Annotated in this window: 99 protein-coding genes, 2 pseudogenes and 1 riboswitch (2 of these 102 only partly in view); of the genes and pseudogenes, 53 read left to right on the plus strand and 48 right to left on the minus strand. The window is 69.6% G+C overall.

Annotation, left to right across the window (positions count from 1 at the left end; genetic code table 11):
* Positions 1-799, minus strand: the 5' end (the start) of a protein-coding gene (locus tag OHN74_RS01515) for a HAMP domain-containing protein (RefSeq protein ID WP_327692662.1). It extends 3,470 nt beyond the left edge of the window; 799 of the gene's 4,269 nt are visible here — the first part of the coding sequence; it begins with the start codon at positions 797-799; the stop codon falls past the left edge of the window.
* Between the two features lie 462 nt (positions 800-1,261).
* Here OHN74_RS01515 and OHN74_RS01520 point away from each other — a divergent pair, with 462 nt between their 5' ends.
* The gene (locus OHN74_RS01520; RefSeq protein ID WP_327692663.1) at positions 1,262-1,864 is read left to right on the plus strand and encodes a DUF4328 domain-containing protein; all 603 of its coding nucleotides are present in this window, start codon (positions 1,262-1,264) and stop codon (positions 1,862-1,864) included.
* Positions 1,865-2,067: 203 nt separating this feature from the next.
* Positions 2,068-2,700 carry a hypothetical protein gene (locus OHN74_RS01525; RefSeq protein ID WP_327692664.1) on the plus strand — a complete coding sequence of 211 codons (633 nt, stop codon included), beginning with the start codon at positions 2,068-2,070 and terminating at the stop codon, positions 2,698-2,700.
* 43 nt (positions 2,701-2,743) lie between these two features.
* On the opposite strand, the gene OHN74_RS01530 is transcribed toward OHN74_RS01525, so the two are convergent.
* The gene (locus tag OHN74_RS01530) at positions 2,744-3,973 is read right to left on the minus strand and encodes a GNAT family N-acetyltransferase (protein WP_327692665.1); all 1,230 of its coding nucleotides are present in this window, start codon (positions 3,971-3,973) and stop codon (positions 2,744-2,746) included.
* A 418-nt stretch (positions 3,974-4,391) separates the two neighbouring features.
* Here OHN74_RS01530 and OHN74_RS01535 point away from each other — a divergent pair, with 418 nt between their 5' ends.
* From OHN74_RS01535 to OHN74_RS01550, 4 genes are all read left to right on the plus strand, one after another.
* Positions 4,392-5,447, plus strand: coding sequence for an ArsR/SmtB family transcription factor (locus OHN74_RS01535; protein WP_327692666.1), 1,056 nt, complete (start codon positions 4,392-4,394; stop codon positions 5,445-5,447).
* A 135-nt stretch (positions 5,448-5,582) separates the two neighbouring features.
* On the plus strand, positions 5,583-6,080 hold the full coding sequence (locus tag OHN74_RS01540; protein ID WP_327692667.1) for a hypothetical protein: 498 nt from the start codon (positions 5,583-5,585) through the stop codon (positions 6,078-6,080).
* Positions 6,081-6,385: 305 nt separating this feature from the next.
* The gene (locus tag OHN74_RS01545; protein WP_327692668.1) at positions 6,386-6,892 is read left to right on the plus strand and encodes a SigE family RNA polymerase sigma factor; all 507 of its coding nucleotides are present in this window, start codon (positions 6,386-6,388) and stop codon (positions 6,890-6,892) included.
* A 474-nt stretch (positions 6,893-7,366) separates the two neighbouring features.
* The gene (locus tag OHN74_RS01550) at positions 7,367-9,091 is read left to right on the plus strand and encodes a dolichyl-phosphate-mannose--protein mannosyltransferase (RefSeq protein WP_443060332.1); all 1,725 of its coding nucleotides are present in this window, start codon (positions 7,367-7,369) and stop codon (positions 9,089-9,091) included.
* Between the two features lie 433 nt (positions 9,092-9,524).
* Here OHN74_RS01550 and OHN74_RS01555 read toward each other — a convergent pair whose 3' ends face one another.
* The gene (locus OHN74_RS01555) at positions 9,525-10,169 is read right to left on the minus strand and encodes a dihydrofolate reductase family protein (RefSeq protein ID WP_327692669.1); all 645 of its coding nucleotides are present in this window, start codon (positions 10,167-10,169) and stop codon (positions 9,525-9,527) included.
* Between the two features lie 278 nt (positions 10,170-10,447).
* Here OHN74_RS01555 and OHN74_RS01560 point away from each other — a divergent pair, with 278 nt between their 5' ends.
* Positions 10,448-11,503 carry a LacI family DNA-binding transcriptional regulator gene (locus OHN74_RS01560; protein WP_327692670.1) on the plus strand — a complete coding sequence of 352 codons (1,056 nt, stop codon included), beginning with the start codon at positions 10,448-10,450 and terminating at the stop codon, positions 11,501-11,503.
* A 98-nt stretch (positions 11,504-11,601) separates the two neighbouring features.
* Here OHN74_RS01560 and OHN74_RS01565 read toward each other — a convergent pair whose 3' ends face one another.
* Positions 11,602-13,086, minus strand: coding sequence for a ricin-type beta-trefoil lectin domain protein (locus OHN74_RS01565; RefSeq protein WP_327692671.1), 1,485 nt, complete (start codon positions 13,084-13,086; stop codon positions 11,602-11,604).
* A gap of 817 nt (positions 13,087-13,903) precedes the next feature.
* On the opposite strand from OHN74_RS01565, the gene OHN74_RS01570 reads away from it, so the two are divergent.
* The 6 genes from OHN74_RS01570 to OHN74_RS01595 all read left to right on the plus strand — a co-directional run bounded on the left by OHN74_RS01570 (position 13,904) and on the right by OHN74_RS01595 (position 19,773).
* Entirely contained in the window at positions 13,904-14,614 is a 711-nt protein-coding gene (locus OHN74_RS01570; RefSeq protein WP_327692672.1) for a DUF4232 domain-containing protein, read from the plus strand.
* Positions 14,615-14,781: 167 nt separating this feature from the next.
* Positions 14,782-15,021, plus strand: a complete 240-nt coding sequence (locus OHN74_RS01575) for a hypothetical protein (RefSeq protein WP_327692673.1) — start codon at positions 14,782-14,784, stop codon at positions 15,019-15,021.
* 160 nt (positions 15,022-15,181) lie between these two features.
* The gene (locus tag OHN74_RS01580; RefSeq protein WP_443060333.1) at positions 15,182-16,516 is read left to right on the plus strand and encodes an MFS transporter; all 1,335 of its coding nucleotides are present in this window, start codon (positions 15,182-15,184) and stop codon (positions 16,514-16,516) included.
* A complete protein-coding gene (locus OHN74_RS01585; RefSeq protein WP_327692674.1) occupies positions 16,513-16,701 on the plus strand; it encodes a hypothetical protein in 189 nt (62 codons plus the stop codon). The genes OHN74_RS01580 and OHN74_RS01585 overlap by 4 nt, the downstream gene beginning before the upstream one ends.
* 391 nt (positions 16,702-17,092) lie before the next feature.
* Complete coding sequence (locus OHN74_RS01590; RefSeq protein WP_327692675.1) at positions 17,093-18,358, plus strand: DUF3500 domain-containing protein; 1,266 nt, start codon at positions 17,093-17,095, stop codon at positions 18,356-18,358.
* On the plus strand, positions 18,355-19,773 hold the full coding sequence (locus OHN74_RS01595; protein WP_327692676.1) for a HupE/UreJ family protein: 1,419 nt from the start codon (positions 18,355-18,357) through the stop codon (positions 19,771-19,773). The genes OHN74_RS01590 and OHN74_RS01595 overlap by 4 nt, the downstream gene beginning before the upstream one ends.
* A 135-nt stretch (positions 19,774-19,908) precedes the next feature.
* Here OHN74_RS01595 and OHN74_RS01600 read toward each other — a convergent pair whose 3' ends face one another.
* The 7 genes from OHN74_RS01600 to OHN74_RS01630 form a co-directional block, all read right to left on the minus strand.
* A complete protein-coding gene (locus tag OHN74_RS01600; protein WP_327692677.1) occupies positions 19,909-20,721 on the minus strand; it encodes an acyl carrier protein in 813 nt (270 codons plus the stop codon).
* A gap of 314 nt (positions 20,722-21,035) precedes the next feature.
* Positions 21,036-22,235 carry a PP2C family protein-serine/threonine phosphatase gene (locus tag OHN74_RS01605; RefSeq protein WP_327692678.1) on the minus strand — a complete coding sequence of 400 codons (1,200 nt, stop codon included), beginning with the start codon at positions 22,233-22,235 and terminating at the stop codon, positions 21,036-21,038.
* A gap of 405 nt (positions 22,236-22,640) precedes the next feature.
* Positions 22,641-23,033, minus strand: coding sequence for a (2Fe-2S) ferredoxin domain-containing protein (locus OHN74_RS01610; protein ID WP_327692679.1), 393 nt, complete (start codon positions 23,031-23,033; stop codon positions 22,641-22,643).
* Positions 23,011-23,838, minus strand: coding sequence for an ABC transporter ATP-binding protein (locus OHN74_RS01615; protein ID WP_327692680.1), 828 nt, complete (start codon positions 23,836-23,838; stop codon positions 23,011-23,013). Before OHN74_RS01615 ends, OHN74_RS01610 begins: the two co-directional genes overlap by 23 nt.
* On the minus strand, positions 23,835-24,848 hold the full coding sequence (locus tag OHN74_RS01620; RefSeq protein WP_327692681.1) for a FecCD family ABC transporter permease: 1,014 nt from the start codon (positions 24,846-24,848) through the stop codon (positions 23,835-23,837). Before OHN74_RS01620 ends, OHN74_RS01615 begins: the two co-directional genes overlap by 4 nt.
* Positions 24,845-25,873 carry an ABC transporter substrate-binding protein gene (locus OHN74_RS01625; protein WP_327692682.1) on the minus strand — a complete coding sequence of 343 codons (1,029 nt, stop codon included), beginning with the start codon at positions 25,871-25,873 and terminating at the stop codon, positions 24,845-24,847. The genes OHN74_RS01620 and OHN74_RS01625 overlap by 4 nt, the downstream gene beginning before the upstream one ends.
* 60 nt (positions 25,874-25,933) lie before the next feature.
* Positions 25,934-26,111: riboswitch (cobalamin riboswitch) on the minus strand.
* A 160-nt stretch (positions 26,112-26,271) separates the two neighbouring features.
* Entirely contained in the window at positions 26,272-26,442 is a 171-nt protein-coding gene (locus OHN74_RS01630; RefSeq protein ID WP_327692683.1) for a hypothetical protein, read from the minus strand.
* Positions 26,443-26,789: 347 nt separating this feature from the next.
* Between OHN74_RS01630 and OHN74_RS01635 the strand changes: the two genes are divergently transcribed.
* Positions 26,790-27,164, plus strand: coding sequence for a hypothetical protein (locus OHN74_RS01635; RefSeq protein WP_327699945.1), 375 nt, complete (start codon positions 26,790-26,792; stop codon positions 27,162-27,164).
* A gap of 199 nt (positions 27,165-27,363) precedes the next feature.
* A complete protein-coding gene (locus OHN74_RS01640; RefSeq protein ID WP_327692684.1) occupies positions 27,364-27,735 on the plus strand; it encodes an ArsR/SmtB family transcription factor in 372 nt (123 codons plus the stop codon).
* A gap of 132 nt (positions 27,736-27,867) precedes the next feature.
* Here OHN74_RS01640 and OHN74_RS01645 read toward each other — a convergent pair whose 3' ends face one another.
* Positions 27,868-29,502 carry an alpha/beta hydrolase gene (locus OHN74_RS01645; RefSeq protein ID WP_327692685.1) on the minus strand — a complete coding sequence of 545 codons (1,635 nt, stop codon included), beginning with the start codon at positions 29,500-29,502 and terminating at the stop codon, positions 27,868-27,870.
* A 343-nt stretch (positions 29,503-29,845) separates the two neighbouring features.
* On the opposite strand from OHN74_RS01645, the gene OHN74_RS01650 reads away from it, so the two are divergent.
* Positions 29,846-30,349, plus strand: a complete 504-nt coding sequence (locus OHN74_RS01650; protein WP_443060531.1) for a carboxymuconolactone decarboxylase family protein — start codon at positions 29,846-29,848, stop codon at positions 30,347-30,349.
* A gap of 241 nt (positions 30,350-30,590) precedes the next feature.
* On the opposite strand, the pseudogene ppk2 reads toward OHN74_RS01650, so the two are convergent.
* Positions 30,591-31,546, minus strand: a pseudogene (gene ppk2 / locus OHN74_RS01655) (polyphosphate kinase 2).
* Positions 31,547-31,680: 134 nt separating this feature from the next.
* On the minus strand, positions 31,681-31,923 hold the full coding sequence (locus OHN74_RS01660; RefSeq protein ID WP_327692687.1) for a DUF6411 family protein: 243 nt from the start codon (positions 31,921-31,923) through the stop codon (positions 31,681-31,683).
* Positions 31,924-32,176: 253 nt separating this feature from the next.
* Here OHN74_RS01660 and OHN74_RS01665 point away from each other — a divergent pair, with 253 nt between their 5' ends.
* On the plus strand, positions 32,177-33,061 hold the full coding sequence (locus OHN74_RS01665) for a nuclear transport factor 2 family protein (protein WP_327692688.1): 885 nt from the start codon (positions 32,177-32,179) through the stop codon (positions 33,059-33,061).
* A gap of 250 nt (positions 33,062-33,311) precedes the next feature.
* Positions 33,312-33,770, plus strand: a complete 459-nt coding sequence (locus OHN74_RS01670) for an NUDIX hydrolase (protein WP_327692689.1) — start codon at positions 33,312-33,314, stop codon at positions 33,768-33,770.
* Between the two features lie 257 nt (positions 33,771-34,027).
* Here OHN74_RS01670 and OHN74_RS01675 read toward each other — a convergent pair whose 3' ends face one another.
* The gene (locus OHN74_RS01675; protein ID WP_327692690.1) at positions 34,028-34,729 is read right to left on the minus strand and encodes a TetR/AcrR family transcriptional regulator; all 702 of its coding nucleotides are present in this window, start codon (positions 34,727-34,729) and stop codon (positions 34,028-34,030) included.
* A gap of 130 nt (positions 34,730-34,859) precedes the next feature.
* On the opposite strand from OHN74_RS01675, the gene OHN74_RS01680 reads away from it, so the two are divergent.
* The 8 genes from OHN74_RS01680 to OHN74_RS01715 all read left to right on the plus strand — a co-directional run bounded on the left by OHN74_RS01680 (position 34,860) and on the right by OHN74_RS01715 (position 43,035).
* Positions 34,860-36,104 (plus strand): acyl-CoA dehydrogenase family protein, encoded by a 1,245-nt coding sequence (locus OHN74_RS01680; RefSeq protein WP_327692691.1) that lies wholly within the window; start codon positions 34,860-34,862, stop codon positions 36,102-36,104.
* 35 nt (positions 36,105-36,139) lie between these two features.
* A complete protein-coding gene (locus tag OHN74_RS01685) occupies positions 36,140-36,715 on the plus strand; it encodes a flavin reductase family protein (RefSeq protein ID WP_327692692.1) in 576 nt (191 codons plus the stop codon).
* 119 nt (positions 36,716-36,834) lie between these two features.
* Positions 36,835-37,233, plus strand: coding sequence for a hypothetical protein (locus tag OHN74_RS01690; protein WP_327692693.1), 399 nt, complete (start codon positions 36,835-36,837; stop codon positions 37,231-37,233).
* Entirely contained in the window at positions 37,230-37,745 is a 516-nt protein-coding gene (locus tag OHN74_RS01695) for a nuclear transport factor 2 family protein (RefSeq protein ID WP_327692694.1), read from the plus strand. The genes OHN74_RS01690 and OHN74_RS01695 overlap by 4 nt, the downstream gene beginning before the upstream one ends.
* Before the next feature lie 299 nt (positions 37,746-38,044).
* On the plus strand, positions 38,045-39,355 hold the full coding sequence (locus OHN74_RS01700) for an acyl-CoA dehydrogenase family protein (protein ID WP_327692696.1): 1,311 nt from the start codon (positions 38,045-38,047) through the stop codon (positions 39,353-39,355).
* Between the two features lie 372 nt (positions 39,356-39,727).
* On the plus strand, positions 39,728-41,059 hold the full coding sequence (locus OHN74_RS01705; RefSeq protein ID WP_327692697.1) for an MFS transporter: 1,332 nt from the start codon (positions 39,728-39,730) through the stop codon (positions 41,057-41,059).
* A gap of 457 nt (positions 41,060-41,516) precedes the next feature.
* On the plus strand, positions 41,517-41,990 hold the full coding sequence (locus tag OHN74_RS01710; RefSeq protein ID WP_327692698.1) for a carboxymuconolactone decarboxylase family protein: 474 nt from the start codon (positions 41,517-41,519) through the stop codon (positions 41,988-41,990).
* 121 nt (positions 41,991-42,111) lie between these two features.
* Positions 42,112-43,035, plus strand: coding sequence for an RNA polymerase sigma-70 factor (locus OHN74_RS01715; protein ID WP_327692699.1), 924 nt, complete (start codon positions 42,112-42,114; stop codon positions 43,033-43,035).
* A gap of 251 nt (positions 43,036-43,286) precedes the next feature.
* Here the strand turns inward: OHN74_RS01715 and OHN74_RS01720 are convergent, their stop codons facing one another.
* The 7 genes and pseudogenes from OHN74_RS01720 to OHN74_RS01745 form a co-directional block, all read right to left on the minus strand.
* Positions 43,287-44,924 carry an alpha/beta fold hydrolase gene (locus tag OHN74_RS01720; RefSeq protein ID WP_327692700.1) on the minus strand — a complete coding sequence of 546 codons (1,638 nt, stop codon included), beginning with the start codon at positions 44,922-44,924 and terminating at the stop codon, positions 43,287-43,289.
* 63 nt (positions 44,925-44,987) lie between these two features.
* Positions 44,988-45,212: pseudogene (locus OHN74_RS42805) on the minus strand (AfsR/SARP family transcriptional regulator); the annotation flags it as partial.
* Between the two features lie 274 nt (positions 45,213-45,486).
* Positions 45,487-46,899 (minus strand): amidase, encoded by a 1,413-nt coding sequence (locus tag OHN74_RS01725; protein WP_327692701.1) that lies wholly within the window; start codon positions 46,897-46,899, stop codon positions 45,487-45,489.
* A 4-nt stretch (positions 46,900-46,903) separates the two neighbouring features.
* Entirely contained in the window at positions 46,904-47,806 is a 903-nt protein-coding gene (locus OHN74_RS01730; protein WP_327692702.1) for a HesA/MoeB/ThiF family protein, read from the minus strand.
* Positions 47,807-48,763 (minus strand): hypothetical protein, encoded by a 957-nt coding sequence (locus tag OHN74_RS01735; RefSeq protein WP_327692703.1) that lies wholly within the window; start codon positions 48,761-48,763, stop codon positions 47,807-47,809.
* Positions 48,760-49,974 (minus strand): acyl-CoA dehydrogenase family protein, encoded by a 1,215-nt coding sequence (locus OHN74_RS01740; protein ID WP_327692704.1) that lies wholly within the window; start codon positions 49,972-49,974, stop codon positions 48,760-48,762. Before OHN74_RS01740 ends, OHN74_RS01735 begins: the two co-directional genes overlap by 4 nt.
* 97 nt (positions 49,975-50,071) lie before the next feature.
* A complete protein-coding gene (locus tag OHN74_RS01745; protein ID WP_327692705.1) occupies positions 50,072-50,464 on the minus strand; it encodes an SCP2 sterol-binding domain-containing protein in 393 nt (130 codons plus the stop codon).
* A gap of 250 nt (positions 50,465-50,714) precedes the next feature.
* Between OHN74_RS01745 and OHN74_RS01750 the strand changes: the two genes are divergently transcribed.
* Positions 50,715-51,107 (plus strand): BlaI/MecI/CopY family transcriptional regulator, encoded by a 393-nt coding sequence (locus OHN74_RS01750; protein WP_327692706.1) that lies wholly within the window; start codon positions 50,715-50,717, stop codon positions 51,105-51,107.
* On the opposite strand, the gene OHN74_RS01755 is transcribed toward OHN74_RS01750, so the two are convergent.
* The 3 genes from OHN74_RS01755 to OHN74_RS01765 all read right to left on the minus strand — a co-directional run bounded on the left by OHN74_RS01755 (position 51,101) and on the right by OHN74_RS01765 (position 52,388).
* Entirely contained in the window at positions 51,101-51,400 is a 300-nt protein-coding gene (locus tag OHN74_RS01755; protein WP_327699946.1) for a gas vesicle protein K, read from the minus strand. The two genes, OHN74_RS01750 and OHN74_RS01755, sit on opposite strands and share 7 nt — an antisense overlap.
* 62 nt (positions 51,401-51,462) lie before the next feature.
* Entirely contained in the window at positions 51,463-51,648 is a 186-nt protein-coding gene (locus tag OHN74_RS01760) for a gas vesicle protein (protein ID WP_327692707.1), read from the minus strand.
* Positions 51,645-52,388 (minus strand): GvpL/GvpF family gas vesicle protein, encoded by a 744-nt coding sequence (locus OHN74_RS01765; protein WP_327699947.1) that lies wholly within the window; start codon positions 52,386-52,388, stop codon positions 51,645-51,647. Before OHN74_RS01765 ends, OHN74_RS01760 begins: the two co-directional genes overlap by 4 nt.
* A 197-nt stretch (positions 52,389-52,585) precedes the next feature.
* Between OHN74_RS01765 and OHN74_RS01770 the strand changes: the two genes are divergently transcribed.
* Positions 52,586-54,157: an MFS transporter gene (locus OHN74_RS01770; protein ID WP_327692708.1), complete on the plus strand. Its 1,572-nt coding sequence runs from the start codon at positions 52,586-52,588 to the stop codon at positions 54,155-54,157.
* 236 nt (positions 54,158-54,393) lie between these two features.
* Here the strand turns inward: OHN74_RS01770 and OHN74_RS01775 are convergent, their stop codons facing one another.
* Positions 54,394-54,918 carry a winged helix-turn-helix domain-containing protein gene (locus OHN74_RS01775; RefSeq protein WP_327692709.1) on the minus strand — a complete coding sequence of 175 codons (525 nt, stop codon included), beginning with the start codon at positions 54,916-54,918 and terminating at the stop codon, positions 54,394-54,396.
* A gap of 726 nt (positions 54,919-55,644) precedes the next feature.
* On the opposite strand from OHN74_RS01775, the gene OHN74_RS01780 reads away from it, so the two are divergent.
* The 4 genes from OHN74_RS01780 (at position 55,645) to OHN74_RS01795 (ending at position 60,460) form a co-directional block, all read left to right on the plus strand.
* Positions 55,645-56,592: a helix-turn-helix domain-containing protein gene (locus tag OHN74_RS01780; protein ID WP_327692710.1), complete on the plus strand. Its 948-nt coding sequence runs from the start codon at positions 55,645-55,647 to the stop codon at positions 56,590-56,592.
* 129 nt (positions 56,593-56,721) lie between these two features.
* Positions 56,722-58,515, plus strand: coding sequence for an FAD-dependent oxidoreductase (locus tag OHN74_RS01785; protein WP_327692711.1), 1,794 nt, complete (start codon positions 56,722-56,724; stop codon positions 58,513-58,515).
* A gap of 5 nt (positions 58,516-58,520) precedes the next feature.
* On the plus strand, positions 58,521-59,576 hold the full coding sequence (locus tag OHN74_RS01790) for a maleylacetate reductase (RefSeq protein WP_327699948.1): 1,056 nt from the start codon (positions 58,521-58,523) through the stop codon (positions 59,574-59,576).
* Complete coding sequence (locus OHN74_RS01795) at positions 59,573-60,460, plus strand: intradiol ring-cleavage dioxygenase (RefSeq protein WP_327692712.1); 888 nt, start codon at positions 59,573-59,575, stop codon at positions 60,458-60,460. The genes OHN74_RS01790 and OHN74_RS01795 overlap by 4 nt, the downstream gene beginning before the upstream one ends.
* Positions 60,461-60,769: 309 nt before the next feature.
* On the opposite strand, the gene OHN74_RS01800 is transcribed toward OHN74_RS01795, so the two are convergent.
* Entirely contained in the window at positions 60,770-61,435 is a 666-nt protein-coding gene (locus tag OHN74_RS01800) for a response regulator transcription factor (RefSeq protein WP_327692713.1), read from the minus strand.
* Positions 61,432-62,592: a sensor histidine kinase gene (locus OHN74_RS01805; protein WP_327692714.1), complete on the minus strand. Its 1,161-nt coding sequence runs from the start codon at positions 62,590-62,592 to the stop codon at positions 61,432-61,434. Before OHN74_RS01805 ends, OHN74_RS01800 begins: the two co-directional genes overlap by 4 nt.
* Before the next feature lie 277 nt (positions 62,593-62,869).
* Here OHN74_RS01805 and OHN74_RS01810 point away from each other — a divergent pair, with 277 nt between their 5' ends.
* The gene (locus OHN74_RS01810) at positions 62,870-63,238 is read left to right on the plus strand and encodes a hypothetical protein (RefSeq protein WP_327692715.1); all 369 of its coding nucleotides are present in this window, start codon (positions 62,870-62,872) and stop codon (positions 63,236-63,238) included.
* 143 nt (positions 63,239-63,381) lie between these two features.
* Here OHN74_RS01810 and OHN74_RS01815 read toward each other — a convergent pair whose 3' ends face one another.
* Positions 63,382-64,362: a threonine ammonia-lyase gene (locus tag OHN74_RS01815; protein ID WP_327692716.1), complete on the minus strand. Its 981-nt coding sequence runs from the start codon at positions 64,360-64,362 to the stop codon at positions 63,382-63,384.
* A 248-nt stretch (positions 64,363-64,610) separates the two neighbouring features.
* Between OHN74_RS01815 and OHN74_RS01820 the strand changes: the two genes are divergently transcribed.
* Both OHN74_RS01820 and OHN74_RS01825 read left to right on the plus strand, forming a co-directional pair.
* Positions 64,611-66,329, plus strand: coding sequence for a SpoIIE family protein phosphatase (locus tag OHN74_RS01820; protein WP_327692717.1), 1,719 nt, complete (start codon positions 64,611-64,613; stop codon positions 66,327-66,329).
* 718 nt (positions 66,330-67,047) lie between these two features.
* Positions 67,048-67,704, plus strand: coding sequence for a hypothetical protein (locus OHN74_RS01825; RefSeq protein WP_327692718.1), 657 nt, complete (start codon positions 67,048-67,050; stop codon positions 67,702-67,704).
* 647 nt (positions 67,705-68,351) lie between these two features.
* Here OHN74_RS01825 and OHN74_RS01830 read toward each other — a convergent pair.
* The gene (locus tag OHN74_RS01830) at positions 68,352-70,529 is read right to left on the minus strand and encodes a hypothetical protein (RefSeq protein ID WP_327692719.1); all 2,178 of its coding nucleotides are present in this window, start codon (positions 70,527-70,529) and stop codon (positions 68,352-68,354) included.
* 136 nt (positions 70,530-70,665) lie between these two features.
* Between OHN74_RS01830 and OHN74_RS01835 the strand changes: the two genes are divergently transcribed.
* Complete coding sequence (locus OHN74_RS01835) at positions 70,666-71,934, plus strand: alpha/beta hydrolase family protein (RefSeq protein ID WP_327692720.1); 1,269 nt, start codon at positions 70,666-70,668, stop codon at positions 71,932-71,934.
* A 271-nt stretch (positions 71,935-72,205) separates the two neighbouring features.
* Here the strand turns inward: OHN74_RS01835 and OHN74_RS01840 are convergent, their stop codons facing one another.
* Together OHN74_RS01840 and OHN74_RS01845 are read right to left on the minus strand one after the other, a co-directional pair.
* Positions 72,206-72,679 carry a hypothetical protein gene (locus OHN74_RS01840; RefSeq protein WP_327692721.1) on the minus strand — a complete coding sequence of 158 codons (474 nt, stop codon included), beginning with the start codon at positions 72,677-72,679 and terminating at the stop codon, positions 72,206-72,208.
* Positions 72,676-73,131, minus strand: coding sequence for a DUF6228 family protein (locus OHN74_RS01845; RefSeq protein WP_327692722.1), 456 nt, complete (start codon positions 73,129-73,131; stop codon positions 72,676-72,678). Before OHN74_RS01845 ends, OHN74_RS01840 begins: the two co-directional genes overlap by 4 nt.
* A gap of 282 nt (positions 73,132-73,413) precedes the next feature.
* Between OHN74_RS01845 and OHN74_RS01850 the strand changes: the two genes are divergently transcribed.
* Positions 73,414-76,620, plus strand: a complete 3,207-nt coding sequence (locus OHN74_RS01850) for a family 78 glycoside hydrolase catalytic domain (RefSeq protein ID WP_327692723.1) — start codon at positions 73,414-73,416, stop codon at positions 76,618-76,620.
* A gap of 461 nt (positions 76,621-77,081) precedes the next feature.
* On the opposite strand, the gene OHN74_RS01860 is transcribed toward OHN74_RS01850, so the two are convergent.
* Positions 77,082-79,940 carry a glycoside hydrolase family 3 C-terminal domain-containing protein gene (locus OHN74_RS01860; protein ID WP_327692724.1) on the minus strand — a complete coding sequence of 953 codons (2,859 nt, stop codon included), beginning with the start codon at positions 79,938-79,940 and terminating at the stop codon, positions 77,082-77,084.
* A gap of 239 nt (positions 79,941-80,179) precedes the next feature.
* Between OHN74_RS01860 and OHN74_RS01865 the strand changes: the two genes are divergently transcribed.
* The 4 genes from OHN74_RS01865 to OHN74_RS01880 all read left to right on the plus strand — a co-directional run bounded on the left by OHN74_RS01865 (position 80,180) and on the right by OHN74_RS01880 (position 87,800).
* Positions 80,180-82,165, plus strand: coding sequence for a beta-galactosidase (locus OHN74_RS01865; protein ID WP_327692725.1), 1,986 nt, complete (start codon positions 80,180-80,182; stop codon positions 82,163-82,165).
* A gap of 42 nt (positions 82,166-82,207) precedes the next feature.
* Positions 82,208-84,346, plus strand: coding sequence for an alpha-galactosidase (locus OHN74_RS01870; protein ID WP_327692726.1), 2,139 nt, complete (start codon positions 82,208-82,210; stop codon positions 84,344-84,346).
* Positions 84,347-84,402: 56 nt separating this feature from the next.
* Complete coding sequence (locus OHN74_RS01875) at positions 84,403-85,911, plus strand: glycoside hydrolase family 43 protein (protein WP_327692727.1); 1,509 nt, start codon at positions 84,403-84,405, stop codon at positions 85,909-85,911.
* A gap of 128 nt (positions 85,912-86,039) precedes the next feature.
* Positions 86,040-87,800, plus strand: coding sequence for a cellulase family glycosylhydrolase (locus OHN74_RS01880; protein ID WP_327692728.1), 1,761 nt, complete (start codon positions 86,040-86,042; stop codon positions 87,798-87,800).
* Between the two features lie 57 nt (positions 87,801-87,857).
* Here OHN74_RS01880 and OHN74_RS01885 read toward each other — a convergent pair whose 3' ends face one another.
* Positions 87,858-88,913, minus strand: a complete 1,056-nt coding sequence (locus OHN74_RS01885; protein ID WP_443060334.1) for a LacI family DNA-binding transcriptional regulator — start codon at positions 88,911-88,913, stop codon at positions 87,858-87,860.
* 256 nt (positions 88,914-89,169) lie between these two features.
* On the opposite strand from OHN74_RS01885, the gene OHN74_RS01890 reads away from it, so the two are divergent.
* Positions 89,170-90,516, plus strand: coding sequence for a jacalin-like lectin (locus OHN74_RS01890; RefSeq protein WP_327692729.1), 1,347 nt, complete (start codon positions 89,170-89,172; stop codon positions 90,514-90,516).
* Between the two features lie 159 nt (positions 90,517-90,675).
* Here OHN74_RS01890 and OHN74_RS01895 read toward each other — a convergent pair whose 3' ends face one another.
* Positions 90,676-91,584 (minus strand): AraC family transcriptional regulator, encoded by a 909-nt coding sequence (locus OHN74_RS01895; protein WP_327699950.1) that lies wholly within the window; start codon positions 91,582-91,584, stop codon positions 90,676-90,678.
* Positions 91,585-91,712: 128 nt separating this feature from the next.
* Here OHN74_RS01895 and OHN74_RS01900 point away from each other — a divergent pair, with 128 nt between their 5' ends.
* From OHN74_RS01900 to OHN74_RS01910, 3 genes are read left to right on the plus strand one after another with little or no spacing between them, the layout of a single operon-like run.
* Entirely contained in the window at positions 91,713-92,492 is a 780-nt protein-coding gene (locus OHN74_RS01900) for an MBL fold metallo-hydrolase (protein WP_327692730.1), read from the plus strand.
* Between the two features lie 50 nt (positions 92,493-92,542).
* Complete coding sequence (locus OHN74_RS01905) at positions 92,543-93,559, plus strand: SMP-30/gluconolactonase/LRE family protein (RefSeq protein WP_327692731.1); 1,017 nt, start codon at positions 92,543-92,545, stop codon at positions 93,557-93,559.
* Positions 93,560-93,578: 19 nt separating this feature from the next.
* The gene (locus OHN74_RS01910) at positions 93,579-93,860 is read left to right on the plus strand and encodes a hypothetical protein (protein WP_327692732.1); all 282 of its coding nucleotides are present in this window, start codon (positions 93,579-93,581) and stop codon (positions 93,858-93,860) included.
* On the opposite strand, the gene OHN74_RS01915 is transcribed toward OHN74_RS01910, so the two are convergent.
* Together OHN74_RS01915 and OHN74_RS42810 are read right to left on the minus strand one after the other, a co-directional pair.
* Positions 93,815-95,101, minus strand: a complete 1,287-nt coding sequence (locus OHN74_RS01915) for a sulfite oxidase (protein WP_327692733.1) — start codon at positions 95,099-95,101, stop codon at positions 93,815-93,817. The genes OHN74_RS01910 and OHN74_RS01915 overlap by 46 nt on opposite strands.
* Positions 95,102-95,215: 114 nt before the next feature.
* Positions 95,216-95,299, minus strand: a complete 84-nt coding sequence (locus tag OHN74_RS42810) for a putative leader peptide (RefSeq protein ID WP_354775551.1) — start codon at positions 95,297-95,299, stop codon at positions 95,216-95,218.
* Positions 95,300-95,444: 145 nt separating this feature from the next.
* On the opposite strand from OHN74_RS42810, the gene OHN74_RS01920 reads away from it, so the two are divergent.
* A complete protein-coding gene (locus tag OHN74_RS01920) occupies positions 95,445-95,585 on the plus strand; it encodes a hypothetical protein (RefSeq protein ID WP_327692735.1) in 141 nt (46 codons plus the stop codon).
* A gap of 111 nt (positions 95,586-95,696) precedes the next feature.
* Here the strand turns inward: OHN74_RS01920 and OHN74_RS01925 are convergent, their stop codons facing one another.
* Entirely contained in the window at positions 95,697-96,539 is an 843-nt protein-coding gene (locus OHN74_RS01925) for a DUF6461 domain-containing protein (protein ID WP_327692736.1), read from the minus strand.
* 200 nt (positions 96,540-96,739) lie between these two features.
* On the opposite strand from OHN74_RS01925, the gene OHN74_RS01930 reads away from it, so the two are divergent.
* From OHN74_RS01930 to OHN74_RS01940, 3 genes are all read left to right on the plus strand, one after another.
* Positions 96,740-96,862, plus strand: a complete 123-nt coding sequence (locus OHN74_RS01930) for a putative leader peptide (protein ID WP_327692737.1) — start codon at positions 96,740-96,742, stop codon at positions 96,860-96,862.
* Positions 96,863-97,013: 151 nt separating this feature from the next.
* Positions 97,014-97,838 (plus strand): DUF1684 domain-containing protein, encoded by an 825-nt coding sequence (locus OHN74_RS01935; protein ID WP_327692738.1) that lies wholly within the window; start codon positions 97,014-97,016, stop codon positions 97,836-97,838.
* 60 nt (positions 97,839-97,898) lie between these two features.
* Positions 97,899-98,939: an LLM class flavin-dependent oxidoreductase gene (locus tag OHN74_RS01940; protein ID WP_327692739.1), complete on the plus strand. Its 1,041-nt coding sequence runs from the start codon at positions 97,899-97,901 to the stop codon at positions 98,937-98,939.
* A 39-nt stretch (positions 98,940-98,978) separates the two neighbouring features.
* Here OHN74_RS01940 and OHN74_RS01945 read toward each other — a convergent pair whose 3' ends face one another.
* Entirely contained in the window at positions 98,979-100,625 is a 1,647-nt protein-coding gene (locus tag OHN74_RS01945) for a rhamnogalacturonan lyase B N-terminal domain-containing protein (RefSeq protein ID WP_327692740.1), read from the minus strand.
* A 253-nt stretch (positions 100,626-100,878) separates the two neighbouring features.
* Here OHN74_RS01945 and OHN74_RS01950 point away from each other — a divergent pair, with 253 nt between their 5' ends.
* On the plus strand, positions 100,879-101,610 hold the full coding sequence (locus tag OHN74_RS01950; protein WP_327692741.1) for a DUF6250 domain-containing protein: 732 nt from the start codon (positions 100,879-100,881) through the stop codon (positions 101,608-101,610).
* Complete coding sequence (locus OHN74_RS01955) at positions 101,603-104,362, plus strand: exo-rhamnogalacturonan lyase family protein (protein WP_327692742.1); 2,760 nt, start codon at positions 101,603-101,605, stop codon at positions 104,360-104,362. The genes OHN74_RS01950 and OHN74_RS01955 overlap by 8 nt, the downstream gene beginning before the upstream one ends.
* Before the next feature lie 55 nt (positions 104,363-104,417).
* Here OHN74_RS01955 and OHN74_RS01960 read toward each other — a convergent pair whose 3' ends face one another.
* The 9 genes from OHN74_RS01960 to OHN74_RS02000 all read right to left on the minus strand — a co-directional run bounded on the left by OHN74_RS01960 (position 104,418) and on the right by OHN74_RS02000 (position 113,807).
* Complete coding sequence (locus OHN74_RS01960; protein WP_327692743.1) at positions 104,418-106,634, minus strand: S9 family peptidase; 2,217 nt, start codon at positions 106,632-106,634, stop codon at positions 104,418-104,420.
* Positions 106,607-108,391 carry an N-acetylglutaminylglutamine amidotransferase gene (locus tag OHN74_RS01965; protein WP_327692744.1) on the minus strand — a complete coding sequence of 595 codons (1,785 nt, stop codon included), beginning with the start codon at positions 108,389-108,391 and terminating at the stop codon, positions 106,607-106,609. The genes OHN74_RS01960 and OHN74_RS01965 overlap by 28 nt, the downstream gene beginning before the upstream one ends.
* A gap of 126 nt (positions 108,392-108,517) precedes the next feature.
* Positions 108,518-109,705 carry a carboxylate-amine ligase gene (locus OHN74_RS01970; protein WP_327699951.1) on the minus strand — a complete coding sequence of 396 codons (1,188 nt, stop codon included), beginning with the start codon at positions 109,703-109,705 and terminating at the stop codon, positions 108,518-108,520.
* A gap of 300 nt (positions 109,706-110,005) precedes the next feature.
* The gene (locus OHN74_RS01975; protein WP_327692745.1) at positions 110,006-110,305 is read right to left on the minus strand and encodes a hypothetical protein; all 300 of its coding nucleotides are present in this window, start codon (positions 110,303-110,305) and stop codon (positions 110,006-110,008) included.
* Positions 110,306-110,473: 168 nt separating this feature from the next.
* The gene (locus OHN74_RS01980; protein WP_327692746.1) at positions 110,474-111,631 is read right to left on the minus strand and encodes an RNA polymerase sigma factor; all 1,158 of its coding nucleotides are present in this window, start codon (positions 111,629-111,631) and stop codon (positions 110,474-110,476) included.
* 4 nt (positions 111,632-111,635) lie between these two features.
* A complete protein-coding gene (locus OHN74_RS01985; protein WP_327692747.1) occupies positions 111,636-112,049 on the minus strand; it encodes a YciI family protein in 414 nt (137 codons plus the stop codon).
* 168 nt (positions 112,050-112,217) lie between these two features.
* Entirely contained in the window at positions 112,218-113,072 is an 855-nt protein-coding gene (locus tag OHN74_RS01990; RefSeq protein WP_327692748.1) for a DUF3592 domain-containing protein, read from the minus strand.
* Positions 113,073-113,345, minus strand: a complete 273-nt coding sequence (locus OHN74_RS01995; RefSeq protein WP_327692749.1) for a hypothetical protein — start codon at positions 113,343-113,345, stop codon at positions 113,073-113,075. It abuts the gene before it with no gap.
* 39 nt (positions 113,346-113,384) lie between these two features.
* On the minus strand, positions 113,385-113,807 hold the full coding sequence (locus OHN74_RS02000) for a hypothetical protein (protein WP_327692750.1): 423 nt from the start codon (positions 113,805-113,807) through the stop codon (positions 113,385-113,387).
* A gap of 138 nt (positions 113,808-113,945) precedes the next feature.
* Here OHN74_RS02000 and OHN74_RS02005 point away from each other — a divergent pair, with 138 nt between their 5' ends.
* On the plus strand, positions 113,946-115,319 hold the full coding sequence (locus OHN74_RS02005) for a hypothetical protein (protein ID WP_327692751.1): 1,374 nt from the start codon (positions 113,946-113,948) through the stop codon (positions 115,317-115,319).
* Positions 115,319-115,343, plus strand: partial view of a hypothetical protein gene (locus OHN74_RS02010; protein ID WP_327692752.1) — the 5' end (the start) only. 1,271 nt of this gene lie beyond the right edge of the window; the window shows 25 of its 1,296 coding nt (coding positions 1-25); it begins with the start codon at positions 115,319-115,321; its stop codon lies beyond the right edge, outside the window. The genes OHN74_RS02005 and OHN74_RS02010 overlap by 1 nt, the downstream gene beginning before the upstream one ends.

The following is a 115,343-nucleotide window of genomic DNA, read 5'->3' on the forward strand; positions in this document are numbered from 1 at the left end:
CCTGTCCGCCGAGCCGTCCCTCGGTGCCGACCTCGCGCGCGACGCGCGTGACCTCGTCCGCGAAACCGGACAACTGATCCACCATCGTATTGATGGTGTTCTTCAACTCCAGGATCTCACCACGGGCATCCACCGTGATCTTCTGGGAAAGGTCGCCCTGAGCCACCGCAGTGGTCACCTGGGCGACGTTGCGGACCTGGGAAGTCAGGTTGCCCGCCATGAAGTTGACCGAATCGGTCAGGTCGCGCCAGACGCCGCCGACTCCGGGCACCTGGGCCTGCCCGCCGAGTCGTCCTTCGCTGCCGACCTCGCGGGCAACGCGGGTGACCTCGTCGGCGAAGGCGGAGAGCTGGTCGACCATCGTGTTGACGGTCTCCTTCAGCTGAAGGATCTCGCCACGTGCGGGGACGTCGATCTTCTGCGACAGGTCGCCCTTGGCGACCGCGGTCGCCACCTGCGCGATGTCGCGCACCTGTGTGGTCAGATTGCCCGCCATGGCGTTGACCGAGTCGGTCAGGTCGGCCCAGGTGCCCGAGACCCCCGGCACTTCGGCCTGGCCGCCGAGCGTGCCCTCGGTGCCCACCTCGCGTGCCACCCGCGTCACTTCGGAGGTGAAGACGGACAGTTGGTCCACCATGCCGTTGAAGACCGTGGCGATGTCGCCGAGCAGGCCATCGCCGTCGGACGGCAGCCGGGTGCCGAAGTCTCCGTCCCGTACAGCGGTCAGTCCGGCCAGGAGCTGGCGCAGTTCCTGCTCGCCCGGGGCCCGGTCGACAGCTTCGATCGTCCTGCTGCTCATGCGCACCCTCGTTCCGCTCCCCAAGAGCCCTCACCCCGAGGACTCGGAACCCGCGCCGGGCCCGTTGAAAGGCCCTCTCAGCGACCGTATTTCCGCAGTTCACTGATCGGCCGAATGAGAAAATCCGGTGAAGATTAACTCAGTTCCGTCGGACAACCAAAGCCTGGCACGGAGATCTCGGCCGCCCCGAAAAGACCCGCGACGGGTGGCATACACAGGCGAACGCGGGGTACTCGAAACGGTTCGGCTCGACCTCCTCTCCGCACTGCCCGGAGGCCGTCTCGGCCGCCGAGGACGCGGTGCGGCCCGCCTGGATCAACCGTGCGGCCGCAAACCACTCCGACGTCGCCGACCGACAACCGCGAACCTGAGAGTCGCACGCATGTATGGCGGAAGACCCTATGATCACTCCGCCCCAGCGTCCGCTGCGGCTGCACACGTCTCCGAGACAGGCCACGGACGATGACAAGTACCGCCCGCAAAGCTCCCTGGATCCTTGCCCGCTCTGCGCAAACGGCGATAGCGGCGGCAGCGGCGGCGGACGCGTTCCGTGTGGTGGCGGTCCGGGATCAGTACCTGCACCAGTCGGACGCGTCACCGCACAAATCGGGTTTCATCTCCATGATCTTCCTCTATGTGATGACTCTCGCGACCGTGCTGTTCCTCGCGTGGCTCGCCCGGTCCCGGCACAACGCCCAGGAACTGTCCCCCCAGGCCCCGGTCCCGAGCCGGGGCTGGATGATCGGCGCATGGTTCATTCCGGTCGTGAACCTCTTCGTCCCTCGCCGGTTCGTCCTCGACATCGGGCGCGCGAGCTCCCCGTCGTGGGAGCAGAAGCGGGACACGACACTGGTGAACCTGTGGTGGGGCGCCTGGACCACGCACGCGCTCGTGCTCGTGGTGGCGCAACAGGCGGCCCCGGGGTCGATGACCCTCCTGGTGGCGGCAGAGGCCCTCATGATCGCGGCGGCCGTGCTGCTGGCGTTCGTCATCGAACGCATCACGGCGCTGCAAAGCGCCGCGCTCAGCACCACCGCTCCGGTCGCTCCTTTCCCCCGGGCGTGAGGCGTTCCCCTGCTCCGCCCCGTCCTCAAGGTCGATCCGCGACACGGATTCCGTGGAGTTCGCAGAGGCGGCGTCCACCGATCCCGGCCATTCCTACCGGGCCCTCTGACAGTCGAGCTCGACCGGTCGGATCCGTGCCGGCGCTGCCGGCTGATTCGGGGTTCAGTGACCGTATGTCAGAACTGGGTGGGTAGGTATGGGCTGTGGACACTCCTGACGACTCCCTGCCGCCTGTCGATCAACCTGCCGAGATCGCGTTCGCACGCGGTTGCCAGGCCCTGGAATCGTGGGACTGGGATCACGCACGCTGCCTGTTCGAGGAGGCGGTTCGCGGTTCCGGCCCGGAGATGCTCTGGCGCGTGGCCGAGGCCTGCCTGGAAACCGAGGAGAGCGCGTTCTGGATGAGTCGGGCCGTCGTCTCGGAGAGCGAGCCGGGCGGCATCACGGTGGACCCGGGCGTGCTGCCCATCCTGGGAGGTGGCGAGGAAGGCGACATGTTTCAGCAGAGCTGGAAGATAGCCGTCGAGTCGACCGATCCGGCCCGCGCGGTCGCGGCCCTCACGGCCGCTCAACACCGCGTGGCGTGCGTGCTGGAGGACGGCCGCGAACTCCCGCGGGAGGAAGCCCTCGATCTCATGGCCGACACCGACCTCTACAGCCCCAACTACGTCGCCGTCGACGACACGGTCCCCCGCCTGGTGATGGACTGCAAAGGCGGAATGTATCCGCACATGGCCCGCACCGCACTGCGCATCGTGGCAGACGAACTGCGCAAGGCCGGGATACGGCAAGCACACCTGTACACCCGTCCCGCATCGGACCTCTCGGGCAGCTAGGTTCACCGGCCTGGCGCGGCAGCAGGGTCGGGCGAGCGCCCGGTCAGAACCAGTGCAGGCAGTGCGGGGAGCGGTCGGCGCGGAAGAGGGAGTCGGCGAGGACGGCCGCGCCTGGACGGTGGGCCTGGACGTGTCCGGCACGTACGAGCGTGCTCGGGGCGGTGCCGCCGAGGTAGACGGAGCCCAAGTCCCGCACGTCCAGGGACAGGTCGGGATTCCGGTCCGTGGGGACACAGTCGGCCTTGCCGTCCCGGACGGTCAGCAGGAAGCGGCTGTGTTCGCCGAGGAACGGGTCGTCGATGTCGAGGACGAGCTCACCGTCCGTGAACCAGCCGCGCGCCGTCAGCGCACGCGGGACGTCGAGCAGCCGCACCCAGAGCCAGTCCATGACGCCGCTCACCTCGCCGGCGCGGAAGTCCGCGAACTGCCAGCGCAACGGGTGCTCGGGCGGGACCTTCTTGAACACGACCTGAGAGACCAGGTCGTGTCCGAGTACGAACCGGGCCAGGGCCGTGAAGACGGCGTCGTCGGTGACGATGGTCTCGTCGACCGTCAGGGTGCCGGACGCGATCGAGTAGCTGGCGTACCCGTCCGGGACGCCGTCGGCGTCCCGGTGCACGGCGACGTAGCGCGGCGCCGGCGAGATCGGAGGCTGCCCCGCGCGCAGGGCCCACCAACGGTGCGGCCGAGACAGTGCGCCGGGCTGGGCGCGGCGGTACTTGTCGTAGACCTCCTCCAGAATCTCTCCGCATTCGGTACGACGCAGTACTTCGACCGAGCCGTGGTCCGAGCCGGTCGCCGGTACGTCGGCCGCCGCGCGGCCCCGGGGAGCGGCGAGGGCGGCCTTGTGGCGCGGCACCGTCAGCTGTGCGGTGCAGGTCGCCGGTCCGTAGCCGAACCTGCCGTAGATCGTGGCCTCGGAGGCCAGCAGCACGGAGAGGAACGCCCCTTGGGCCCGAAGCTCGGCGAGCTGATGCCGCATCATCGCGCTGAGCACGCCCTGGCGCCGGTGCGAGGGCAGCACGCCGACGGCGGTCACCCCGGGGGTCGGGACAATGGTCTCACCGGGCAGGGTGAGCTCGAAGGGGTACGCGGCGGCGGTGCCGACAGGCCGCCCGTCCGCGGTCACGGCGAGCAGGCAGCGGTCCATTTCGAGCGCCGACCACCAGAGCCCGCCGCCCTCGGTCGGGGTTTCCGGGAAAAGCCCGAACGCGGCATGGACCGTGTCGACGAAGACGTCAAGGTCCTCTTCGGTCGCGGAACGAATCTCCATTGCTGCCGCCGCCTCCTCGAAATACCGGCACCACGACTCATGGTGTGTGGCCACAGTGCAGTGTCAACCCATGGCCCGGGCAAGCGAATTACTGCCGGGCCGGCAGCCCGACACACAGCACATCGCCTGGAGCACGCGTGCCGGCGACTCGACGAGCAATGCGCATGACCTGCGAATCGGGGCTCGGCAGCACGTGAAGGGCGTACCTTCCCCGGTGCGCAAGTGAAGGTCACCGAGCAGGCCGACACGCTGCGAACGCCGGTCAGGGGCGGCCCGCAGGAGCACATCGCGGTCAGCGAGTGACGGGTGATCATGCGGTGGTCGGTGCCGTGAGGCCCGTGGGGTTCGGGTGACCGAATGCCGTCTTGCCCGGACCCGTGGGGCTCCGTCACTGTCGTGGGGCACGGCCCGCCCACCGATGACCGACCACCATCGGAGACTCCCCATGCTGCGGGTGCACTTCACCGCCGAAGACCTCGCGCACGTCCGCGTCGCCGCCGCCCCCGACCCGCTGTGGGAACTCACCAACAGCGTGCAGGTTCTGGCCACCGACGCGAGCGCCCTCGCGTACGGGGAGTGGCGACGGCTCGTCCGGCCGGGCCGGGGCCCTGCCGACGTGCTGCTCGCCGGGCTGATGCCGTCACGCGGCTACGCACCCGACTTCCTCACTCCTGCCCTGAGGGGCTCCCCCACCCTGGACAACGCGATCGACACGGTCCTGAGCACGCCCCGGACGGTCCTGCGCGACGATCTGGCCAGCCTTGCCTCCTCCACCGAACGGTCACGCCCGCTGCCGGCCGCGACCCGCGCACTGGCCGACGGCGACGCCGACGCCCTGCGTCGACTCGGCACCGCCCTGCACGCCTACCACCGGCGGGCACTCGCTCCGCACTGGCCGCACATCCAGGCGCAGGTGCACGCCGATGTCGCCGTGCGCACCCGGGCGGTCCTCGACGGCGGCGCCGACGGGCTGCTCGCGAGCTTCACTCCCCTGCTGCGATGGCGGCCGCCCGTCCTGGAGGCCGATTACCCGGTCGACCGCGACGTGCTGCTCGGCGGGCGCGGGCTGCTGCTCCAGCCGTCCTTCTTCTGCCACCACAGGCCCGTCATGCTCGCCGAACTGCAGGCCGATCTGACACCCGTCCTGGTCCATCCGATCCAGCACACCCCGGGCTGGGCGCGGGCGCGCGGTGCGGGCGGACAGGGCTCGGAGCTTGGCGCCCTGCTGGGACGGACCAGGGCGGCGATCCTGGAGGACGTCGTCACCGGCCGTACGACGGGTGAGCTCGCACGGCGGTTCGGGATCTCCGCGGCGGCGGTGAGCCAGCACACGGCGGTTCTGCGCCGGGCGGGCCTGTTGCTGAGCATGCGCCGGAACAAGTACGTGGTGCACACCATCACGCCCACCGGCCTGGCCCTGCTCGCCGGCATCCCCGGCGTCCCCGGCGTCTCCGGCGTCCCGCCCGAGCTCTGACGACTGGCACATCGCTTCGTTTAAGCCAGGCCTTCAAGGTGTGGTGACGGTGTGGCGGCGGGCGACAGCCTGGTCACGCGGGGCCGTTCCAGGACCCGCGAGCCCCGTATGCCGCATCCTGAGGGAGAACCACACATGCCCAGCAAACGCTCCGTGCTCGCCGCGATCGGCGCTCTGGTCTGCCTGCTGGCGGCCATGTTCGCCGCGGCGCCGGCCCAAGCGGCCGTGCCCGCGGAACACGCTCCGGGCGGACAGGTGCTGATCGTGCCCGCAGCGCCTTCCGGCGCCGCGGCGGTGTCCGCCAGGTCCGCAGCCGTCAGCACACCCACGTCCTCTCCGGCCGTCCGTACGTCGCACATTCAGCCGGGCGCCTCCTACACCTGCGCCAGCGGCAACCTCTGCGCCGTCGTCTGGGACCCGACCACCTCCGACTACAAGGTCTTCTTCTTCTACAACTGCAACAGGTACTACCTGTCCAGCTGGGACGGCTCCGGCAACTACTACGACGCCCAGACCGGCGGCGTGACCTCGTACTTCTACGGGCAGAGCGGCAACGTACTGAAGTCGTTCACCCCGGACTCCACCAACCACGCCTACAACTGGACTCCCGTCTGGTCCATCCGCAACTGCTGACCGCACGCTGACGAAGACCCCGGTGCCACCGCGAGGGAGCGGCACCGGGGTCTTCGTATTGCGGGAATCGGTCCCGCGAGTCGGACGCCGGCAGTCGGCTGGGGAGTTCGGCAAGCGCGAAGTGCCCACATCCAAGCGGACCTTGTCGTCGCGCCGGCCCAGCGCGGACGGCAAGGCGTTCCTGTTCCCGCTCGCCCCGCGCCCGTCCGGTGTGAGCCAGACCACACGCCAGGAGTGCATAGCGGGGTGGGTGCCAGTGCCTTTATTGCAGGTGTAGGGGCGTGCTGAAACAAGGGACAACACTGATGGGGCAGTTGCGGGCCGACGAGTTCGACCGGTTCGTTGCGGCTCGGTGGTCGGCGTTGCTTCACCTGGCGCGGCTGCTCACCGGCGGAGACCGGCACCGGGCCGAGGATCTGCTCCAGGAGGCGCTTGTCAAGCTGTGGTTCGCGTGGCCGAAAGTGGCCGCGCAGGCTCCCGAGGCATATGTGCGCAGGGTCCTGGCCCGTGCCGCGGCACGCTCCGCACGGCGTCGCTGGTGGGGCGAGCGCCCCGTGGACCAACTGCCCGACCCGCCAGAGGTGAGGGACGAGAGCGCCGCCGTGGACGAACGGACCCGGCTGGAAACGATGCTGGCGTTGCTGCCGGCGCGACAGCGGGCCGCGGTGGTGTTGCGCTACTACCAGGACCTGCCCGAGCGGCTGGTCGCGGAGGCGCTGGGGTGTCCAGTGGGTACCGCTCGTTCGCTCACGGCACGCGGCGTCGCACGGCTGCGGCTGCTTCTGGCGGAGGAAGTCGAGGCGGTGGAGTGAGAGAGGGAGCCATGGATCACTTCGAGCAGGAGCTGGCGCGGATGATGCGTGACAGCCGGCAGGACACACCCTACGAGGACCGGCACCGACGTCGGCTCCAAGCAGGCGTTCGCGCCCGCCGAGGGGCCCGGACGGTCTGGACGGTCACCGGATCCCTGCTGGCCGTTGCCGGAATCGGAGTCGGCCTGATGGTCCTGCCGAACTCGTTCGCACAAGGCGGACCCACCCGCCCTCAGCCCCGCCCCGTCACCTCTGCCGAGTCGGTTCCGATGCCGTCGGCGGTCCGTCCCGCCTCCACCACCCAGGAGGTGCCGATGCCGACCAGGACGTCAGCCACCAGGCCGGTGCCGATGCCGAACCGCCCCTCGAGCGCCGATCCGGTCCATATGCCGACCCGGACATCGGCGGCCCGCTAGCGCCGTCGCCGGCTTCGAGTGATCCCGTCCCGCTCTCGACGAGTTGAAAGCTGCCCACGTGACCCGTGAGAACGCGACCACGCCTGCCCATTCCCCGCACAGGGCGGCGCGACTCCGGCCGAGCTCGTGGGAGCGGCGACTGCGTCTCTTCGGGTACGCAGGACAGCCTCGTACGTCCACGCGCGAGCGCCTGGTGGCGCCGTTTCCCGAACCGGAGCCCTGGTTGTGGCACACGCTCGGACTGTCCACGGTGGCGGCGGGCCGACTGGCTCGCTGGTCCGGGTGGGGCGGGCCGCTGCTGGTGGCACTCCTTGCCGGGCTGGCGCGTTTCTGGCGTCTGGGCAGCCCGCACGCTGTTGTGTTCGACGAGACGTACTACGCCAAGGACGCCTGGTCCGTGCTGCGGCTCGGCTACGAGGGCACCTGGCCGGACAGGAAGATCTCCGACCCGCAGATCCTGGCCGACCCTCAGGTGATCCCGCTCTCCGACACGGGGGCCTATGTCGCGCATCCGCCGACGGGCAAGTGGGTGATCGCGGTCGGCGAGTGGATGTTCGGCCTCGACCCGTTCGGATGGCGCTTCATGACGGCGGTCCTGGGCACGCTGTCGGTGCTGATGCTGTGCCGCACAGGACGACGCCTGTTCCGGTCGACGCTGCTGGGCTGCCTGGCCGGAGCACTCATGGCGGTGGACGGTCTGCACTACGTGATGAGCCGCACCGCTCTGCTCGACGTCGTCGTCATGTTCTTCGTCCTGGCCGCATTCGGCTGCCTGCTCATCGACCGGGACCATGCGCGGGCCCGGCTTGCGGCAGCCCTACCGGTGGGCGACGACGGCCACGGGCGCCCGGACCAGGACACCGGCGACCGCGCCGGGACGGGCATACGTCCCTGGCGGCTCGCGGCCGGCTTCTTTCTGGGCCTGGCCGCCTCGACCAAATGGAACGGCCTGTACTTCCTGGCGCTCTTCCTCGTCCTGACCCTCCTGTGGGACGTGGGCGCCCGTCGCGTCGCGGGGGCACGCCACCCCTACCGTGCGGTGCTGCGCGCGGATTTCGGCTGGGCGGCTGTGTCCCTCGTTCCGGTTGCCGTGGTGACGTACCTGGTGACATGGACAGGCTGGTTCCTGTCCGACAACGGATACGGGCGCCACTGGGCGGACGGCCGTGGCGGCACGTGGTCCTGGATCCCGGCCCCGCTGCGCAGCCTGTGGCACTACGAGTACAGCGTCTACCAGTTCAACGTGGGACTGCACATCCCGCACAAATACGAGTCGAACCCGTGGAGTTGGCTGGTCCTCGGCCGTCCTGTGCTGTTCGATTACCAGTCACCGAAACCCGGTGCGGACGGCTGCCACGCGGCGGCCGGCTGCTCACAGGCGATCCTCGCCCTGGGCACGCCGCTGCTGTGGTGGTCGGCGTGCTTCGCCCTGGTGTACCTGTTCCATCGCTGGGCGCTGCGCCGAGACTGGCGCGCGGGCGCCGTGCTGTGCGCGGTGGGTGCGGGTTATCTTCCCTGGTTCCTTTACCAGGACCGGACGATCTTCTCCTTCTACGCCGTCGTCTTCGTGCCGTACCTGTGCCTGGCCGTGACGATGATGCTGGGTGCGCTGCTGGGGCCGCCGGGCGCGGATGCCGCACGCCGCACACGGGGTGCGGTGGCCGCGGGCACGCTGGTACTGCTCATCACCTGGAACTTCGTCTACTTCTTCCCGATCTACACGGGACAGACGATTCCGTATTCCGGCTGGCTCACCCGCATGTGGCTCGACACCTGGATCTGAGCCCGTCCTGAGCGGCTACGGCTGCTGTCGCGCCCCGGGACCAGGAGCCCCTCCGTGCCGCACTTGCCATGGGGCCCGCTGGGGCGCCCCTACGGCAGCCGACGACGGCGAACGTGCCCTCGACGGCCTTCGGCAGGGCGGTGGTTGCCGGGGTGCCGCGTCCGCCGTCCGGCGCCTCGCCCTGGTGAACCCGGCATGGCAGAGGTACCGCCACCCACACCCACCTCACCCGGCACCGCTGCCCGGCGAAACTCCCCCGCCGTCGCGGCCCGTCTCATCCGGACGGTCAGGGCCCGGTACCGGGTGCAGATCGGGGTCCGGCCCGTGGTGACGCCGGACTGGTCGATCGCCGAGCACGTCGGCCGTCGCTCCCCGCACCGGTTGCAGCACCTGCTAGGTCGGTCGAGGTGGGACGCGGACGGAGCACGGGGCCTCAGTCGCCGCGCCCGACACCGCGATCGGGTGCGCTCATGTCTCCTGTCCCGGGCGTGCCGCCGGCGAGGCCGTAGCGCAGATACACGGTGCCCTTCGGACCGGCTACCGGCGGTTCGAGGAGCGTGATGTTCGTGGGCACCGCGCCACCCTCGAACACCTTTTTCCCGACGCCGAGCACGATCGGGTGCACCCAGAGGTCAAGCCGGTCGAAGAGCTTTTCGCGCAGGAGGGTCTGCACCAGGTTCAGGCTCCCGACTACCTTCACGTGCTCGTGCCGGTCACGGATCTCGCGCACCGCACCTGCCAGATCCGGGCCGAGCTGCGTGGAGCCGGCCCACGAGAGGTCGGGCCCGCCACGGGACGCCACATACTTCGGGACGCTGTTGAAGAGCGTGGCGATCTTGTTGTCCTCACCGCCCTCCTGGTGCGGCCAGTAGGCGGCGAAGATGTCATACGTCCGCCGGCCGAGCAGGAGGGCGTCCGTGCCCTCGTACGCGGCGGCGACCTGCGCCCCCGAGACCTCGTCCAGCAGGGGCGCCTGCCAGCCGCCGAACGGGAACCCCACCGGGTCCTCGTCCGGGCCGCCGGGCGCCTGCCCGACCAGGTCGAGGGTTGCGAACAACTCGATGTGGATGAGTCCCATGCCGTACTCCCGATGAGTTGGTTGTCCCCGGTCGGAAGGTAGACCTGTGGGCGTCGGCAGACTCATCGCCGCGACGACTCCAAGTTTCGTACGGCATCCGACGTCCGGCATCCGGCCGCCGGGCGATCCCTGTGGGCGGGGCGGTGAGCACCGGCGGGGGGCCACCGGCCGACGCCGACCGCCGTGGGTACCCACCGTGGAGGCATCTCGCACCGCAGGCGCCCAGGAAGTGGGCCTAGGCTGTTGTCAGGCCCGAGAAATAGGGGAAACAAGCGATCATGGCGATTGGGGACAAGCCCATGTCCGGACGGCCCCGGCCGTCGATGGCGGATGTCGCCCGTCACGCCGGTGTCGCGCCGCAGACGGTGTCGCGCGTGTCCAACGGCCACACGAACGTCGACCCGGCGACCAGGCAGCGGGTCGTGGAGTCGATGCAGGCGCTTGGCTACCGGCCGAACGGAGCCGCCCGTGCGCTCAAGAGCGGACGGTTCAACACGATCGGTGTCATCACCTTCACGCTCAGGACGTTCGGAAACACGCGCACGCTCGACGCCATCGCAGCGGAAGCCGCACGCGCCAAGTACGCCGTCACCCTCATCCCCGTGTCGGACCCGACCATGGGCAGGGTTTCCGGCGCCTACGACCGGCTCAGCGAGGCGGCCGTCGACGGAGTGATCCTCGTCTTCGAGGCGCATCTCCTCGACGACGCGGAGTTCAGCCTCCCGCCGGGGGTCCCGATGGTGGTCGTCGACTCCGACACCGGCCCCGGCTACACCGTGGTGGACACCGATCAGGCCCAGGGCGCCCGTCAGGCGACGGAACATCTGCTGGAACTCGGCCACCGGCAGGTATGGCACATCGCCGGACCTCCGACCTCGTTCTCCGCGGCCCATCGGGTCGAGTCCTGGCAGCGCACCCTGCGGCAGGCCGGCATCGTCCCGCCCCCGGTCCTGTACGGCGACTGGACCACCCGTTCCGGATACCGGCACGGGTTGACTCTGGGGCGAAGACCGGAGGTCACGGCGATCTTCGCCGCGAACGACCACATGGCGCTCGGCGTCATGCGCGCGCTGCACGAGCTCGGCCGCCGGATTCCCGAGGATGTCAGCGTCGTGGGGTTCGACGACATGGAGGAGACCCATGCCTTCTGGCCGCCGCTCACCACTGTGCGGCAGGACTTCGCCGCGGTCGGCCGGCTCAGTCTTCAGAAGCTGCTGAGCAAGATCGGCCGTACTGGGCCCGACACGATCGACAAGACCTTGGTCCCCACCAGGCTGGTGGTCCGCGCCAGCACCGGAGCGCCGCCGCCCTCATCGGGAGACCATGCGCGGTGACACCGAACCGTACGGGCCCGGCGAGAGTACTCGCCGGGCCCGTACGGTTCGGATCAGTGGTCGATCGGATCAGTGGTCGAGGGGAACAGGTTCCGGAATCAGCTCCTGGTCCACTGCTGGTTACTGCCTCCGCTGCAGTACCAGACATCGACCGACGTGCCGTTGCCGGTGCCTGCTCCGGACGCGTCCAGACAGAGCGCCGGGTTCGCGACGCTGGTCACGGTGAGGTCCGCGTTCACGTTCCACTGCTGTGCCGTCGTACCGGTGCAGTCGGAGATGACCACGGGGTCTCCCGCCGTGGCTCCGGTGCCTCCCACCGTCATGCACTTGTTGCCGTAGACGGTGAGTTGCTTGTCCGCGTCCCAGTTCCAGGACTGGTTGCCGCCGTCGTTGCAGTCCCAGAGGTCGAGCTGGGTGCCGTTGGTCGTGCTGAAGCCGGGCACGTCCACGCAACGGTTGGAGCCCACTCCGCGCAGGACCTCACCGGGAGGCGCGGGCGGCAGGTTGTTGACGGGCGGGGTCTTGCCGAAGCCGTAGCCCCAGCGCAGCAGCGCGACTCCGGTGGCGTTGTTGTCCACCAGGTTGCCCTTGGCGTCCAGCGACTCGATCGAGTAGGCGTCGCCGAACCTCAGCCCCGGCCAGTAGACCAGTCCCATCCCCTTGCTGCGGGCGGTGTTGGTCACGGCCGCGAGGTAGGACGTGTAGATGTTGCCGTTCCACGCGCCGTAGTTCAGACCGGTGGTCATCGGGGAGCCGGCCTCGTCGATGATGGTCCGGCCGGCGTACTTGCCGATCCGGGCTTCGAGGTCGGCGACCCAGTCCGCCTGCTGGGTGTAGCTGGCCCAGAAGCCGTAGAAGTGCAGCGAGAGCAGTGTTCCCCGCAGTGCGCGCGCCGCGCCGACACCGGTGACGTTGTCGTTGTAGCCGGTACCGCTGATCACGACACGGCCGCGCGGGACGTCCTTGTGCTGGGCCAGCCAGCCGCTGGTGACGGACACCCACTGGTCCAGGGTGTAGCCGTGCGGCTCGTTCATGGGCTCGAAGTAGACCCGCGGGTTGTGCTTGTACTCCCGCACAACCGTGTTCCACATCTTCTTCCAGGCGGCCGTGTCGTCGACCAGGCCGTCCTTGCTGGAGTCGGCCTCCCAGTAGCTGACGATGACCTTGTCACCGTAGGCCGTCGCAGCGTCGATCGTCGCCCGGTACGACTTCCACCAGGTGGTGCCCACGGTCGCCGGGTTGATCGGCAGTCGCAGCGTGTTGGCGCCCAGGTTCTTCTTGAATCCGCGCACCATGCGATCCGTGGTGCGGTACACGGTGCGGTAGTTGTCGGTCACCTTCAGCCCGCTGGGCACCACGGCGTCACTGGCGTAGTTGTCCCGCGGGTCTGCCCAGTTCACCCCACGGAAGTCACTGGTACCGCCCTTCGACGAGGGCTTCGCCGTCGCGTGCGAGGCGGCCGATCTCTCGGGGGCCGACTGGGCGAGGGCGGGGGCCGGGGCGGTCAGGAACATGAGTGTCGCGCCGAAGCCGGCCATGAGCACACTGGCCAGTCTTCTCGACCTCGTCGGGGTCTTGGTCATGTCGTCTCCAGTGACGGGAATCGCGGAGGGCGGAGTTCGGGTTCGTCACCTGAGCCGAGGCAGTGATGAACCAGGGTCCGGATACAAGCACTCGGACCCCGTGTAAACCGGCCATGGTTACGTAACCATGGCCGGACACTGGCACGTTGCCCGCACCGATGACAAGACCCGTGACGGTTCCGAAACACTCCGGACCCATTCCACCGGCCCCGGAGCGGGCGTTGGCCGGTGCAGCTGAGGGCGACCGTTCGACGGGTCGTCGGCGGCGGGCAGAGTGGTGGCATGCTCGGGGTCCGGTGGAACGAGTCGGCGGCGCCCCCACACCGGGACCCGCGGTCTCGGGCCCTCGACCAGGAACAGTCCATGCCCTCCTCCGACGGCAGTAGGACCGGCCGGGTTGGACCACGACGGTGACGGAACATCTGCAGCGTTCACCTCGACGCCGATGCGGATCCCCCACTGGACCTCGTGTTTCACCGTGCACGACACGCCGACTGCGTACCGCGTAGGTTTACCCGTGCCTACCGCGTCGGTTTGTCCAGAGCTCCAACCATTGCGGGATGCCCATCGAGCGCCTGGCACGCCAGACTTCTCCCCGAGCCGGATTCATCATGTGGCTTGCGACAGTGGAGCCACGGCGTCGGCAACGGGCGTTCGCGCTCGGGTTGCCGGCGGACGTGGCACGCCGGAACTGCTGGACGCCGGCGTCCGTGACCCGTATCGATTCCATGCGCACAAGGGCGCAGCGGACTCTTCGGAGCCGAATCCAATGGCGGCCAGGCAACTCGAACTACGTAAAGACACACGGGGGATCACCATGCGACGTACTGCGCGCGAGAAATTGAAGGCCTGCACCCTGGGAGCCGCGGTCCTCACCGCACTCCTCTCCGCCACGGCCTGCGATCCGGACGGCACGAACAACGGCACGGGCACCACCTCGTCCACCCCGTCCGCCCCGCCGAGCGCGACCGTCTCCACCCGGCCCAGCGGAAGTGGCGGTGCGACCGACGGCTCGCAGGACTCCGGCGGCGGCTCGGGGAACTCCGGTGGGTCGAGCAGCACCGTCGGCCAGGGCGCCACCACCGCCTGCGGCGAATCGAACATCTCGATCGCCGCGACGATCTACCCACATGACTCGGTCCGGCACCTCCTCCTCACGGCCACCAACACCGGCAGCAAGGAATGCACGCTCTACCGCTACCCGATCGTCCGCTTCGACAACGGTCGCGAGGATCAGGTCGGCCCGATGGAGTCCGAGATGAAGGAAGTCAGGATCGGGCCGGGCAAGAGGGCGTACGCGGGCATGCTCCTCTTCCGTACCGGTGCGCCGACCGAGGCCGTGGAGACGATGGCCGTCAGTCTCCAGGGCCGCGTCTCCAACGCCGATCCGGACAGCGGACCGATCCAGGTCCCGCTGCCCGACGAGGCCGACTTCCTGAACATCGATGACAACCCGGCGGTCTCGTACTGGAACATCAGCCGCGAGAAAGCCGAGAGCTACATGTTCAAGGCTGCCGGCGGCAACTGACCCTAGCTCGCGGACCGCTCCCGCCCTCCAACACGTCTCTCGGACCCGGTTGGAGGGCGCGGGGCTGCGCGGCTGCGCTGTCGACGACGGCGTCACGGGAGCGTACGACCGACCACGACACCCCCGCGGGCCTCGCGACCCGCGACCCGCGACGCGCAGATGACCGCGTGGTCCGAGCGGGGCATCCCGACAAGTCCAAGCTCGTCCGCCTGAACGCCCTGTTCCAGCCCGTCCCGGTCCCCGACAGGGACAGCGATATCCTGATGCCGTCCGAGAACTTCCAACTGCCGACCGAGCACCTCCCCAACGCCCAGCTCAGCATCTACTCGAACTCAGACCACGGCCTTCTCGCCTTCAGTGCTCCTTGCAAGTCCGGCCAGCGGGTCAACGTCTTCCCCGACCGCTGATCGCAACTCCGCAGCGAGACCCTCACCGACGCCACCGACCCTGGTGCCCAACGCTCAGCAGCCCTGCCCCACCGGGGCCCTGCCCGGCGGGGCGGCGCCCTCGTGACGAGGTTCCACGACCCGTCCGAGAACCCGTCTCCCGAACCCAGCGGAGCTCCCCTTGACAGACCGCGCCGTGCGCCGCCGCCGTCGAGCGCTGTTCCTCCTGTTCTTCCTTCCGGGTATCGCCATGTCGTCCTGGGTGACGCGCACCCCGGATGTCCGCGATCAACTGGGTCTGTCCATCGGACAGATGGGGCTGGTCCTGTTCGGTCTGTCCGTCGGCTCCATGATCGGCATCCTGTGTTCCGGCCGCTTCGTGTCCCGGTTCGGCACCCGGCCGGTCATCGCGCTCGGCACTCTCCTGATCATCACGGGCACGGCCGTCATCGGCGTGGGCAGCGCCGTGTCGTCGGCACCCCTGGTCGCCGCGGGGCTGTGCCTGTTCGGCGCGGGCATGGGCGGCGGCGAGGTGGCGGTCAATGTGGACGGCGCCGACGTGGAGCGCATCACCGGAACCGCGGTGCTGCCCACTCTGCACGGCTGCTTCAGCCTGGGCACGGTCATCGGGGGCTCGGTCGGCATGGCGGCCACCGCCGTCGCGTTCCCCGTCCACTGGCATCTGACCATGGTCGCCGTGCTGGCCACGGGTACTCTCGTCCACGCCATGCGCGCCATTCCCACCGGTGTCGGCACCAGCGTCGTGCCGTCGACGCCGGGTCCGGGACAGGCGCGACGATCCAAGCCGCAGGTATGGAAGGACCGGAAGCTGCTGCTGATCGGCGCCATCGTGCTGGCCATGGCACTGGCCGAGGGCGCCGCCAACGACTGGCTGCCGCTGCTCATGGTCGACGGCCATGGCCTTGACGCCGCGATGGGCTCGCTCGTCTTCGTGGGGTTCGCGGCGGCGATGACACTGGGCCGCTTCAGCGGCGGGTTCTTCCTCGACCGTTTCGGCCGGGCCGCTGTGGTGCGCGCGAGCGCCGTATCCGGTGCCGTCGGACTCCTCCTGGTCATCTTCTCCGACAACGCTGCCGTAGCCGCGACAGCCGTACTTTTCTGGGGACTCGGTGCCTCCCTCGGTTTCCCGGTGGCCCTGTCGGCGGCGGGCGACTCGGGCCCCGACCAGACCGCCCGCGTCTCGCTGGTCGCCATCATCGGCTACGCCGCCTTCCTCGTGGGACCGCCCGCCCTCGGATTCCTGGGCGACCACTACGGGCTGCGTACGGCCATGGTGGCGGTCCTGGTGTTCGTCGTCTCCGCCATCGTCATCGCTCCTGCCGCCGACACCCGTGACCGCACCGCAGCGGCCGACGCCGGTGCCCGCGCCGCCGGCGCGACGGACTTGGCACAGCGCACGCAACCGGCTGCACACATCCCGCAGAACAACACCACCGAGACCGATCATGAGCCTGCGGGAAGCGGCCGGCACGATCGGTGCCCTCCTTCCCCGTGACATCGCCCGGACCGATCTCATCGCGTAACGCCCAGGAAGCAGACACCAACGGCCCCGACGGGCTGTGGGGCGTCGAGGTTCTCGGTCGTCGCGGAGGGTTCGACAGGGCCGCCACCGTGCCGGACCGCACTCGCCGGATTCCCGGCCGCCTCGACATCGCGATCGGACACGGCATACCCGACTGAATGCGCAGCGCCGGATCCTGGTCTGCCAGCCCTCTGACGTTGCCGAGGGAGCAGATCCTCGACACGTTCACGAGGCTCCTGGTCGCCGTCCCGGGCTCCATCCTGCGTTTCGGGACGACGGTCCTCCCGTGGCGCGAGTCCGGTTCGGCGACTGAAGCCGCGATAAGAGCAACCTGTCAACAAGCCAAGCGTTTCTCCTCGATATGCGGCCTGCGCCATCCAAATGGGACGCCCTCCGAGGTGCGGGCATTGAAGTGTCAACAATGTTGCTGATAGTTCTCTGCCATCGCGCGCGTGTCCTGGACGGTGCCGCCCTCCTTGGGCGTGCATCGTCCCCCGCTCTTGTCTTGTCTTCAGGGAGTTGTTCGTGAGCAGAGAAAGAACACGTCGGGTGCGTAACCGACGGACGTGGCGGGGCATAGCCGGCGTGGCTGCCGGCGCGGTCCTCGTAGGTGGCGGATTCGTCGCGGCCAACGCCGCGACGACCACCGGCGCAGCGAAGAAGGCCGGCGTCCACTACCCGGTCGACAAGAAAGCCGGCGGGGTCGCGGCCGTGGTCAGCGCCGCCAACGCGTTCCTGAACACGCTGGACTCCGACCAGCAGGCGGAGACGGTTCTGGACTTCTCCCAGGCGAACGCGACCGCGTGGTCGAACCTGCCGTGCGGCGCGTCCTGCCGGCCCGGCATCCAGACCGGCTCGTTGAGCGACGAGCAGCTGGCCGCCCTGAAGAACGTGCTGAAGGTGGCCTTGGGGACCGGCAAGGACACGGGCTACGAGCACGTCCTGCAGACCCTCCTGGCCGACGACCAGCTGGCCTCGGCGGAGAGCTCCGGCTCCGGTCCCTCCGCGCCGTCGGCCAGCACGTCGAGCGACCCCTCGGCCACCGCCTCCACCTCGGCCGACCCCTCCGCCACCGCCTCGGCGGACCCGAGTTCCACGGCGACCGACGCCCCGACGGGCACCCCTCCGTCCGGTGCCCCCGGCGGCGGCGCCGGTGGTGGGTACGGCAGCGGCATCTACTTCCTCGCGTTCCTGGGCACCCCGTCGGCGGACGGCACCTGGCAGCTGCACTTCGGCGGCCACCACCTCGCCGTGAACATCACCTACAAGGACGGCAAGGTCTCGGGCGCCAGCCCGTTCTTCACCGGCGTCGAGCCCACGAGCTGGACCGCGGACGACGGAACCACGTACGAGCCGCTGGCCAACTTCCGCGACGGCCTGCTCAAGCTGACCAGCAGCCTCAGCACGGAACAGCTGGCCAAGGCCAAGCTGTCCGAGTCGTTCAGCGACGTGCTGCTCGGCCCGGGCGAGGACGGCCAGTTCCCGGAGACCAAGGAAGGCATCAAGGCCGGCTCGCTGTCACCCAAGCAGAAGAAGCTGGTCCTGGAGGCGATCCACCCCTGGATCGCCGACGTGGACGACGCCACCGCCAAGCAGCTCACGAAGACGTACGCACGCGAGCTCGACCAGACCTTCGTCTCCTACTCCGGAGGCACCGGGCTGGACACCCAGGGCGACTACGTCCGAATCGACGGCCCGAGCGTGTGGATCGAGTTCGTCTGTCAGAACGGCTTCGTCTACCAGGACAAGGTCCACTACCACACCGTGTACCGGGACCACACCCGCGACTACGGCAGCGAGTTCTCCTTCTCATGACCCGACCGCGAAACTGGCTGACCGCAGCACTGCGTCTGGTGGCCGGGATCGCGATCGTGGTACCGGCGGCGCTCCTCACCGGGGCGTCGCCGGCCGCCGCGCATCCGATGCCCCACTCGGTGGTGGAACTCGACGTGCACCAGACCTCGGTGAGTGCTCGTCTGGAACTGCCGACCGACGACTTCTCCCGGGCCAGCGGGATCGATCTGAGCAACGACACCGGGGCCACACTGGCCCACCAGGCCAAGTCCGTACGGACCTACCTCGGCAAGCACATCCACCCGGCCACCGCCCAGGGTGCGGCCTGGCAGGTCAGCATCGGCGGCCTGAGTCTCAGCAGCACCGAGCAGACCTCCACCGGCCCCTACCGCGAGCTGGTCGCCGAGGCCGTGCTCACCCCGCCGGCCGGCACCGACGTACGCCGTTTCACCTTCGACTACGACGTGATCGTGCACCAAGTCGTCACGCACACGGTTCTGGTGACGGTACGTCAGGACTGGGCCGCCGGGCAGGTCGACGGCGAGAACACCACTCAGGTCGGCACCATCCGGACCGACACCCGGACCATGACCGTCCCGGCCCTCAAGGTCGATCTCGGCGAAGGCAGCGCCTGGCGCGGTTTCCTCGCCATGGTGAAGCTGGGCGGGGACCACATCCTCACCGGCACCGACCATCTGCTCTTCCTCCTCATCCTGCTCCTGCCCGCGCCGCTCGCGGTCACCGGACGGCGCTGGGACGGCCTGGTCGGCGCGCGGTCCGCGCTCGGCCGGATCGGCCGCATCACGCTCGCCTTCACCGCCGGACACTCCGTCGCGCTGGCCGCCACCGCGCTCGGCCGACTGGACATCCCCGGCTGGCCGGTCGAGGCGTTCATCGCCGCGAGCATCCTCGTCGGCGCGATCCACGCCGTCCGCCCGCTCTTCCCGGGCAAGGAGGCACTCGTGGCAGGGGTCTTCGGGCTCGGCCACGGCATGGCGTTCTCCTTCGTACTGGCCGAGATGCATCTGTCCACCGGGCAGCTCGTGACCAGCCTCCTCGGCTTCAACCTCGGCATCGAGCTGGTCCAGCTCCTGCTGGTCTGCCTCGCGCTGCCGTCTCTGCTGGTCCTCGCGCGTCTGCGCATCCAACCCGCGCTACGGCTGACCGGCGCTCTGCTCACCGGCACGGCGGCCCTCGGCTGGCTGGCCGATCGCCTCGGCCTGCCCAACCCCGTCGCCCGGACCGCCGACAGCGCCGGATCCCATACGACGCTGATGCTGACCGCCCTCACGGTGACCGCGTTCGCCGCCACCGGTTGGACACTGGCCACCCGTCGGCGTACCCGGCCGGAATCGCCGGAGCCCTCCGCAGGGACAACGCCTGAACCGCATGATCGGAACAGATCGACGGAGACCGCCGACTCGGCGGCGACGTAGAGCCGTAGCCCCGCACGGGTCAGGATCCATCCGCAGAACGGACAACCACCAGTCCCCTGTTCGACTCACGATCAGGGGACTCGGTCCGTCGGGGGACCAGGGCCTGCTTGGGCCGAAGTCCCACCGTCTGGAGGGCTACCTGCGAGGGAGTGAGGTGTTGATGATCGGCAGCCGCTTGGTCGCGCCCGCCACGTAGAGGTCCGTCGGAGCCGTGCGCAGCACGAACCTGTCGTCGTAGCCCCGGACGCGCACGGACATCACGAAGAAGCCGTCCTCCTCGGCGGTCGTCTGCACGCGGTACTCGTTCTCCCAGTAGGTCTGCAGGAAGACCTCGGTGCCCGCGCGCTCGACACCCTTGGGGACAGTGACCTTGCCCTGGACGGTGAGGATGGTGCCCTTCTTCACTTTCTTCTTGTTGACCGTGTAACTGACGGAGCTGGTCTTGGCCTTCGTGAGCACGGGGGTCTGCGTGTAGTAGCCGTCCTGCGGGGTGTTGGGGTTGCCGTCCTCGTCGAAGGCGGCCGTGATGGCCACCTTGCGCTGGACGTTGAGCAGGCTGCTGCCGCTCACGTGGTCGATGTCGACGTCGCGGATGGTGAACTTCCCCTCGGCGTCGGTGACCGGCTTGCCCAGTTCGCGCGGGTCGTAGTACGTGGGGTCGATCGGGTCGCCCCACGGATTCCAGGTGGTGAAGCGGATGACTTCCTGGACGGTGACGGGGATGTTGGGCGCCGGGGTGCCGTCGGCCTTGGTGACGGTGCCGGTGACGTCGACTTGGCGGTTGTTGTAGTCGGTACTGGTCGGGTTGGTGGTCACGGTCAGTACGTAGGCGCGGCCGGGGGCGGCGTCGGAGGGTTTCGCCGAGGCAGAGGGCACGGACAGGGCGCCGGCGGTGAGCAGCAGCGCGGCGGTGGCGGAAAGCCGCGTCGGCAGGGACTTCCTGGGCACAGTTCAACTCCGAGTTCGTCGGGACCAGAGGAGTCGCGCCGGGCGGCACCGGTTCCGCCGCGGCGCAGGTGTGCGACACACCGGGTTCGACCGGCCGGGCAGGGCAGAAGTTGTACCTGTGCGCCCGCTGTTACACGGCTGTGGCAGAAGTCCCGTTCGTGACGCCGACGTTGCCGGTGACTGTGCTGTGTCCGGCGAGGGCGGTGGCCGAGCTGGAGCACTGGGCGTGCGCCGACTACCCCGTCCAGATCTGGAGCGGTTGAAGGCGCTGCGCGCGGGAGGTCGTCAGAACGTTCTTACCTGCCGAGTCGCCCTCATCGCACAGGGCCGCAGGAGTAGGCGGTTTCCGCCGGTCTGCCGCGATTGCCGTGCCAGTCCAGTATCAGGACCGTGGCGTCGTCCTTGAGGTTGCCGTGGCAGGCGCCGAGCACTGCTGCGGTCAGGCTCCGGACGGCTTCGCGCGGGTGCAGCGCACGTGTGTCGTGGACGACCGCGGCCAGGTCGACGGCCGCGGCACCGCGCTCCTGCATCCCGTCGGTGAGCAGGACCAGACGGTCTCCCGGGCACAGTTGCAGTTCCTGCAGGCGGTAGGAGCTGGGTGCCGCCACGCCGAAGGGCAGGTTGGCGGCGAGGGCCAGCTCTTCGACGGCGTCGCCGCGCAGCCGCAGTGGCCGGGGATGGCCGGCGTTGACCAGCTCGCACAGGCCTGTTTCGAGGTCGACGCGCAACAGCTGTCCGGTGGCGAGGCCTCGGCTGTGGCTCAACAGGGTCTCGTGGGCCTGCCGGGCCTGCTTGAGGGCGTCGCACCCGCTGCGGCGGGCCCGCCTTAGCGCTCCGACCAGCAAGGTGGCCAACAGGGCGGAGTCCGTGTCGTGGCCCATGGCATCGGTGATCGACAGATGCAGGGTGTCTCGGTCGAGCGTGTAGTCGTAGGTGTCGCCGCCGATGTCGTCGGCCGGGACCAGTCCGGCGGCCAGAGTGAACTGCTCCGCCTCGCAGCAGGGGGCCGAGGGAAGCAGTTGGTGCTGGATCTCCGCGGCCAGACTGAGCTTGGTGGTGCGCCTGCCCAGGTGGTAGAGGTCGGTGAAGCGGCGGTCGGTGACGATGATGTAGGCCAGCGCGTGTGCGGCGTCGCGGACCTGGCGCAGTACGGTGTCGTCGGCCGACTGCAGACCTACCTCCAGAACGCCGATGCAGTCGCCGCGGTTGGTGACCGGCGTGATGACGTTCCGTCCGCCTTGTCCGTCCGGTTCCACGTGCTGGCGTTGGCTCCGCAGAACGCCGTCGTAGACGCTGCCCTGAAGAGCGACCGGCCCGTCATCACCGACAGCCTCGTCGCCGGCCGCGGCGAGCCTGATCAGCCGCTGGCCGATCAGGTCGACGAACAGGAATGACACACGCTCGGCGCCGAACCGCTTCTGCAGGTCGTGCGCCACCACGTCGACGGACTCACCGGGCGGGGCCGCTTCCGCAGCGGCCAGCAACTCGCCCAGTTCCAGATCTTCACCCTTCACGACAACCTCCTGTCTGCTGCCGCAACTTCTTCCCCGAGTCCGCGCAACATCACCTGATCCGCATATTTTGCCTGGTCAAAGGCCATGTCAGATCGGTCAGGACGTGAACTCTGCGGACTCTGACAGCGGTTGGGCAGCACGGAAGGCGATCCTCGCCCCGTCGTCGAACGAACCGAGGAGACTCACCCACCCCGCGGCAACTTGGCCCCGTGCGCCGTGCCGAAGCCGTCGGCGAGTACCTGGAAATCCACGGAGCCGTGGCCGCGGAACTCTTCCGGGAAGCCCTGCGCGGGATGCAGGCGGAGACCGAGGCGCTCGGCATGTGAACGGGACGCCCCGGCTGGTCCCCGCACCTCTCCCGGACAGAACGCACGCCTGAGCGCACAGGTCCACCAGTTCTCGTGCTCATCGCGCCCTTCGCGGCGGCGTGAAGACGTAGAGATCGAGGATGTCCGGGCAGGGAGCGATGCCCGGGCCGCCGGCCCGTACCCAGGCGGCGATGTCCTCGGTGGCGTCGGGGTCGTTGACGAGGCCGAGCCAGACCGGGCGGGCGCCCGCGGCTCGTGCGGCGGCGGAGGGCTGGACGACGACCACGTTTGCCTGGTCGCACACGTCGAGGCAGGCCGAGATGCGTACGGGGGCGTTCTCGGCCAGGCGCGCGGCCTGTCGGGCGTGATCGACCCCGGTCACTTTCGGGCTTCCGCAGCAGCAGTCCCGGCAGATCACGATGCGGCACGGTGCCGGATGGGCAGGGGTGTGCTCTGTGCGGCCTTCCTCAGGTCGCTGCCGAGACGTCACTGGTCGTGCTCCTCTCCCTGGGGGATCCGTTCCGGGTGGCCTGGTCCGGCCGCAGGAATCGGATCACGGGGTGGCCGTGGTCGTGGCTGACTTCGGCTCGGACGCCGTAGACCTGTTCGATGAGTGCGGGGGTGAGAACCTCGGCCGGGATGCCTTCCGCGACGGCGCGTCCGTCACGCAGGACGAGCAGTCGGTCGCAGTACATCGCGGCGAGGTTGAGGTCGTGCAGGGCGACCACGGTGGTGACCGGCAGGCTCGCGACCAGGTCCAGCAGGTCGAGCTGGTGCTGGATGTCGAGGTGGTTGGTGGGTTCGTCGAGAAGGAGTTCGCGGGGTTGCTGGGCGAGGGCACGGGCGATCTGGGTGCGCTGGCGTTCGCCGCCGGACAGGGTGTGCCATGACTGGGAGGCGAGTTCGGTCAGTCCGGTGCGTACCAGGGCTTGCGTGACGGCCTCGGTGTCGGCGGTGGTGGCCGGTGTCCAGGCTCGGCGGTGCGGGATTCGGCCCAGGGCGACGACGTCTCGGACGGTCAGCTCCGTCTGGGTGTGGGCGTGCTGCTCGACGGTGGCGATACGACGGGCCGTCGCACGGCGGCCGACCTCCGGGAGCGGACGTCCGTCCAGGGTGACGACCCCGGCAGTGGGTGCGAGGGTCCCGGCCAGGAGCCTCAACAGTGTTGATTTCCCTGAGCCGTTGGGGCCGAGCAGGCCGACGGTCTCCCCCGGCCTCAGGGTGAGGGTGACGCCGTCGACGACCACCTTGTCGGCGATGCGCCGGACGACGCGGTCCGCGTGCAGGCTGGTCATGCCTTCCTCCGTCCGCGATAGAGCACGGCCACGAACGCCGGCACTCCGATCAGGGATGTCACCACGCCCACCGGGATCTCCTGAGGATCGAGGACGGTACGGGCGACGGTGTCCACCCACACCAGGAAGACCGCTCCGGTCAGCGCCGTGACCGGCAGGAGGCGGGCGTGCCCGGAACCGGTGAGCGCCCGTGTCACATGGGGCAGGACCAGACCGACGAAGCCGATGGCGCCGGCACAGCTGACCAGGGCGGCTGTGAGCAGCGCGGTCACGCACAGCAGGATCAGCCGGGTGCGGGCGACCCGGACTCCGAGCGAGGCGGCGGCCTCCTCGCCGAAGGCGAACGCGTCCAGGGTGCGGGCATGGCCGAGACAGACCAGGAGGGCGACGGCCAGGACGGCCGCGCAGAGCACCACCTGGCTCCAGTCGGCTCCCGTGAGGGAACCCAGCAGCCAGAAGAGCACGCCCCGGGTGGTCTCGGCGTCGGCGGAGGTCAGCACGATGAACGAGGTCAGCGCGGAGAACAGCTGCATGGCCGCGACCCCGGACAGCACGACCCGGTCGACGCTGTCGCCGAGGGTGTGGCTGAGCAGCAGCACCATCGCGAAGGAGAGCAGCGCGCCCAGGAAGGCACCCGCCGACATGGACACGACTCCCCCGCCCACCCCCAGCACGACCACGGCGACCGCTCCCGTGGACGCGCCGGAGGAGACACCGAGCACGAACGGATCGGCCAGCGGGTTGCGCAGCAGCGACTGCATGACGGCCCCGCACACGGCGAGCCCGGCCCCGCACACGGCGGCGAGCAGGGTCCGCGGCATACGCAGGTCCCAAACGATGCCGTCGCGCAGCGGCGCCAACGTGCTCTCACCGAGGCCCAGATGGGCCGCGACGGACGCCCACACATCGCCCGTGGAGATGTCGGCGGGCCCGATCGTCACGGCGACCGCGACCGACGCGAGCAGTGCGACCAGTCCGCCGCCGGTCAACAGCAGGAGACGGGCGTTCACTTGGCGAGCCCGAAGTCGCGCAGCCCGGCGGCGACCTTCTCTATCCCTTCGACCGTGCGGATGGACGGGTTCATCGCCTGCCCGCTGAGCAGGACGTACCGCTTCTTCTTCACTGCGGTCAGATTGCGGGTGGCGGGGTTGGTCTCCAGGAAGCGGATCTTGGCCTTGGCGGTCTCCGCGGTCTGCTGCTTGCGGGTCAGGTCACCGATCACGATGACGTCGGGGTCGCGGTCGGCGACGGTCTCCCAGCTGATCTGGGGCCACTCGTCGTGCGTGTCGGCGAAGACGTTCTTCGCGCCGACCACGCTGGTGACGGCGCCCGGCGCGCCGCAGCAGCCGGCCAGATAGGGCGACTGGGAGTTGGCGAACCAGTACATGAGGGAGACGTCGGAGGCGTGCAGTCCGGCGGTGGCCCGGCGCACCCGTTCCTGCAACTCGGCGACGAGCTTCTCGCCACGTTCCTCGATGCCGAACGCCCGTGCCAGGTCACGTATCTCGCCGTACACGGCGTCGAGCGTGAGCGGTGTGCTGCGCGATCCGTCGCCACCGCTGTCGTTGTCCTTGCCCGCCGAACAGTCGGAGGGCGAGACGTACGTGGGCACGCCCAGCTTCTCGAACCGGGCGCGGGTGGCGACGCCGCCCTTGCCGAGGGTGGACACGAACGACGCGGTGACGAAATCGGGTTCGGCGTCCAGGACCCTCTCGAAGGAGGGCGCGTTGTCCGCGAGCCGCGGCACGGACGCGTTGGCCTTCTCCAGCCCCTTCATGACGGGGTCGGTCCAGGTCGCCGTACCGGCCATGCGGTCGGCGAGACCGAGGGAGAGCAGGATCTCCGTGGTGCCCTGGTTCAGGGAGACGGCCCGCTTCGGGGCAGACGTCAAGGTGATCTTGTCGCCGCAGTTGTCGATGGTCACCGGGTAGCCCGCAGCGGCGGTCTTCCCGGGGTCGTCGGTGCCGCTCTTCGAGCCGACGCAGGCGGTGAGCAGCAGGGCGGACGTGAGCAGAAGTGCGGGGGTACGGAGCACGGGTATGCCTCAGGGGTCGGGGCTCGTACGCGGAGCCTGGCCTACGGACGTCCCTCCGCACGGAGTGCGGAGGTGCCAGCAGGTCTTCGGACTCGGGTTCGTCCGGACGAGGCGCCTTCCCGGTCTCCCAGTGGCGTTCTGTGCCCCGCCCGTCCCCCTCACCGCTGCGCGTCAGTTCCGGATTCGCACCGGATTCCCTGGCCTCGGATGTGGCTCGACTGGCCCGATGAGGCTATCAAGCCTGTCGTACGGTCGGTTCGCGCGATCGGTCCCGGATCACGGGACGCACGAACGTGCCAGTGGGCAACGTCGGGTATCCGTTCCGACGACTTGGGCTTCCGCATCGGGGTGGGGTGAGGCGTCGTCATGGCCTCACCCCACCCCGGATTCCGAGTCTGTCAGCGCCGTCGGCCGGACCAGCCGCTCCCGATTCCCGCAACGTGCAGGGCCAGGAGCATCAGACCGAGAAGCATGACGTTCGTGGAAGTGAAGACATCGTTCGTCGAGATTTCGGCAGCGTTGATCAGGAACGCGATGAAGAACAGGACTGCCGCGGCTATACCAAGCATGGAGCGGATTCCTCTCGAAAGGGTGAGATCCGTGTGCCCCTTTATCTCGCTCTTAGGCCTCCGGCGATGGCGTCCCGTCGTGGGTGAGCAGTCCGACCGACGCGACGGCCACCGGGAGTGGCTGCCGGCCCGAAGGCCCCGAGGGTGCGAAGCGGTCAAGGCTCACACCGTCTGTCATTCGCCGAGCATGAGCGGTCGCAGATATAGCATCATCCGACTTTTCTTGAGGCTTCCCCGGCCAGTACAGGAACAACAAGGCTGACGGCGGTCGGCCCTACGTAGGGTCCCGGGCAATGACGAGGAAGGCGCTGGCCCGAGCCTCGCGGTGACCAGAAGGAGATGCCGGTATCAGCAATGTGGAGATTTGCCTCAAGGAGATCATGGCCTCGATCGAGGGCGCGTTGGGAACTGCTCTGGTCGACTACACCAGCGGTATGGCGCTGGGCACTCTCGGGGGTGGCAAAGACCTCGACCTGACGGTTGCCGCGGCGGGCAACACGGACGTGATCCGAGCCAAGACCCGCACCATGGAACACCTCGGACTCAAGGGCGAGATCGAGGACATCCTGATCACGCTCGGCAGCCAGTACCACATCCTCCGGCCGCTCAAGGGCCGTGGTGGCAACGGATTGTTCCTCTACCTCGTGCTCGACGCGAAGAAGTCCAATCTCGCGATGGCCCGCCACCAGCTCAAGAGCGTCGAGGGCCAACTGGACGTGTAGAAAGCTGCGTTCTCCGTGGCCCCGCACGCCCACCACTTGAAGATTTCTTCAACTGGGCACATCCGGATCAGATCAATCCCATGGGCGTGCGGGGTCGGATGCACGAGGATCGGTCGGCAAGACCGCCTGCGGTGGCACGTACAGGGCCACCGAGCCCGGAGGCAGCCCGTCGAATGCGGCAGGGAGCGAGCGATTCACCATGCAGGTCCCCCTCTACCAGGCCAAGGCCGAGTTCTTCCGGATGCTCGGCCACCCGGTACGCATCCGGGTCCTGGAACTCCTACAGAACGGCCCCGTCCCCGTACGTGACCTGCTCAGCGAGATCGAGATCGAGCCCTCCAACCTCTCCCAGCAACTGGCGGTACTGCGCCGCTCGGGGATCGTGGTGTCCATCCGGGAGGGCTCCACCGTCAGTTACGCCCTGGCAGGCGGCGATGTGGCCGAGCTCCTGCGCGCGGCCCGCCGGATCCTTACCGAACTGATCACCGGCCAGGGCGAGTTGCTCGCCGAACTGCAGCAGGCGGACCCCCAGCGGGCCCTCACCCCGGGCGGATCCGACCGACGCTCCTGACTCCATGGACCCGGTGGCCCACCCCTCGGACACCCAGGGGCCGCTGCGGGTAGGAGACCTGCCCCACCCGCACGCAAAAGCCCGAGGCGCCGGTCGTGGAAGGCCGGCGCCCCGGGGTCGGTGCGGGATGTGTCAGCTCACGGAGCCGATGCGCTCGACGCGCTCGTCGACACCGTTACGGAGTTCACTGAGCGTCGTGCCGGGCGGGGCCGTCGTCGGTGTGGAGGTGGGCGGCTGCGTCTCGTCCGCGCAGGTCGCGCCCGAGGCCGGAACCTTCAGATCCACCAGGTAGTTGATGACCGCGTCCGTCGCGCAGGCACTGCGACCGAACGCGGTGTGCCCCTCGGCCTTGAAGGTGAGCAGCGAGGCGTTGTCGAGCTGGCGGGACAGCGCCACCGCGTCCTGGTACGGGGTGTCCGGGTCGCCGGTGGTGCCGAGGACGAGGATCGGCGCCGAACCCTTGGCCCGGTAGGAGCCGTCGTAGCGGCTGACGCGCTCGCCGAGCCACTGGACGCAGGCGGTCGCGTGCTGGTGGTCGTACGTGGGAGGGCCGTACGCCATCGCCGGGCCGAGCAGCGGCGCGGCCTTCGCGAAGGCCGTGACGTTGCGCTTCAGCAGCCGCAGGTCGCGCGGGTAGTCCCGGTCGACGCACTCGACGGCCACGTTCGGGCCGAGGAAGTCGAAGCTGGCCGGGGACGGCGGGCGCAGCAGGAAGGACGTGTTGTCCCGCAGCTGGGCCTTGCGCAGTGCCGCACCGAACTCGGGCCAGATGACCTTGCCCTCGTTGATGTTGAACATCAGCCGGTAGACCAGCGTGTAACCGTTGGCCTGGCCGCCGTTCGCGGTCGTCACAGGGTTGGCGTCCAGGTCGGCCTTCAGCTTCTCGAACGCCGCGCGCGGGTTGCCGTCGCCGAACCCGCAGGTGGCCTGATCGGCGGCGCACCAGTCGAGGAAGCGGCCCATCGCGCCGTCCAGCGCCAGGTACTGCGGCCGGTCGTAGGCGTACGGGCGGTTGGCGTAGTGCACCGGGTCGTATGCGCCGTCGAGAGTCAGGGCCCGCACCCGCTTCGGGAACATGGCAGCGTAGACGGTCCCGATGTACGACCCGAACGACCGCCCGTAGTAGGTGAGTTGCTTCTCCCCGAGCGCCTCCCGCAGCAGGTCGATGTCCCGGGCGACGTATTCGGTGCCGATGTAGGGCAGCAGCTCACCCGTGTTGTCCACGCAGGCCTGGTCGAATTCGGCGGCCTGACGCAGCGCCGGTCCGAAGGCGTCCGGGCCGGGAACGCCCTTCGCCTCCGTGACGGCCCGCGTGTACCGCGCGTCGTCGAAGCAGGTCAGTGGCGAACTGCGGCCGACGCCGCGGACGTCGTAGCCGAAGACGTCGAAGGAGTCGCGCAGTGCGGCGGGCAGATCCGCGTAGTTGTTCCGCACGAAGTCCACACCGGAGTTGCCGGGGCCTCCCGGCTGCATGAACAGTGTGCCTTTGCGCTTCGTCTGGTCCGCGGCCTTCTTGCGGACCACCGCGAGGGTGATGGTCTTGCCCTGCGGCTTGCGGTAGTCGAGCGGAACATCGGCGTTCGCACACTCGAAGCCGCCCTGACAGTCGGTCCAGGCGAGCGACGGCACGGGCGGCTTCTCAGGCGGCTTCGGTGAAGCCGCCACTTGGGTCGCCGTCCCGGTCACGCCGGCCAGAAGTGCGGTCAGCGCGGCCCCGACGGCTGTGAGCCGTCCGAAGTGTCTCGTTCTGTGACGTGGAGTGGTCATACTTTCCTTCCCCCTGGGTCAATGTTTCGCCAAGCGCTCACTGTGCACAGCGAGTTCGGCTATCTGAACAGACGGAAAAGGACCGAGAACGGTGCCACGCCGACAACTCTTTCTTCATCCGATCTCGATCCGCGGACGCGGCCCCGGTGTTCCACTGAGCCGTACACCGGCTCCACAACCCGGACACCTTCCACCCCACTGGAGGCAACACATGGCAACAGACGAAGCACAGCCCCGGGTCGAACCACTGCCCGTCGAGCGGTGGGCCCCCGAGGTCCGCGCCGTCTGGACGGCGGACAGCCTCAAAAGCAAGGAAGACCAGCTGCCCGCTCACCTGGCGCACATGCCGGACACGCTCAACCTCACTCGGATCCTCGCCCACCATCCCGAACTCGCCGTCGCCCTCTACCCGCTGTCCACCCTGGTCAACGCCGGTCTGCTGTCACCTCGGGACCGCGAACTGGTGACGCTGCGCGCCGCCTTGCGCAGCAGGTCCGGGTACCTGTGGTCCCACCACTACGAAACCGCGCAGACCGTCGGTGTCACTGAGGCGGAGGTACTCCGCACCGCCGAAGATCCGTCGGCCGTCGCCTGGAGCCCGCACGAGGCGGCACTGATCACCTCCGTCGACGAGGTCTGTGACGCCTCCGCCATCGGCACCGTCACCTGGAAGCAACTGCGCCGAACGTACGACGACGCGCAGGTGCTGCAACTGCTGGCCCTCATCGGCACGTACCGGTTCCTGGCGACCGTGCTGAACACTGCCGGGGCCGCGCTGGACGAGTGGCGCCCCGAACGTCCCCTGCCGACCGTGACCGTCGCGGGGGAACGGGACACGACGCGATGAAGACCCTGTGACCCCTGTGACCCCTATGCCCTCTGTGTCTCGGCGTGATCCATACGCCTCGGCCCGGGCAAGGCAGACTCCGTCACCTACCGCCCGGCCTCGACAGCCAGGCTTCGGTCGGCGCGAAGCACGGTTCACCGGAGGTCGCGACGGCTCTGGAGACTCTCCGCCTGTCAAGGTGCTCGACCGATGCCGTCGGCTGGATCGCGTCGCGCACGTCCCGAAGGCCCGAAGCCGGTCGTCAGACGGCTTCGGGGTGGCTGCCGGGTCCGCTGGTACGGGGGCCAGAGGTGTGGGCGAAAGAGTGGTGCCCTCCTCGCCGGGTTCCAGGAGGGTGTTGGCGGCACCGACGATGAGCGGGTCGGGGGTGCCGACCGCCTCGGGATCCTTGCTGGTGCAGTCGATGCGGGACAACAGACTGCGCATGGCTTCCAGCCTGGCGCGGCGTTTGTCGTTGCTCTTGACGACGGTCCAGGGGGCGCGTTCGGTGTCGGTGGCGCGGAACATGTCGACCTTGGCCTCGGTGTAGTCGTCCCACTGGTCCAGCGAGGCAAGGTCGGTGGGCGACAGTTTCCACTGGCGCACCGGATCGACCTGCCGGATGGCGAATCGGGTGCGCTGTTCGGCTCGGGACACGGAGAACCAGAACTTGACCAACAGGATGCCGTCGTCGACGAGCATCCGCTCGAAGGCCGGGCACTGTTCGAGGAACAGCTCGTACTGGCCCTTCGAGCAGTAGCCCATCACCCGCTCCACGCCGGCCCGGTTGTACCAGGAACGGTCGAAGAAGACGATCTCTCCAGCCGTCGGCAGGTGTTGGATGTACCGCTGGAAGTACCACTGACCTGCCTCCCGCTCGGTCGGCTTGTCCAGGGCCACCACTCGGGCGCCGCGGGGATTGAGCCGCTCGGTGAGGCGTTGGATGGTGCCGCCCTTGCCTGCCGCGTCGCGCCCTTCGCACACGACGATCACGCGTGCGCCGGTCTCCTTGACCCACCGCTGCAACTTGAGCAGCTCGATCTGCAGGACACGCTTGAGCTGCTCGTACTCGCCACGGCCGACCTTGCGGTCGTACGGGTGGTTCTCGCGCCAGGTCTTGAGGGGGCGGCCGGTTCCGTCCAGCAGGACCGGTCGCTCTTCCCGGCTGGCGTCCACGGTCAGCCCGTCCAGCAGCCTGTCGGCCTGATCTTCGTTCATCACGCTACTCCCCTTGGGCCTGTGTCCCGAGTACTGGTGCACTCACCTTCGACCGCCCCGGGCAGGTGCCGGCCCATTCATGGAGGCCTCACCCGCCCCGGGCGGACAAGCCGATCGGCATGGCCCCAGCGAGGTCAGAAGGGCATGCGGCGGCGGGTACGACGGCCGGCCGAGCCGCTACGGCCCACGGCGCGGGAACTCGTGTGGAACGGCTTGCTGAAGAGCCGGCCCAGGATGCCGGGCGCCTTGCCGCCGGCCCGCGCACCGGCGCCGAGCGTGCGCTGCGTGCCGCGTTCAGGGTGACGGGAGAGGCGGGGGACGAAGAAGGCCAGCAGGGCCAGGACCACACATACTCCGATGACTGCGCCAATGATCATGAGTCGACTCCTATGACTGGTCGGGAGAACACGGGTGCCCCGTCACGTTCCGGCTATGTGTCCGGCCCCTCCGCGACTCCTGCGGCGATGGAGGGTGGTCCCGCCGAGCGGCAACCGGCATTCGATGACGATCCGAGCCGGTCGTGCGGCTCACGCAGTTCAGCTTCCGGCCGATCGACGGAAGCCCTGTCGCGGCCCTCACCCGTCATTCGGGCGGTTGACATGGACTGTACGGTACAGTTTAGATAGCCGTATGGCTACATCCCTTGAGCAACAGCCACACACCAACAAACTCCTGGTCGGCCGATTCCTCACCGATGTATTCGGCGCGCGAAACGCGGACGCGGTGTCCGGCTACGTCACCCCGGACCTGGTCCAGCACGGTGCCGACATCCCGGACGGCGCACAGGCGTTCGCCGATCTCCTGCGTCGCGACTTCGACCGTCGACCGTCGGCGGACCAAGGCACAACCGATGTCTGCGAGGTGCGGGACCCGGTGTTCGTCATCGGGGAGAACGACCTGGTCTGCACGTGCCACTACATGCCGCAACCGGATCCGGACTCCCCCGGCTCCACCTTCGACTACTACGCGTTCACCACCTACCGCATCCGCGACGGACGGATCGCCGAGCGTTGGCCGTCGCACAACAAGATCGCCCCACCACGGCTCCCCGCACCGGGCACACCGACGCGAACGACCACCGTGTCGTCATCCCCTTCGACCGACATCGAGGCGAACAAGCGCCTGGTGGTGGACTTCTACCGCTGCGTCTTCGACGCGCAGAACCCGGATGCGGTCCAGGACTTCGTCGCCGAGGACTACCTTCAGCACGTCTCCCACTACCCGCCCGGCAGGGCAGGGCTGGAGGAGTTCGTGCGCAGCCGATTCCCGGACGGACCCGTACCCCCGTCGGCCGAGCTCCTCATCCCGCCTGCATTGATCGTCGCCGAGGGCGACATCGTCGTAGTCGCCGGACTGCTCCCCCAGGCCGAACCCGACGGAAGCGGCGCGCTCTACCCGTACTACGCCTACGACGCATACCGCGTGCGCGGGCATCAGCTCGTGGAGCACTGGAGCGGCATCAGCAAGTCATCCCCGCCCGAGGCCCCGGGCCCTCCGCCCGCCGCCCAGGCTTGACCGGTCGCCCACACCTTCCTCTGCGTCCCGCCCGACCACAACCACGGCCCTCCTGCCGCACCGCTCAACGCCCTGCCCTTCCCGTACTGGGAGTGGATCCACAAGTCCGTCGGATTCATCAGCCACAGCGCGTAGGGCCGCGCCCGTTCGCGCCCAGGACTCGGGGAGGCCGACCTCCGGGTCGGCCGAGGCGTGACCTCGGCCGATGATGTACGCGGGCCCGTGCGATGCGATCGGCCAGCGTTTCGGCATGCACAAGGAGACCGCTCAACCCCCGCTGCCCGAACATGAGTTGGTGGCCACCAGCAGCACCGTCGTCCACACGAACCGCTGGATGACCGTCCGTGAGGACAAGACCCTGCGACACGACGGTGCCCAGGGAATCTACGGCCTGGTGGAGAAGCCCGACTTCGCTCTCGTCATCCCGTACGCCGACGGCGGTTTCCATCTTGTCGAGCAGTACCGGTACGCGGTCAAAGGTCGCTACTGGGAGTTCCCGCAAGGCTCCTGGGAGGACAAGCCGGACGCGGACCCGATCGCCCTCGCGCGTGGTGAACTTGCCGAGGAGACCGGGCTGACCGCCGGCACCATGAAGCCGCTGGGCCACCTGTTCGAGGCATACGGATACTGCAACCAGGGCTTCCACATTCTTCTCGCCACGGACCTCACCGCCGCGAGACCAACCTCGACGAGACCGAGGCGGGCCTGATCAGCCGCTGGTTCTCCGAAGAGGAGGTATGGCAGCTCATCTCCCAGGGCCGTTTCAAGGACGCGCCCTCCATAGCTGCCCTTGCCCTCTTCCAACGCCATCGCGCGGAAAGCGGTGAGCAGCGGTGAGCAACTGACGCCATGGGCGCCCGGGGTGAGCCCGGCCGGTCCGCATTCGACCACCTGATGGTGCGCAGCGGGAGCGCTCAGGAACGTGGCGGTGCCGACGGTTTCGGGTGCCCCGCCGCCCCGCGCGTGTCAGGAATACGCTCTCGACAGCCACGGGAAGACCTGACCGATCGCGGAATCGGGGGCATCCGGCAGTTCCTCGGAGCGCAGGCCCCGTAGGAAGATGGCCGTCACCCACCGGGCGTACGCCTCGAAGTGGACCGGGTCGCGGTCGGCCTCCAGGTCCAGCAGCGCGTCCATCTGCGGCCCTGCCACCGCCATCCGCACGAACAGTCCGGCGTGGACCTCCGCGTCGAGCAGGGCACAGCCGCGCTGCCGCGCATCCTCGCGGAGCGCCGCGGCCACCAGACCGACGACGTGCGGCACGCCGAGCGACCGAAGAGTCTCGGTCAACTCGGGGCGACGGGCCGCCTCGACGGTCAGGACGCGGATGAAGGCCAGATAGTACGGGGCGGTCGTGGCCTGGAGGAGCTTCAGGACGATGCGCGCCAGCCTCTCCTGGGGATCATCGACGGAGGCGAGCATCGCCTGATCCAGGTCGAAGTCGAGCGAGGAGCCTCCACAGGCGATCACCGCGCGGAAAAGTTCCAGCTTGTCGCCGAAGTGGGCGTAGACGGTCGTCTTGGAGACTCCGGCCTGCGCCGCCACGGCGTCCATCGAGGTTTGGTCGAAGCCGAGCTCGAGGAACAGCTCGACGGCCGCGTCGAGTATGGATTCCCGTTTGCTCCGTCCACCCGCGCCCGCGCGCTGGGGACGCCCCTGTGCAGCCATCTCACTCCTCGCCAGGTTCCGACCCAGGTGAGAGCCGGTGTACATCTCCTCTTGACCTTTTACTGAACCCTACCGTACGGTTCACCTGTACTGAACAGTGCAGTTCAGTTTATTTGTGAAGGAGCACTCCATGAGCAAGCCACCCTCTGAGCACCTCAGCGACCGCGGCCGGCGGATCCGGGACGAGGCACGCGCTCTCGTTCCCCTGCTGCGGGAGGAGGCCCGGGAAGGAGAAGAGCTCGGAGCCCTGCCCACTGAGACTCTGAGGGCGATCCACGAGGCGGGTGTCTTCAAGACCGCCCTGCCCGTCGAACTCGGTGGCTACGCACTCGGGGCGCGAGACACCGTGGAGATCATCACGGCACTGGGCGAAGGCGACGGATCCGCCGCCTGGACGGTCTTCGTGGCCGGCGGCATCCGCAACGTACTCGGCTTCCCGCAGCAGACCGTCGACGAGGTCTTCAAAGAGATCGACACCTGGATCGGCCCCCTGGTTGTCGGCGCCTCCGTGTTCTCCACGAGCGTGGGATCGGCCCGCCGGGCGGACGACGGCTGGCTGGTCTCCGGGAAATGGGCGTTCGGCAGCGGCTGCAAGCACGCGGCCTGGGCGGCAGTGGGCGTGACCTACGAGGACTCGGACGGCCGGCCACGCCGGGCGATGGCACTGCTCAGCCGCGAGCAGTACACGATCCTGGACGACTGGAAGGTCATGGGCCTGAAGGCCACCTCCAGCAACAGCATCACCGCCGTGGAGGAGGCGTTCGTCCCCGACCACCGCTTCGTCGACCTGGCCGACTTCCCCGCGGTCATGGACAGCGTGCGGGACCGCTATGCCGGTATCGGGTTCCGCAACGACACACGCGCGCTCATGCTGATCACCTGTCTCAGCAACGTGGCCGTAGCCCTCGGCATGGCCCGCGGCACCCTGGACTGCTTCGTCGAGCAGGCGAAGACCCGCAAACCGTTCAACCTGCCCTACCCCACCGTGGCGGACATGCCGTCGACGCAGGTGGCCGCCGGTACGGCCCGCGCGATGGTCAACGCGGCGGAGGCGACCGTCCTCGGCCATGCCGACGAGGTGGACCGCCGCGCCCTGGCCGGAACCGGGTTCACGGGCGACGAGGAGTCCGAGATCACGATGGACCTCGTCTACGCGGTACGGCTGTGCGCGGACGCCATCGACAAGCTCCAACTCAGCCTCGGCTCCTCCACGGTGAGCCTCAGCAACCCGATCCAGCGCTTCGCACGGGACGTGCGCGTGCTGGCCACTCACGGCGCGATCCGCTTCGACCCGTTGGCCGAGCTCAGCGGTCGCCAACTCCTCGGACTCGAACCGTTTCCCATGTTCGCCGGTGGCGTGCCCCAGGTGGGCTGAGCCGACCGCCGCAGTGAAGAAAGAAGGTGGTGACCATGTCGATCAATGAGCACGGGCCCCATGGGCTCGTGAGTTCGGGCTCCGGCCTCCATCCGCAGCCCACGCCGGTGGCGCCGACGGACCCGCAGGCCCTGCGGGAGGCGTTCGGCACCTACCCGAGCGGGGTGATCGCGGTGTGCGGAACGATGGACGACGGTCCCGTAGGAATGGCGGTGAGTTCCTTCACCTCCGTGTCGATGGCTCCGCCCCTCGTCTCGGTGTGCCTCCAGACCTCGTCCCGCACCTGGCCGAAGCTCAGGCAGTTGCCGCGGCTGGGCCTGAGCGTCCTGGGCGAGCAGCAGGGCGCGGTGTGCCGCGCCCTGGCAGGCCCGGAGGAGACCCGGTTCGCCGAGGTCCACTGGGAAACGACCGGAGAAGGAGCGGTAGTGCTTCCCGGGGCGGTCACCTGGTACGCCTGCACGCTCCGCGCCGAACTCCCGGCGGGCGACCACACCATCGCCCTGCTGGAGATAGACCGGCTGTGGGCGCTGCCGCCGGCCGAGCCCCTGGTCTTCCACGGAAGCCGCTTCCGGCGCCTCGACGACGGTGACCGGTCGGCCGTACCCGCCTGAGACGGGCCGGCCATCGTCAGCCTTCGCCTACAGGACGAGGTGTTCGTCCCGTCGCACCTCTTCATCGACCTCGCCGGCTTGCCCCTTGAGGCTGCGGCAGGTGCGCGGCCGTTGCGCAGGTGCCGGTCTCGCACAACGCGGCCTGGCGCTGCTGCTCTGCGCGTCACTCGCGAACACCGCGATCGCCTTGGGGACGGCGCGGAAAGCACTCGACCGCTTCTCTGGGCAGGCGGCCGAACACAAGCCCCTCACGACTGCACCCCGCCCGAGGAGTTCGAGATCAGCCTCTCCGTCGCGTACGTGCGGCGAGCAGGTGCGAGGACGCGATCAACCTCCTGCGGACGACGATCGGCTCACCCACCGCGATCCTGTCGAACCCCGTTCAGCGGTTCGTCCGGGACGTCCGCGTCCTCACCTCGCACGGTGCGATCCGCATCGACCAGTCGGCGGAACAGAACGGGCGCCGCCTCCTGGACCCAACAGATTCGACCCGAGACAAGGAGCCCATCCGCGCATGAACGACTTCACCGTCATCGACGGCATCGCGCACATCACCGATCCCGCGCTGTACGAGACCTGGCTCGACCGCGAGGACTACAAGTCCGCCGTCGCACAGGCCGACACGCCCGAGCGGACCGCCATCAAGCGTCTGCTCGTCGACTTCGAGGCGGACCTCGCCCGGATGGTGCGCGACGGCTCGGTGCAGGAGAACGTCGTTGACGTGATGAGGCGATACATCGTCGAGGACTACATCCAGCACGACCCAAACACGCCCGGCAACGGCCTCGACAACCTCATAGAGCACTTCCGCCACGTTCCGACCGGCAACGGCACTCCGCCGCCAGTGGTGAACGTGGTCCTGGAGGGCGATCTGGCCTGCGTCATGATGAAAGCGCCGACGCCGGACCCGGTGAGCCCCGGCAAGACCTACGACTGGTACATCCTGACCGTGTTCCGCGTGCGCGACGGCAAGCTCGCCGAGCACTGGAGTGCCTTCCGCAAGATGGCCGCGCCACTGCCGGGGAACTGAGAGGCGAGCCCGGCCCAGTCACGGATCCTCGCCGCAACGCCCGCTCCGGCCGCGCCGCCACACGCTCCCCATCGCGCAGCGAACGCACAACTCCCCGATGAGGCAGGCCAGTTCGAGGCCGTCCGGGTCGCTCTCCCCGAACACGAAGGCCCCGCCCCAAACCCGTAGCCGTAGCCGTACCGCCGGCCGAGATGCCTCTGCACCGCCGTCCGCCGCCGCGCCCTTGCGCAGTGAAGAACGCGTCCGGCGATGCCCAAGGACGAAGAAAGAGAACCGAGATGACCATGACGTTGCCCAAAGTGAGCAGGTTCCCCGAGTCGCCCTATCTCAGCGAGGAGGGACGGCGTATGCGCGACGCGGTGCGCGCGGCGGCGCCCGGACTCGCCGAACGTGCCCGCGAGGGGGAGTTGCTGGGCGCACTCGCACCCGAGACGGTCTCGGTGCTGCACGAGATCGGCGTATTCCGCATCACCGTCCCGCTGGAACTGGGCGGGTTCGCACTCGGCGCTCGCGACACCACCGAGGTCGTGCGTGAGCTCGGACGCGTCGACGGCTCGGCCGGCTGGACGGTGATCGTCTCCAGCGCGTCCCGGAGCGCGCTCGCACTCGACGACCGTGTGAAGGACGAGGTCTTCGCCGACATCGAGACCTGGCAGGGGCCGCTCCTGTTCGGAGCCACCGTCTTCGCGCCGAAGGTCGGCGACGGGCGCAAGGTCGAAGGCGGCTGGATGGTGAAGGGCCGCTGGGCGTTCGGCAGCGGCTGCAAGATCGCGAAGTGGGGCTCGGTCGGTTTCGAGTACGACGACCCCGACACCGGAGAACGGCGTCGTGCGATGGGGCTCCTCTCCCAGGACCAGTACACGATCGTCGACGACTGGCAGGTCATGGGCATGAGTGCCACGTCGAGCAACAGTGTGCGGGCCGACGAGGAGGTGTTCGTCCCCGAGTACCGGGTCATCCACACCATGGACATGCCCGCGCGCATGGACGCCCTGCGCGGCAAGTACCAGGGAGTCGGGTTCATGCACTCCGCGATCGGAACCATGGTCGCCACGACGACGGCGTTCGCGGCGCTCGCACTGGGCATGACCGAGGGCGCACTCGACGCCTTCGTCGAGCAGGCCGCCAAGCGGCCGCCGTTCAATCTGCCGTATCCGAACATGGCCGCCATGGCCTCCACACAGGTCGTGGCGGGCAAGGCGAGGGCCGTCATCAACACGGCCGCATCGGTCATCGAGCGCCAGGTGGACGAGATCGACCGACGCGCGATGGCGGGCGAGGACTTCCACCCGTGGGAGGAACCGGAGATCACGATGGATCTCGTCCATCAGATCCACGCGTGTCTCAGCGTGATCGACGGACTCCAACTGACGCTGGGCTCCTCGACCGTCGGCCTGTCCAACCCGATCCAGCGGTTCGTTCGGGACGTGCATGTGCTGGCGACCCACGGCGCGTTCCGGATCGATCCGATGGCCGAGATCAACGGTCGGGACATCTTCGGGCTGGAGCCGCTGCCGGTGCTGGCCGCCCTCAGCTCGCCCACTCCCCCGAAGCTGCCCCCGAACGCGGCCAACGGCAGCTTCCCCGGCCCGGTGCCGCGCCCCGCGTGAACCGATTCCGCTCGTATTCGCGCCGGAGCGCCATCGACCGGTGAGGCGGGCAGCGGTGCCACCGGCCGGGTGACGAAGTCACAGCACTTGAGGAGGGGCCTGCGGCAGAAACGGAACCCGCGACCGGCGTACCGCAGGCCTCTCCTTCCTGGCCCACATGCGGTCGGCCGGACCCAACGGCCAACGCAAGACAGCAGATGCAAGACAGCAGACCCAAGTCACCAGTTGACACCAGTTGAAACCCAGGTCACTCCAAGCAACACGATCGCCGCCGACGCCTCCCCGCCGCCGTGCCCGTGACCGATCGAGCCGCCCTCTGCAATAGCCGCCGCGCCAATGGGGCCGCGGCGCATCCGTAACGGAGGCTTTCCCATGACCACTTCCGTGCCGACGGACGACACCGTCCCGCCTTCGTCCGAAGCAGGCTGGAAGTCCTATCTCGCCGACCTCTGGAATGCTCCACCGCGTGCCAGGGCCGCGCTGGCCGGCTGTCTCCTCCTCATGCTGGTGAGTCCTTCCGGTCTCTCCGCCATGACGACGTTCGTCGTGCCGTCGTTCGCCAAGGACACGGGCGCCGCCGAATCCGCCGGCATCCTTGTGTTCGTCACCTTCCCGCTACTGATCGGGCCGATCACCCTGCCCTTCGCGGGCCGTTGGGTGGATCGGCTGGGCGCGCGCAGGGTCGCGGTCCCCTCCGCTGTCCTCTACGCCGGACTGACCGCCCTCGTCCCGCTGTGCGGGTCCAGCGTGCCCATGCTGGCGGTCGTGCTGATCCTGGCGTCCACGTTCGGCTTCATGTCAGGGCTCGCTGTCGTCTTCAAGGTTGTCTCGACCTGGCTGCCGCAGCACAAGGGCGTCGGATTCGCTCTCATCGGCGTCGCGTCCAGCGTGGCCGCCGCCGTGTTCTCACCCGTGTTCCAGTGGCTGATCAGCGGTAGCGCCGGACTCGGCTGGAAGGGTGCCTACCTGCTGGTGGCTGCGGTCATCGCACTCGTGGCGATCCCCACGGCCATGTTCCTCATCTCGGAGCCGACGGCACCGCGTGCGACCGGGCCCGACGTACAGCTGCCGCGTCTTCCGGGTGTCCCGTTGCCCAGGGCGGTCCGGACGCGGGTCTGGATCTCCATCACGGTCTCCCTCGCCTTCGCGGCAGCCGGCCCGATGACGGTGCGGCAGAACGCGGTCGGATTCTTCAGTGAGCGCGGATTCACCGAGGCGACGGTCTCACTGTCCTTGTCCGCGCTGTTCGCCGCGTCGGTCGTCGGACTTCTCGTCGGTGGGATGGTCCTGGACAGGACCGACCGGCCCTTGGTGGTGGTTCCGATGCTCGCGGCGGTGCCGGTGGGGCTCGTGATCGCCCTCGTGAACCACGGCTCGATGCCGTTGCTCTTCATCGCCATGATTTTCCTCGGCTTCGCCACCGGCGCCGAGTCGTCGCTGGGCCCCTTCCTCATCGCGCGGTACTTCGGCCTCGCCTCGTTCGCACAGTTGCAGGGGCTGACGCTGGCCATCTCCACCCTGTCGCTCGGCATGTCGCCGTTCCTTGTGAGCGCGGTGCAGACCGCGACCGGAAGCTACACGGTGCCGGTGATCGCGCTCACGTCGCTGACGGTGGTAGCCGTCGTCCTGGCGGCGATACTGCCGAAGTTCCCGCCACAGTGGAAGGTCGGAAACGCTCCCGATCAGACCGCTCAGTCGGCATGACGGGCATGACGGCTTTCAACAGCATCCCAGGCAGGGTCCGACACGCCGTAACCGCGCATCACGTCCCCTCCTCGCTGAGCGAGGGATGTACGAGCAGACCGGTTGCGGGCGCGGTTCCGGGCGGGTTCACGTCCGCTGCTCTCGGTTCGTTACGGCGTGGTGAGTTCGCCGGTGCGCGGTGCCGCGGTCACGCCGCCGTCCATCAGGAGGTCGGCTCGGCCATGACCCGCGCGGACATCGCCGCCTTCGTCGTCTCCCGGTCGGCCGACCCCGCTACCACCGGGCCACACCGGTCGTCATCAACTGAGACCCCGTCCGACGACGCCGCCGAAACCGTGATCGGAGACCTCAGCGACCGGGCCGCCCGGAGACATGGGTCACACACCTCCATGTCACAGGGCGTCGGGCTACCTCGTCTCAGGGGGTGTAGCCACTGACGACCGCGGAGGAGCACACGATGGACGCGCGACTGAACTTCTTCACCAGCCCGAACGCCGGCAAGGCCCTCAAGCACTTCATGTCGGCGGGCAAGGCGCTCAAGGAATCCCCGTTGCCCAGCGCGACGCAGGAGTTGGTGGCGCTGCGCGTGAGCCAGATCAACGGCTGCGCCGTCTGCGTCGACATGCACACCAAGGACGCCGCCGCTGCCGGGGAGGCCCCGGTGCGACTGCACCTGGTGGCGGCGTGGCGGGAGGCCACGGTCTTCACCGAGGCGGAACGCGTCGCGCTGGAGCTGGCGGAGCAGGGAACCCGGGTCGCGGACGCGGCCGGCGGGGTCAGCGACGAGGTCTGGGCTCGTGCCGCCGAGCACTACGACGAGGAGCAGCTCATCGCCCTGGTGTTCCTGGTGTCCTTCATGAACACGGCGAACCGGTTGAACATCATCACCCAGCAGCCGGCCGGCGACTACGAGGTCGGCCAGTTCCACTGACCCGGACGTCGCGAACCGGCCCGAGGGCGTTGTTTCGCGCCCCCGATGGATCGGATGATCATCAGAAGATGCCCGCGCCGACGAGTACGGTCGCGCGGGCGGACCACGAGGGGGAGTCGGCGTGAACAAGGTCGAGGAGTTCGAGGAGCTGCGGGCGCTGCTGTTCTCGATCGCCTACCGGATTCTGGGCAGCGTGGGTGACGCTGAGGACGCGGTGCAGGAGACCTGGCTGCGCTTCGACGGCTCGGCGACCCGGCCCACGTCGACCAAGGCCTTCCTGTCCGCCACGGTGACGCGGATCTCGATCGACGTGCTGCGCTCCGCACGGGTGCGGCGGGAGGAGTACGTCGGGCCGTGGTTCCCCGAGCCGCTGCTCAGCGATCCCTATCAGGATCCGGCACGCTCGGCGGAACTGGCCGACTCGGTGTCGATGGCCGCGCTGCTGCTCCTGGAGCGGCTCAGTCCGCTGGAGCGGTCGGTCTTCGTGCTGCGGGAGGTGTTCGGCTTCGGCTTCGACGAGGTCGCCACAGCGGTGGGACGGTCGGAGGCGGCGTGCCGACAACTCCTGGTACGGGCGCGGAGGCACATGCAGGCCGGACGGCCACGGTTCGCAGCGGACTGTCAGGAGCGGCAGGAACTGGCGACGCGGTTCTTCGACGCCCTCCGCGAAGGTGATCTCGTCGGCCTCCAGGATCTGCTCGCCGCCGACGTGTCCATGGTCGGGGACGGCGGCGGCAAGGCCCCGCAGCTGGCCAGGGCTGTGCTCGGTGCCGAGAACGTGGCCCGGTTGCTCGCCTCCGTCTTCCCCTTGATGGCCCGGATCGACGTGACCTTCGAGCCGCACGAGGTCAACGGCCAGCCCGGAGCGGTTTTCCGCGACCGGGACGGCAAGGTGCTCCACATCCTGGCCCTCGATGTGCTCGACGGGCAGATCCAGACCATCCGGTCGGTGATCAACCCGGACAAGCTCGGCCACCTCGGGCCGGTCGCTGACGCCTGGGCTGTCGACCGCGAGGTGAGGCGGGCCCGCCGACAGACGGGATGACCTGCCTCGGGCCGGGCGCGGCTCGGAGTACGCGGAAGGACCCGGGGTGTACTGCGGGAGCGCGGGGGTTCCTGCCTGAGGTGGCCGACGGGACGGTCCCGTCACCGACGTCGGCACCCCGACAGGAACCCCCAGTTGCCTCAGCTTCAGGCCGCCGCGCCCGTACGCGGCCACCAGCAGCGCCCGGTCCTGAGAGGCGGGAGCAGCCACGGGCGGCCACGACCCTGAGCGCCGCTGCCTGCCGCCCCCGCTCAGGACACCGCAGCGGGCCGTTCGGCGTGGGTCGTCTCACGGGGAACCAGGCAGCTCTCCAGGAACGCCAGGGCGCGCAGGTGGTACGAACGGGCGGCCCAGCCCAGGCTGATGTTGTGGCCGGCGTCCGGCTGGCGGTCGACGGTGACGCGGGGGGCGGCGACGAACTGCGCGGCCAGGTCGGCCAGCGTGTCGGCGTCCTGCCGCCACCACGCCTCGTGTTCGGCGAACGTCAGCCGCACGGGGACCCGGACGCGCGGCGCGACGGAGCGGAACAGTCCGGGTCGGCTCGCGAGTTCGGCCCGCTCCCGGGCCGGCATGTCCTCGGCCTTGCAGCGTGCACCACTGAACGTGCCGGGCGGGTAGAGGCTCAGCGGGCCCCAGTTCTTCGCGGACCGGCCCCGGTCGAGCAGGACGGACACCTCGTGCGGATCGACGGCGTATTCGTGGCCGCAGCCGGAGATGTCGAGGCCGAGCAGCCCGGGTGGGGTGTGGTCGGCGGCGGTGGCCAACGCCACGTTGCCGCCGTAGGAATGGCCGACCAGGAAGAGACCGGAGCCCGTGGCGAACCGCGAGGAGAAGTCGTCAAGGGCGTCACGCAGGGCGACAGCCTGGTCCATCAGGCCGAGCCCGTGGGGCAGTTGGGCGGCGGAGAGGCGGTAGCCCGGGCGGTCCACCGCGATGACGGTGTAGCCGAGTGCCGCGCCCAGAGTCATGAGTGACAGCTGGGGGTGGGCCCGGCCGTCGAAGTAGTCGGCGTTCGTGCCGCTGTTGTGGACGGCGACCACGACGGCTCGGGCGGGTGTCCCGACGGGTTCGCTGAGCAACGCGGACAGGGGGATGCCCGCGGCGTCCAGGGTGATCCGGCGTACGCCCCGGGATGCCGGCGTCCCGGACGGTGAGAACGGCTTCGCCGCCTTCGGTTGCGTTCTCCACTGGACCGGCGGAGGCGAACGACGGAGGTGGCCACCGGGAGAGATCCGGACGACGGTCGGCCACTCATCACCCAGGCCGTGGCGCCTTTCCCCGCCGCGCCATGGCTCCACACCGTTCCGGCCCGGTCGCCCCGCTCCGGTGTCGCCGTCGTCACCCGAGACGCCCCGGCGGATCTCCTCGGAGGTCGCCACCGCGGACAGCGCGGGGGCGGAGTTCAGGATGGCGGACTGCAGGTCCCTCAGATGCGTGGAGGGCTCTATCCCCACCTGCTCCATCACCTCCGAGTAGAAGGCCCGGTAGCTGCTGAGCGCCTCGGCGACCTGGCCCGACCGGTAGAGGGCGATCATCCGCTGGTACTGCAGCGTCTCGTTCAGGGGATGGAGTCCGGCCAACTCGTTCAGTTCGGGGATGAGATGCAGGTCTCCGCCCTGTCCGAGGCAGGCGTCCAGGCGCAGGATCTGCGCGGAGAGGCGCACCTCCTCCAGTTTGACCGCGCAGGCGTCCAGCACCGAACCGCGCCGGACGTCGACGAGTACGTTGCCGCGCCACAGTGCGAGGGCCTCGCCGAGCAGTTCGGCAGCCTCCGCGTTTTTTCCGTTTCGCATGTACTGGTGCCCGGTCTCGACGGAACTCGTGAATTCCTCGAAGTCCTTCCGCATGGACTGCGGAGCGCTGAAGAGATATCCCCCGTCGTAGGTCACGATGAACCCTTCGGCACAATCGGTCTCCCGCTCCGGGCCGACGGCCTCGGATCGCGCCTCCCTCAGCATTTTCCGCAGCTGCAGAATATAGGTCTGCAGAGTGGTGGAAAGACTTTTCGGGGGCACTCCCGCCCAGACCTCTTCGACGATTTCGGAGACCGTCACGACAGTGTTGGCCCGCATGGCCAACAATGCGAATATCTGTCGGAGTTTCGGTGCGGAGGGAACCACGTATTTCCCACCCACACGTATTTCGAGCGTGCCGAGAACATTAAGTTCCACCAACATCCCCCATCCTCCCCCGGATCGCCACCTCTCCCCAAGGTGACGGGGTTACTGTACCGAGCCGCACAACCCGGAAAGACAAAGGAATACAGGGGGTACGCGAGGGGTACCCCCTCCCACAGAACTATCGAGAACCGGACAAAATGTGGATTCCCTTCGGTCTGGATTTTACTCCGACTTGACTTTGCGACCGAACCGTGAACGCCGGCAATGAAATGAGGGTCGAATACACGCCAGACAATGACCGAAAGGAAGGGAACCTTCTGGTCCCCGGATGTCAGTACGTCGTCGCGGACTGCTGCAACTGAGCCGCGAGCGACACCAGCAGTGCCTCGTTCGCGTACCGCGCGCCCAGCAGCACACCGATCGGCAGACGCCCGGAGTTCCGGCTGAGCGGAACGGTGATCGACGGCATGCCGGTGAGGTTGTAGACCCCGGTGTACGGCATGAACGCGGTCATCCTGGCGAACTCGGCCGCCGGATCGGCGTCGTCGCGCAACTGCCCGATCCGCACGGGCGGTTCGGCCAGCGCCGGGGAGAGGATCACATCGTAGGAGGCGAAGAGCAGGTCCGTGAGCATCTGCCCGAGGCCCCGGAAGGTGGCGAGCGCCGTGTGGTAGTCCCGCGCGGACACCCCGGCGGCGACCTCCCTGAGCCAGGCCGTGAAGGGCATCAGCTCACCCTCGCGCCCCGGTTCCACCTCGTACGACGCCGCCTCCACCGACCAGACCCGGGTGAACGCCTCGACGACACCCCCGTCGGGCGGCATCTCCAGCTCCTCCACCTCGTGGCCCAGGGCGGCCAGGGCCGCGGCGGTGTTGTCGAGGGCCTCCTCGCAGTCGGGGTGCAGTATCGCGCCGGGCACCATGGGCTCCTTCAGCACCGCGACCCGCACGACACGCGGCTCCCGGCGTGCGTGCTCCAGCAGGGACACGCCCCCGGGGTGCGCCGGCGCGGTGTACACGTCACCCGGCATCGGCCCGGACATCACGTCGACGAGCGCCGCCGCGTCGGCCACCGTACGGGCCAGTGCGCCGTGCACCGACAGTCCCGTGACGTCGGGGCGCCAGGGTCCGTTGCTGATCCGGCCCCGGCTCGGCTTCAGTCCGACCAGACCGCAGACGGAGGCCGGGATACGTACCGAGCCGCCGGCGTCGGTGCCGTGCGCGAGGGGTGCGAGGCCCGCGGCGACGGCCGCCGCCGCTCCGCCGCTGGAACCGCCGGGCGACCGCCCGGGGTTCAGCGGATGACGGGTCGGCGGACCGAGCCTGTTCTCGGTGTAGCAGGGCAGACCGAACTCCGCCGTGTTGGTCTTGCCCAGCATCACCGTGCCGGCCTCCCGCAGCCGGGTGACCACATGGTCGTCGGTGTCGCTGACGTGGTCGGCGAAGACCGCCGAACCCCAGGTGCACCGCACCCCCTCGACCTGGACGAGGTCCTTGATCGGTACGGGTACGCCGTGCAGCGCTCCCAGCCGGGTACCGTCCCGACGCGCCAGCACCGTTTCCCGCTCGGCACGCTGGGCCTGGGACCGGGCGAGTTCCGCGGTCACCGTGAGGTACGCGCCCAGTTCCCGGTCCGCTTCCTCGATCCGACCGAGGTAGTGGTCGGTTAGTTCCACCGGGGACAGCTCGCCCTCGGCGATGGCCGCGGCCTGTTCGAGCGCCGTCATCTCGTGGAGGTCGGACATCGGGTCAGTTCCCCTTCCGGCCGCGGGCCAGCCTGAGCAGCCCCGGTGCCAGGGCGGCGAGCGCGGCGGCCCGGCGCAGCCGGGTGGCCACCCGTCGCCGCGTCGAGCGGGCCTGCTGGTGCACGTCGATGTACACCTCCGGGCGCACGGTCGCCCCGGAGAGCAGCTTCACCACCATGTGCGAGGTGATGGCGCCGAACACCATGGCAACATAGGTGACCTGGGGGAAGCTGTAGTCGGGCCGCCCCAGGTTCGCCCTCACCTCGACGAGCATCTCCACCGGCACGTACCGCAGTGGCACGGCCCGCAGCAGCAGCTGCCAGGAGGTCAGCCGGTCCAGATCGGCCTCGGCGATCGCGCCGTCGAACGGCTCCTTGATGTACCGGTAGTCGTAGCAGCGCACGTACTGGGCGCCCGCGATGTCCCACCCGGTGACGAGCGGCAGCCGCCGTTCCACGGCGACGCGGTGGAGCAGGTGCTTGGCCCGCCAGCCGTCCATGGTGGTCACGTCCACGCCGTCCACGATGACGTCGCAGTCGCCGACCAGCTCCTTGACCGTCTCCTCGCCGACCCCTTCCGGGAAGACCCTGACGTGGGCGTGCGGATTGATGGCCGCCACCCGCTCACCGGCGACCGTGGCCTTGTTGCGGTCGACGTCGGTGGCCGCCGCGCTCTGCCGGTTGAGGTTGTTCACCTCGTACGTGCCCGGGTCGGCCAGTACGAAGGAGCGCACTCCCAGCCGGGCGAGCGGCTCCACGGCGGCCCCGCCGATGGACCCGCACCCGGCGACGAGCACGGTCGCGCCCCGCAGTACGGCCTGCTCCCCCGTGCTGACCACGCCCTTGTTACGGGTGGTCAGCTCCCCGTAGAAGACCTTCTCCTGCGTCTCGGCACCACTACTGCTCATCTACGACGCCTCCTTCATGCGGTACGCGCCCGACCTGCGGGCGCTCATGGCCGCGACCAGTTCCATGAGCGTCATCGCGTCCGGTCCGGCGCCGAGGTAGTCCTCGATGAGGTCCATGTAGTCGCCGAGGTCGGCGTGGACCGGCGCCACGAAGGGAACGGCGATGACGTCCTGGTCGTAGATGGGGGCCATGAGGTCTGTCTCGGGCAGCCGGGGCGAGGTGCCCCGGTCGATCTGGAGGTCGAAGCCGGTGAGCCGGAAGTGCCGTATCGCCACCTTCTCCTTGGCGTCGCCCAGCATGAGGCGCATCCGGTCGCCGGACGCGGAGATGACCCGGCCGAGGCCCAGCAGCAGATGCCAGGGCACACGTTCGGTGCCGGCGCCGGGCGGCAGTTCGAGGTCGCGTACGAACCGCTTGATCTCGAAGGCCTGGTGGGTGCCCAGGCCCTCGGCCGCGAACCGGCCCAGCAGGTCGATGTCGTGCGCCGCCTCGGTGGAGAACCGGCCGCGGTCGGGGTGGTCGAGCGGCATCGGGACCGGGTCCTGGGAGCAGCCGAGGCTGATGTAGCCGCGGATACGGCCCGTCCGGGTGCACAGACTGACGGTGTGGACGTTCTGCACACCCTCCGGGTGGCGGACGGTCTCCCGGAACACCGCCCGCTCGTACACCAGTTGGGGAGACATCCAGCCCAGCCGCAGATACTGCACGAGCCTGAACCCCATGATCCCGTTGAGGTAGCGCAGCGGGAGCTGGTCGTCCTCGACCGTGAGGGTGATCAGTTCGTCCCTCGGGTCGTACACGGAATAGAGCGGGTCGCCGATGACATGGTCGGGCAGCGACCGGAAGTCCAGGGTCGAGTGGAGCCGCATGATGTCCGAGACGTACCGTTCCCGCTCCCCCGCCGGTAACTGTTCCGCCGTGTCCACCGCGTCGGCTGTGTCGGTCGCGTCGGTCATATCGGCTCCCCCTCGGCGTAGAGGCTCTCGGTGATGGCGAGGGCCAGCACCTCGGGGGTGCCCTCGTAGATCCGCGCGCCGTAGGCGTCGCGCAGCCGCTTCTCCATGCCGAACGACTTCACGTAGCCGCGGGCTCCGGTGAGGGACATGGCCATGTCGGCGACGTCGATGGCGACACGGTCCGCGAAGAGCTTCGCCGCCGCCGGTTCGTACTGCGGGGCGGGGAGTTCGTTGTCGACCTTGTGGGCGGCCTTCAGATACAGCAGTCGCGCCGCGTCGACCTTCGCGGACATCTCGGCGAGCTTGGCCGCGGTGAACTGGTGTTCGCGCAGGGGGCGTCCGCCCTGGACACGGGTGTCGCACCACTCCAGGGCCTGCTCGAGGGCGCCCCGGGCCACGCCGACCGAGATCCCGGCGACGGACGCGCGGGCCATGTTGCTCTGTGCGATGTTGATGGCCATGCCGTCGCCTTCCTCGCCGACCATGTTCTCGGCGGGGATACGGACGTCGTGGAACTCCAGTTCGCTGCCGAGGCAGAGCCGGTAACCCATCTTGTCGGCCACCGGCCCCCGGACCACACCGGGCAGGTCGAGCGGCACCATGAACGAGGTGAGGCCGGTGGCGCCGGGTGCGCCCTCCATGTTGGCGAACACCGAGGCGAACGCGGCTACCTGGGCGTTGGTGATGAACCTCTTCCTGCCGTTCAGGACGTAGTGGTCGCCGTCACGGCGGGCGGTCATCACATCGCGGGCGTGGACCGCGTTGGCCGGGATGATCAGGTCGCAGCCCGCCTCCTCCTCGGTGACCGCGTTGCAGGCCAGGACCGGGGCGTCGCCGGAGAACATGGGCAGGAAGCGGGCCTGGAGCCGCGGGTCGCCGGAGAGCAGCACCGGGGTCTGGCCGAGCATGGCGGCACCGAAGATGAGTGCGGTGCCGGCGCAGACGGACGCCACCTCCTCCAGCGCGACCGAGCAGCCGATCATGCCGAGACCGAGGCCGCCGTACTCCTTGGGCACGGCGACGCGGGTGAGGCCCAGGGCGTGCCCCTGGGCGACCATGTCCCAGTCGAAGTCGTCGGCGGGCGCCGTGTCGAGGTCCGTCACTCGGGGCGCGACCACCTCGCGGGCGAATTCCCGTACCTGGCGGCGGAGTTTCTCCACCTCGCCGGGAAGGACATCGAAATTGAGCTCAAGTTCTTCGGTGTTCATCATGTCTGTCTCGAAACTCCACAACTCTGATCCGATTGCCTGGGAAAGTGCCGAAGTGCTGTACCGGACGGTCCGTAGGGGCGCCGGAGATGCCGCGCTCTCAGACGGGAAGCCCTTCCTTCGCCGCCAGTTCGGGATAGCGGTCGAAGGCGGGCCGCAGGATGGGGACGAGTTCCAGCACGCGGGCGACCTTGCCGCGGATCCGTACCTTTCCGGTGGCGATGGCGGTCGGCATCATGAGCTTCCCGAGCCAGAGCTGGTGCGCGGTGTCGGACGACATCCTGATTCGGATCGTCGCGTCTTCGGGCGCGTCGGCCCCGACCGTCAGCGCGTCCGCGGACACATGGACAACGCAGTCCGGGTTGGTGTGGGTCAGCCTGATGGACAGGTTGCTCGCGCGCAGCTGCGAAGTGAACTGTTCGTCCTTCAACAGGATCTCGAAGAGGTTGCCGAAAACCCGCTCGGCTACCTCGGTCGACTCGAAAACAGTCATGGTTCCCTCTCCCGTCAAACATTCCCAAGAGCGAATCGCCGCGTCGGCGTTCACCGCATCCTAGGAATCGGCCGGGGGACGGACCGGCGAATCGACAGAGCGGGAAAAGGAAGAGGACGGAGTATTGAAAGAGAACGCGCATCCGGTGCCACCCACGCGGACACGAGGCGAGGCGGCACGACACCGGACCGGTCCCGTTCCGTCCGGGCACCACTGGGCGTTCGGGCCCCGGGCACCGTAGATTGAAGGGGTGACAGCCGACCGATCCCGCGCCTCCCAGGAATGCCTCGTCTTCGGCCCGCTGGAGAACGAGATCATGGAGGTTCTGTGGCAGGCTCCCGAACCGATGACCGTCCGGGAGGTCCTCGGCGCGCTCAACGCCGGCCGTGAGACCCCGCTGGCGTACACCACCGTCATGACCGTGCTGAGCCGCCTCGCCGAGAAGGGCGCCGCCAACCGCACCAAGGCGGGCCGGGGTTACGCGTACGCCCCCTGTGTCACGGACGAGGCGGCGATGGCCGTGCGCGAGGTCATCCGCGACTTCGGGGTGAGCGCGGTCGGTCACTTCCTCGACGAGATCCGCAATGTCCCCGACCTACGCGAACGCTTCGAGAAGCTGCTGCACGAGGGCCCCGGTCACTGAGCCCGCGGCGAAGGAACCTCAGTGGCGCCCTCCTGCCGCGGCAGCAGGGGGCCGAGTGGGCCGAGGTCGAGGTTCAGGTCTTCGGGGCTCAGGTCGTACCGCTCGCGCAATTCGGTCATGCGGTCGTCGAGGATCATGAGGGTCATGCCGATGCGTTCCTCCTGTTCCTCGGTCAGGTTGTTCCTTTCGACCCGGCGGATGGCCTGCCGTTCCATGAGCTGGCGCAACAACTCCACGACGGTGAGCACCAGTCGGACGAGGTCACGTTCGACCGTGTCCTTGTCCAGGTCCAGGCGTCGGGCCGGGGACTGTCCGCAGTGAGATGCCGGCCCGGTGCCGGGCCCGCCGTCCGATGTCACGTCAGGATTCCTTCCGTGGCTCCCTCGACCGAGGTGAGCAGGGCACGCAGGGAGACACGGACCAGTTCCACGTCGGCGATACAGAGGCTGAGGTCTCCCGTGATGACGACACCGCCCGCCAGGAGCCGGTCGAGGAGATCCACCAGAGCGACCTCCGCCTGCGGCGGGCCACCGGCCGTCACGTCGTCGTCTGCGGGATCGTGGGGTCCGCCGTTCCGGCCTGTTCCGGCGGGGGCGGGGCGAAGGAGTACGGGGCCCACGGTCCGGTGATCTCGAGTCGGACACCGGTGGTCCCGGCGGCGAGCAGTTCCACGCGGTCCTGGAAGCTCCGCGTGTGCTTCCGCGGGACGAGGTAGGCGGCGTTGACGACGTTCTCCCCCGGTTTCGCCGACAGGGCGGCCGGCTGAGGACGATGGTGCCGTACGTCGGCGGCCAGGTTCGCTTCCACGAGCGCACGGTCCACTCGTGCGCCGAGGTCGGCGGCGGTCTGCCGGGCGAGTTCGTGGCCGTCCCGGCTTGTGCGGCGCACGCGCAGGTAGTCACGCCCGGAGCGTGGCCGGTCCTGCGGGGGCGGGTCGGCGGCGGTCGGCGGCTGGGCGTAGATCTTGACACCCCATTCGTCGTGGCCCTCCAGCTGGTTCAAGGTGGTTCGGAAGTGGCTCTCGTCGGCGCGCAGACGTCTCAGCAGGCCGTCGTCGTCGAGGTACACCGTGGCCAACCGGAGGGGTAGTACCGCGGTTCGGGAGGCCAGCGCGGCGATCACCTGGTGATGGTCGCGGGCCAGCCGTTCCAGGTCGGTGATGTCGTCGAGCCGCTGTGCGACGGCCTCTTCGGTGAAGGCCTCCGCTGGTACGTCACTGACGACCGCGGCTGTGCCGGCACCGCACAGGATCCGGACCGGCAGCCCGTCGACGCCGCGCAGTTCCCGGACGCACCCGGCGAACCGCGCCTTTCGCGATTACTTCACCATCGCCGCCCACCCGCACACCCACGACCTACTATGCTCACGTAGTAGATACATGGGGCGCGGCATCCGGTGCGGGACGCCCCTCTGACCGGAGGTGCGAAGTGAGCGGGGCATTATCAGCGGGCGCGCCCGTGCGGGGACGTGGACTGATCATGACGGTCCTCGGTTGCTGTTTCCTGATGGTGATGATGGACAACACCATCCTCAACGTCGCTCTGCAGACGATCCAGGAGGACGTCGGCGCGACCAACGCGGAACTCCAATGGGCCCTGGACTCCTACATCCTGTTCTACGCGGCCCTGATGTTCTCCTCCGGAATCCTCGCCGACGCCTTCGGCCGCCGCCGCGTCCTGGTGATCGGACTGGTCGTCTTCGGTGCGGCATCCACCTTCGCCGGCTTCGCCGACACGCCCCAGGAACTCATCATCTGGCGCGGTGTCATGGGTGTGGCCGGGTCGGTAGTGCCCCCCGCCACCCTCGCGGTGATCAATGACGTCTACGCCCCGGAGGAACGCGGCAAGGCGATCGGAATCTGGTCGGCGCTGGGCGGTCTTTCCATCGCTCTCGGCCCGATCGCCGGCGGCTTCCTGCTCGAACACTTCTGGTGGGGCTCGGTCTTCCTCATCAACGTCCCCATCGCCGCCGTCTGCGCCCTCCTTCTCCTGGTGGTCCTCGCCGAGTCCCGCTCGGCGACCAGGCCACGCATCGACGTCATCGGCGTCCTGCTGTCCATCACGGGTATCGGCTCGCTGGTCTACGGGGTGATCCGCGGCGGCGAGACCAACGACTGGACCAGTGCCGAGGTCCTGGGCACGATGGTCGCGGGAGTCGCCCTGCTGGCCGCGCTCGTCCTGTTCGAGAGCCGCACGACACATCCGGCGCTCGACGTGAAGATGTTCCGCAACAAGTCCTTCGCAGCAGGCACCGCGAGCCTCTCCCTCTCCTTCTTCGCGCTGACCGGCGGCACCTTCCTGATGGTCTTCTACGTCCAGGCCATCCGCGGTCACACCCCTCTCGAACTCGGCCTCATCCTGCTCCCGGTGGCGGTGGGCGCCGTCGCCTCGGCCATCCTCAGCAACCCGCTGGCCATGCGCTTCGGCCCCAAGGCCGTCGTCACCACCGGACTGCTGCTGCTCGCCCTGTCGTTCACCGGCCAGGCCGGCATCGGAGCCGACACGGCGTTGTGGTGGTACGAGATCCTGCTGGGCGTCTCCGGCTTCGGCCTCGGCCTGGTGATGGGCACGACCACGACGACCACGATGGCCGTGGTGGCGCCCGAACAGGCCGCCATCGGCGCGGGCGTCAACAACACGCTGCGGCAGATCGGCGCCGCGCTCGGTGTCGCCGTCCTCGGCTCGATCCTGTCCGTCTGGTACCGGGACGAGCTCGGCGGCGCCGTCAACGTACTCCCGGAGGGTGCACGGGAGGCCGCCTCGGAGTCCCTGGGCGGCACGATGGTCGCCGTCCGCGAACTCCAGGAGACGGGCACGCTCCCGGCCGGGACGCGCGACCAGGTCCCCGGGTTGCTGGCCACGGCCCAGGACGCGTACCTGTCGGCCATGCATGTGAGCTTCGGCGTGGCCGCCGGGGCGCTCGTGCTGGCAGCCGTGGTCGCCGCGATCTGGCTGCCCGGCCGGATCGACGCCCCCACGGGCACCGACACCGCCGCGCAGCCGGGCGGCGCCACCCAAACCCCCGACTCCGCCGCCCAACCGGCGCGATGACCGGACCATGACGCTCCTACAGGGCCCGGCACCACCGGGTGACCGGCCGCACGGAACGCCAGGGCGTCCCCGTGTGCGCCGGTCATCCGGCCCGGGCGGGTACGACCACGCGGTGCTCGTCCACCCTCGTTCGCCCTCGTCGACCCGGGCCGTTCCCGGCTGCCCGCGTCCTCGGCCGGCATCAGGGCTCCGTCTGCCCCGGCCGTCACCTGCCCCGGACCCGTCCGCCAGGGCTTTCAACCGCTCGGGTCCGCAACGGCCCCCGTCGTCAGGAGAAACCCGCGCCCCCGCACGGTCTCTATGGCCAGCCCGACAGACACGACCTTCCGCCGCAGCCTCATCATGTGCAGGTCGAGGGCGTTCTGACTGGCGGAACGGTTGGCGGACAGCAGCCGCTCCGCCAGGTCGGCCCGGCTCGCCATCCCCGGACGACGCTGCACGAGGCCGCGCAACACCGCCGCCTCGGAGACCGTCAGGGGCAGGACCGCACCGCCGTAGCGGAGTAACCCGTCCTCGTCCACCACAGGAGGAGCGCTCTGGGACGTGGCCTTGAGATGCAGTGACGCGATCCTGGTCTTCAACTCCCAGGCTTCCACGGGCTGTCGTACCCAGTCCTCGTGCACACCCGCCAGCTCGGGCACCCGTGCACCCCTGGCCACCACTATGAGGCAGGGCAACCCCCGCATACGGAAACCCTCCAGCTTTCCCGACTCGGCCGGCCAGCGGACGATCTTCACATCCGGCGTCATGATGTTCTCCACGTATGCGTTCCTCCCGTGTTGTGGCACATGATGACGCCGCGTCGGCGACGCGGACGCCTGTGGAACCCCGGCGAGCCTGGCGGAGCGACCCCCTACAGACAAAGGGGCACGCGGTACGCAACCCCGGCGAAATATTGACGGACGCCCATGAAAAGATGGTTTTCGGCCCCGTGGTGGAGACGGAGTGCCGCAGTCCCCTGAATGTGCCTTGTCGCTGTCATGCCCGCACCTTCTGCCAAACAGGGTTGGCGTAGCACATACTTCTGGACCACCACTCGGGAACCGCTTGAGAGCAACCCGAGAACGCCCTGCCGAGGACTTGCACGTCGTCCTGCAAGCCTGTGCTCCGGGCGCGGGAGACGACGCCGGGTCGGACGGCTCGACGACGAGGAGTTCGACAGGCTTCGTTGTTGTCGGCCGAGAACGCGCCGTGGTCTCCGGAGACCCTTCACTGCTTGGCCGAATCGGTGTACGAGGCGGGCGGAACGGCCCGGTTCGGCCGTGCCCTCGGTCATCCTGCGGTGCTCGTACTCCGGATACGCCGATCGGGCCCGAGCGCCGGACTCGGCGACGAACCCGTGTACGGCAACCGCGACGACGTCCCGCACCAGGCTCTCGGGCGAGCTCCGCAGCGCACGCGGAGCCGGAGTATCGTTGCGTCCCTTGGCCTACACGTGCCGCGGACGGGCACTGTGGTGGTACCGGTATTGAGCAGGCAGGTGCAGCATGATCGGCGCCGTCAGGATTCCCAGAGTCCGTCGCTTCGCCACCGCGCAGTTCGAGCCGGAACGTCAGGTGGAACTCTGGGAGCAGCACAACGCGGAGTCCTTGATCGCCCTCGACTGTCGGCCGCCTGTGGCCCGGTCGTTCGCGGCGGTAGAGGTGAACCTCCAGCTCGAACGGGTCCATCTCGCCCGGGTGCGGGGGACCCGGCATGTGGTCGAGCGCTCTGCCGAGCTGGTCGAGGCCAGACCCACCGAGGCGATCGCCGTCTATATGACCATTGCGGGAGAGGCGGTCTTCGAGCAGGACGGCCACCGTCGGGTGCTGCGGCCCGGGCAGCTCCTCGTCTGCGACGCCGACCGTCCCTTTCTCCGCGGGTTCGGCCGGGGGCTGGAGGAACTGGCCGTGAAGGTTCCCCGTTCGGAGTTCTCCGCGCTCACCGGCCTGACGTCCCTGCCCACGCCCGTCGTCGTCGACGTGGGCCCCGGCGAGAACCCGCACGGTCGGGCCCTGGCCCGGCTCGCGGCGCGGGCGGTCCGCCGGGACCGCCCTGTGCCGGCGGACGAGCAGGCAGTCGTCGAACTCGTATCGGTGCTCGGCGCCTCCGACCACGTCGGCCTGCCGGTGGCACACAGAGCGGCGGCTCGGACGTTCGTCGAGGAGCACTTCACCGATCCGACGCTCCGCGCGGCCGACATCGCGTCCGGCACGGGCATCAGCGAGCGACACCTGTCGCGTCTGTTCGCGGCCGCCGGCACCAGCGTGCCCGCACACATCCTCTCGCGCCGGCTGGACGCGGCGTACAGCATGCTGACCTCCGGTCCGGCCGGCGGCCTGCGCACGTCGGACGTGGCAGCACGGTGCGGCTTCACGTCGGTCGCGTACTTCTCCCGCACCTTCCACGAGCGGTTCGGCATCACCGCCGGCAGGGTTCGAGCCGGGTCCGCCTGACCGGTCGCGGCCCGCGATCCTCATTTCCGCCATCCCGGTCCGGATCGTTGGGCCGGCCCGGGCACGTCCACCGACACTCGTACGCACCAGCCCGGTTGCCCTTGTCCGGGACGAGGAAAGGTGTGGAACATGCCTGCGTTCGACGATGGTCAGCCCGAGACCCGTCCGCCCGCGTCGTCGGTGGTCGAGACCGACGTCCTGATCGTCGGCTCCGGACCGGCCGGTGCGTCGGCGGCGTTGTTCCTCTCGACACTCGGGGTCGACAACATGGTGATCACGAAGTACCGGTGGACGGCCAACACGCCGCGGGCCCACATCACCAACCAGCGAGCGATGGAGATCTTCCGCGACATGGGCATCGAGGACCAGGTCCTCGCCGACGCCACACCGCACCGTCTGGTCGGCGACACGGTCTTCTGTACGTCGATCGCCGGTGAGGAGATCGGGCGCATCCACACCTGGGGCACCCACCCGGCGCGGGAGGCCGACTACCAACTGGCGTCGCCGTGCCTCGTGGTGGACATCCCGCAGACCTATCTCGAGCCGATCCTGGTCAAGAACGCGACCGTGCGCGGCACACAGACGCGGTTCTCCACGGAGTACGTCTCGCACGCGCAGGACGCGGACGGCGTCGACGTCCTGGCCCGGGACCGGCTGACCGGGGCGGAGTACACCATCCGGGCCAAGTACCTGATCGGGGCCGACGGTGCCCGGTCCAAGGTCGCCGCGGACATCGGCCTGCCCTACGAAGGCGAGATGGACATCGCCGGGTCGATGAACATCACGTTCAAGGCCGACATCGAGGCCTACGTCGGCCACCGGCCCTCGGTCCTCTACTGGGTGATCCAGCCGGGCGCCAACGTCGGAGGCATCGGGGCCGGCCTGGTGCGCATGGTGCGTCCGTGGAACGAGTGGCTGATCGTCTGGGGCTACGACATCAACGACGAGCCGCCCGTCGTCGACGAGGCGTCCGCGACCCAGATCGTGCGGGATCTCCTCGGTATGCCCGACATCGACGTCGAGATCACCGGCACCAGCCTGTGGGGCAACAACGAGATGTACGCCAGGCACCTCCAGAAGGGCCGCGTCTTCTGTGCCGGGGACGCGATCCACCGGCATCCACCGAGCAACGGACTGGGCTCCAACACCTCTATCCAGGACTCCTACAACCTGGCCTGGAAGCTCGCTCTCGTGCTGCGCGGCCAGGCCGACCGGAGTCTGCTCGACACCTACTCGGCCGAGCGGGCGCCGGTCGCGGAGCGCATCGTGCGACGGGCGAACCGGTCCAGCCGTGAGTTCGTGCAGTTCTTCGAGGTGCTCGGACTGCTGGACGCCACGACGGAGGACGAGATGGTCGCGGCGATCGAGGAACGGAAGGCCAACACGCCCGAGGGCGCGGCCAAGCGGGCCGCCCTGGTCGCCGCGATGGAACTGAAGAACTACGAGTTCAACGCCCACGGAGTGGACCTCGGGCAGTACTACCAGTCGGCCGCGGTCGTCCCCGACGGATCTTCGTTGCCTGCGCCCAGCCGCGATCCCGACCTGTACTACGAGATGTCCACCGTGCCCGGCTCGCATCTGCCGCACGCCTGGGTCGGTGACACCATGCGCAGGACGGCGATGATGGACCTCGCCCCCTACGACCGTTTCACCCTCGTCACCGGCATCGCCGGCGAGGAGTGGGCCTCGGTGGCCGAAAAGGTCGCGCACGAGTTCGGGATTCCGCTCGGGACCGTCGTCATCGGGCCGGGCCGGGAGGTCACCGACCTCTACTACGACTGGGCGAAGCTGCGCGAGGTCGAGGAGAGCGGTGCCGTACTGGTGCGGCCCGACAAGCACATCGCCTGGCGCTCGGTGACGATGCCCGAGGACCCCGAAGGAGCACTGCGTACGGCGATGCGCCAGATCCTGGGGAAGGCATGAGCGGCATGCGGTTCGCCCGCGACACACTCGCGCAGCGCGTGCTGTTCGCCTCCGGCGCGGCAGCGGAGAACCTGGTCGCCGAGATCAAGGAACTCGGCGCGTCCCGGGTCATGGTGATCGCCGGGGACGCCGAGCGTGAACTCGCCCGACGCGTCGCCGCGCAACTGCCCGTGGCCCACTGGCACCACGAGGTGGCCATGCACGTGCCGGTCGAGGTCGCCGAGCGGGCCAGAGAACAGGCCGCGGCCCATCGCGTCGACGCACTCGTCTGCGTCGGCGGCGGCTCGACGACCGGCCTGGCCAAGGCCGTTGCGCTCACCACCGGTCTGCCCATTGTCGCGGTGCCGACCACCTACGCGGGCTCGGAGGTCACCAACGTCTGGGGACTCACCGAGCACGCCCGGAAGACCACCGGCACCGACCCCCGGGTTCTCCCGCGCGCGATCGTGTACGACGCGACACTCATGCTCACCCTGCCGGTCGGCCTGAGCGTGGCATCCGGCCTCAACGCCCTAGCACACTGCGTCGATTCGATGTGGGCGCCACGGGCCGACCCGATCGACCGGGCCCTGGCCGGCGAGGGCATCCAGGCCCTGCGCATCGGACTGCCGCTGGTCGCCGCCGAGCCGGGCGGCCTCGACGGACGTGAACACGCCCTGTACGGCGCCTATCTCGCCGCGGTGGTGTTCGCCTCGGCGGGATCGGGGCTCCATCACAAGATCTGTCACGTACTCGGCGGCATGTTCGACCTCCCGCACGCCCAGACCCATGCGGTCGTCCTTCCTCATGTACTCGCCTTCAACGCACCGGCAGCGCCGGACGCCGAGCGGCGTATCGCCGCCGCCCTCGACGCCGGGTCCGCCACCGGCGGGCTCGCCCGACTGCGCGCTCAACTCGACGCACCCCGGGCTCTTCGCGACTACGGCATGCCGGAGTCCGGCATCGTCCCCGCCGCGGAAGCGGTCCTTGCCGCTGTGCCACCGGGCAATCCGGCCCCCGTGACCCTCGACAACATCACCGGGCTGCTGCGCGCGGTCTGGGAAGGAGCAGAGACCCGATGACCAGCAGCGTCTCCGCCGAACAGGAGCGTCGCGAGGCGGACCTGGTCGAGCGCGTCGCCCGTTCGTTCGGCGACTGCCCCGACCCGCGGCTCCAGCAGCTGATGACCTCCCTCGTGCACCATCTCCACGCCTTCGCCCGCGAGGTCCGCCTGACCGAGGAGGAGTGGGCCAAGGGCATCGAGTTCCTGACCGCCGCCGGGCACATCACGGACGACAAGCGCCAGGAGTTCATCCTGCTCTCCGACGTACTCGGCCTTTCCATGCAGACCATCGGCATCAACAACGAGGCGTACGGCGACGCGACCGAGGCGACCGTCTTCGGTCCGTTCTTCGTCGAGAACAGCCCCGAAGTCCCCCTCGGCGGCTCCATCTCCGCCGGTGCGACCGGCGAGCCGTGCTGGGTCGAGGGCACCGTCTCCGACAGCGACGGACACCCGGTCGCCGGTGCGCGCGTCGAGGTCTGGGAGGCCGACGCGGAAGGCCTCTACGACGTCCAGCACGACGACGGCCGGACCGCGGCCCGCGGCCATCTGTTCACCGATGCCGAGGGACGCTACTCGTTCTGGGGCATCACACCGACGCCGTACCCCATCCCCCACGACGGTCCCGTGGGCAAGATGCTCGCGGCCGTCGGCCGATCCCCGATGCGGGCCTCGCATCTGCACTTCATGGTCAGCGCCGCCGGGCAGCGCACGCTGGTCACCCACATCTTCGTGCGCGGAGACGAACTGCTCGACTCGGACACGGTGTTCGGGGTCAAGGCGTCCCTGGTGAAAGGGTTCGAACGCCAGGATCCCGGCTCCCCGACGCCGGACGGCCACGCGGTGGAAGGCTCATGGTCACGGGTCTCCTTCGACATTGTGCTGGCCCCGACCGGTACGTGACCGTTCGGAACGTGCGGCACTGGCGGGAACGGACACACCCCGCGCTCACCGTGACCACCTGTCCCGGCACCCGGTCCCCACCCCATCTCCCCCGGCATTCCGGGGACGCAGCCGACCGCTCCGCTCCACCTGACCCCAAGCCCGCGTCGGGCAACGCGAAGGGCCCGTCCGATGTACGGACGGGCCCTTCAACCGAGCGCCGGGCAGGCCTTGCACCTGCATTTCCCCGCAGGAAGCGGGGCGTCTTTCCTTGGACCACCAACGCGCGACCAGCCAACCGGAGTTGCGGCGACCAGCTCAAGATCAATCCTAGCTCATCTGTCCGCCCGGAGTCACCAGTCCTGATTCGTACGCCACCACCACGGCCTGCGCCCGGCTGTCCAGGTCCAGCTTGGTCATCGTGCGGTTGAGATGGGTCTTGACGGTCGCCTCGCTGATGTAGAGGCGGTCGGCTATCTCCAGGTTGGACAGCCCGCGTGCGATCAGTTTCAGAACCTCCAGCTCGCGGGCGGTCAACGCCTCCAGATCGGGGGGCTGTTCGCAGGCGGTCTGCCGGGCGTACGCCTCCACCAGGCGGCGGGTGACGCTGGGCGCGAAGAGCGCGTCACCTCCGGCGACGGCGGTCACGGCGGCGAGCAGCCGTTCCGGGCCGGAGTCCTTGAGCAGGAACCCGCAGGCTCCGGCACGCAGTGCCCCGTACACGTACTCGTCGAGGTCGAAGGTGGTCAGCATCAGGATCCGGGGCGGGGGGTCGCCAGCTCCGGCGAGGATGCGTTCGGTAGCCTCGATGCCGTTCATGCCCGGCATCCGGACATCCATCAGGATCACCTCGGGAGCGGTCTGGGCGGCCAGCTTCACACCCTCCGCGCCGTCGCTCGCCTCGCCGACCACCTCGATGCCGGGTGCGGCCTGTAGCAGCCCTACCAGGCCCGCCCGGATGAGGAACTGGTCGTCCACGACGAGCACTGTGGTCATGTGGTGGCGTCGTCCCCCTGTTGAACGGCCCGCGCGGAGGTGGGCAGGATCAGCCGCACGGCGAAGCCACCCTGGTCCTGCGGGCCGATGTCGATCTCCCCGCCGTAGAGCTTGGCCCGCTCCCGCATGCCAAGCAAGCCGTGTCCCCCGCCGGTTCGCACTCTGTCTGGAATCACCCCCTCTCCGTCGTCCGTGACCGAAACAGCCACCTGGTGCGGTTCATACCTCAGCCATACCCGTGCACTCGCGCCGGGCGCGTGCTTGAGAACGTTGGTGAGGGCCTCCTGCACCACCCGGTACGCGCACAGGTCCACACCGGGGGCCAGGGGACGCAGGATCCCCTCGACGGTCAGGGTGACCAGCACCCCGCCGGCGCGCACTCGTTCGATCATCTCGCCGAGACGGGCCAGGCCCGGCATCGGGCCGGCGGGCGCGCCGTCTTCGGCGGCACGCAGCAGCATGAGCATGCGGCGCAGCTCGTCGAGAGCCTCCTTGCCGGTGGCTTCTATGGTGTCGAGCGCGGCACGCGTGACCGTGCGGTCGGTGTCGAAGACGAACCGGGCGAGACCGGCCTGCACGGAGATCACGGACATGTGGTGGGCGACCACGTCGTGCAGTTCACGGGCGATCCGGCCCCGTTCCTCGGCCACCTCGCGTCTGGCCCGCTCGGCCTGTTCCCGGCGCAGCTGCCGGGCCAGCTCCGTCGAACGCCGGGCGAGGACGCCGAACCGCCACAGCATCGCCGGATAGACCACGGCCTGTGCGGCCATGGACGCCCATGACGCCCAGGTATCGGTGTGGTTGGCGACGCCCGCGTAGATCCAGACCGCACCCATCAGCGCGGAACAGGAGACGGAGACGCGCGACTCGCGCTGGGAGGCGACGGTGTAGACGCCGAGCATGGGGCCGAAGCTGCACACCACGGGCCAGTAGCCGACGGTGATGTACACCAGCCAGATCGCGTGAACGACGCAGCAGACCACGACAGGAGCCCGGCCGCGGAGCACCAGCGGCAGGTGAACCAGGACCACCAGCGCATAGGCGGTCGCGTCGAGCGGATGCTGCCCCTGGCGCGCGGCCTCCGGCCCCAGCAGCACGGCCACAACGGTCAGCGCCGCCACGATCAGCGTGTCGACGACGAGGGGGCGGTTCCGCATCGCAGCAGCGTAAGGCCCGCCGAACCGACGGGGCGTCAAACTTCCGCGGTACCACGAAAGTTGCAGGAACCGCGCGGCTACCACCGTGGTCTGTACGGGAGTTCAACCCCGCATGGGACGCGGGGCGTGGGCGGCGAACGTACGTTCTGGAATCACAAGGTTCGGGTCCGTCGACCTACGACTGCTCTCGCGGTCTCGCGGACTCCCGCCATGCCTTTCGGACAAGGAGCTGCCCGTGTTGAATGCTGTGTCGCAACGTGGCCTGATTCGATCCATCGTGACCGCGTTGTTCGCTGCCCTGCTGGTGTTCGGTGCCGGCGCCACACTCGCCCCGGCCGCGCACGCCTCCGCCCAGGCGGAATGCTGGACACCCACCGCCAACGGCGAGGGACGCGCGGTGATGCTGTGGGGAGTCAACCTCAAGAGCGGTCCGTACGCGGACTCGGAGGGGTGTGCCAACACCGGATGGGCCGCCGAGGGCAAAACGGTCTACTTCTACTGCTGGACCAAGAACTCGTACGGACACGTGTGGTGGTACGTGCGGATCGCGGGGACCCAGACCTTCGGCTGGACGTCGGACGACAATGTCTTGGGCACGTCGGTGGACGAGAACGGCGACGGACAGATCACCTTCTACCAGTGCTAGTCCGAGTCGGCCCGTCTCCTCGTTGACGGGAAGGCCCTGCGCCACCGCAGATCCGGTGGCGCAGGGCCTTCCCGCGGTCCTGTGGCGTTTCGTCACACCCCCGCATCAGGTGCCGACAGGCAAGCGGGACCACCGAGCGATCGTCACGACCGGTGGCCGGGTGCCGCGCCGACCCAGCGGTGATAGGCCTCCACGTCGACGTTGCTGCCGCACACGATGGTGACCACGTGCCGCCCGGCGAAGCGGTCACGGTCTTCGAGGATCGCCGCGATGCCGAGCGCGGCCGACGGTTCGACGACGAGGCCGGCATGGTCGAGGAGCATGCGCATCCCGGCGATGATCGACGTCTCCTGGACCAGGACGGCATCGTCGGCGACCAGAAGGAGATCGTCAAGGACGGCCGGGATCGGACGCCGACCGGCGACGCCGTCCGCGATGGTGTCGGTCGAGTCCGTGGTGACGACACGCCGCCTGCGCCACGAGTGTGTCATCGCCGGAGCGCCCAGCGGCTGGACGCAGATCACCTCGACCTCGGGCGCCAGGGCCTTCAGCACATGGCCCACACCGGTGGCCAGCGCCCCGCCACCGAGAGCGATGAGAACGGCATCGAACGGCAGTACTGCGTCCACCAGCTCAAGGCCGATGGTGGCCGCGCCCTCGCAGGTCTCGATGTCCAGACTGTCCTCGACCAGACGGATGCCTTCGTACCGTGCGATGGCCGACGCCCGCTCACGAGCCAGCTCGTGGTCGCCGTCCACCAGTTCCAGCCTGGCATCCAACGCGCGAATGCGATCGAGCTTGGCGACAGTCGCGAAGCGGGATGCCACGACGGTCACGTCGAGCCCCCGGCCGCGTCCGGACCAGGCGAGGGCCTGGCCGAGATTCCCCGCGCTGGCGCACACCACGGCCCGCGGGCCGTGGTCGACGAGCCGGCTCGCGACCACCTCGGTCCCGCGGGCCTTGAAGCTGCGTACCGGGTTCGCCGTTTCGAGCTTGATACTCACCGTGCACCCGAGGCCGGGCTCCAAGGCCTCACAGCAGTACAGCGGAGTACCGAGAAAAACCGGGTCGATCAGTCGGCGAGCCGCCCGGATCCGAGCATTGTCGAGGCGCGTCCCCTGCATGACACCGCAGCGTAGCGCCGCCGACACTGTTCGTTGTGCCGCTGCCCGGCGTCACCGGGCGACCTGGGCTCGATGCCGTCTCGGACCCCGGGCCCGGCACCACGTCCGGGCACTGGTCGGGACGCAGCCGTCGGCGCCGGTTTGTCATCCGCGAGCGATGGCGAGGCTGAATCCGTCGGCGCCGGGGCAGTCGGAAAGGCAGGCACCGCCGAGCGGGCGTGCCGCGAATCAGCTAGGGAGTTCAGCGCATGGCAGGACCAGAACATACGGAGAGCCACGGGAAACAGCCCCTGGCGACGCGGGCCGCCGGGCTCACCGAGACGCTGGAAGCCCTCGGGACCGGGGCCTACCTCGTCGACGAGCAGGGCCGTATCCTCGCCGTCAACTCCCGAACCGAGCAGTTTCTGGACCGGTCGGCCGAAGACCTCGTCGGCCATGACGCGCACGACCTGCTGCACCGGGACATCCACGGCCAGCCCCTGCCCCGGACCCAATGCCGGATGCGACAGGCTTTCCACGCCGGACGCACCGCTCAGGCAGACGAGGACTACTTCGCCCGCGCGGACGGCTCCCTGTTGCGCATCTCGTGGCTGATAACCCCGTTCGACCTCGGTGAGCACGCCCACAGCACACTCGTCCTCTTCCAGCCCCGGCATCGGGGGGAACCCGACTCACTACCACCGCAGGCGACCACACTGCTGACGGAACTCGAACGCCTCGCCCTGCTGGCCGCGACCACCACACAACTCACCTCGACCCTCGATGTCGAAGAGGCGCTGCGACGGCTGGTGACCCTGGTGGTGCCCCGGCTGGCTGACTGGGCCATCATCGATCTGATCACGGAGCGCGACGAGGTGTGGCGCACTGTCGTCGCCGAGACGGACGGTGAGGGCCTGGTGCACCACGAGGAGTTGCAGGGACCGATGCCACCGATTCCCGAGGAGTCTCCGATGCCCTTGTCCCGGGCCCTGCGCGGGGTCGCTTCGACGCTGGCCGGCCCGCAGACCTACCAGGGACCACCGGACTCCGGCATCGCGGTCGAGCAGCGCCGTCTGTTCGACGCCACCGGCATTCACTCCGCGGCCATCGCACCCATCCGCAGCACCCGCGCAGTCCTGGGAGCCCTGACCCTGGGCCGCGCCAAGCAGCCGGGAGACTTCGGCACTCCCGATCTCCCGCTGATCGAGGACATCGCCCGCCGCGCCGGCCTCGCACTGGACAACGCGCGTCTCTACCAGCGTCAGCGCAAGGTCGCCGAGACCATGCAGAACCACCTGCTGCCCCAGATGCCACGCGTCCCCGGGCTGCAGATGACGGTCCGCTACCTGCCCGCGCCCGACGCCTCGCAGGTCGGCGGTGACTGGTACGACGCCTTCTCCCTGTCCGACGGCGCCACCGCGCTGGCCATCGGCGACGTCGTCGGCCACGATCTGGAGGCCGCGGCCGGCATGGCGCAGGTGCGCAACATGCTCCGCGCCTACGCCTGGGCCCTGCAGGAGCCCCCCAGCCAGATCGTCGAGCGCCTCGACGAAGCGGTGCTGCACATCACCGACGTCGCCATGGCCACCATGATCCTCGCCCGGATCGAAGAGACTCACAACGGTCAATGGAAACTGTCCTGGACCAATGCCGGTCACCCGCCGCCGCTGTTGATCAGCCATGACGGCCTGGCCGACTACCTCACCGACGGTCACGGGATTCTTCTGGGCACCGGATCCCAGAAACCCCGTATCGACGCCACCGCGTTGTTGCCGTACGGATCCACTCTCCTGCTGTACACCGACGGCCTGATCGAAGAACCCGGCCACACCCTCGACGAAGGCCTGCAGCGACTGCGCCGACACGCCGCCGCCCTCGCCCACCGCCCGCTGACCTCCTTCACCGACCAACTACTGGGCCGGGTCCGCCCCCTCGCCAACGACGACGACGTCGCCCTGCTCGCCTTGCGCGTACCCGCCCGGACGTGATCCGCCGAACTCCCCTACTGATCCGGACGTGTTGCCGCCGGTCCTGGCGACAGAGCGGGTGCGCCGGGTGCCGACGGACCCGATGAGTTCTGGTCGCCTGTGTGGGCAACGGATCGCTGCCGGGCGCTGTGGGACCAGTGGCTCGCGGTGACCACATCGAGGTAGCGACCGCCGTTCGCGCCGAGGTCGGCGCCCCGAGGGTCAGGGACATCTTGCCCGCGTTCCCGTTGGGCAACGGGGAGTCGGCCGACACCGCCTGGCGACTGGGCCGCGTTCGGCAGCAAGTTGTTGGCCCAGGGCACCGCGGCCGACGGTCGACAGCCGGCGACCGCTGTCGGCCGATTCAGCGCGGTTGATGACCGGCGACCACACAACCGAGGCCCCACGCGAGATCGGCAAGCTGTTCCTGGAGAACCCGGGTTGGGCACCACGTGGGCTTCCGTGCCGGTTCAGGCCTGGCTACGCCAGTGAGTGTGCGGGCCATGAGGGCGGTCATCGCCCTTTGGCAGGCCGCCGGACCCACCGTCCCCTGGCCCGACCTGAACTCCGCCCGACAGCCGGCTCCGCCCCCGTACTATCTCTACACCGGAGACAGGCTGCATCAGGTGCGACCCACGCAAGACTCAATCAAGCCAAGCGGTATCACCGCCCAGCCCAGGCGCCTACTCTGCGAGTTACCTCACAGCCCGCGAACTCGCCCCGAGGAAAGGTCAGCATCATGCCCGACAGCAAGACACCCGCCACCGAACTGACATCGCAGTACATGGCCCAGGTGACCAACGACCTCGACCGCAACGCCAAGGAGCAGGACCGCATCAGCGCGGAGATCGACGCGCTGCAGGAACAACTGCGCGCCCTGCAACACGACAACACCGTGCTGACGAACATGCGAAACGCACTCGGCGTCACCGACACCGCCACTCGGCCCACCCCCGAAGCGGACGCAGCACCCTCAGCGACTCGACAGAAGGCAGCTCCGCAGCCCGGTGCGGGCAAGCGGACGCGGGCGAAGAAGGCCGCCACCGCGCAAAGCGGCGAGACGGTCAAGGAGCCGGCTGCCAAGAAGTCCGAGACCGCACCGAAGACGACGGCCGCGAAGACGACACAGCCCACCCTCGTCGAACTCATCCGCCGCCACCTCACCGGTCAGAACGAACCCCGCTCCGCAGCCGAGATCGCCACGGCACTCGGCGAGGCCCACCCCGACCGCAACATCAAGACCACCGTCGTACGCACCACAGTTGAAGGGCTCGTCGCCAAGAGCCATGCCCAGCGCACCAAGCAGGGCAACTCCGTCTACTACACCACCACCGACACCCAGGACACGACCCCGTCGGCATCGGCTCCGGCCGAAGACCAGGCCGAGGTCAACTGATCACCCAGGCACTGTTCACCGGGCACGACGTGACCCTGCCGCCGGTCAACAGCGTTTCCAGGCTGGGGAGTTCCTGCGCAGCGGTGCCGTCCATCGATCAAGTGCGCGCTTGCGTGTGCGGTGCCGTCCGCCGTGAACGAAGGCGGGCGTCACCAGAGGTGAGGTGAGCGACGGCGATCCCGTGCGGGAGTTCGAAGCGAAGGGCGGGAAGACGGGCCACTGCGGCAGCGGCCCGGCAGCGCCGTCGCCGCCCATGAGTTCGGCACCCTCGGCAGGCGCTCGTCCCAGCACTCCATGCGGGAGCGGACCTCGGTTGATGGGCCCGCCGCGATGAGTTCCTGTCGGGTCGGGACTCTGTTCCGGTGACCGTCACCGAACGCCTCGCAGGGCTGACTTTCGTCAAGGACCTGACGGCCCGCGCCCGCGGCACAGCGGCCGTGTCCTCACCCAACTCCCCTGCGGCCACGCCTTGCTGTTCGGCCGGGCCGAAACTCACCCAGGACGAGGGGTGCACACAAAACCTGGGAGGCGCCACGTGGGCGCCTCCCAGACGAGTCCAAGGGCGAGGAGAGCGAACGGACTTGAGTTCATTTACAGTGAATGAGAAGGAAGCCCCTTCATGGCCTCGCCAAGAGCAACGCTAGCACTCAGGCCGGTATCAAGTCGCGCAGATTTTCGAGGGTGATGACCCGGGAGTCCGGGTGCAGCCCCTCGGGGGGTTCGAGACCGATGTACGTCACAGGCCCGTCCGGGACCTGGTCGCCGTCCCACAGGTCCATGTCCATCCCCGTGCCGTCGCCGGACATCAGGTCGATCAGGTACCCCACCGTCAACTGTTCACGCTCGACGACGGCGCGCACCACCTTCGCCACCGACACCTGGTTCTCCTCGACCCGGTTGGCCGACGAGATGCCTTTCAGATACAGGTGCAGCCACTTCGCACGCCACCGGCCGTCCTCCTCACGCCGGAACACCAGCGGCAGCGCCACCCGACCCACGCCGCGCAGCTCCGACTTCATCCGTACCGTGCGCGGCTCGAACGGCCGGCCCTTCTGCTCGCCGTCGCGCAGCATGAAACCGAAGAACGACTCCTCGACCTCCTCGAAGCCCTCACCGGCGAAGATGTTGACCTGCGGAACGATGAACGTGCTGCGCACCCGGTCCAGGGACAGGTCGATGAACTCCGAGGCCCCGTCGGGTGCCTCCGTGACATCACCGGAGTGCCGGCCCCCGACGGCCGTGAGCGACGTGTAGGAAAGCCAGGAATCGGTGCTGTAGTCGGTGTGGAGAAGCAGCGCCGAGAGGTCGAAGTCGGTCCGCGCCGCGCTCTCCTTCCAGTACACGAAGAAACGCAGTCGTTCGCCGTCGACCGCCGAGACCGAACCGCGCGGCAGTACGCCGAGCCCGGACGCGGTCGCCCTGCCGCTGAGCGGGAGTGCCACGTCGACCACGTCGGGATCGATCAGCAGTCGGCCCGGCTGCGGGAGCCGACGGCGCAGCTCGGTGTCGAGGGCGGCGATCAGGCGGTCCCGGTCCGGGGCCGGCACGGGCGGCCGGTAGTCGGCACAGACCCAGGCACGACCTCGACGGTTGACGAAGACGCGGGGGTCGTCGGTCTCCCGGCCCCGGTTGTGGAAGTGCTCGCGGACCGAGAGGACGACCCGGCCGGAGACCTCGGGGGCGACCCGTACGGCGGCGTCCACCACCGCGTCCCGCTCCTCCTGGTCGGCGGCGATACGCAGCAGCAGGTCCAGGGCGCGGAACAGCTTGCCGGGAGCCGCCTTCAGCAGCTGCACCGCGCCGAGTACGTCGAACTCGTCGAGCAGCTTCTCCAGACGGCTGTCGAACGACCGCGCCTCCTTCTCGCCTCGTGCCACGGCGAACACATCGGCGGCGTGCGGCCAGCGCGGGTACTCGTGCGGGTGGAGACGCTCACCGAGTCGCTTGAAGGGCTCGCGGTGCGCGTGCACGTCGGCCAACTTCGCGGGGTTCGCCGCGACCACGGCGTCGAGGCCCGCGAGCAGTGCACGGCGGGCCGGCCGCGACAGAGCCCGGAACCGGGTCGGCTCCTGCAGCGTGACGTCGCCGCCCGACAGCGCGCAGGCAAGCCGCAGCACATCGGTGACGGTGTCCAGCAGCAGGTCCGCTCCGACGGCGAGCCGGGCCTCGTTGACGACGGCCCGGTTCTCCCGGACCGGGATCGTCTCCGGCTGGGGGCCGAGCGCGCACTGCTCGGCGAGGGTCCTGAGGTCGCGCAGGTGGTCCTCGCCCAGTGGCGTCGTGCTGCCCGCCAAGGCCAGGTACAGGTCCGCGAGTTCGGACTCCAGGTCCCGCCCGAGGTGCAGGACGGTCACCCGGTCGCCTGCCGAGGCGATCAGCTCGTCCTGCGCCGCGAGCATCTCCTCGTAGGTGTGCTGGTAGCGGCCGTACGTCGGGAGGCTGAGCAGATCCAGCACCCCGTGTGCAAGCTGCGTCAGGACGTTCTCACGCGACTTGTCGTCGCCGAGCGCCTTCACCACGCACCGCATCCAGAACTCTTCGGTGTCCGGCACGTTCGCCGGGAAGTCGATGAAGTAGGAGTTGTGCCGGACGTGGTCGCCCACCATCTCGCTCACAGTACGCAGCGTTCGCTCGGCGGTGTACACGACTGCGGCCCGGGACAGCCCCGACAGCCTCTCCAGCAGCTCCGCCGAGAGCTTGAACCCCACAGAGGTCAGCGCGGCGTCGAACTGCCGCGCGGCAGTGGCTCCTTCACCGGCGGAGCCCTTGGGAGAGGAGAGGCGGTGGGTGTGCCGGATGACCAGCGATTCAAGACTGTGCGCCATCCGGGGATGATCGCAGAGGTGTGCGAACCGGCGCACAGGAGTTTTTCGCGCTCCGCCCCCTAAGGGATGACCGCAGGACGAAATGGGGGTACATCCGGATGGCGGATACGGCTGGCGGCCTGCAGCATTGACTGACATGACGGAGGAACAGTCGATCAAGGAACGAATCAACCGGCGTCGCGGCCTGCGGGCCACCATGGCCTGCGCGGTCATCGCGATCAGCGCATTGGCCACGGTCCTGCCCGCCGCTGCCGTCGCAGCAGTTGGGCCGACTGTGAAGCCGGCCCCGCTGAGTCTGCCCGCCCCTACGGGCAGGTACGAGGTCGGCGAAGTGCCCGTGCATCTCGTGGACCGCTCCCGGCCCGACCCTTGGCACAGTGGTCACAACCACCGCGAGCTGATGATCAGCGTGTACTACCCCACGAAGCGTGCAGCAGGCCGCCCTGCCGCGCCATACATGCTTCCCAAGGCGGCAGCGCACTTCGACTCGGTGACCGCCAACGACTACCTCGGGATGAACCTGCCGACCGGACAGGTCGATTGGGCGGCCACGGTCACGCACGTGGCACAGGGCGCTCCGGTTGCCGAGGAGGGCGGGAAACGGCCGGTGCTGATCTACTCACCAGGACTGGGCGAGCCCCGGACCTGGGGAACCACCCTGGTAGCGGACCTCGCCAGCCGGGGCTATGTCGTGGTCACCGTCGACAACACCTATGAATCCCCGGAAGTGCAGTTCCCCAACGGCTCACTCGCCACCATGGTCACACCGACGGACCCCGATGCGTTCATCAAGAAGTCCCTCACTGTCCGGACGATCGATACCGGTTTCGTCCTCGACCAGTTGGGCGTGCTCAACACCGGCCGCAATCCTGACGTGGACGGCCGACGACTGCCGAAAGGCCTCGCGGGAGGGCTCGACCTGTCCAAGGTCGGCATGTTCGGTCACTCGATGGGCGGCACGGCCACGGCCACGGCCATGGATGCCGACCCGCGAATCAGAGCGGGCATCAACATGGACGGCAACCTCACCAACTTCGACGGCACACTCATGCCGGTGGCCGAACACGGGCTCGCACGACCGTTCCTCCTCATGGGCAAGGACGGAATGACGGACACCGGGCCCGGCTGGCAGGCGTTCCGCGCCCACACCCCCGGCTGGAACCGCCAGCTCACGCTACGCGGTTCGGAGCATGCGTCGTTCACGGACGCGGAGGCGCTGCTCCCCCAGCTGGGCCTTCCCCCGGCCGACCAGACACAGATCCTCGGCACGATCGACCCGGCCACGGCGATCCGCACCAACGAAGCCTACGTTTCCGCCTACTTCGACCACTGGTTGCGCGGGCGATCCGACCGTCTCCTGAACGGGCCGTCAGACCAGTACCCAGCAATGGAGTTTGTCGACTGAGGCTTCGGCATCTCTTCGAACATGCAGGTCGGACGGACTCCGGCGTGGCACTCGCTCGGGATACTCGTGCTGGTCCCGGGCGGGCGTCTGCGGTCTTGCTCATCCGTCATGTCATCGGTCGAGGCTTTCGCATTCGGGTCGTTGGACCCGGCCCGGCCAGCCGGGTTGTTGATGTCGAACAGCCGCTCACGGACCTGCGTGGACTCCGTGACGCTCGATGTCTGCGAGCTTCACGCCACCACCCTGATCAGCGTGCACGACACTGACCGCCCTACGACTCCTGGGGACGCCGGCGAGTGCGCCAGATGCGTCTGAGGGCATCGAGTTCCGTTCGGGGGAAGTACCTGCCCCACTTGTCGTGGTATCCGGTTTCGCCGTACGCCCACGCGACCTCGTCGAAGCAGCGGATCACGGTGCGAGCGAGCACGTCGATGCCGAGCCGACTCGACCAGATCTGGGTTCCGTCGTTGTCGTGATCGCTGCCGTCGCGCAGTTCCAGGACCCGGATCCGGACGTCCTCGCCGTCGCGGTGGAAGATCCACCGGTAGGCGGTCGGTTCGGCTTCGAACTGGGCACGGGTCTCCGTCCCGCCCGCGACGAGCCTGGCCACCGCCGTCAGGAACTCCTCGGGCGCGTCACTGATGTAGGACGCGGTCAGTTCGGCCTTCGCCCGGTGATCTTCGACAACACAGTCCGCCCACCCATGTGCCAACGGTGTCCAGGTGATGCGCATGCCGACTGTCACCTGTCCTCCCTGGCGAGAAAGTGCCGGAGGTCGGCCGCCAGGGAAGTCATCTGTTCGCCGGCCTCCAGCCAGGTCGTCACCGAGGCGTCCCAGACGCCGGCTGCCTGCGGCCACGGCCGCAAGGTCCAGTTCAGTGCGACGTGGCCGCCAGACCGGAAGACGGCTGACACCGACAGGTCCCGGTCGTCGGTCCGCCAGATCCGTTCACCGTCCCATCCCCGGTAGTCCGCGGCGAGTTCGTCCAGGAACAGGGCGAGATCGCTGTCCCAGGTCCAGGCGACGACCTCGTCCACACGAGCGGTCAGGCCCGGGGCCCGCAGCTCGACCGCATAGTGGACGGAGTCCTCGTCGAAGTTGAATCGATCGCGGAACTCCACGCCGACGGACGCGTTGTGGCCGCAGCGGACAGACACGCCGCGCCTGCCATCGGTCTCGTCGGACAGGGAGGTCATGGGCGGAACGCTAGTCAGCGTCGCTCCGGACGTCATCCGGATTCGTCGTCGACGGAGTGCGACGCGGGAACGGCTTCGCCGATCTCCCGAACGCGCTCCGCACGTGGTGCCCCTGCCCCCTGCCCTCTGCGTTCCTCGGACCGATCGTGTCGCGAGCCCCCTCTGTTAAATCGTTTCAATTCACAGCGAAACCATAAGTGATGAAAGCATTGACTGACCGGACGTGGAACCTTAACCTCCGGGCAATCACATTGAAACCTTTCACCAGCCGAGGGTGCACCAATGTCCTGGGACCTGTCGCGTCGAAGACTTCTCCAACTCGGTGGCACCACGGCCGCCTCGGTCGTACTGACCGGGTCCCCGGCACTGGCGGCCGACGGGCCGGGCGCCACCAAGAACCCCGGCCGGCCGCCCGTGCCGACCGGGACGCTGGCCGATCTGCTCCCCCAGGCACTCGGCACGAGCGCCGGGCAGAACCCTCGGTTCAGCTGGCAGGTGCCCGACTTCTGCGCCGGCACCCTCCAGCGCGCCTACCAGCTGCAACTGGCCGCCGCTCCCGACGGTTTCGCCGACGAACGGCTCGTCTGGGACTCGGGCAGGCGCAAGTCCGCCGACTCGACCGCCGTACCATACGGTGGGCCGCCGCTGCAGCCCCGTACCGCCTACTGGTGGCGGGTCGCCAGCTGGGGCGACAGACGGTCCGCATGGTCGGAGCCGGCTCTGCTCGCCACCTCGGTCGAGGACCAGTGGGAGGCCGAGCCGATCTGGGCGCCGGCCGGGCCGGTGATGACCGACGGCACCCTCACCGCCCGGCTGAAGATCACCACTGTGGCCGCCGGGGTGTGGTTCCGCGCCGCGAACACCTCCAACAACTACATGTGGCAACTGCGTGCCGGAAGCGCCGGCGTCCTGCGCAAGCATGTCTGCGTGAACGGCACGTACACCGTCCTCGGCGAGATCCGGCTGCCGTTCGCCGTCACCACCGGGGAGTGGGTCGATCTCGCTGTCACCATGACGGGCTCCACCTTCACCACGACCGTCAACGGCACCGTCGTCGACACCACCACCGACACCCGCTACGCCTCCGGCAACATCGGACTGCGCAACGGCCTGACCGAGTCCCAGGTCTACGACCGGATCACCTTCACCGCCGCCGACGGAACGATTCTCCTCGACGACGACTTCGCCTCCGACAAGGGCACCTTCTCCGTCGGCACGGTCTCCGGCGGCACACTGACCTTCCCCACCGGGGCCACCTCGCTCTCCTCCTACGGGGCCGACGACACCTGGGCGCTCCTGCGCCACGAGTACGCGACCGCCACGGGCAAGGAGCCGGCCGCCGCCGTCCTCTACGTCGCGGCCAGCTCCCCCGACCCCGCCCGGCAGTACGTGGCCAAGGTGTGGAGCAACGGCACCGTCGTCGGGCACGCGTCCGTGCGCTCCGGCACCGGGACCGCGTACCAGGCGTTCGACATCACCTCGACCCTGCGGAGCGACGGCGGGCCGAACACGCTGGCCGCGCTGTGCTGGACCACCTCGCAGCAGAAGTTCCTGGCCCAGCTGGAGGTCACGTACACCGACGGCAGCCGGACCACCGTCGCCTCGGGGGACCACTGGAAGGCGCGCCGCCAGGGCGGGCTGCTGCCGGCCAAGGGCAGCGCGGGCAGCAGCTACTTCACCGTCCCCCAGGAGTACTGGGACCTGCGGCAGGAGCCCGTCGGCTGGACCGGGCCCGGCTTCGACGACAGCGGCTGGGACGCTCCCGTCGTCCGCTCCGCGATCAGTGGACTCGTCCCGGCCCCGATCGAGCCGCCGCGGCTGCACGATGTCACCCCTGCCTCCGTCACCAAGGTCGCCGACGGCCGCTGGCTGGTGGACCTCGGCCGGGAGATCGTCGGCGGACTGGCCCTGAAGGTCACCGGGAGCGCGGGCGACACCGTCGAGGTGCGCCTCGGTGAGGAGTTGAACACCGACGGCACCGTCAAGTACCAGACGCGGGCCACCAACACCTACCGCGAGGTGTGGACCCTGCGCGACGGGCAGCAGAGCTTCGAACACTGGGGCTACCGCGGCTTCCGCTGGGCCGAACTCCGCACGGCGCTCGACCTGTCCGGGGCCGTCGTCACCGGGCGTGCCTGGCGCCTCGACTGGGACGACAGCGACTCCTCGTTCAGCAGTTCCGACCCCGACCTCGACCGGGTCTGGGAGCTGTGCCGGTACTCGATCGAGGCCACCCGCGGCGATCTCTACACCGACACCCCGACCCGGGAACGCGGCCCCTACGAGGGCGACGCGCTGATCAACCAGCTCTCCGAGTACGGCGTCCAGCGCTCCTACGCGCTGGCCCGCTGGTCGAACGACTACCTGGTCCGCAAGGGCACCTGGCCCACCGAGTACCGGCTGATGTGCGCGCTGTCCGCCTGGGAGGACTACCTCGCCACCGGCGACGACCGGCAGCTCGCCAAGGACTACGACCTGCTCGCCGCGAAGAACCTCACCTCCTATCTGGACTCCCAGGGCCTGGTCCGCAAGGCGCCCGGCAGCAGCAGCCAGGACCTGGGCGACCTCGTCGACTGGCCGACCGCCAGCCGCGACGGCTACGTCTTCACGAACGTCAACACCGTTGTCAACGCCTTCCAGTACGCGGCCTTCGACGCCCTGGCCAAGTGCGCCGCGGCGCTCGGCAAGGACGCCGACGCGACGGCCCTGCGCGCACGCGCCGACACCCTCGGCACCGCCATGCGCGCCACGCTGTTCGACAGCACGGCCGGCCGGTTCCTCGACGGCGAGGGCACCACGCACAGCGCCCAGCACGCCACCGCCTTCCCGGTCGCGTTCGGCGTCGCGGACACCCTCGACGCCGAGGTCCGCGCCCGGCTCGGGGACACGCTCGCAACGGGCGGCATGCGGATGAGCGTGTACGGAGCGCAGTTCCTCCTCGACGCCCTCTTCCGGCTCGGCCGCGCCGACGCCGCACTCGCGCTGCTCACCTCCACGGCGACCAACTCGTGGCTGCACATGCTCGACGAGCTGAAGGCCACCATCGTCACCGAGGCCTGGGATCCCGCGCTGAAGTCCAACATGACGTTCTCCCACGCCTGGGCCTCGGCTCCGGCCAACGCGATCCCCCGGCACGTGCTCGGCGTCAGTGTCACCGCGCCCGGAGCCGCGGAGTTCCTGATCCGCCCCAGGACCGGCGCCCTCACCGAGGTCACGGGCACGGTGCCGTCCGTGCGCGGCCCGGTCGAGGTCGCCGTACGGCGGTCGGCCGACGCCCATACGACACGGGTGACGGTGCCGCCCAACTCCAGCGCGGTGCTGGAGGTGGAGATCGGCGACGCCCACCCGGCGCAGTACCGGGTGACGGCGACAGCACCCGGTGGACAGGGACGGGTGCCGGTCCGATTCATCACCGACCTCACCGGGACGGTGCTGCGCATCGGGCCCGTCGGCTCCGGTACGACGAAGGTCGAGCGCAGGGTCTCCTGACGGCGGGGCTGAGGGTTCCGGCCCAAGGTCCCGTCCTTCGCCCAACTCGCCCGTACGCCACGGCAGTCGACTGCCGTGGCGTACACCGGCCCTCCCCCGGCAGGCATGCTGGGGTCGGGAGGCGATCGCGTCGTGGTCGGCGGAGGCCCGGTCGGCATCCTCATCGCCCCGGTCGTGCGGGCCACCGGATCCGACGTACCGGTGGTGGCGCTCAGCGCCCACCGGCGGCAGCTCCCCGAGGAGTTGGGGCCGAGCGCCTGGGACCCGGACCGTGGACGACGTGAGCGGACCGGTCGGTCAGCGGACCGCAGACGCGGGCGCGGACGTCGCCTTCGAGGTGTCCGCGCAGCGACAGGGGGATCGCGTGGGATGGTGAGGTTCACGGCCCGTGAACCTCACCATGGTGACTTCCTTGCGGGCCAGGCGCCCAGGAAGCGGCAGCACCGGGAAGGCGGGACCAGTCACGCGATCGCGTCCGAGGCCGCGGCCAGGCCGAAGGAGAAAGAGGCGAAGCGGAAGTCTCCGTGCAGGGTCAGTTGTAGGTCCTGGACACCGTTGCCGGGGGCGGTCGTGTCGGCGCTCACCGTTGTCCACGTACGGCGGCCCCCGGTGACCGGCGGAGTTACGTGTGCGAGGAGCCGGTCGCCGGCCCGGACCTCAAGGCGTGCCTCAGCCGGTCCGGTGCTCTCGCGCGCGACCTCAGCCTCGAATCGGGTGGCACCGGACAGGTCGACGGAGCGGAACAGCAGAGTCGCGGGGCGAGCGGCATCGGCCGGGGTGACCGCGTCGCCGGCGGCACGGGTGGCGTCGACGAGGGTGATGTCCGCGCAGTCGTCGAAGTCGGCGGCCAGGACGCGTCGGCCGACCACCTCGCGGGGTGCGGGGGCCGTCCCGGTCACCGTCAACTGCGCGCTCCGGACGACGTGTTCCGCGGAGCGGGCGACGAGGATCTCGTAGGCACCGGGGTCCACGGTGAAGGCGTCGGTGGCCACGTCCCAGTGGGCGAGCCGGTCGGCGGAGAGCCGGAAGGCGACCTCCCGGCTCTCCCCCGGCTCCAGACGCACCTTGCGGAAGTCGGCGAGCCTCAGCCGGGGTGCCTCGTACCGCGCGTCCACGGCACGGACGTAGAGCTGGACCACCTCGCTGCCGGGTCGCGCCCCGCTGTTGGACAGCGTCACCGTGATGTCGAGGGCGCCGTCCTGCGGCACCGCCGGTGTGGACAGCAGCAGGTCGCCGTAGGTGAAGTCGGTGTAGGACAGGCCGTGGCCGAAGGCGTACAGGGGTGCTTCGCGGTGGTACTGGTAGGTCCAGCCGGCCTTGATGACGTCGTAGTCGAGCCGGGGCGGGAGTTCGTCGTCGCCGCGGTACCAGGTCTGGGGCAGCCGGCCCGACGGGTCGGCGTCGCCGAGGAGTACGGCGGTCAGCGCCCTGCCCGTCTCCTGGCCGGCGTGGGAGGTCCACAGCACGGCCGGCAGGTGGCCGGCCGCCCAGTCGACCGCGTAGGGGTAGCTGCTCATGACGATCAGCGCGGTCTCCGGGCGGACGGCGGCCACCTCGCGCAGCAGGGCCTCCTGGGTGGCGGGCAGAGCGGTGCCCGTACGGTCCTCGGTCTCGCGGCCGTTGATGAGCGGGTGGTTGCCGAGGACGACGATGGCGATGTCGGCAGCCGCGGCGGCGCTGCGGGCGTCGGCCGCACCGTCCCGCAGCAGCTCACGCTGCCAGCGTTCGGCGTTCTGCGGGCTGTCGGCGGTGGTGGCGACCCTGCCGTCGTCCGGGTCGACGACGGCGTAGCGGCCGGTGAAGACGTTGCGCAGGAGCACGGAGTCGGCGTCGCCGGAGGGATCGGGTTCCAGAAGGAAGGTTTCGTTGATGAACCAGGTCTTGATCACCTCGGGGTCGGCGACGAGCGAGTCGTCGTCCCTTCGGGTGAGGTACCGGCCGGTGTCGGCGTCGCGCAGTGTCAGCACCCCGTCGCCCCACTCGGTGACGTCGAACGCGGTGCCGCCGAGGAACTTCCCCGTGGTGCGGGAGCGCAGGGCGATCCGGTCGGCGGCCTCCACGACCACGACGTCACCCGCGGCGGCGCGCAGTGCGGACGCGATGCCGACCCGGTAGGGCAGGGTGCCGCTGTACCAGTCCTCGTACAGGGCGTCGGCGTGCGGGCCGATGACGGCGATGCGCGGTGTCCCGTCCGCCCGGAGGGGCAGCAGGCCGTCGTTCTTGAGGAGCACCACCGAGTCGGTCGCGGCGCGCAGGGCCAGGGCTCGGTGTTCGGCCGAGTCGATCACCTCCGGGCCGATGCCGGCGTACGGGTCGAGGTCCGGGTCGAACTCGCCCAGCCGGAAGCGGAGTTGCAGCTGGCGTCGGGCGGCGCGGTCGATGTCCGCCTCGTTGATGGAGCCGCGTTCCAGCGCTTCGCGCAGTCGGCCGATGGTGATCGAGCTGTTCTCGTTGTGCTCGGTGAAGCTGTCGATGCCCGCCCTCAACGCCGCCGCGTGGGCCTCGGCATGGTCGTCGAAGTAGTGCTCCGGGTCCACCAGGTTGCCGGGTGCCTCGGCATCGCTGACGACGAACAGTTCGTGCCCGGTCGGTACGGCCCAGCTCCGCAGTTCGTCGAGGAGCGGACTGACGTGGCAGGGGCGGCCGTTGACGAGGTTGTACGCGGCCATGGCGCCCGTCGCCGCGCCCGAGGCGACGATCGGGCGGAAGGCGGCCATGTCGTACTCCCGCAGGACGCGCGGGCGCAGACCGGAGGAGGTGACGCAGCGGTCGTCCTCGTTGTTGTAGGCGAGGAAGTGCTTGAGCAGCCCGGCCGCGCGCAGATACGTCGGATGGTCACCGGCCAGTCCCCGGCAGTAGGCGATGCCGAGGCGCGCGGTGTGTGTCGGGTCCTCGGAGTAGCCCTCCTCGTTGCGGCCCCAGCGCGGGTCGCGCAGCAGGTTCACCACGGGGGCCCATGCCTGGAGGCTGATGCGGCCGATGCCGTTCGGCGCGGAGCGGTGGTGGTGGAAGGCGCGCAGCTCGACCGAGACGGCCTCGGCCACCTCACGGACCAGGCCCTCGTCCCAGGTCGCGCCCAATCCGACGGCCTGCGGAAAGACGGTCGCCTCGCCGAGCCAGGACACACCGTGCAGAGCCTCCGTGCCGGTCCGGAACGCGGCGACGCCGAGGCGCTCGACGGCCGGCACGCACTGGTGCAGCAGCGCGATCCGCTCGTCGAGCGTGAGCCGCCCGAGCAGGTCGTCGACACGCTTGTCGATCGGCAGACCAGGGTCACGGAACGGGAGGCGGTGGGCGGCGGACTGGGACGGAGAACCCACGAGGCAGACCCCTAAGACAGACTGAGTGCGGTTTCGTTGAAGCGCTTCGACGAAGCTGCCACCGGCCCGGCGGGCTGTCAATGACACGCGAGAAGGAAAGTTTCTCACCTTCTCGACTCTTGTTTCGCAAGAAATATGTCATTAGCGTTCGCGGCCGAGTGAAGCGCTTCGACACCCAGAATCCGAAGGAGAAGAGCCACCGCCATGACCGATGAGTTGCCCTGCTCCAAGGACCCGTCATGACCTCGCGCAGCCTGACCGACCGCCTGGGCGGACTCGCCTTCGGCGGGGACTACAACCCCGAGCAGTGGGACGAGCCGGTGTGGAAGGAGGACGCCGAGCTGATGAGCCGGGCCAGGGTCAACCTGGCCACCGTCGGCGTCTTCTCCTGGGCGCTGCTGGAACCGGAGGAGGGCCGCTACGACTTCGCCTGGCTGGACGCCCACCTGGACCGCCTGCACACGAACGGCGTGGCCGTCGACCTGGCCACCCCCACCGCCTCCCCGCCGCCCTGGTTCACCCTGGCCCACCCGGACGCGCTGACGGTCCGGCCGGACGGCACCCGGCTCGTCCACGGCAGCCGGGACACGTACTGCCTCACCGCGCCCGCCTACCGCGACGCGGCCCGCCGTATCGCCGGGGCGCTCGCCGAACGCTACGGAGACCATCCCGCCCTCGCGCTGTGGCACGTCCACAACGAGTACGCCACCCTCTGCTACTGCGACCACACGGCCGCCGCCTTCCGGGTGTGGCTGCGCGCCCGGCACGGCTCGCTGGACTCCCTCAACGACGCCTGGGGGACGGCCTTCTGGAGCCAGCGATACACCTCCTGGGAACAGGTGCTCCCACCGCGTACGACGAACTGGCACCACAACCCCGGCCAGGAACTGGACTTCCGCCGCTTCTGGTCCGACGTGGTGATCGCCGCCTACCGCGAGCAGCGTGACGTGATCCGCGCGCACAGCGACCGTTCGGTGACGACCAACCTGATGCTGCCCTCGTACCAGAACGTCGATCTGTGGGCCCTCGCCCGGGAACTCGACGTGGTCACCTGCGACCAGTACCCCGGCGCACCCGGCCCGGGCGCCGCCGCCGATGTCGCCTTCCACGCGGATCGCGCCCGGTCGCTGGGCGGCGGCAGTCCCTGGCTGCTGACGGAGCAGGGCACCAGTACCGTCTACGACGGCGATCGGGTCCTCGCCAAGGACCCCGGTGACATCCTGCGCCACACCCTGGGCCACATCGCGCGCGGCTCGGAGGGCGCCCTCTTCTTCCAGTGGCGGCAGTCCCGGGCCGGCGCCGAGACCTGGCACTCGGCGATGGTGCCGCACGCCGGGCCCGACAGCCGGATCTTCCGCGAGGTCACGCAGACCGGGGAGGCGGTCGCCCGGCTCGACGAGCTGGCGGGATCGACGCTCTCCGCGCAGGTGGCCGTCCTGCACGACCCGGACGCCTGGTGGGCGCTCGGTGTGGACGGCCTGCCCTCCGCGGAGCTCGACTACCACGCGGCTCTCGCCCGGACCCACCGCACGCTGTGGGACTCCGGTGTCACTGCCGACTTCGCCCACCCCGTGCACGAGTTGAGCCGCTATCCGCTCGTCGTCGCACCCGCCCTGTTCCTCCTCTCGGACGCTGCGGCCGAGAACCTGCGCCGTTACGTCGCCGACGGCGGAACGCTCCTGGTCCAGCACGCGACCGGCTACGTCGACGACCGCCTGCACGCCCGCCTGGGCGGCTATCCGGCCGCTCCCCTGCGTGAGGCGCTGGGCATCCGCGTCGAGGAGTACCGGCCGCTCCGGCGCGACGAGCGGGTCACCCTGTCGGACCGAACGCGGGGCACCGCCTGGAGCGAGTCCCTGCGCGCCGAGGGCGCCGAGACGCTCGCCGCCTACACGCACGGGATGCTCGCAGGCCGCCCGGCGCTGACCCGGCACCGCTTCGGCACCGGTCAGGGCTGGTACCTCTCGACGTGCCTCGACGACACCGGGTACGCCGCCCTGGTCGCGCGGCTGCTCACCGAGGCCGGCGTGGGCCCCGAGATGCCGGGCCTGCCCCCACAGGTCGAGGCCACCACCCGACTCGCCCCGGACGGCCGTCGCTGGCGCTTCCTGATCAACCACAGCACCGAACCCGTATCTCTGCCCGAGCCCGCCCACGACCTGCTCACGCACGGCACGGTGTCCGAACTGCCCGGCGGCGGCTGCGCCGTGCTTCGTATCGCCTGAGCGGGGCCCGGGCTCCCCCTGTCCCTCTCCGGAAAGGCAACCATGACCAGCGCACCGCAGATCCTCCGATGGGGCCACCGGGCCCTGGAGGTCGAGATCGGCGTCGGCGAAGACGGCACCGCCCGCCTCACCCGTATCGGCCTCCCCGGCGGGACACCCCCCGAGCCGCGTTCGTGGCCTCCGCTGCCCCTGGTGGAAGTGACGGCCGCGGGTCACGGCCGGGCCTGGTCGGGCGGACGCCTCATCGACACGTCCCTCGGCGGACGGCTGCGGCACCGCACGCACCAGGTGACCCGCGACGGCGACTGGCACGTACTCACCGTCGAACTCCACGATCCCGAGACCGGGCTCGTCGCCGAGGTGACCTACCGCTCGCCGGAAGGAGTGCCCGTGCTGCGCGCCGAGGTGCTCCTGCGCAACGACGGGGCAGCCACCCTCCACCTGGAGTCCGTCTCGTCCCTCGTCGTGGGCACTCTCGCGGACGGTCCGGAGGCCATCGACGCCGCCGACCTGCTGTGGGCCGAGAACGACTGGGTCGCCGAATGCCGCTGGCAGCGCAGGCCGATGCGCGTGACCTCGCCGGGCCTGGGCGACCGCGTCGTCTACGACAACGGCAAGGGGGAGTTCACGCAGACCGGGCGGGGCGTGTGGTCCAGCTGCGGCCGGCTGCCCATGGGGGGTCTGACCGACCGTCACCCGGGCCGCACCTGGCTGTGGCAGATCGAGCACAACGGCGGCGGCTGGCACTGGGAGTGCGGAGAACGCGACACGCTGGCCTACCTGGCCATGTTCGGCCCGAACGACACCCACCACGGCTGGCGGCATCCGCTGGAGGCGGGCGCGGAGTTCCGTACCGTGCCCGTCGCCCTCGCCTTCAGCGACGACGGCGGCCCCGACGAGGCGTTCGCCGCGCTCACCCGCTACCGTCGCGCCCTGCGCCGCCCGCACCCCGACCACCGGCAACTCCCCGTCATCTTCAACGACTACATGAACTGCCTGATGGGTGACCCCACCACGGAGAAGCTGCTGCCACTGATCGACGCGGCGGCCGAGGCGGGCGCGGAGTACTTCGTCATCGACGCCGGCTGGTACGACGGTGAGAACGGCGGCTGGTGGGACAGCGTCGGCGCCTGGGAACCGGCCGCCTCCCGCTTCCCCGGGGAGCGCGGGATCCACGAGGTGCTGGACCGTATCCGGGAACGCGGCATGGTCCCCGGTCTGTGGCTGGAGCCGGAGGTGATCGGCGTCCGCAGTCCCATGGCCAAGTCCCTGCCCGACGAGGCCTTCTTCCGCCGCGACGGCATCCGTGTCACCGAGACCGGCCGCCACCACCTGGACCTGCGCCACCCCGCCGCCCGCGCCCACCTGGACCAGGTGGTGGACCGGCTGGTCGGTGAGTGGGGGGTCGGCTACCTCAAGCTCGACCACAACATCGACCCCGGCTCCGGCACCAGCGCCCACCCCGGCGAGACCCCGGGCGCCGGACTCCTCGGCCACAACCGTGCCCATCTCGCCTGGCTCGACGGCATCCTGGACCGCTACCCGCACCTGGTGGTGGAGAACTGCTCCTCCGGCGGTATGCGCTGGGACTACGCACTGCTGTCCCGGCTGCAGCTGCAGTCCACCAGCGACCAGCAGAACCTCCAGCTGTACGCCCCCATCGCGGCCTCCGCGCCGACCGCCGTCACCCCCGAGCAGGGCGCCGTCTGGGCCTACCCGCTGCCGGAGCACTCCCAGGACGAGGTGGCCTTCACCATGGCCAACGCCCTCCTCGGCCGCATCCACCTGTCGGGCCTCCTGCCCGAACTGCGGCCCGAGGCCCGCGCCCTGGTCCACGAGGGCGTCGCCGTGTACAAGGCCCTACGCGCCGACCTGGCCCGGTCGGTGCCCGTCTGGCCGCTCGGTCTGCCGGTCTGGGACGACCCCTGGCTCGCCCTGGCCCTGCGGACTCCGGACACCACGTACGTCACCGTCTGGCGCCGCCCCGGCGCCGAGGCCACTACGGTCCTCCCCCTGCCCCATCTCCGCGGCTCGGCGGCACCGGCCGAGGTGCTCTACCCCACCGCACACCGGGCCGTCCTCTCCTGGGACCCCGACACCGCCGACCTCACGCTGACGCTGCCCACGGCTCCGTCCGCCGTACTGATCCGCCTCACCCACACGGTGCCCGAGGCGTCCTGACAGGCCATCGCCGGACCGCGACGACGACAACCGCACCACCGAAAGGACTTGACCCCGTGTCGGACAAGCAGCAGACGGACGCCACCTTCCCCAACCCCGTCATCCCAGGCTTCCACCCCGACCCCAGCATCTGCCGCGTGGGCGACGACCACTACATCGTCTGTTCCAGCTTCGAGTACTTCCCCGGCATCCCCGTCTTCCACAGCCGCGACCTGCTGCACTGGACACAGATCGGCAACGCCCTCGACCGGCCGAGCCAGCTTCGCCTCACGGACACACGGTCGTCCGGCGGTATCTACGCCCCCACCCTGCGCCACCACGACGGCCGCTTCTGGCTGATCGTCACCAACGTGACCGAGGGCGGCGGCAACATGCTGTTCACCGCCACCGATCCCGCCGGGCCCTGGTCCGATCCGGTCCGTCTGCCCGACGTCCCCGGCATCGACCCGGACCTCGCGTGGGACGAGGACGGCACCTGCTGGTGCACGGTCGCCGGGGTCTCGCAGGTCCGCATCGACCCGTACACGGGGGAGTCGTTCGGACCGCGGCGCCAGCTGTGGTCCGGCGCCCCCGGCGCCAAGGCTCCGGAAGCTCCGCACCTGTACCGGATCGGCGACCACTGGTACCTGCTCATCGCCGAGGGCGGCACCGAGCGCTGCCACGGCGTCTCGATCGCCCGTGGACGGACGCCCACGGGCCCGTTCGAGCCGTGCCCGGACAACCCCATCCTCACCCACCGCGGCACCGACCACCCCATCCAGAACACCGGCCACGCCGACCTGGTCCAGCGGTCCGACGGCTCGTGGTGGATGGTGTTCCTTGGCGTCCGGCCGGGTGGTGGAAGCCCGGGCTGGCACGTGCTGGGCCGCGAGACCTTCCTGGCACCGGTCGAGTGGGTCGACGGCTGGCCTGTCGTCGGCGAGGTGACATCCGAACTGCCCGCGCCCTCCTGGCCGCTCGTCCCCGGCCCCGTCCAGTCGGTCCGGGACGACTTCGATCTCAGCGAACTGCGTCCGCAGTGGATCTCCGTGCGCGACCGTCCGGCGGAGCACTGCACCACCAAGGAACGGTCCGGCTGGCTGACGCTGCGCGCCCGGGGCGGCTCCCTGGACGAACCCGACGTCGTGTTCGTCGGCCGCCGCCAGCAGCACCTGACGTGCGAGGCGCGCACGCGGATCGACCCGGCGGAAGGGCGCGGCGGACTCGCCGTACGCCTGGACGAGGAGCACCACTACGAGATCGAGGCGTCCGAAGGAGAGGTGCGCGTCCTCAGCCGGATCGGACCGCTGCGCACCGTCGTGGAGTCCCGGTCCGTGCCCGCCGGGCCCGTGGTCCTCGGCGTCCGCGTCCGCGCCACCGTTCCCCTGGACGCCCGCACCGGGCCCGACACCCTCACGCTCGGCATCGAGGAGCCGGACGGCACGTTCACCGCGCTCGGCACCCTCGACGGCCGCTATCTGTCGACCGAAGTGGCCGGCGGCTTCACCGGCCGGGTCATCGGCATGTACGCCGCGACCGGCACCGTCCACTTCGACTGGTTCGACTACGAGCCGCTCACCCGCTGATCCCTCACCGCGCGACAGGACACCGCGTCGCCGGCCGGAGACGTCCGGCCGGCCCCTCCATCGACCGTCTGCCGCTCCATCCCCCCACGAGCGGAACCCCCCGCTCGGCCAACAGAGAAGGATCAAAGATGAAGGGAACGCCACACCCCACCCGTCGCCGCAGTCGCGGCCCCGGCCGTCTGTTCGGCCTCCTCCTGGCGCTGGTCGCCGCGATCGGGCTGACCAGCACCACCGCGTTCGCCCTGCCGAGCCACAAGGACACGTCCCTCGTACGGCTGCAGCTCGCCGATCTCGCCGCCGCCCCGAAGGACACAGTGGCCGCGATGCAGCCCAGCTGGAATCTGGGCAACACCCTCGACGCCATCCCTGACGAGACCTCGTGGGGCAACCCCCTGACCACCAAGGCCCTGTTCGACAAGATCAAGGCCGAGGGCTTCCGCAGTGTCCGGATCCCCGTCACCTGGAGCGGCCACCAGTCCGCCACCGCCCCTTACACGATCGACGCGACCTGGATGAACCGCGTCAAGCAGGTGGTCGACTGGGCGCTGGCCGACGGTCTCTACGTCGTGCTCAACGTCCATCACGACTCGTGGCAGTGGATCACCACCATGCCGACCGACCACGACAACGTCCTGGCCCGCTTCAAGGCCACCTGGACCCAGATCGCGGGCAAGTTCCGCGACTCCCCGCAGTCGCTGCTCTTCGAGAGCAACAACGAGCCGCAGTTCAACAACACCACCGACGCCCAGGGCATCCAGTACAACAGCGAACTGAACACCGCGTTCCACACGTTGGTGCGCCAGACCGGCGGCAACAACGCGACCCGTCTGCTCATGCTGCCCACCCTGCACACCAACGCCGGCCAGGAGTTCCTCGACGCCCTGGTCGGCGAGATGAAGGCGCTGAACGACCCCAACCTCGTGGCCACCGTGCACTTCTACGGCTGGTACCCGTTCAGCGTGAACGTCGCCGGCGGCACGAAGTTCGACGCCACCGCGCAGAAGGACATGAGCGACACCTTCACCCGGATCCGCAACACCCTGACCTCCAAGGGCATCCCCGTCTATCTGGGCGAGTACGGCCTGCTGAACTACCCCGACCACAACCACCCCGCCCGCGTCGAACTGGGCGAGGGGCTCAAGTACTTCGAGCAGTTCGGCTATGAAGCCCGCACGGCCGGCGTGACCACGGCTCTGTGGGACGCCTTCAACTTCCTGAACCGCACCACGTTCCAGTGGCGCGACCCCGCCATCATCGACCAGATCAAGTCGAGCTGGACCACCCGCTCCGGAACCGCCTCCTCGGACCGGGTCTTCCTGGCGAAGTCGAGCGCGATCACCGCCCAGACGATCACCCTGAACCCGAACGGCGGTAGTTTCCTGGGGGTTTGGCAGGGCAACACCATGCTCACTCCGGGCCGGGACTACACCGTCTCCGGCAACCAGCTCACGCTCTCGGCCACCGCGCTCACCCGGCTGGCCGGCAACCGCGTCTACGGGGTCAACGCGACCGTCGAGGCCCGCTTCAACCGGGGCCTGCCCTGGAAGATCCACGTGACCACGTACGACAGGCCGGTGCTCTCGAACGCGACCGGCAACACCAACGGTGTCACCATCCCCACCCAGTTCCGCGGTGACCTGCTGGCGACCATGGAGGCCACGTACGCCGACGGCAGCAACGCCGGCCCGACGAACTGGACTCCCTACCAGGAGTTCAACAACGCCTTCTCCCCCGACTACCCGGGCAACGCACTGCTGCTCACCTCGAACTTCGTCAACTCGCTGCGGGACAACGCGCAGGCGACCCTCGTCTTCCATTTCTGGAGCGGTGCCACCGTGACGTACCGCGTGACGAAGTCCGGAGGTTCGGTGACCGGCACCGTCGGCTGACGGACGCTGTTTCGCCCCGGGTGCCCACCCGGCACCCGGGGTTCTCCCCCGGTCCGCTCAACCCTTCGGCGGGGCCGTGCTCTCGCGGACGGTGAGGGTGGTGGCTATCTCCACACCCACCTGGGGCACGTCCTCGCCACGGCCCAGTGCCAGTGCCAGTTCGGTGGCGGCCACCGCCATCTCCGCCAGGGGCTGGTGGACCGTGGTCAGCGGCGGATCGACCCAGGCGACCGCCGGTACGTCGTCGTAGCCCACCACACTCAGGTCGTGCGGGATGCTCAACCCGAGTTCTCGCGCGGCCTGGTAGACACCCATGGCCTGCATGTCGTTGGCGGTGAAGACAGCGGTGGGGCGCTCGGGACGGGAGAGCAGGTCGCGTGCCGCCGTGTAGCCGTCCTCACGGGTGAGGAGGGTCTTGACCACCAGGTCCGGCTCCACCGGCAAGCCGGCTTCCGTGAGCGCTGAGGTGTAGCCGGCCAACCGCGCGAGACAGAAGGGGTGATCAGGACCGCTGATCATGGCGATGCGCCGGTGCCCCAGCCCGATCAGGTGCCGGGTCGCGGCCTGGCCGCCCCTCCAGTTGGTGGCCCCGACGAACGGCACGTCGTCGGGGAGCTCCTCGTTCGGGTCGAAGACGACGAACGGGATACCCCTCGCCTTCAGTTGGCCCCGCTCCTCCTCCGACAGCTGTGCCACCGACAGGACGCACTGCGGGCGCCGTTCCACGGTGTCGTCGATGGTCCTGGTCGGAGTGTCCCGGAGACCGAACTCCGACACCAGGACACCGATCTTGTTCCTGCGGGCCACCCGTTCGACACCACGGATGATCTCCACGGCCCACATGCTCTCCAGCTCGCGGAAGACCAGCTCCACGAGTTTGCTGCGGTTCTTCGGCGGCTTGCGGTAGCCGTACCGGCGGATCAGCTCCTCGACGCGGGCCCGCGTCTCGTCCGACACCCCGGACCGGCCGTTGAGCACCTTCGACACGGTGGGCACCGAGACGCCGGCGGACTCGGCGATGTACGCGATGGTGACCGCTGCCGGCCCTTTGCCGCGCGTGCTCCGCTCTTCCGTCTCGTCCGTCGACGGAGTGTCTGATCGGCTGTCCGGCACGGTGGTCGGCCCCCATCCCCTAGCCCGGTGAAGCGGTCATTCTGACATCCCTCGCTGTCGGTACTTTCGTGCCGCGAGTGAGTGACGTGTCCGGACGGTTTTCGATGGTCACTCCGGCCGGTTCCACCGCTACCGGGGCTCCCTGGCCCAGACCACTCGGTCAAATTTCGATCTCTCCCGCCCGAGCCGACGACAGAAGCGTGTTACCGGCGGTAGGTTCCGCCTGCCACTCTCCACTTCACAGGAGTTCCGCTTCATGCGCCGTATTCTCACCTGCCTCACGGCCGCGGCCGTCACCTGCGGCGGGTTCGTCGCAACCGCGTCCCCAGCAGCGGCAGCGGACCCGGCCTCCGGGTCCTTCAGCACCCTCACCTACAACGTCGCGGGCCTGCCCTCGATACTCTCCAGCGCGTCCACACCGCGCGACACCAGCACCACGGCCATCGGCCGGCGCATAGCGCCGTACGACATCGTGCATGTCGAGGAGGACTTCAACTACCACGCCAACCTCTACGCCGCGGACACGGCACACGCCTACCGCACACCCACCAGCGGTGGCGCCGGCATCGGCAGCGGCCTCAACACCCTGTCCAAACTCCCCTACGACGAGGACGACTTCGAGCGGGTGCGCTGGAACTCCTGCCAGTGGGACTCCGGCGACTGCCTGACGCCCAAGGGGTTCACCTTCATCCGCGAGCGTCTCGCAGAGGGTGTCTACGTCGACTTCTACAACCTGCACACCAACGCAGGCACCAACGAAGGCGACCTGGCGTCCCGCGCCGACAACCTCAACCAGCTGACGGCATTCATCAAGACCCACTCCGCCGGCAACGCGGTCGTGGTCATGGGTGACACCAACACCCGCTACACCCGCTCCGCGGACACCATCGCCGAGTTCGGCGCCGCCAACGGTCTGACCGACGCCTGGGTCCAGCTGATCCGCGGCGGCACTCCGCCCACCAAGGGCAGCGACGCCCTGGTCTGCGACCAGACCGGGACCACGGTGCCCAACACCTGCGAGGTCGTCGACAAGGTTCTCTACCGGGGCAGCAAGCTCGTCTCGCTCAACGCCACGTCCTACAACAACGAGCACGCCAAGTTCCTCACGGACGCCGGTCTGATGCTCTCCGACCACGACCCGGTCTCGGTCGGCTTCTCCTGGTCGCGCAATGCCGCCTTCCAGCTCAGCGACCAGTTCGGCGGCCCGCACGGCGACTACTACAACGACATCGACGCCGTACCGGCGGGCGCCCGCCCTGTCAGCCTCACGCTGCGCAGCGGCTCCCGCGTCGACAGCGTCGCCCTGACCCTGGACAACGGCAAGACCCTGGCCCACGGCGGTACCGGTGGCACGGCGTCGTCCCTGACTCTGGGCAGCGGTGAATACGTCACCACCGCCCAGCTGTGCCAGGCGGAGAAGGGCGGCCACACCCGGATCTTCTACGCCAAGTTCGACACGAACCTCGGCAGGAGCCTGTCCGGTGGCAGCACCACGTCCGACTGCGTGACGCGCACCGCGCCGACCGGCTGGCAGATAGCCGGGTTCCACGGGCGCTCCGGCGACGAGGTCGACAAGCTCGGCTTCATCTACACGAAGCGCTGACCTGCTCCACCGCGCAAGCGCACCGAATACGCGGCGGCGGCCTCCGGGCCGTCGCCGCTTTCGCGACTGCTCCCACCGGGCCGGCTCTCCGACATCGGCGCGGTCACCGTCGCACGGGCGGGGGCCAGCCGCCCGCCGGGTCAACGCACGGCGCGCTCTTCACTGCCGGCTCCGATGCGCCTGGCGGAAAGCACCGGGGGTGACTCCGGTGTGGCGGGTGAAGAACTTGCCGAAGTTGGTGGCTTCGGGGAAGCCGAGACGGCGGGCGATGGTCGCGACCGGTTCGTCGGTGTGGGCGAGCAGCCGCCGGGCCTCCAGAGCGACGCGGCCGTCGATGACGTGCTTGACGGGTTGTCCGGTGGCAGCCGTGCAGGCACGGGTGAGGGTCTTGACCGTGTAGCCGAGGTGGTGGGCGTAGTCGGCGGCGCGGCGGGTGGAGGCGTAGGAGCGTTCCAGTTCGGCACGGAACCGGGCGTAGACCTCGCCGCCCGCGTGCGGATCGCCGCCGTTGCCGGGGTGGGGAAGCCGGTCGATCTGCAACAGCACGGTGGCCAGCAGGAGTTGCAGGATCTCCGTCGACACCGTCTGCTCCGGCCGGCCGTACTCGGCCCGCAACTGGCCCAGCAGGGTGGAGAGCACCGCGTATGTGGGGCTCGCCCCGAGTTGCCAGCACGCGGACCCGGACCACTCGTTGACCAGCCGGTCGGCGCTGCTGGTGTGGGGCGGGAAGGCCGACGTGAACAGCAGATGCGTGCCGTTGGCGGTACCCGGCCGCACAAAGCTCTGTACCTGACCGGGTCGCACCCACAACAGGGTGCCGGGACGGCAGGGGTGCGTCACGAAGTCGATCGCGTGCTCCCCGCTGCCCTCGGTGATGAGGGTGAGGGTGTGGAAGTCGACCCTGTGCACCAGGTCGGGCCTCCTGCGCCGGCGCAGTCGCCGGTCGTGCAGGGTCGAGAGATCGATGATCTCGAAGCCGTGGACGTGCTCCTCGGGCGGATTGAAGTCGAGCCGGAGGATCGCGCCGTCCCCGTGCTGTTCGGCGCCGTCAGGAATCGCGGAAAGCATCACGATCTCCAGATGTCCTCGATTTACCATGCCATGTCTCCAGGCTATCTCGCCTGCCTGCGGTTGTACGACAAGAGTGGAGGACATCGAGGCGGCGAGAGGCGGCCTTAACCCCAGGGAGCAGTCCCATGAACGGCACGGTAACGGTCCTGGACAAGGGCTCGGTCCGCATCCACAGTTACATGTCCCCGGCTGACACCTTCCACGCCACCACTCAGCTCATCGAGACGCCGGCCCGGATCATCGTGATCGACGCCCAGCTGAACCCCGCCTATGCGGACGAGGCCGCTGCCTACGCCGAAGGGCTCGGCAAGCCGCTGGACCGGCTGATCGTCACCCACGCCCACCCGGACCACTACAACGGCATCGCCAGCTTCGGCGTACCGGTCCACGTACTGCCCCTGGTGCGCGAGCAGATCGCCGCGCGCCCCGCCGCCCGGTTGCCCGACGGCCTGGCCGTTCCCGCGACCGACCTGAACCCGAGTGTCGACATCACGCCGGGCACCGAGGTGATCGACGGCGTCCCGTTCGTGTTCGAGGCCGTCTCCGGCGGTGAGGCCGCGGACCAACTGGTCGTCAAGCTGCCCGAGCAGGGTGTGCTGGTGGCGCAGGACCTCGTCTACCACGACGTCCACCTGTACCTGGGCAACAACGACGTCACCGGCTGGCAGCAGGTGGTCGACGCGCTGGCCGCCGAGTCCGGCTACGACACGATCCTCGCGGGTCACGGCCTGCCCGCCGGGCCGGAGGTCTACGAGGAGATCCGCCGCTACCTCGCCGACGCGCACGAACTGCTCGGCGACGACGGCCAGGCGTACAAGAAGGCGATCGTGGATCGCTACCCCGCCCATGTCGGCCCGTTCATCATCGACATCGCCAACCGGTCCCTCTTCCCCGCCGGAAACTGAGCCCCCACCCCGCTCTGCTCGTCGAAACCCATATCCCAGAAAGACCTGTCATGTCGTCAGCTCGTGTGCGTCATCCCCGCGTCGCCGCCGTAGCGGTGGCCTCCCTGTTCGTCATGGGCGCCGCCACCGCCCCGGCCCTCGCCACCCCCAACGCGGCCGGAGGGCACTCCGCCGTCTCTGTCCACCACCACGCTCCCCTGCCCACGAGTTACTCGATACCAGGCAGCAAGACCTACCCCGAGGGCATCGCCCGCCAGCACGGCACGCCCTACTTCTATGTCGGCAGCACCAGCGACGGCACCATCTACCGCGGTGACGTCGACCGGCCCGCCACCAAGGTGTTCCTGCCGGGCGGCCAGGACGGGCGTACGTCCGTGGCCGGTATGAAGACCGACCGCGCCGGGCGGCTCGTCGTCGCGGGCGGCGCCACCGGCAAGGTCTTCGTCTACGACACCCGTACCCGCGCCCTGCTCCACGTCTTCGACACCGGCCGTGCCGACGTCTTCCTCAACGACGTGGCCCTGGCCCCCAACGGCGACGCCTACATCTCCGACTCCGTCCACCCCGCGCTGTGGCACATCAGCGCCGCGCAACTGAAGAACAAGCGCGTGCAACTGCCCCTGAACGTGGGGGTGGACCTGAGCAGGTCGCCGATGGTCTATGACGACGGTTTCAACGGCAACGGCCTGGTCGTCACCGGCGACGGACGCTACGTCCTGCTCGCCGACTACAACGACTACACCTTCTACCGCGTCGACACGATCACCCACAAGGTCGTCCCGATCGACCTCGACGGCGCCAAGGGCATCTCCGGCGACGGCCTGCTGCTGCAGGGCCACACCCTCACCGCGGTCACCGAACTGGACCATCCCGAGGGGCAGATCGCGACCCTCGAACTGAGCCACGACTACACCAGGGCCAAGCTCGTGCGCACCGTCCACGGCCACGGCATGCACAGCCCGTCCACGGCCGCCTTCGACGGTCATGACCTGCTGATCGTCAACTTCCAGTTCCAGATCGCCGACCCGCACCTGCCGTTCAACGTGGTGCGAGTCCACGCCCGGTAGCCTCTACGTCACCGACTCCGTGCACGGCGTCATCTACCGCGTCCCCGCACACGGTGGCAAGGCGACCCTCTGGGCGGGCGGCGAGGCCCTACGGCCCAGCACGTTCGCCGGCGCCAACGGACTGAAGCTGCACAACGGCGCCGTCTGGGCCACCAACCTCGACAAGGGCACCGTCCTGCGCATCCCGGTCACCGCACGCGGCACGGCCGGAAAGATACAGGTCCACGCGACCGGCATGCCGTCGAGGCCCGGCCGTCACACGACGGTCACCGGATGCCGGACCACGCCGTTGAACAGATAGCCCTGCGCGTTGGTCACGGCGACGTCCGGCTGCGTACGGCCGGCCGTGTCCGTGGCGCGGGCCAGCAGATGGGTGGCGCCGGGCTCGTCCGGCAGCCACCCGAGGGACCAGCGGGTCCAGGTAGCGGCGCGGGGCCGGTCGTGCAGACGGGCGGGCCGCCAGTTCGTGCCGCCGTCGGTACTGACGTCGACCCGGGCGACGGCACCCGCACCCGACCACGACCGTCCGTGCATTTCGTGTCTGCGACCCGCCTCGACGGTCGCCCCGCTCGCGAGTTCGAAGGCACTCTTCGTGGTCTGCCGGGTAAGCGGGGCGCTGCCGCCCTCCGGGTAGGAGGGGCCGAAGAGCCGGTAGAAGGTGGTGTTCCACGGCGAGTAGAGCGGCTCCGCCGACACCTCGATGTCGCCGACCCACTTGATCGACGCGATCCCCACCCAGGAGGGCACCAGCACCCGTACGGGGTATCCGTGGTCGTACGGAAGCGGCTCATCGTTCATCTCGTACGCCAGCAGTACGTCGTCCAGCGCCTTGGCCAGCGGCAGCGGTCGGCGCACCCGGCCCAGGCTCTCGCCGCCGCTGACGTACTCGGCGTCCAGGCCGCGTGGCTGCACGTCCACGGCGCGCGGGGAGAGTCCGGCCCTGCGCAGCACGTCGGAAAGGCGTGCCCCGCGCCAGCGGGCGACGCCTATCGCTCCCAGGGTCCACGCGGTGCCGGTGACCGTCTCGCCCTGCTGCGTCGTGTAGTAGGAGCGCCCGTTTCCGGCACACTCGACGAAGGCGGTGCGGGTGACCGCCGGCAGGGCTCGCAGATCGTCGTACCCGAACTCCACCGGCCGGTCCTCGCCGTGGGCGCCGCGCAGTCCGCTCCCCCACAGTCGCAGTCGCCAGTCGTCGGCCTCCAGGACGGGGGTGGCGGTGTGGTTGCGCACGAAGAACCGCTCGTTGGGGGTGTGGTGGCCGGTTCCGCGCAGTGCCTCCCAGCGGGTCTCGGCGTTGGTGCCGCGCGTGATGAACCACTCGGGCGGCAGGGGCTTGACGATCGGTCCGGCGGCGGCAGCGGCGTGGGCGGGCAGCATGGTGCCGAGCGCGGTCCCGGCGGCGGTGGCGGCCAGCAGGGTGAGCAGCCGACGGCGGGTGACCCCGTCGGCCCTGGCGTCACCGGCGAGCCACTGACGCAGCCTGCGGCGGTCGTAGTCGGTTTCGTAGCGGTCGCCGGCGGGGTTGGGGGTGACCGAAGGCATGGCGAGTCCTCGTCATGAGAGGGCGGAACGGCGCGGGAGGGGGCGGTGCGGTCACGTCGCACCCAACTCGACTGCCTCATAGGGCAGTTGACGCCGACGTCAGAAAGCGTGTGATCAGCCGGTCGTCCGACACAGCGCGGCGGCGACACGGACGAGGTCCACGGCGCGGCGGCGGGTCAGAGGCTCTGACAACGGCATGGCGGGATGCAAACACGTGCGGCGGATCGTGTCAACGGAGCCTTCGCGTCACTCCCGTCCCCGGCTCGGGGCAAGTCGTCGTCCGGAACCGGTACTTACCCGCGTCGAGGATCTGCGCGGTGTCGCCGACCGGTTCGGTCTGCCGGTGGAGAATCCGCGACAGCGGTGCGGGAGCCCCGACTCGGGCGTCCCTGGCTCCGGGGCGGTCGACCGCAGACTCGCGGCCCTCGACACCGAGACCGACCGCCTGACCCGTCTGCGCACCGGCCTGGCACAGCGCGCATAGGGGCAGCGATGAAGCCCTCATGGCGGCAGGTTCCCTTACAGGGGGCGGCGAACGTGGTGAGCAGCACGGTCGTACCGCCGGGGCACCTCCACGCGCTCGCTCGCCACTCGGCTACTCGCCTGTCTCGTGCTCCGAACGATCCCTGCCCGGCGGCTCGTTGCGGGTGATCACGACCGGCGCGTCCGCCTCCGCCCGTGCGCGGTCCGACGCCGTCGCGATCTCCTCACGGGTCCATTCCCTGTACAGGCGCTCCCCGTGGGCATCGGTGATGTCGATGACCACACCGGTCCACTCCTCGGCGGGCTGTTCGGGGACGAGTCCCAACTCGTACACAGCGTCCTGGAGGAGGGATTCGGTGACGCGTATGCCGGTGAGTCTCTCGGCCAGAGCGAAAACCGCCGCCTTCCGGTCGACGTCCGGGGCGCTCTCGTCGTGCTCCCCCTCGGAGGTCAGGGGGAAGCCGACTTCCCGCAGCAGGGGGACCAGCTCATCGGGGGTGCTGCCGTCGCGCGACGAGGGGCCTTCGAACGTCGTACGGAGCTCACCGTCCTCGAACCAGTGGAAGAGGTGGATGGGCTTGCCGCCGTTGGTCGAGTGCCCCACGACCCGGCCGCCCTTCGACAACGTCTCCACGCACTGCGCCGCGATCCCCAGGCCGCCGTCGAAGCCAAGGACGAGTGTCCAGTCGCCGTTCTCGCCCGGAACGCTGAACGCGCCCGCGACGTAGGACTCGTCCCAGTAGTCGCCATCCACCTCGTCGCGGTGAGCGCCCTCCGCCTCGATCAGACCGGCCGTTCCCGCTCCCGTGCCGCGCGGTTCCGCCTCCATCGCGCGCAGCACCTCGCGCGGGGTCCGCCCCCGTATCAGCGTCAGGGTGTATCCGCCCTCCATCATGTGGCGGAAGAGCGGCGAGCTACGAATCCAGGCGTAGTTGTGTGCGGTCACCAAGTTCATACGGCGCAGTGTGCCTAATGCCTCTGACAACGCGCGGTGGAGTCGCTCGTCGCGCTCCTCGGCCGCCTTGCCCCGGCCGGCAACCGCTGACATTGACGGAATACGACGGCGATCCATAAGGTTTCAAGCAGTATTGGGTGTCGGCGCCAAGCCTAGGTTTGCCGACCGGCACCACGCCAGGCACTGGGAACACAAGGGGGATGAGCGTGCGGCACAGCAGCGGCTCAGGTTCCTCCGTCGCGGCTGCCGCGGCACGTTCCCGGTTCTCCCGCCGCCGGCACATCGACCTGCAGCGCATCAGCAGCTGCCTCTGTCTCGGCTGACTCGCAGCGACTTCCCTGCCTTTCTCGTCCTGCCTCTCCGTCCGCACCCACCCGTGCGTGCGTGACGGCTTTCAGAGGTACGCCGACGAGCCCTTCACCCACCCTGCCCCGGCCGGAGCCGATCCGGGCCACCGGCAACGAAGGAGCACGCATGACCGTCCAGGACACCACCGCAGACCTGTCCGCGTTCACCCACGACTGGCAGGAGTGGCACACCGCGCAGGAGGCACGGCTCACCGCCCCGCACGGATTCCTCGCCATCACCGGCCTGCACTGGCTCAGCGACGAGCCGCAGCGTTTCCCCGACGCTCCGGGCGCCTGGTCGACCGGCTCCGACGGGGTCGTCGTGTTCCTCGACGACGGTGAGGAACTGGTCGTCGACGGCACCCCCGTGCACGGCGAGCACCACTTCGGGGTGCTCCCGGAGCGCGGCGGAGTCGACGCGGTCTGGGGTGACGCCGTGATCGAGGTGGCAAAGCGCGGCGGTCACGACATAGTCCGTCCCCGGCACCCGAACGCCCCTCTGCGCACCGCGTTCACCGGCACGCCCGCCTACGCCCCGCATCCCCGTTGGGCGGTGACCGGCCGCTACACGGCCTTCGACGAGCCGCGGCCGACGACCGTGGGCGCGGCGGTCGAGGGCCTTGAGCACGTGTACGACGCTCCGGGCCGGGTCGAGTTCGAGTTGGAGGGAGAGTCCCTGGCCCTGACCGCGTTCCCCGGACACAGCCCGGGGAGTCTGCTCGTGCTGTTCACCGACGCCACCTCCGGGGTCACCACCTACGCGGCCAACCGGGCACTCGCCCTCGACGCGCCCACCGCCGACGGCACGGTCGTCCTGGACTTCAACCGGTCGGCGAACCTGCCCTGCGCCTACACCGACCTGGCCACCTGCCCGCTGCCGCCGGCCGAGAACCGGCTGCCCGTCGCGGTCGAGGCCGGGGAGAAGATCCCCCGCGAGCGCGGCGGCTCCTGATCGTCCGGTCCGGCGCCGCCTCGACGACGACCACGAACGACCCGGAGGGACGAGCACCATATGAGCACCCCCGCGATCGACTCACTGGCCCTTCTCACCCCGGGCAACTTCGCCGACGACGACCCGTACACCGGCCTGGAGGAAACCCTGCAGTTGTTCGAGTACGGCGAACGGATCGGCTTCGACGGTGCCTGGATCCGGCAACGCCATCTCGAACACGGCGTCGGGTCGGCCGCGGTGTTCCTCGCCGCGGCCGGTCAGCGCACCGAGCGGGTCGAGCTGGGTACCGCCGTCATCCCGATCGGGTACGAGAGCCCGTTCCGCCTCGCCGAGGACCTGGCACTGGCCGACGTACTGTCCCGAGGCCGGCTCCAGGTCGGCCTCAGCACCGGCATGCCGCACGCCGCACTCCTCGGCGACCTGGTGCACGACGGGGACTGGCGAGGCTTCGACCTGTCGTACGGCAGGATCGCCCGCGTCGTCGACCACCTCCGCGGCGACTACCTGGGCGGCCCGGACACGGTCATCCAGTCGCCCGGCAACACTCAGCGGCCACGTCTGCAACCGCACGACCCCGGCCTGGTGGACCGGGTCTGGTACGGCGGCGGGAGTCTGCGGTCGATCCGGTGGGCCGCGGAGCACGGCCTGAACCTGCTCACCGGCAACATCGTGACCGGCGAGGGCACCGACGACTTCACGGCGGCCCAGCTCGGACTGGTCTCCGAGTACCGACACGCCCTCCCCGAGGGCCGGCCTGCCCGGCTGGCGCTGGGGCGGGTGATCGTGCCGTTCGACAGTGCGGACGCGTCCACGCGGGCGCGCTACCGGGAGTACGCCGCCGGTCGGCACGCCCGCACTCTGGCACCGCAGGGTCCGAAGCGGACCCTGTTCGCCCCGGACGTGGTCGGGACCGCGGAACAGATCCTGGAGCAACTGGCCGCGGATCCCGTGGTCGCGGCCGTCTCGGAGTTGCGCCTGGAGCTGCCGTACGAGTTCGACCGGGGCGACTACGAGCAGATCCTGCACGACGTACGGCACTTGATCGCGCCCGAGCTGGGCTGGCGTCCGCACACCGCACTGCTGCACGGAGCGAGCCGGTGAACGGACGTGCCGCGCCCCTGCCGTCTGCCGGTCGCGCGCTCAGAGCAGGTCGAGGGCGTCGAAACCGTAGCTCGGGCTGAGGTAGCCCCCGCCGCCCGCCGAGCCGCTCGCGGCGTCGATGCGCAGGGTGTTGGTGCCGGTCAGCAACTGGGCGGCGGGGATGACGTATGCGTACGTGTGGTTGTTGCCTCGGTAGCTGCCGACGGTCAGGGTCCGGGTGGACGGCTCGGTGGCCGCGGCCGGGACCGCGGAGGTCCAGGTGTTGTTGACGGTGATCTGGGGGCGTCCGTTCGCCTTGGCGGTGGTGATGCCGATTCGCAGGGTGCGGTCGGCGGCGGCCTGGGCGGCGGTGAGGCTGAAGGAGATGAGCAGGCCCTGGTTGATCTCCTTGAACTGGTAGGCGGGCCAGGCCGAGGGCGTCGAGGTGCCGATGACGTAGGTGCCGGCGGTCCAGGCGGCGGCGCGGGAGTCCGAGGGATGGGCGTAGGTGACGAGGGAGGCGTTCTTGAAGCCGGTCGGGGCGCCGTTCCAGTCGCCGATGCGCCAGAGGGCGGTGTCGGCGGCGGGGTCTGAGGTGATCGTGATGGTGTGCAGGGTCGTGGCGGCGCCCGCGGTGACCGTGACGTTCTCGGTGTGCACGGCGAGTTCGCCCTTGTAGACGGTGAGGGTGTAGGTGCCGGGAAGGATGCCCTTGACCGAGTACTTGCCGGTGTCCGCGTCCGCCTTCCCCCAGTACTGGGCCACCGAGTTGGCCACGCCCACGACATAGGGGTACGAGGTGTCCCGTCCCGCGAGCCCGTTGCCGACGATCCGCCCGCGACCGCCCGCGCCGGTCCAGCCGGTGAGGCCGAGTGCGTCGACCCAGGCGGTGTTGTCGCGCCCGGACACGGCGGCGGTCGGCGCGGATCCGTCGGTGAAGGCGAGGACGTACGGGCCGTGCAGACCGAAGCGCTCGGGCTCCGTCTGGCCTTCCGCGTAGTAGAGGTGCTCGTAGAGTCCGGCGCCCGACTCGTTGCCGTGGCGCAGGAGTTGGCGGACGAAGGGGCCGCCCGAGTCCTTCTCCTTGTTGGTGCGCACGACCCAGATCGAGGCGGCCGAGGCACTGAAGCCGAAGTAGTCGTAGTCGATGGTCCGCAGGTTGGCGAAGTGCTTGGACCGGGTGGTGCCGTCGGTCTTGGCGAAGACGTCGGCCGACTCGATGACGGTGTCGGAGTTGGACCAGGTGTCCGGGTAGGTGGTGGGGAAGATGCCGGGCTTGAGGCGCGCGATGTAGCGGCTGGCGGTGACGGAGGTGTCCGGCTTGTAGGTGAACAGGTAGATGTTGTTCTCGCCGCTGCGGGCCGCGTAGTAGTGGATCAGGGTGCCGTGGACGACCTTGATGAGGACGACGCCGGTGGTGGGCGTGGAGACGGTGACCGTCGAGGCGCCGAGACCGCTCTCGATGTGGGAGTTCTTGCCGTCGTAGCCCTGGTACTGGGTGCCGTTGTAGGCGAATGACGAGAGGTCGCCGTTGCTGTGGTCGACCTTGAAGACCAGGCCGGCCCCGGTGTCGACTACGTAGTTGGTCCCGTCGTCGGTGTAGCCGAAGCTCGCGGCCGAGGCGGTGACGGGGGTGGCGAGGGCCAGGGCGAGTCCGGCGGCCGAGGCGAGGACGGTACGGCGGGAGAGCGGGCTGTCGTAGGACATGCGGACAACTCCAGTGACGCGAGGGAGGGTTGGGGAGGGGGCACCCCAACCCTGCCTGTCAGGGCGACTCCGCACGAAGATCACCGAGCGATGATCATGAAGCTGTAACAGCACGTCACACTCGGTCCCAACATGCGGGATTCGACGGCGAATCGGCTTGATCGTGAACGCTTCTTTTCACTTCTGTGGCATTTACTGATTGGAAGGGTTGATTTCCGTACGCTTCTGGCCGTCCACAGAAAGGGATCTTCCGATGCGCCACACCTGGGCCACCGTCGTGGTGAGTCTCGCAGCCGCGTTCACCACCGCCCTGTCCACCGGTGCCGCCGCCGCACCGAGCGGTCAAGGCCCTTACCACCACCGCCAGTTGCTTGCCCGCGACGACTTCCGGCACGGCACCGGCCAGTGGTCGGCCGAGCTGGAGAAGGGCGGCAGCGTCACGGCGAAGCACGGCGTGCTGGACGTGGACGTGCCCGCCGGGGCCTCGGTGTGGTTCAAGCGGCCGTTCTCCGGCCGCTACGAGATCGACTTCACGGCCACCCCGGTATCGGCGGGCGGTGTCAACGACCGGGTCAGCGACCTCAACTCCTTCTGGAACGCCCGGGATCCGAAATCCCCGGCGAACCTGTTCGCCACGACCCGCAGCGGCGCCCTGGCCGACTACGACCAGCTCACCACGTACTACGCGGGCCTCGGCGCGAACTCCAACACCACCACCCGGCTCCGCCGTTACGTGGGCGTGGCGGGCGAGCGGCCCCTGATCTACGACTACACCTCGCCGCTGCTCACCGCGAACGAACCCAACCGCATCCGGCTGGTCTCCGACGGCAAGCACATCCAGTACTGGGACAACGGCGAGCTGGTCTTCGACTACATCGACGAGAACCCGTACACCAGCGGCTGGTTCGCCTTCCGCACCACCTGGAGTCACTTCCACATCAGCGACTTCCGCGTCTGGCGCCTCCAGGGCGGTCACCGTGGCTGAGATATCACGCAGAGACGCCCTCAAGGCGGCAACGGCAACCGTCGCGGCGACCCAGCTCTCCTGGGCGCTCGCCGCCGATCCGGCCGCGGCCGCGGAAGCGGCGCCCTCCACAGACCCCGTGAAGCTCACCTGGCTGGAGGGCGGCACCCCCGCCGCGGCCCCGGGCACCACCTTCGGCGTGGCCTGGCCCCAGGGCGCACTCCGAGCCGACCAGGCCTTCGCCCTCACCGCCGCCGACGGGACGGCCGTCCCCGTGCAGTCCTGGCCCACCGCCCACTGGCCCGACGGCACCCTGAAGTGGACCGCCCACGCGGTCGGCTCCACCGCCGGGCCCGCCGAGAGCTACACCCTGGCCCCGGGCACGCCCGCGAAGGCCGACACCGCGCTCACCGTGGACACCAAGGGCGGCACGATCGACGTCGACACGGGCGTCATCCAGGTCAGCATCGCCAAGTCCGGCGCCCACGACGTCATACGCGCCATCAGGCGCGGCAACGCCCGAATCGCGAGCAAGGCCGAACTGGTCGTCCTGCGCCAGCCGGAGCTCGACGACGACCTCGACGGCAGCGCCTCCAGCGCCCGCTGGGAGCGCTTCACCGGTCGCGTCCACTCCGTCACCGTCGAGCAGGCGGGACCGGTCCGCGCCGTCATCCGCATCGAGGGCGAGCACGAGCGGGGCCGCCGCTCCTGGCTGCCCTTCGTCGTCCGCCTCTACCTGTACGCCGGCTCCGAGGCGATCCGTGTCGTCCACACCATCACGTACGACGGCACACAGCAGGCCGGAAAGGCCGGCGGCGACTTCATCAAGGGCCTGGGCCTGCGCATCCGCGTCCCCCTCTCCGACGAGCTCTACAACCGCCACGTCCGACTCGCAGGCGCCGACGACGGCTTCCTCACCGAAGCCGTCCAGGGCATCACCGGTCTGCGCCGCGACCCGGGCGCGGCGGTGCGCGCCGCGCAGGTCAAGGGTGAGCGGCTGCCGGACATCTCCACCTGGGACACCCGGGTCTCCTCCGCCCTCCAGTACGTCCCGGCCTGGGGCGACTACTCCCTCGCCCAGTTGTCGGCCGACGGCTTCACCGTCCGCAAGCGCACCAAGGCCGGCCACGGCTGGATCCACACCACCGGCGGCACCCGTGCCCCGGGCTTCGGTTACGTAGGCGGGGTCAGCGGCGGACTCTCCTTCGGCCTGCGGGACTTCTGGCAGAAGCACCCCGCCCAGCTCGACGTCCGCGGCGCTGCCTCCGACGAGGCGACCGTCACCCTCTGGCTCTGGTCGCCGGAGGCCCAGCCGCTCGACCTGCGCTTCTACCACGACGGCCTCGGCCAGGACACCTACGACGAGCAGACCGCCGGACTCAACATCACCTACGAGGACTACGAACCCGGGTTCGGCACCCCGTACGGCATCGCGCGCACCTCCGAGCTCTATCTGTGGGCCAACGCCGCCACCCCGACGTCCGACGCACTGGTCGCCCAGAAGGACGCGCTGACGGCTCCTCCGCAGCTCGTCGCCGCCCCGGAGACCCTGCACAAGGCGGGCGTCTTCGCCGGCCTCTGGTCACCCGTGGACCGATCGACCACCGCCAGGAAGACCGTCGAGGACCGCCTCGACCTGCTCTTCGCCTACTACCGTGACCAGCGCGAACAGCGGCGCTGGTACGGCTTCCTGGACTACGGCGACGTCCAGCACACCTACGACCCGGCCCGCCACACCTGGTGCTACGACGTCGGCGGCTACGCCTGGGACAACTCCGAGCTCTCCACCGACCTGTGGCTCTGGCTGGCCTATCTGCGCTCCGGACGGGCCGACATCTTCCGTTTCGCCGAGGCCATGACCCGCCACACCGGCGAGGTCGACGTCTACCACATCGGCAAGTGGGCGGGCCTGGGCACCCGGCACGGGGTCCAGCACTTCGGCGACAGTGCGAAGCAGGTCCGTATCTCGACACCCGTCTATCGCCGCCTCTTCTACTACCTCACCGCCGACGAGCGCACCGGCGACCTGATGCACGCCCAGGTCGACGCGGACGAGACATTCCTGAGGCTTGATCCCAACCGCAAGGTCCGTACCGACGGCTACACCCCCGGGGACCGCCACGCCCTGTCCATCGGGTTCGGCACCGACTGGAGCGGCCTCGGCTGGGCCTGGTGGACCGAGTGGGAGCGGCGCGGCCCCAAGTGGCAGACCGCGAGGAAGAAACTGCTGGCCAGCGCCTCGACGATCGCCGCCCAGCCCAACGGCTTCGTGCAGGGCAGCGGTCTGTACGACCTCGACACGGGCGCCTTCGCCGTCCAGACGGCCCCCGTCATCGCCGTCTCCCACCTCTCCGCGAGCTTCGGCCTGCCCGAACTCGCCGCCGAGTTGATCGGCGCACTCGACGAGAGCGACATCCCGGGCTTCCGGGCCGCCTGGCTGGACTACTGCCGCTACTTCAACGCCACCTCCGCCGAGCAGAAGGCCCGCTACGGCGCGAGTTTCAAAGTGAGCCTGGTCCAGGGCCACTCCCGGCTGGACGCGTACGCGGCGAGCCTGACCGGAGAGGCCGCGCTGGCCACCCGGGCCTGGAACAAGTTCCGCGTCGGCGACGGCTACCCGGACGCGAGCACCTCATGGGCGACCACGAGGATCGACGGCCCCACCGTGCTCAACGCCGGCACCGACGCCCCCTGGATCAGCACCAACTCCACGGCGCTGTACGGTCTCGCGGCCATCGAGAACCTCGCCCTGGCCGGTGACACGCTGAACTGATCCAGGGTTGGTGCAAGGGGCGTGCGTCAGGTGAGGGGGACAGGGGCGGAGCCGATCAGCCGCCGAGGTGGCGTTCCAGCCAGTCGGCGGCTGATCGGCGGAACAGTCGCCGGCTGTCCGCGCGCAGGAAGTCGTGGCCCTCGTCGCGCAGGGTCAGGAGTTCGGCGAGGATGCCGCGGTCCCGGGCCGCCCGGACGAACTGCTCGGACTCCCCCGGCGGCACGTTGGTGTCGTGTTCGCCATGGACGGCGAGCACCGGGACCCGCAGTGCGTCGACGCGGCTCATCGGAGAGAGGGAGCGCAGCAGCGCGCGATCGTGCTCCGGATGGCCGTACTTGTGCACCGCCGACTCCGCGATCCATGGCTCCGTACCGGCGAAGAAGGTCAGGAGGTCCGACATACCGCAGACGGCGACCCCGGTGCGGAAGAGGTCCGGATGCCGCACGAGGGAGGCGAACGTCAGATAGCCGCCGTACGAGCGCCCCATGACCGCCAGTCGGGTCGGGTCGGCAGGACCCGCCGTCACCGCGTGGGCGGTGCAGTCCGCGACGTCGTCCAACGCGGCGAAGCGGCCGGTGCCCAGGTCGGCGTCGACGAAGGACCTGCCGTGTCCCGAGGAGCCGCGGACGTCGGGGGCGAAGACGTCCAGACCGCGGCCGAGCAGCTCGTGGTAGAGCGGGTTGAAGACGGGCCGTTCCTGCTCCTCCGGGCCGCCGTGCAGATGGATCACACAGGGCGCCGGCTCGCCCGGGGCGCGTCCTGGCGCCCTGTAGTACCAGCCGCTCAGGGGCAGCCCGTCCCGCGCCGCGAGACGCAGGGGAACAGGACGCACGGGTGGGCGACCCGGCGGTACGGCGTCCCTGTCCCGGGAGGACCACGGGGTGCGCAGCAGGGACACGCCCTCGTGGGCCCACCACACACCCGGGCGGCGTTGCGAGCCGGACAGCGCGAGCAGCATGCGCCCGGGGCCGGCCGCCACCACCCGTGTGACGACCTCGTGCGGCAGGGAGACGGGCCTCGCCGGCCCCACGCTGTCCGGAGCGTGGCACGCCGGGGACGTCTCGACGAGTTCGAGTTCCCCGGCGCCCTGCGCGTTCCACACCAGTACGGCTGTACGGCCGTCGTGGGCCATCGCCAGCAGTTCCAGTTCCTGGTCCTCGCGCTGCGCCACGACCGCTCTCTCGCGCATCTCGCCGTCGGCGTCGAGAGCGAGGGCGAACAGCGCCGCGTACTCCCGGTCGGCATCGCTGCGCAGCCAGAGGGTCAGCCCGTCCGGGGAGAACCGGCCGATCCAGGGATCCCCGTCGGCGACCGGCACCGTGCAGGTCGTCGCCGCGTCGGCCATGCGCCGCACGACCGCCTCGCGCCGTCCGCGCGGCCCCCGGCGCAGCAACACGAGCGTTCCGTCGCGGCTGAGGTCGCACACGCGCAGGGTGGCAGCCTGCGTCTCCGTGGCGAGAAGCACCGGGGAGGCGAGGCCGTCGGGGTCGATCAGGTACGCCGACAGCCCGCCGCCGGGCCGGACGGCCGGGGCCTCCGGTGCCCTGAGGTCGACCGGCGCCGGGGCCGTCCGCCGCCCGGAGTCGTACCGGGCCCCGCCCAGGAGCGTCGCGCGGCCGTCCCGGTCGGCCCAGTCGGGTGTGAGCCGGGCACCGACCGGGTCAAGGTCCGTCGAGGCGTGTCCCACGCGCTCCGGATGCGTGTGGGCGGTCGCGGTGACGGCGACGGCCGACCCGTCGTGCGTCCAGCACCCCAGATGGGCGGAGCTTCCGGGGTCGGCTCCGGCCAGGATGCGGCGGCCGGTGCCGTCGGGACGTACGCACAGCACACGTGTGTGCTCGCCGCCGCCCGGCGCGGTGGTGTACGCGATCCAGCGGCCGTCCGGTGACCAGGCCACCTCCTTGACGGGGTCCGGGGAGGAGTCGAGCAGCCGCACCTCGGCACCGTCCACCGGCCCGGCCCACAACTGCGGGACACCGCCCCGGTCACAGATGAAGGCCGCCTCGGTGCCGTCGGCGGTGGCGGAGGGAAACCAGCAGCCGTGCGCGTGCAGCCGGGTCACGGCGTCCCGCGGTCCCCCCGCCTCGGGCAACGGCACCGGGACAGGGGCGGCGGCGCAGACAGGCTCGTGCGCGTCCGGCGGCTGCGGAGCCGATGCCGCGAGGCCGAGTGCACCGGGATCCCCGACCGCAGCCGACGGCCGGGCCGTCGCCGCCTGCGGCGCATGCGTGCCCGGCTCGTCGGTCACTTGATCCCGTGCGTCTGCAGCCATGTCTCCAGCAGAGCCACCTGCCACAGGGCGTTGGCTCCGCGCTTGGTCCGGTGCTCGTCGGGCGCCGCCAGCAGTTCGGCCACGTACGACTCCTGGAACACACCGCGCTTCTTCGCCTCGGGTGCCTCCAGCGCCGCTCGGACCCGGTCGAGGACGGGGCCCGCCATGTGCTTGACGGCCGGGACGGGGAAGTAGCCCTTGGGCCGGTCGACGATCTCCCGGGGCAGAAGCTTCCGCCCTGCCTCCTTCAGTACGCCCTTGCCTCCGTCGGCCAGTTTCAGCTCCGGCGGACAGGCCGCGGCCAGTTCCACCAGTTCGTGGTCGAGGAACGGCACCCGGGCCTCCAGGCCCCAGGCCATGGTCATGTTGTCGACGCGCTTGACGGGGTCGTCGACGAGCATGACGTGGGTGTCCAGCCGAAGGGCCGCGTCCAGGGCGGTCTCCGCCCCGGGTACGGCCATGTGGTCCTTGACGAAGCGACCCGACACGTCGTCGTCGGGCAGCATGTGGGGCTGGAGGATGCGGGTGAGGTCGGCATGGGGCCGGTCGAAGTACGTCTCGGCATACCTGTCCGGCTCCTCCTCACGGGCGACCTCCGCCAGCTCCGGGTACCAGTGGTAGCCGGCGAACACCTCGTCCGCGCCCTGGCCGCTCTGCACGACCTTCACCTCCTTCGCCACCTGCTCGGACAGCAGGTAGAAGGCGACCGCGTCATGGCTGGTCATCGGCTCGCTCATCGCCGCGACGGCCCCGTCCAGTGCCGCCGACACCCGGTCGGAGGGAATCATCAGCCGATGGTGGTCGGTGCGGAACTCCCGCGCCACCAGGTCCGAGTACCAGAACTCGTCCCCCTTCTCTCCCCCTTCCGCCTCGAACCCCACGCTGAACGTCCGCAGGTCGCGCTGGCCCTCGTCGGCCAGCAACGCGACGACCAGGCTGGAGTCCAGTCCGCCGGAGAGCAGGACACCGACCGGCACGTCGGCCACCGTCCGGCGGCGTACGGCGGTACGCAGCGCCTCCAGGACCGCGTCGCGCCATTCGGCAGGGGCCATGTCCGCGTACTCGGGCCGCCGGGTGTAGGACGGCTGCCAGTAGCAGTGGTCGTGCTGGGTACCGTCCGGCTCGATGACGCGCACGGTGGCCGGCGGGAGCTTGCGGACGCCGTTGAGGACGGTGCGCGGCGCCGCCACCGTGGCGTGCCAGCTCAGGTACTGGTGCACGGCCACCGGGTCGAGGGAGGTGTCGACGTCCCCGGCGGCGAGCAGGGCCGGCAGCGTGGAGGCGAACCGCAACCGGCCCGGTGTCCGCGCCAGGTACAGGGGCTTGATCCCGAGCCGGTCGCGGCCCAGCACCACCCGGCCGGTGCGGTGCTCGACGAGGGCGAAGGCGAACATGCCGTAGAAGTGCTCGACGCAGGCGGTTCCCCACTCCTGGTAGCCCTTCAGGACCACCTCGGTGTCGGACGTCGACTCGAAGCGGTGACCCAGCTTCTGGAGTTCCTCGCGCAGCTCCTGGTAGTTGTACACACAACCGTTGAAGACACCGGTGAGCTGCCCCCGGGCATCGGTCATCGGCTGAGCTCCGAGGTCCGACAGATCGATGATCTTCAGGCGGCGGTGCCCGAGCGCGACCGCGCCCCGGGTCCACGACCCCTGGCCGTCGGGGCCACGGGCCGCCAGCCGGTCACTCATGCGTTCGACGGCGGCGAGGTCGGGTCGCCGGCCGTCGAAACGGATCTCCCCACTCAGGCCGCACATGGCCCACCTCCTCCCTTCCGCACACCGTCAGGGGCGGGGGCGTGTTTTCGGAGCATGACGAAACATCTCCTGAGCAGATGGGTGAGGGACAGAACGTCGTACGACGGCGGTGCCAACCCGGCCACGTCAGCGGCCGATGGCCTCCGGTGCTCCGGAGGCGAACGGCGGACCTGTCACGTCCGCGTCGGTGTACGGAAGGTCGACCCGGCCGAGCGGGGTCGGTCTGTGGTTTCTGCGCTCGCCCCGGGTCTCGGCGATCAACAGGTCGACGCAGCCCAGCAGATCCTCTTCCCGCGCCGTGCGGCGGATGCGCTCGGCGGCGCTGCCCTCGGCGAGGGCCTCGTTCGTCAGCGCCCTGACGGTGTACCAGTCGCCGTGGGATTCGAGCGCGGGGCGCAGCCTGGCGAGCAGTTTGCGGACGACCTGCGGTGCGGGCTCGTCCTGGTGGGTCCCGGGGTCCACGAGGGTGCCCTCAAGACCGGACCGGGCGGCCCGCCAGGCGGCGCCGCGCAGCCACTCGTGTCGGCCCTGGCAGGGCGGCGCGTCGTCCTGCCCAAGCCGTTCGAGAGCCTCGGTCACCAGTGCGCGGAACAGTCCGGCTATGAGCACGACGGTCTCCGTGCGCGGGCAGGCGTCGCAGATCCGCAGTTCCAGGGTCGACAGATGGTCGGAGGGCCGTATGTCGTAATAGATCATCCCGGCGTCGGTGATGATCCCGGCCCTGACCAGGTCGTCCACCGCGGCGTCGTACTCGGTCGCGCTCGCGAAGCAGCCGATCGGGCCGGCGGTGGGCCAGCGCTGCCAGAGCATCGTGCGCCAGCTTGCGTAGCCGGTGTCGGAGCCCTGCCAGAACGGTGAGCTGGCGGACAGTGCCAGTAGCACGGGCAGCCAGGGCGAGACCTCGCACATCACCCGTACCGCCGTGTCGCGGTCGGGGATGTCCACGTGGACCTGGGCGCCGCAGATGAGCTGCTCATCGGCTACCTGGCGGTACTCCTCGACCATGTGGTGATAGCGGGCGTCGGCGGTGGGCCGCCCGGTGGAGGCGGGGGCCAGGGGAGCCGTGCCCGCGGCCATCGCGGCGAGACCCAGCGAGGCCGCGGCCGCGTCGAGCCGCCTCCTCGTGCCTGCGAGGTCGGTGTACAGGGCGTGCAGCGATGTGTGCACTTCGCTGTTCGACTCCACGATGGACCGGTGCAGTTCACCGGTGAACGTCCGCTGGGGAAGCCGTCGCAGCACCTGATCGGCACGTGGCACGAGCAGGCCGCTCTCCACCTCCAGAATGTGGAACTCTTCTTCCACTCCGATGCGCATGCTCACGGTCACTCCTTGAGGACGCGACGGCTGTGACAAGCACCGGGTTCCCCGGACTTCGCCGCACAAGCTCAAATTCGCACCTTTGGCCTGCAATCATCGCAGATGAGCGCACGAGCGCATCTCGTACAGGGCGAGCGAAGCGGACGGGGCGGGCGGGGTTTCGGCTCAGCCGTTCAGGCGAGCGACAGCCCGCGCACTCCGGCTCAGCGGAAGCCGTGTCCGCCGCGCCCCCGGACGCCGAACAGTCCTTTTCCGGGGCGGACGGCTCTCACCGCCCCGGAAAGGGACAGCCGGGTGTCATGCGGCGCCAGTGACCCCCGGGGCGATGAAACGCCTGTGCAGGGGACGGAAGTCGGTCTCCGGAGCCCCTTCGATACCGGCCTTCTCGATCGCGGGGGCCAGTCGCCCGGCGAAGAACGTCCGGAAGGCCTGCTCCGACTCCCATACGTCGACGACCCGCAGCCCTTGAGCGTCGAACCAGGCCATGTGCACTTCACCGCCGACCGGAGCCGTCTCCTCCCAGCCGACCGTGTCCCGCACCATGTCGTACTGCTCGGGACTGACCCCGGCCCAGCTCATCGACATCACTACAGCCATTTTCCCGCCCCCAGTTTCCAGCTCCGTGTGTGCTCGGACATCGTCCCGCCGAACGCGCCGACGGCGAAGAGCGCACAGGGGCGCGACCTGGTCATGCTCCGCCCCCGCACGCCCTGATGCGGGTGGCGTCGATCCGCGAGGAACGAGCATCGGCGGGGCCGTGTCCCGTCAGCGGCTCCGGCGGGCGTTGAGCCGGGCCGCCTGGCGGGTCAGGTGGTCGCGTTCGGCGAGGCTGGGTGCCTTCCGGGCCGCCTCGGCGTAGAGCCGTGCCGCTGTCTCCAGGTCGCCGTCGCGCTCGTGGAGGTACGCCGCCACGGCGGTGTGGCGGGGCAGTGAGTCGTCCAGCGCCGCGAGTGCCGCCAGCCCGGCGCGCGGTCCGTCGGCCTCGCCGACGGCCACCGCGCGGTTGAGGCGGACGACGGGACTGTCGGTCAGACGTGCGAGTTCGTCGTACCACTCGACGATCTGGACCCAGTCGGTCTCCTCGGCGGTCAGGGCGTCGGCATGGAGGGCGGCGATGGCGGCCTGGGCCTGGAACTCGCCCAGTCGGTCCCGGGCGAGGGCCGCCTGAAGGATGTCGACGCCCTCGGCGATCGACCCGGTGTCCCATCGGCCGCGGTCCTGCTCGGCGAGCGGCACGAGGCTGCCGTCGGGCGCGGTGCGGGCGGCGCGTCGGGCGTGGTGGAGCAGCATGAGGGCTAGCAGCCCCGCGACCTCGGGGTGGTCGATCGCGGCGGCGAGCTGTCGGGTGAGCCGGATGGCCTCCGCCGCCAGGTCGACGTCGCCGGAGTAACCCTCGTTGAAGACCAGGTAGAGGACGCGCAGAACGGTGGCGACATCCCCGGGCCGGTCGAACCGTACGCCGGAGACGGTGCGCTTGGCCCTGCTGATGCGCTGGGCCATGGTCGCCTCGGGCACCAGGTAGGCCTGGGCGATCTGGCGGGTGGTCAGCCCGCCGACGGCACGCAGAGTGAGCGCGACCGCGGACGAGGGTGTCAGTGAGGGGTGGGCGCACAGGAAGTAGAGCTGGAGGGTGTCGTCCCTCGCGGGCGTGGGCCCTGGCGTCGGTTCCTCGTCGACGTGTTCCTCCCGCCGGCGGCGGGCGGTGTCCGCGCGGGTCGCGTCGAGGAACCGGCGCCACGCCACGGTCACCAGCCAGCCCTTCGCGTCCCTCGGCGGGTCGGCCGGCCAGACACGGACCGCCTCGACCAGCGCGTCCTGCACCGCGTCCTCGGCCGCCGCGAAGTCTGCTCCGCGGCGGACGAGGACGGCGAGCACGCTCGGTGTGAGGCTCCGGAGCAGGGCCTCGTTCACCTCGGAGGTCATCGCGTCAGTGGCACTCGGTGATGGTGGGCGGCGCGGACAGGAACGGGCGCAGCTCCAGCCACTCGTGGATCGGCTTGCCGCCCGCCCCCGGGGCGGCCGACAGCTCCCCGGCCAGTTCGACGGCACGCTCGTAGCTGTCGACATCGATCACCATCCAGCCGGCGATGAGGTCCTTGGTCTCGGCGAACGGGCCGTCGGTGATCGGCGGGCGGCCCTCACCGCCGTACTGGACCCACGTACCCTCGGGGGCGAGCGCCTGACCGTCGACGAACTCGCCCGTCTTTTCGAGCCGGTCCGCGAAGTCGCGCATGTACTGGACGTGGGCCGAGATCTCCTCCGGCGTCCACTTGTCCATGGGCACGTCGTTGACTGCGGACGGGGCGCCTCGGTAGTGCTTCAGCAGCAGGTACTTGGCCATGATGTGTCTCCTCCGTGCTGGTGCGACGACCCATTGTGGCCGCCTTCACCACGGGGACGGAGCCAGGCACGGGTTCTCGACATCGCCATCGGAAATCGTCGAAAGATTTTTTGCTGGGAGCCCGGGAGCGGGACTTGGGCGTCAGGACCCGGCGTCAGGACGTGGTTGTCACAGGGTGACCGCGCCGGCCACCACGGCGGCGATTCCGGCGATCATCAGAATGATGATCACACCGATGGTCCCCTCGTTCTCCCTGCGTTCGGCCACCAGGTCGGGGGTGTACACCGTCAGGTCGTCGGGGGCGTAGTGGATGGTCAGATCGCGGCCGAGAGATCGGCTGGGATCGGTGATGCCGTCACGGGACAGAACGGTGACCTGGGTGCCCTCGTTGGTGGTGAAGACGATGACGGGGGCGTGGTTGACGATCTCGTCGCCCTCTCCGTCCTGGTAGACGTCCCTGGTGACGGCCACGACGCGCGCCGGCACGGCGACGGCCGAGGCCAGCAGGGCGTCGCGGGCGCGCACTGCGCGGAGGTCGCGGCCGGTCGCCGTGAGGGCGGTGAGCAGAGTGCCGAAGCCGAGCAGCGCCCATGGGTAGCCCCAGGCGACGGTCGCGTGAATGACCAGCCCGATCAGGAGCAGGGCGACCGTGCAGTTCGGGGCGACCAGGCCCTTCTTCTCTCCCCAGATGTCGAGCACGACGCGGAACCGGTCCGGTCGCCCGCGTGGGTAACGCACCGCGAGCTCACGGCCCACCCAGGCCTCATCGATGCTGTCGCCGTGCTTGCCGGCGTTCGGCAGGGCGAACTCCCGCCCGCTGCCCGGGTCCTGGAACACGACCGTCACCGGAATCCCGGGGCGCTTGGAGGCGCCGTGCTCCGGCTGCCCCACCTCCACGATCCGTGCCGTCACCCAGACCGCGCGCTGGGCCGGAGTGAGCCGGGCCAGCGAAAGTCCGTAGCCCAGCGCCGCCAGACCCGCCGGAACCACCCACCACAGTTCCAGCAGTTCGTCCACGCTCACTCAGACCTCCAGGCGGAACAGATTGCGGGCCGGGTCGACGACGGCGGGTAACCGCAGCCCCATCCGCAGGACGGGGTCCGCCGAGCGCTTCCAGGTCGTCCCGAACGTCCGGAAGCCCGGTCCGCTGATCGGCAGCCCGACGGTGAGGCCGGCCGAGTCGTCGTCCTCCCATTCGGTCAGGCCGATGACTTCGGCCGTCGCCGCGATCCCGACTTCGAGCGGACAGACCCGGTCGACCCTGGCGGGCTCGGGACCGCCGAAGGCGTCCGCCACCTCAGGTTTCCGGACTCTCGGGCCCGCTTCCCTGTGGAGTCACGGGTTCACGCCGTCCCCGGCGTAGAGGTAGCCACCGGGACGGGCGGGGTCGGCGATCAGCAGTACCTGGTCGCCGGGGCGGGGTATGCGCAGCTTCGAGACGATGGTCTGGAGGGTGAACCGGTCGGCGGCGCCCGGCGGTTGGAGGACCAGGTCGACGACCGGATCGAAGTTGACCAGCTTGCCGGTGTCGCCGATCGACACGACCGTGGCGGGTACGGTCTCCGCCCCTGCGGCGAGCAACTGCCGTACGTCGAGGCCCGAGTTGTACGCGCCGATCGACTGCTGGACCTTGGCGAAGTCCGACTGGCCGAGGAACGCTCGCGTGGTCCGGCCGTAGAAACCCTTCCCGCTCGCCACCTTGCCCACGATCTCGGCTGCCCGCTCCTCGCGGCTCTTGCGGCGCCCGAAGATTCCCATGGCGTTCTTCCCTTCTGACGATGTCGGTTGCGCTCGTTGTCGTTGTCGTTCTGCCTGACGATGTGGACGCTAGGCGGCCCTCGGCGCCTACCGATCCCAGGTTCGTACGCGTGTTTCCCTCCGGCGTACGCTCCTGACATGCCGCCCTCCACCCAGCCGACCGGCGAGCGCCGACCGCGCGTCCTGGTCATCGACCACGCCTGGCGCGGCCTCGGCCCTGGGCTCGAACCGCTGAGCGGCCCCGGCGGGGCGCCATTGACCCGGACGGTCAAGCTGATCGTGCTGCCGCTGATCGCCAGGCCCGCGCTGCGCCCCGAGCTCGCGGCGGACTTTCTCGCACCGGCCGGGGCCGCGCTCCTCCAGGAGCTGATCCGGGAGTCCGCCGCGCTGCTGACGGCGACGGCCCAGTGGTTCACGCTGCTCAAGAAGGCACGCCGGACGCTGGGCATCGTGGCGGGAAACCCGCAGGACCTGTACTTCCAGCGCTGCTTCGAGCTGGCCAACGACCACGGGACGCCCCGGGCCGGTGCCGACACGATCGCCCGGGCTGTCGTCGAGGAGGTGGCGCACGCCCCCGGCGGACGCACCGTGGACGCGTTGAAGGACCATCTGGCCAACGCCGCCCGGCGCTCACGGCTCGAAGCGGAGCTGGCCGCCGCCTGGGGCAACCGCCCTCCGCCCGCCGACGCGGCTGCCGCGACCACGGCTCTCGCACGGGCAGCCGAGCTTCTCGACGCCTGCGGCCCCACGGGCCCGCCGGGCACCTCACCGTCGTACACCGCCATGGTCGAGGCAGGTCACGGGGAGTTGTTCGGTCGGGCGCTGTGGGAGCACGCGAGCGGTGTCTGGGGCCGCGACGGTCTGCCCACGCATCTGGGGCTTACGGGTCGGCAGACACCGCCGCGCCCGGAGGTCGGCCTGGGTGCCTCGACGGCCACGCTTCCCGCGCCGCTGGACCGCACGCTCTTCGAGCGGCTGTTCACCGTGCTTCAGTCGTCGGCCCACCGGGAGGAGCTGGCGCCGGTGGCGGAACTCGTCGCACGGGAGGCCGACCGCAGTTGCGCGCCGCTCGGCCTGTGCGACGAGAGCCTGCGCGTCGCCGTGGTCCTCGGCGGCCGGCTCGCCGCGGGCCTCGACCCGCTGGGCACCGGCGAGGGCCCACCGGGGCGGACCGCCGCGCACCACGCCGTCAACAGCCGCTGGCGACGGGAGGCGTCGGTTCTGCGCGCCCGCAGGATGACCGTGTCCTCCCGCCCCGACCCGGACGGCGGCGTCCTGGACGCCCTCGCGCGGGACCTCCGTACCCCGTGGGCCGCCTACATGCGGCGGCTGTGGGTGCGGCTGCACGGACGCGACGTGCGCGACGCACCCCTGGAGGACCTCGCGTCGGCCTGGGCGGTCCTCGACGGGGTCGCCCGCTCGGTGATGATGGACCACCGCGCGCGGGTCCGCTCGGCCCTGCGCACCCTGTCGGCGGACCCCTCCCCGGCGGCCGAACCGAGGAGCGCGTGATGGCGCCGGGACACGTCGACGTGC

The sequence above is a fragment of the Streptomyces sp. NBC_00459 genome (genome assembly GCF_036013955.1).
Taxonomy (GTDB): Bacteria; Actinomycetota; Actinomycetes; order Streptomycetales; family Streptomycetaceae; genus Streptomyces.

Bases quoted from the DNA above. Each gene is read 5' to 3' on its own strand.
- OHN74_RS01520 (WP_327692663.1), top strand. From the start codon at position 1,262: ATGACAAGTACCGCCCGCAAAGCTCCCTGGATCCTTGCCCGCTCTGCG.
- OHN74_RS01530 (WP_327692665.1), bottom strand. From the start codon at position 3,973: ATGGAGATTCGTTCCGCGACCGAAGAGGACCTTGACGTCTTCGTCGAC.
- OHN74_RS01535 (WP_327692666.1), top strand. From the start codon at position 4,392: ATGACCGACCACCATCGGAGACTCCCCATGCTGCGGGTGCACTTCACC.
- OHN74_RS01540 (WP_327692667.1), top strand. From the start codon at position 5,583: ATGCCCAGCAAACGCTCCGTGCTCGCCGCGATCGGCGCTCTGGTCTGC.
- OHN74_RS01545 (WP_327692668.1), top strand. From the start codon at position 6,386: ATGGGGCAGTTGCGGGCCGACGAGTTCGACCGGTTCGTTGCGGCTCGG.
- OHN74_RS01555 (WP_327692669.1), bottom strand. From the start codon at position 10,169: ATGGGACTCATCCACATCGAGTTGTTCGCAACCCTCGACCTGGTCGGG.
- OHN74_RS01560 (WP_327692670.1), top strand. From the start codon at position 10,448: ATGGCGATTGGGGACAAGCCCATGTCCGGACGGCCCCGGCCGTCGATG.
- OHN74_RS01565 (WP_327692671.1), bottom strand. From the start codon at position 13,086: ATGACCAAGACCCCGACGAGGTCGAGAAGACTGGCCAGTGTGCTCATG.
- OHN74_RS01570 (WP_327692672.1), top strand. From the start codon at position 13,904: ATGCGACGTACTGCGCGCGAGAAATTGAAGGCCTGCACCCTGGGAGCC.
- OHN74_RS01595 (WP_327692676.1), top strand. From the start codon at position 18,355: ATGACCCGACCGCGAAACTGGCTGACCGCAGCACTGCGTCTGGTGGCC.
- OHN74_RS01615 (WP_327692680.1), bottom strand. From the start codon at position 23,838: ATGACCAGCCTGCACGCGGACCGCGTCGTCCGGCGCATCGCCGACAAG.
- OHN74_RS01630 (WP_327692683.1), bottom strand. From the start codon at position 26,442: ATGCTTGGTATAGCCGCGGCAGTCCTGTTCTTCATCGCGTTCCTGATC.
- OHN74_RS01640 (WP_327692684.1), top strand. From the start codon at position 27,364: ATGCAGGTCCCCCTCTACCAGGCCAAGGCCGAGTTCTTCCGGATGCTC.
- OHN74_RS01645 (WP_327692685.1), bottom strand. From the start codon at position 29,502: ATGACCACTCCACGTCACAGAACGAGACACTTCGGACGGCTCACAGCC.
- OHN74_RS01650 (WP_443060531.1), top strand. From the start codon at position 29,846: ATGCCGGACACGCTCAACCTCACTCGGATCCTCGCCCACCATCCCGAA.
- OHN74_RS01660 (WP_327692687.1), bottom strand. From the start codon at position 31,923: ATGATCATTGGCGCAGTCATCGGAGTATGTGTGGTCCTGGCCCTGCTG.
- OHN74_RS01665 (WP_327692688.1), top strand. From the start codon at position 32,177: ATGGCTACATCCCTTGAGCAACAGCCACACACCAACAAACTCCTGGTC.
- OHN74_RS01670 (WP_327692689.1), top strand. From the start codon at position 33,312: ATGCACAAGGAGACCGCTCAACCCCCGCTGCCCGAACATGAGTTGGTG.
- OHN74_RS01675 (WP_327692690.1), bottom strand. From the start codon at position 34,729: ATGGCTGCACAGGGGCGTCCCCAGCGCGCGGGCGCGGGTGGACGGAGC.
- OHN74_RS01680 (WP_327692691.1), top strand. From the start codon at position 34,860: ATGAGCAAGCCACCCTCTGAGCACCTCAGCGACCGCGGCCGGCGGATC.
- OHN74_RS01685 (WP_327692692.1), top strand. From the start codon at position 36,140: ATGTCGATCAATGAGCACGGGCCCCATGGGCTCGTGAGTTCGGGCTCC.
- OHN74_RS01695 (WP_327692694.1), top strand. From the start codon at position 37,230: ATGAACGACTTCACCGTCATCGACGGCATCGCGCACATCACCGATCCC.
- OHN74_RS01705 (WP_327692697.1), top strand. From the start codon at position 39,728: ATGACCACTTCCGTGCCGACGGACGACACCGTCCCGCCTTCGTCCGAA.
- OHN74_RS01710 (WP_327692698.1), top strand. From the start codon at position 41,517: ATGGACGCGCGACTGAACTTCTTCACCAGCCCGAACGCCGGCAAGGCC.
- OHN74_RS01725 (WP_327692701.1), bottom strand. From the start codon at position 46,899: ATGTCCGACCTCCACGAGATGACGGCGCTCGAACAGGCCGCGGCCATC.
- OHN74_RS01730 (WP_327692702.1), bottom strand. From the start codon at position 47,806: ATGAGCAGTAGTGGTGCCGAGACGCAGGAGAAGGTCTTCTACGGGGAG.
- OHN74_RS01735 (WP_327692703.1), bottom strand. From the start codon at position 48,763: ATGACCGACGCGACCGACACAGCCGACGCGGTGGACACGGCGGAACAG.
- OHN74_RS01740 (WP_327692704.1), bottom strand. From the start codon at position 49,974: ATGATGAACACCGAAGAACTTGAGCTCAATTTCGATGTCCTTCCCGGC.
- OHN74_RS01745 (WP_327692705.1), bottom strand. From the start codon at position 50,464: ATGACTGTTTTCGAGTCGACCGAGGTAGCCGAGCGGGTTTTCGGCAAC.
- OHN74_RS01770 (WP_327692708.1), top strand. From the start codon at position 52,586: ATGACGGTCCTCGGTTGCTGTTTCCTGATGGTGATGATGGACAACACC.
- OHN74_RS01780 (WP_327692710.1), top strand. From the start codon at position 55,645: ATGATCGGCGCCGTCAGGATTCCCAGAGTCCGTCGCTTCGCCACCGCG.
- OHN74_RS01785 (WP_327692711.1), top strand. From the start codon at position 56,722: ATGCCTGCGTTCGACGATGGTCAGCCCGAGACCCGTCCGCCCGCGTCG.
- OHN74_RS01790 (WP_327699948.1), top strand. From the start codon at position 58,521: ATGCGGTTCGCCCGCGACACACTCGCGCAGCGCGTGCTGTTCGCCTCC.
- OHN74_RS01795 (WP_327692712.1), top strand. From the start codon at position 59,573: ATGACCAGCAGCGTCTCCGCCGAACAGGAGCGTCGCGAGGCGGACCTG.
- OHN74_RS01800 (WP_327692713.1), bottom strand. From the start codon at position 61,435: ATGACCACAGTGCTCGTCGTGGACGACCAGTTCCTCATCCGGGCGGGC.
- OHN74_RS01805 (WP_327692714.1), bottom strand. From the start codon at position 62,592: ATGCGGAACCGCCCCCTCGTCGTCGACACGCTGATCGTGGCGGCGCTG.
- OHN74_RS01815 (WP_327692716.1), bottom strand. From the start codon at position 64,362: ATGCAGGGGACGCGCCTCGACAATGCTCGGATCCGGGCGGCTCGCCGA.
- OHN74_RS01820 (WP_327692717.1), top strand. From the start codon at position 64,611: ATGGCAGGACCAGAACATACGGAGAGCCACGGGAAACAGCCCCTGGCG.
- OHN74_RS01825 (WP_327692718.1), top strand. From the start codon at position 67,048: ATGCCCGACAGCAAGACACCCGCCACCGAACTGACATCGCAGTACATG.
- OHN74_RS01830 (WP_327692719.1), bottom strand. From the start codon at position 70,529: ATGGCGCACAGTCTTGAATCGCTGGTCATCCGGCACACCCACCGCCTC.
- OHN74_RS01835 (WP_327692720.1), top strand. From the start codon at position 70,666: ATGACGGAGGAACAGTCGATCAAGGAACGAATCAACCGGCGTCGCGGC.
- OHN74_RS01845 (WP_327692722.1), bottom strand. From the start codon at position 73,131: ATGACCTCCCTGTCCGACGAGACCGATGGCAGGCGCGGCGTGTCTGTC.
- OHN74_RS01850 (WP_327692723.1), top strand. From the start codon at position 73,414: ATGTCCTGGGACCTGTCGCGTCGAAGACTTCTCCAACTCGGTGGCACC.
- OHN74_RS01865 (WP_327692725.1), top strand. From the start codon at position 80,180: ATGACCTCGCGCAGCCTGACCGACCGCCTGGGCGGACTCGCCTTCGGC.
- OHN74_RS01870 (WP_327692726.1), top strand. From the start codon at position 82,208: ATGACCAGCGCACCGCAGATCCTCCGATGGGGCCACCGGGCCCTGGAG.
- OHN74_RS01880 (WP_327692728.1), top strand. From the start codon at position 86,040: ATGAAGGGAACGCCACACCCCACCCGTCGCCGCAGTCGCGGCCCCGGC.
- OHN74_RS01890 (WP_327692729.1), top strand. From the start codon at position 89,170: ATGCGCCGTATTCTCACCTGCCTCACGGCCGCGGCCGTCACCTGCGGC.
- OHN74_RS01895 (WP_327699950.1), bottom strand. From the start codon at position 91,584: ATGCTTTCCGCGATTCCTGACGGCGCCGAACAGCACGGGGACGGCGCG.
- OHN74_RS01900 (WP_327692730.1), top strand. From the start codon at position 91,713: ATGAACGGCACGGTAACGGTCCTGGACAAGGGCTCGGTCCGCATCCAC.
- OHN74_RS01905 (WP_327692731.1), top strand. From the start codon at position 92,543: ATGTCGTCAGCTCGTGTGCGTCATCCCCGCGTCGCCGCCGTAGCGGTG.
- OHN74_RS01915 (WP_327692733.1), bottom strand. From the start codon at position 95,101: ATGCCTTCGGTCACCCCCAACCCCGCCGGCGACCGCTACGAAACCGAC.
- OHN74_RS42810 (WP_354775551.1), bottom strand. From the start codon at position 95,299: ATGCCGTTGTCAGAGCCTCTGACCCGCCGCCGCGCCGTGGACCTCGTC.
- OHN74_RS01925 (WP_327692736.1), bottom strand. From the start codon at position 96,539: ATGAACTTGGTGACCGCACACAACTACGCCTGGATTCGTAGCTCGCCG.
- OHN74_RS01930 (WP_327692737.1), top strand. From the start codon at position 96,740: ATGAGCGTGCGGCACAGCAGCGGCTCAGGTTCCTCCGTCGCGGCTGCC.
- OHN74_RS01935 (WP_327692738.1), top strand. From the start codon at position 97,014: ATGACCGTCCAGGACACCACCGCAGACCTGTCCGCGTTCACCCACGAC.
- OHN74_RS01940 (WP_327692739.1), top strand. From the start codon at position 97,899: ATGAGCACCCCCGCGATCGACTCACTGGCCCTTCTCACCCCGGGCAAC.
- OHN74_RS01945 (WP_327692740.1), bottom strand. From the start codon at position 100,625: ATGTCCTACGACAGCCCGCTCTCCCGCCGTACCGTCCTCGCCTCGGCC.
- OHN74_RS01950 (WP_327692741.1), top strand. From the start codon at position 100,879: ATGCGCCACACCTGGGCCACCGTCGTGGTGAGTCTCGCAGCCGCGTTC.
- OHN74_RS01960 (WP_327692743.1), bottom strand. From the start codon at position 106,634: ATGGCTGCAGACGCACGGGATCAAGTGACCGACGAGCCGGGCACGCAT.
- OHN74_RS01965 (WP_327692744.1), bottom strand. From the start codon at position 108,391: ATGTGCGGCCTGAGTGGGGAGATCCGTTTCGACGGCCGGCGACCCGAC.
- OHN74_RS01970 (WP_327699951.1), bottom strand. From the start codon at position 109,705: ATGCGCATCGGAGTGGAAGAAGAGTTCCACATTCTGGAGGTGGAGAGC.
- OHN74_RS01975 (WP_327692745.1), bottom strand. From the start codon at position 110,305: ATGGCTGTAGTGATGTCGATGAGCTGGGCCGGGGTCAGTCCCGAGCAG.
- OHN74_RS01980 (WP_327692746.1), bottom strand. From the start codon at position 111,631: ATGACCTCCGAGGTGAACGAGGCCCTGCTCCGGAGCCTCACACCGAGC.
- OHN74_RS01985 (WP_327692747.1), bottom strand. From the start codon at position 112,049: ATGGCCAAGTACCTGCTGCTGAAGCACTACCGAGGCGCCCCGTCCGCA.
- OHN74_RS02000 (WP_327692750.1), bottom strand. From the start codon at position 113,807: ATGGGAATCTTCGGGCGCCGCAAGAGCCGCGAGGAGCGGGCAGCCGAG.
- OHN74_RS02005 (WP_327692751.1), top strand. From the start codon at position 113,946: ATGCCGCCCTCCACCCAGCCGACCGGCGAGCGCCGACCGCGCGTCCTG.